The organism is Leuconostoc holzapfelii (assembly GCF_012396485.1).
Taxonomy (GTDB): Bacteria; Bacillota; Bacilli; order Lactobacillales; family Lactobacillaceae; genus Leuconostoc; species Leuconostoc holzapfelii.
Window position 1 is genome coordinate 115344 of record NZ_JAAXPO010000003.1, and the last position, 106886, is coordinate 222229.

The 106886-nt window shown below is 43.9% G+C and carries 105 protein-coding genes, 1 pseudogene and 3 riboswitches (1 of these 109 only partly in view); of the genes and pseudogenes, 91 read left to right on the forward strand and 15 right to left on the reverse strand.

The annotated features are described in order from the left end of the window. Positions 1 to 470, forward strand: partial view of a tRNA preQ1(34) S-adenosylmethionine ribosyltransferase-isomerase QueA gene (queA, locus tag HF966_RS03460; protein WP_168676292.1) — the 3' end only. Its footprint begins 592 nt before the window's first position; the window shows 470 of its 1062 coding nt (coding positions 593-1062); the start codon falls outside the window, past its left edge; the stop codon is at positions 468 to 470. 36 nt (positions 471 to 506) lie between these two features. Beyond that, positions 507 to 1097: a Holliday junction branch migration protein RuvA gene (gene ruvA / locus HF966_RS03465; protein ID WP_168676294.1), complete on the forward strand. Its 591-nt coding sequence runs from the start codon at positions 507 to 509 to the stop codon at positions 1095 to 1097. 27 nt (positions 1098 to 1124) lie between these two features. On the opposite strand, the gene HF966_RS03470 is transcribed toward ruvA, so the two are convergent. Together HF966_RS03470 and mscL are read right to left on the reverse strand one after the other, a co-directional pair. Continuing rightward, positions 1125 to 1757 (reverse strand): deoxynucleoside kinase, encoded by a 633-nt coding sequence (locus HF966_RS03470; protein ID WP_168676295.1) that lies wholly within the window; start codon positions 1755 to 1757, stop codon positions 1125 to 1127. A gap of 97 nt (positions 1758 to 1854) precedes the next feature. Beyond that, positions 1855 to 2235, reverse strand: a complete 381-nt coding sequence (gene mscL / locus HF966_RS03475) for a large-conductance mechanosensitive channel protein MscL (RefSeq protein ID WP_168676297.1) — start codon at positions 2233 to 2235, stop codon at positions 1855 to 1857. Positions 2236 to 2461: 226 nt separating this feature from the next. On the opposite strand from mscL, the gene HF966_RS03480 reads away from it, so the two are divergent. The 29 genes from HF966_RS03480 (at position 2462) to HF966_RS03620 (ending at position 29631) form a co-directional block, all read left to right on the forward strand. After that, positions 2462 to 2653 (forward strand): hypothetical protein, encoded by a 192-nt coding sequence (locus HF966_RS03480; protein WP_168676299.1) that lies wholly within the window; start codon positions 2462 to 2464, stop codon positions 2651 to 2653. A gap of 21 nt (positions 2654 to 2674) precedes the next feature. Further along, on the forward strand, positions 2675 to 3166 hold the full coding sequence (locus tag HF966_RS03485) for a PH domain-containing protein (RefSeq protein ID WP_168676301.1): 492 nt from the start codon (positions 2675 to 2677) through the stop codon (positions 3164 to 3166). Beyond that, on the forward strand, positions 3159 to 4622 hold the full coding sequence (locus HF966_RS03490; RefSeq protein ID WP_168676303.1) for a PH domain-containing protein: 1464 nt from the start codon (positions 3159 to 3161) through the stop codon (positions 4620 to 4622). Before HF966_RS03485 ends, HF966_RS03490 begins: the two co-directional genes overlap by 8 nt. An 89-nt stretch (positions 4623 to 4711) precedes the next feature. Beyond that, positions 4712 to 5125, forward strand: a complete 414-nt coding sequence (gene rpsP / locus HF966_RS03495) for a 30S ribosomal protein S16 (RefSeq protein ID WP_168676305.1) — start codon at positions 4712 to 4714, stop codon at positions 5123 to 5125. A 131-nt stretch (positions 5126 to 5256) separates the two neighbouring features. Next, on the forward strand, positions 5257 to 5853 hold the full coding sequence (locus HF966_RS03500; protein WP_168676307.1) for a 5' nucleotidase, NT5C type: 597 nt from the start codon (positions 5257 to 5259) through the stop codon (positions 5851 to 5853). 136 nt (positions 5854 to 5989) lie between these two features. Next, positions 5990 to 6751: a DeoR/GlpR family DNA-binding transcription regulator gene (locus HF966_RS03505; RefSeq protein ID WP_168676309.1), complete on the forward strand. Its 762-nt coding sequence runs from the start codon at positions 5990 to 5992 to the stop codon at positions 6749 to 6751. Next, a complete protein-coding gene (pfkB, locus tag HF966_RS03510) occupies positions 6751 to 7662 on the forward strand; it encodes a 1-phosphofructokinase (RefSeq protein WP_168676311.1) in 912 nt (303 codons plus the stop codon). Before HF966_RS03505 ends, pfkB begins: the two co-directional genes overlap by 1 nt. Positions 7663 to 7678: 16 nt before the next feature. Next, the gene (locus HF966_RS03515; protein WP_168676313.1) at positions 7679 to 9592 is read left to right on the forward strand and encodes a PTS fructose transporter subunit IIABC; all 1914 of its coding nucleotides are present in this window, start codon (positions 7679 to 7681) and stop codon (positions 9590 to 9592) included. 127 nt (positions 9593 to 9719) lie between these two features. Next, positions 9720 to 10769, forward strand: a complete 1050-nt coding sequence (locus HF966_RS03520) for an acyltransferase (RefSeq protein WP_168676315.1) — start codon at positions 9720 to 9722, stop codon at positions 10767 to 10769. Between the two features lie 72 nt (positions 10770 to 10841). Beyond that, a complete protein-coding gene (locus tag HF966_RS03525) occupies positions 10842 to 11387 on the forward strand; it encodes a methylated-DNA--[protein]-cysteine S-methyltransferase (RefSeq protein WP_168676317.1) in 546 nt (181 codons plus the stop codon). Between the two features lie 288 nt (positions 11388 to 11675). Next, positions 11676 to 12203 carry an HdeD family acid-resistance protein gene (locus tag HF966_RS03530; RefSeq protein WP_168676319.1) on the forward strand — a complete coding sequence of 176 codons (528 nt, stop codon included), beginning with the start codon at positions 11676 to 11678 and terminating at the stop codon, positions 12201 to 12203. Between the two features lie 40 nt (positions 12204 to 12243). Next, the gene (locus HF966_RS03535; protein ID WP_168676320.1) at positions 12244 to 12822 is read left to right on the forward strand and encodes a hypothetical protein; all 579 of its coding nucleotides are present in this window, start codon (positions 12244 to 12246) and stop codon (positions 12820 to 12822) included. Positions 12823 to 12867: 45 nt separating this feature from the next. Further along, the gene (gene rimM / locus HF966_RS03540; protein ID WP_168676323.1) at positions 12868 to 13386 is read left to right on the forward strand and encodes a ribosome maturation factor RimM; all 519 of its coding nucleotides are present in this window, start codon (positions 12868 to 12870) and stop codon (positions 13384 to 13386) included. After that, the gene (gene trmD / locus HF966_RS03545) at positions 13386 to 14123 is read left to right on the forward strand and encodes a tRNA (guanosine(37)-N1)-methyltransferase TrmD (protein ID WP_168676324.1); all 738 of its coding nucleotides are present in this window, start codon (positions 13386 to 13388) and stop codon (positions 14121 to 14123) included. Before rimM ends, trmD begins: the two co-directional genes overlap by 1 nt. 103 nt (positions 14124 to 14226) lie before the next feature. Continuing rightward, positions 14227 to 15558 (forward strand): hypothetical protein, encoded by a 1332-nt coding sequence (locus HF966_RS03550; RefSeq protein WP_168676325.1) that lies wholly within the window; start codon positions 14227 to 14229, stop codon positions 15556 to 15558. A 225-nt stretch (positions 15559 to 15783) separates the two neighbouring features. Further along, positions 15784 to 16551: a tyrosine-protein phosphatase gene (locus HF966_RS03555; RefSeq protein WP_168676327.1), complete on the forward strand. Its 768-nt coding sequence runs from the start codon at positions 15784 to 15786 to the stop codon at positions 16549 to 16551. Positions 16552 to 16583: 32 nt separating this feature from the next. Further along, positions 16584 to 17474: a YveK family protein gene (locus HF966_RS03560; RefSeq protein WP_168676328.1), complete on the forward strand. Its 891-nt coding sequence runs from the start codon at positions 16584 to 16586 to the stop codon at positions 17472 to 17474. Between the two features lie 13 nt (positions 17475 to 17487). Continuing rightward, positions 17488 to 18246: a CpsD/CapB family tyrosine-protein kinase gene (locus tag HF966_RS03565; RefSeq protein WP_168676329.1), complete on the forward strand. Its 759-nt coding sequence runs from the start codon at positions 17488 to 17490 to the stop codon at positions 18244 to 18246. A gap of 51 nt (positions 18247 to 18297) precedes the next feature. After that, positions 18298 to 19230: an NAD-dependent epimerase/dehydratase family protein gene (locus HF966_RS03570; RefSeq protein WP_168676330.1), complete on the forward strand. Its 933-nt coding sequence runs from the start codon at positions 18298 to 18300 to the stop codon at positions 19228 to 19230. 2 nt (positions 19231 to 19232) lie between these two features. Further along, complete coding sequence (locus tag HF966_RS03575) at positions 19233 to 19865, forward strand: sugar transferase (protein WP_168676332.1); 633 nt, start codon at positions 19233 to 19235, stop codon at positions 19863 to 19865. Between the two features lie 5 nt (positions 19866 to 19870). After that, the gene (locus HF966_RS03580) at positions 19871 to 21067 is read left to right on the forward strand and encodes a glycosyltransferase (protein ID WP_246586646.1); all 1197 of its coding nucleotides are present in this window, start codon (positions 19871 to 19873) and stop codon (positions 21065 to 21067) included. Positions 21068 to 21324: 257 nt separating this feature from the next. Then, the gene (locus HF966_RS03585; RefSeq protein ID WP_168676334.1) at positions 21325 to 22404 is read left to right on the forward strand and encodes an EpsG family protein; all 1080 of its coding nucleotides are present in this window, start codon (positions 21325 to 21327) and stop codon (positions 22402 to 22404) included. Positions 22405 to 22425: 21 nt separating this feature from the next. Next, positions 22426 to 23364, forward strand: coding sequence for a glycosyltransferase (locus HF966_RS03590; protein ID WP_168676336.1), 939 nt, complete (start codon positions 22426 to 22428; stop codon positions 23362 to 23364). Between the two features lie 11 nt (positions 23365 to 23375). After that, the gene (locus HF966_RS03595; RefSeq protein WP_168676338.1) at positions 23376 to 24116 is read left to right on the forward strand and encodes a glycosyltransferase family 32 protein; all 741 of its coding nucleotides are present in this window, start codon (positions 23376 to 23378) and stop codon (positions 24114 to 24116) included. Next, positions 24113 to 25078, forward strand: coding sequence for a glycosyltransferase family 2 protein (locus HF966_RS03600; RefSeq protein WP_168676339.1), 966 nt, complete (start codon positions 24113 to 24115; stop codon positions 25076 to 25078). The genes HF966_RS03595 and HF966_RS03600 overlap by 4 nt, the downstream gene beginning before the upstream one ends. A gap of 323 nt (positions 25079 to 25401) precedes the next feature. Beyond that, positions 25402 to 25755 carry a polysaccharide pyruvyl transferase family protein gene (locus HF966_RS03605; RefSeq protein WP_168676341.1) on the forward strand — a complete coding sequence of 118 codons (354 nt, stop codon included), beginning with the start codon at positions 25402 to 25404 and terminating at the stop codon, positions 25753 to 25755. 362 nt (positions 25756 to 26117) lie between these two features. Beyond that, entirely contained in the window at positions 26118 to 27668 is a 1551-nt protein-coding gene (locus tag HF966_RS03610) for a lipopolysaccharide biosynthesis protein (protein ID WP_168676343.1), read from the forward strand. A gap of 145 nt (positions 27669 to 27813) precedes the next feature. Then, positions 27814 to 28194: a hypothetical protein gene (locus tag HF966_RS03615; protein ID WP_168676345.1), complete on the forward strand. Its 381-nt coding sequence runs from the start codon at positions 27814 to 27816 to the stop codon at positions 28192 to 28194. Positions 28195 to 28572: 378 nt separating this feature from the next. Further along, positions 28573 to 29631, forward strand: coding sequence for an AAA family ATPase (locus HF966_RS03620; protein WP_168676347.1), 1059 nt, complete (start codon positions 28573 to 28575; stop codon positions 29629 to 29631). A gap of 25 nt (positions 29632 to 29656) precedes the next feature. Here the strand turns inward: HF966_RS03620 and HF966_RS03625 are convergent, their stop codons facing one another. From HF966_RS03625 to HF966_RS03630, 3 genes are all read right to left on the reverse strand, one after another. Further along, positions 29657 to 31351, reverse strand: a complete 1695-nt coding sequence (locus tag HF966_RS03625) for an oleate hydratase (protein WP_168676349.1) — start codon at positions 31349 to 31351, stop codon at positions 29657 to 29659. A 41-nt stretch (positions 31352 to 31392) separates the two neighbouring features. Beyond that, a complete protein-coding gene (locus tag HF966_RS08945) occupies positions 31393 to 31527 on the reverse strand; it encodes a hypothetical protein (RefSeq protein ID WP_281418510.1) in 135 nt (44 codons plus the stop codon). Between the two features lie 106 nt (positions 31528 to 31633). Continuing rightward, positions 31634 to 32191: a TetR/AcrR family transcriptional regulator C-terminal domain-containing protein gene (locus HF966_RS03630; protein WP_168676351.1), complete on the reverse strand. Its 558-nt coding sequence runs from the start codon at positions 32189 to 32191 to the stop codon at positions 31634 to 31636. Between the two features lie 294 nt (positions 32192 to 32485). Between HF966_RS03630 and HF966_RS03635 the strand changes: the two genes are divergently transcribed. The 11 genes from HF966_RS03635 (at position 32486) to HF966_RS03685 (ending at position 45443) form a co-directional block, all read left to right on the forward strand. Further along, positions 32486 to 33583, forward strand: coding sequence for a GntR family transcriptional regulator (locus HF966_RS03635; protein ID WP_168676353.1), 1098 nt, complete (start codon positions 32486 to 32488; stop codon positions 33581 to 33583). A 237-nt stretch (positions 33584 to 33820) separates the two neighbouring features. Then, entirely contained in the window at positions 33821 to 35245 is a 1425-nt protein-coding gene (araA, locus tag HF966_RS03640; RefSeq protein WP_168676355.1) for an L-arabinose isomerase, read from the forward strand. Positions 35246 to 35257: 12 nt separating this feature from the next. Next, positions 35258 to 36637, forward strand: coding sequence for a sugar porter family MFS transporter (locus HF966_RS03645; RefSeq protein ID WP_168676357.1), 1380 nt, complete (start codon positions 35258 to 35260; stop codon positions 36635 to 36637). 81 nt (positions 36638 to 36718) lie between these two features. Beyond that, positions 36719 to 38341 (forward strand): xylulokinase, encoded by a 1623-nt coding sequence (locus HF966_RS03650; RefSeq protein ID WP_168676359.1) that lies wholly within the window; start codon positions 36719 to 36721, stop codon positions 38339 to 38341. A 4-nt stretch (positions 38342 to 38345) separates the two neighbouring features. Next, a complete protein-coding gene (locus HF966_RS03655; RefSeq protein WP_168676361.1) occupies positions 38346 to 39050 on the forward strand; it encodes an L-ribulose-5-phosphate 4-epimerase in 705 nt (234 codons plus the stop codon). A 9-nt stretch (positions 39051 to 39059) separates the two neighbouring features. Then, positions 39060 to 40019 carry an aldose epimerase family protein gene (locus tag HF966_RS03660; RefSeq protein WP_246586647.1) on the forward strand — a complete coding sequence of 320 codons (960 nt, stop codon included), beginning with the start codon at positions 39060 to 39062 and terminating at the stop codon, positions 40017 to 40019. A 191-nt stretch (positions 40020 to 40210) separates the two neighbouring features. Then, on the forward strand, positions 40211 to 41164 hold the full coding sequence (locus HF966_RS03665; RefSeq protein ID WP_168676362.1) for a ketopantoate reductase family protein: 954 nt from the start codon (positions 40211 to 40213) through the stop codon (positions 41162 to 41164). Between the two features lie 73 nt (positions 41165 to 41237). Beyond that, positions 41238 to 41765 (forward strand): peptide-methionine (S)-S-oxide reductase MsrA, encoded by a 528-nt coding sequence (msrA, locus tag HF966_RS03670; protein ID WP_168676363.1) that lies wholly within the window; start codon positions 41238 to 41240, stop codon positions 41763 to 41765. A 150-nt stretch (positions 41766 to 41915) separates the two neighbouring features. Next, the gene (rnz, locus tag HF966_RS03675; RefSeq protein WP_168676364.1) at positions 41916 to 42860 is read left to right on the forward strand and encodes a ribonuclease Z; all 945 of its coding nucleotides are present in this window, start codon (positions 41916 to 41918) and stop codon (positions 42858 to 42860) included. A gap of 32 nt (positions 42861 to 42892) precedes the next feature. Further along, the gene (gene recJ, locus HF966_RS03680) at positions 42893 to 44854 is read left to right on the forward strand and encodes a single-stranded-DNA-specific exonuclease RecJ (RefSeq protein ID WP_168676365.1); all 1962 of its coding nucleotides are present in this window, start codon (positions 42893 to 42895) and stop codon (positions 44852 to 44854) included. 58 nt (positions 44855 to 44912) lie between these two features. After that, positions 44913 to 45443: an adenine phosphoribosyltransferase gene (locus HF966_RS03685; RefSeq protein ID WP_168676366.1), complete on the forward strand. Its 531-nt coding sequence runs from the start codon at positions 44913 to 44915 to the stop codon at positions 45441 to 45443. 29 nt (positions 45444 to 45472) lie between these two features. Here the strand turns inward: HF966_RS03685 and rarD are convergent, their stop codons facing one another. The 4 genes from rarD to HF966_RS03705 all read right to left on the reverse strand — a co-directional run bounded on the left by rarD (position 45473) and on the right by HF966_RS03705 (position 48093). Beyond that, positions 45473 to 46354 (reverse strand): EamA family transporter RarD, encoded by an 882-nt coding sequence (rarD, locus tag HF966_RS03690; protein WP_168676367.1) that lies wholly within the window; start codon positions 46352 to 46354, stop codon positions 45473 to 45475. A 110-nt stretch (positions 46355 to 46464) separates the two neighbouring features. Further along, a complete protein-coding gene (locus HF966_RS03695; RefSeq protein ID WP_168676368.1) occupies positions 46465 to 47163 on the reverse strand; it encodes a class I SAM-dependent methyltransferase in 699 nt (232 codons plus the stop codon). Further along, entirely contained in the window at positions 47156 to 47467 is a 312-nt protein-coding gene (locus HF966_RS03700) for a hypothetical protein (RefSeq protein ID WP_168676370.1), read from the reverse strand. The genes HF966_RS03695 and HF966_RS03700 overlap by 8 nt, the downstream gene beginning before the upstream one ends. A gap of 26 nt (positions 47468 to 47493) precedes the next feature. Beyond that, on the reverse strand, positions 47494 to 48093 hold the full coding sequence (locus tag HF966_RS03705) for a DsbA family protein (RefSeq protein ID WP_168676371.1): 600 nt from the start codon (positions 48091 to 48093) through the stop codon (positions 47494 to 47496). 265 nt (positions 48094 to 48358) lie between these two features. Between HF966_RS03705 and HF966_RS03710 the strand changes: the two genes are divergently transcribed. The 8 genes from HF966_RS03710 to argF all read left to right on the forward strand — a co-directional run bounded on the left by HF966_RS03710 (position 48359) and on the right by argF (position 57019). Next, the gene (locus HF966_RS03710; protein ID WP_168676373.1) at positions 48359 to 48937 is read left to right on the forward strand and encodes a GTP pyrophosphokinase; all 579 of its coding nucleotides are present in this window, start codon (positions 48359 to 48361) and stop codon (positions 48935 to 48937) included. Continuing rightward, on the forward strand, positions 48934 to 49728 hold the full coding sequence (locus HF966_RS03715; RefSeq protein ID WP_168676375.1) for an NAD kinase: 795 nt from the start codon (positions 48934 to 48936) through the stop codon (positions 49726 to 49728). The genes HF966_RS03710 and HF966_RS03715 overlap by 4 nt, the downstream gene beginning before the upstream one ends. A gap of 59 nt (positions 49729 to 49787) precedes the next feature. Further along, positions 49788 to 50690, forward strand: coding sequence for an RluA family pseudouridine synthase (locus HF966_RS03720; protein WP_168676376.1), 903 nt, complete (start codon positions 49788 to 49790; stop codon positions 50688 to 50690). Positions 50691 to 50739: 49 nt separating this feature from the next. Then, complete coding sequence (mgtE, locus tag HF966_RS03725; protein ID WP_168676377.1) at positions 50740 to 52104, forward strand: magnesium transporter; 1365 nt, start codon at positions 50740 to 50742, stop codon at positions 52102 to 52104. Positions 52105 to 52163: 59 nt separating this feature from the next. Further along, positions 52164 to 53153, forward strand: a complete 990-nt coding sequence (locus HF966_RS03730) for an LCP family protein (protein ID WP_168676379.1) — start codon at positions 52164 to 52166, stop codon at positions 53151 to 53153. Between the two features lie 156 nt (positions 53154 to 53309). Next, a complete protein-coding gene (locus tag HF966_RS03735) occupies positions 53310 to 54539 on the forward strand; it encodes an argininosuccinate synthase (protein ID WP_168676380.1) in 1230 nt (409 codons plus the stop codon). A 78-nt stretch (positions 54540 to 54617) separates the two neighbouring features. Then, positions 54618 to 56003, forward strand: a complete 1386-nt coding sequence (gene argH / locus HF966_RS03740; RefSeq protein WP_168676382.1) for an argininosuccinate lyase — start codon at positions 54618 to 54620, stop codon at positions 56001 to 56003. Next, the gene (gene argF / locus HF966_RS03745; protein WP_168676383.1) at positions 56000 to 57019 is read left to right on the forward strand and encodes an ornithine carbamoyltransferase; all 1020 of its coding nucleotides are present in this window, start codon (positions 56000 to 56002) and stop codon (positions 57017 to 57019) included. Before argH ends, argF begins: the two co-directional genes overlap by 4 nt. A gap of 43 nt (positions 57020 to 57062) precedes the next feature. Here the strand turns inward: argF and HF966_RS03750 are convergent, their stop codons facing one another. Further along, the gene (locus tag HF966_RS03750; protein ID WP_168676385.1) at positions 57063 to 59429 is read right to left on the reverse strand and encodes a phosphoketolase family protein; all 2367 of its coding nucleotides are present in this window, start codon (positions 59427 to 59429) and stop codon (positions 57063 to 57065) included. A 377-nt stretch (positions 59430 to 59806) separates the two neighbouring features. Then, positions 59807 to 59913: riboswitch (TPP riboswitch) on the forward strand. Between the two features lie 93 nt (positions 59914 to 60006). Between HF966_RS03750 and HF966_RS03755 the strand changes: the two genes are divergently transcribed. The 3 genes from HF966_RS03755 to HF966_RS03765 are packed head-to-tail and all read left to right on the forward strand — an operon-like array spanning position 60007 to position 62235. Continuing rightward, positions 60007 to 60495: a nucleoside 2-deoxyribosyltransferase gene (locus tag HF966_RS03755; RefSeq protein WP_246586649.1), complete on the forward strand. Its 489-nt coding sequence runs from the start codon at positions 60007 to 60009 to the stop codon at positions 60493 to 60495. Then, entirely contained in the window at positions 60482 to 61474 is a 993-nt protein-coding gene (locus tag HF966_RS03760) for a thymidylate synthase (protein ID WP_168676389.1), read from the forward strand. Before HF966_RS03755 ends, HF966_RS03760 begins: the two co-directional genes overlap by 14 nt. Further along, a complete protein-coding gene (locus tag HF966_RS03765) occupies positions 61471 to 62235 on the forward strand; it encodes a class I SAM-dependent methyltransferase (protein WP_168676391.1) in 765 nt (254 codons plus the stop codon). The genes HF966_RS03760 and HF966_RS03765 overlap by 4 nt, the downstream gene beginning before the upstream one ends. A gap of 41 nt (positions 62236 to 62276) precedes the next feature. On the opposite strand, the gene HF966_RS03770 is transcribed toward HF966_RS03765, so the two are convergent. The 4 genes from HF966_RS03770 to HF966_RS03785 all read right to left on the reverse strand — a co-directional run bounded on the left by HF966_RS03770 (position 62277) and on the right by HF966_RS03785 (position 65636). Further along, a complete protein-coding gene (locus HF966_RS03770) occupies positions 62277 to 63971 on the reverse strand; it encodes an NFACT RNA binding domain-containing protein (RefSeq protein ID WP_168676392.1) in 1695 nt (564 codons plus the stop codon). A 97-nt stretch (positions 63972 to 64068) separates the two neighbouring features. Next, positions 64069 to 64704, reverse strand: coding sequence for a copper homeostasis protein CutC (locus HF966_RS03775; RefSeq protein ID WP_168676394.1), 636 nt, complete (start codon positions 64702 to 64704; stop codon positions 64069 to 64071). A gap of 107 nt (positions 64705 to 64811) precedes the next feature. Beyond that, entirely contained in the window at positions 64812 to 64985 is a 174-nt protein-coding gene (rpmF, locus tag HF966_RS03780; protein WP_010000541.1) for a 50S ribosomal protein L32, read from the reverse strand. Between the two features lie 114 nt (positions 64986 to 65099). Beyond that, positions 65100 to 65636, reverse strand: a complete 537-nt coding sequence (locus HF966_RS03785; protein ID WP_168676396.1) for a nucleoside 2-deoxyribosyltransferase — start codon at positions 65634 to 65636, stop codon at positions 65100 to 65102. 249 nt (positions 65637 to 65885) lie between these two features. Here HF966_RS03785 and HF966_RS03790 point away from each other — a divergent pair, with 249 nt between their 5' ends. The 35 genes from HF966_RS03790 to HF966_RS03960 all read left to right on the forward strand — a co-directional run bounded on the left by HF966_RS03790 (position 65886) and on the right by HF966_RS03960 (position 102251). After that, entirely contained in the window at positions 65886 to 66563 is a 678-nt protein-coding gene (locus tag HF966_RS03790) for a VTT domain-containing protein (RefSeq protein ID WP_168676398.1), read from the forward strand. 37 nt (positions 66564 to 66600) lie between these two features. Further along, positions 66601 to 67146: an XRE family transcriptional regulator gene (locus HF966_RS03795; RefSeq protein WP_168676400.1), complete on the forward strand. Its 546-nt coding sequence runs from the start codon at positions 66601 to 66603 to the stop codon at positions 67144 to 67146. After that, positions 67146 to 68522 (forward strand): nicotinate phosphoribosyltransferase, encoded by a 1377-nt coding sequence (locus HF966_RS03800; protein WP_168676401.1) that lies wholly within the window; start codon positions 67146 to 67148, stop codon positions 68520 to 68522. Before HF966_RS03795 ends, HF966_RS03800 begins: the two co-directional genes overlap by 1 nt. Positions 68523 to 68531: 9 nt before the next feature. Beyond that, entirely contained in the window at positions 68532 to 68867 is a 336-nt protein-coding gene (locus HF966_RS03805; protein WP_168676403.1) for a hypothetical protein, read from the forward strand. 58 nt (positions 68868 to 68925) lie between these two features. Next, positions 68926 to 69101, forward strand: a riboswitch (Lysine riboswitch). Between the two features lie 119 nt (positions 69102 to 69220). Further along, positions 69221 to 70528 (forward strand): diaminopimelate decarboxylase, encoded by a 1308-nt coding sequence (lysA, locus tag HF966_RS03810; RefSeq protein ID WP_168676404.1) that lies wholly within the window; start codon positions 69221 to 69223, stop codon positions 70526 to 70528. Positions 70529 to 70543: 15 nt separating this feature from the next. Further along, on the forward strand, positions 70544 to 71251 hold the full coding sequence (gene dapD / locus HF966_RS03815; protein ID WP_168676406.1) for a 2,3,4,5-tetrahydropyridine-2,6-dicarboxylate N-acetyltransferase: 708 nt from the start codon (positions 70544 to 70546) through the stop codon (positions 71249 to 71251). Beyond that, on the forward strand, positions 71251 to 72411 hold the full coding sequence (locus HF966_RS03820) for an N-acetyldiaminopimelate deacetylase (protein WP_168676471.1): 1161 nt from the start codon (positions 71251 to 71253) through the stop codon (positions 72409 to 72411). Before dapD ends, HF966_RS03820 begins: the two co-directional genes overlap by 1 nt. A 41-nt stretch (positions 72412 to 72452) precedes the next feature. After that, positions 72453 to 73331 carry a 4-hydroxy-tetrahydrodipicolinate synthase gene (gene dapA, locus HF966_RS03825; protein ID WP_168676407.1) on the forward strand — a complete coding sequence of 293 codons (879 nt, stop codon included), beginning with the start codon at positions 72453 to 72455 and terminating at the stop codon, positions 73329 to 73331. Next, a complete protein-coding gene (dapB, locus tag HF966_RS03830) occupies positions 73328 to 74053 on the forward strand; it encodes a 4-hydroxy-tetrahydrodipicolinate reductase (protein ID WP_168676409.1) in 726 nt (241 codons plus the stop codon). Before dapA ends, dapB begins: the two co-directional genes overlap by 4 nt. A 71-nt stretch (positions 74054 to 74124) precedes the next feature. After that, the gene (gene recX, locus HF966_RS03835) at positions 74125 to 74934 is read left to right on the forward strand and encodes a recombination regulator RecX (RefSeq protein ID WP_168676411.1); all 810 of its coding nucleotides are present in this window, start codon (positions 74125 to 74127) and stop codon (positions 74932 to 74934) included. A gap of 90 nt (positions 74935 to 75024) precedes the next feature. Further along, positions 75025 to 75594 (forward strand): nucleoside tri-diphosphate phosphatase, encoded by a 570-nt coding sequence (gene ntdP, locus HF966_RS03840; RefSeq protein ID WP_010002498.1) that lies wholly within the window; start codon positions 75025 to 75027, stop codon positions 75592 to 75594. Positions 75595 to 75721: 127 nt separating this feature from the next. Continuing rightward, on the forward strand, positions 75722 to 79258 hold the full coding sequence (locus HF966_RS03845) for a PD-(D/E)XK nuclease family protein (protein ID WP_168676413.1): 3537 nt from the start codon (positions 75722 to 75724) through the stop codon (positions 79256 to 79258). Further along, positions 79236 to 82964, forward strand: a complete 3729-nt coding sequence (gene addA, locus HF966_RS03850; protein ID WP_168676415.1) for a helicase-exonuclease AddAB subunit AddA — start codon at positions 79236 to 79238, stop codon at positions 82962 to 82964. The genes HF966_RS03845 and addA overlap by 23 nt, the downstream gene beginning before the upstream one ends. A 5-nt stretch (positions 82965 to 82969) precedes the next feature. Further along, on the forward strand, positions 82970 to 83656 hold the full coding sequence (locus HF966_RS03855; RefSeq protein ID WP_168676417.1) for a rhomboid family intramembrane serine protease: 687 nt from the start codon (positions 82970 to 82972) through the stop codon (positions 83654 to 83656). Beyond that, a complete protein-coding gene (locus tag HF966_RS03860; RefSeq protein ID WP_168676419.1) occupies positions 83656 to 83862 on the forward strand; it encodes a YqgQ family protein in 207 nt (68 codons plus the stop codon). Before HF966_RS03855 ends, HF966_RS03860 begins: the two co-directional genes overlap by 1 nt. 154 nt (positions 83863 to 84016) lie before the next feature. Beyond that, positions 84017 to 84976: an ROK family glucokinase gene (locus tag HF966_RS03865; RefSeq protein ID WP_168676421.1), complete on the forward strand. Its 960-nt coding sequence runs from the start codon at positions 84017 to 84019 to the stop codon at positions 84974 to 84976. Between the two features lie 160 nt (positions 84977 to 85136). Continuing rightward, positions 85137 to 85925, forward strand: coding sequence for a type I methionyl aminopeptidase (gene map, locus HF966_RS03870; protein WP_168676423.1), 789 nt, complete (start codon positions 85137 to 85139; stop codon positions 85923 to 85925). Between the two features lie 15 nt (positions 85926 to 85940). After that, positions 85941 to 86576, forward strand: coding sequence for a sugar transferase (locus tag HF966_RS03875; protein ID WP_168676425.1), 636 nt, complete (start codon positions 85941 to 85943; stop codon positions 86574 to 86576). After that, positions 86576 to 87382 carry a DUF4422 domain-containing protein gene (locus tag HF966_RS03880; protein ID WP_246586651.1) on the forward strand — a complete coding sequence of 269 codons (807 nt, stop codon included), beginning with the start codon at positions 86576 to 86578 and terminating at the stop codon, positions 87380 to 87382. The genes HF966_RS03875 and HF966_RS03880 overlap by 1 nt, the downstream gene beginning before the upstream one ends. Before the next feature lie 141 nt (positions 87383 to 87523). Then, positions 87524 to 88720, forward strand: coding sequence for a UDP-galactopyranose mutase (glf, locus tag HF966_RS03885; protein ID WP_168676427.1), 1197 nt, complete (start codon positions 87524 to 87526; stop codon positions 88718 to 88720). 97 nt (positions 88721 to 88817) lie between these two features. Then, positions 88818 to 89756, forward strand: a complete 939-nt coding sequence (locus HF966_RS03890; RefSeq protein ID WP_168676429.1) for a glycosyltransferase family 2 protein — start codon at positions 88818 to 88820, stop codon at positions 89754 to 89756. 49 nt (positions 89757 to 89805) lie between these two features. After that, positions 89806 to 89900: riboswitch (purine riboswitch) on the forward strand. A 42-nt stretch (positions 89901 to 89942) separates the two neighbouring features. Further along, entirely contained in the window at positions 89943 to 91391 is a 1449-nt protein-coding gene (locus HF966_RS03895) for an NCS2 family permease (RefSeq protein ID WP_168676431.1), read from the forward strand. Between the two features lie 61 nt (positions 91392 to 91452). Further along, positions 91453 to 91677 (forward strand): cold-shock protein, encoded by a 225-nt coding sequence (locus HF966_RS03900; RefSeq protein WP_168676433.1) that lies wholly within the window; start codon positions 91453 to 91455, stop codon positions 91675 to 91677. Next, positions 91677 to 92228: an NUDIX hydrolase gene (locus tag HF966_RS03905; protein ID WP_168676435.1), complete on the forward strand. Its 552-nt coding sequence runs from the start codon at positions 91677 to 91679 to the stop codon at positions 92226 to 92228. Before HF966_RS03900 ends, HF966_RS03905 begins: the two co-directional genes overlap by 1 nt. 1 nt (position 92229) lies before the next feature. Further along, positions 92230 to 92526: a hypothetical protein gene (locus tag HF966_RS03910; RefSeq protein WP_168676437.1), complete on the forward strand. Its 297-nt coding sequence runs from the start codon at positions 92230 to 92232 to the stop codon at positions 92524 to 92526. A gap of 84 nt (positions 92527 to 92610) precedes the next feature. Next, positions 92611 to 93285: a 5'-methylthioadenosine/adenosylhomocysteine nucleosidase gene (locus tag HF966_RS03915; RefSeq protein WP_168676439.1), complete on the forward strand. Its 675-nt coding sequence runs from the start codon at positions 92611 to 92613 to the stop codon at positions 93283 to 93285. 66 nt (positions 93286 to 93351) lie between these two features. Next, the gene (gene ytpR, locus HF966_RS03920; RefSeq protein WP_168676441.1) at positions 93352 to 94008 is read left to right on the forward strand and encodes a YtpR family tRNA-binding protein; all 657 of its coding nucleotides are present in this window, start codon (positions 93352 to 93354) and stop codon (positions 94006 to 94008) included. A 1-nt stretch (position 94009) separates the two neighbouring features. Then, entirely contained in the window at positions 94010 to 94153 is a 144-nt protein-coding gene (locus HF966_RS03925; protein WP_168676443.1) for a UDP-N-acetylmuramate--alanine ligase, read from the forward strand. After that, positions 94153 to 95487, forward strand: coding sequence for a UDP-N-acetylmuramate--L-alanine ligase (murC, locus tag HF966_RS03930; RefSeq protein WP_168676445.1), 1335 nt, complete (start codon positions 94153 to 94155; stop codon positions 95485 to 95487). Before HF966_RS03925 ends, murC begins: the two co-directional genes overlap by 1 nt. Before the next feature lie 137 nt (positions 95488 to 95624). Further along, on the forward strand, positions 95625 to 96344 hold the full coding sequence (locus HF966_RS03935) for a Bax inhibitor-1/YccA family protein (protein ID WP_168676447.1): 720 nt from the start codon (positions 95625 to 95627) through the stop codon (positions 96342 to 96344). Positions 96345 to 96425: 81 nt separating this feature from the next. Beyond that, positions 96426 to 99107: a DNA polymerase I gene (gene polA, locus HF966_RS03940; RefSeq protein ID WP_168676449.1), complete on the forward strand. Its 2682-nt coding sequence runs from the start codon at positions 96426 to 96428 to the stop codon at positions 99105 to 99107. Positions 99108 to 99223: 116 nt separating this feature from the next. Continuing rightward, positions 99224 to 99559, forward strand: coding sequence for a MerR family transcriptional regulator (locus HF966_RS03945; RefSeq protein ID WP_168676451.1), 336 nt, complete (start codon positions 99224 to 99226; stop codon positions 99557 to 99559). Between the two features lie 49 nt (positions 99560 to 99608). Next, complete coding sequence (gene glnA / locus HF966_RS03950; RefSeq protein ID WP_168676453.1) at positions 99609 to 100955, forward strand: type I glutamate--ammonia ligase; 1347 nt, start codon at positions 99609 to 99611, stop codon at positions 100953 to 100955. A 115-nt stretch (positions 100956 to 101070) separates the two neighbouring features. Then, entirely contained in the window at positions 101071 to 102063 is a 993-nt protein-coding gene (locus HF966_RS03955; protein WP_168676454.1) for a YitT family protein, read from the forward strand. Positions 102064 to 102065: 2 nt separating this feature from the next. Next, a complete protein-coding gene (locus HF966_RS03960; RefSeq protein WP_168676456.1) occupies positions 102066 to 102251 on the forward strand; it encodes a 2-hydroxymuconate tautomerase in 186 nt (61 codons plus the stop codon). A gap of 34 nt (positions 102252 to 102285) precedes the next feature. Here HF966_RS03960 and HF966_RS03965 read toward each other — a convergent pair whose 3' ends face one another. Beyond that, positions 102286 to 103257, reverse strand: coding sequence for a LacI family DNA-binding transcriptional regulator (locus tag HF966_RS03965; protein WP_168676457.1), 972 nt, complete (start codon positions 103255 to 103257; stop codon positions 102286 to 102288). 185 nt (positions 103258 to 103442) lie between these two features. Here HF966_RS03965 and HF966_RS03970 point away from each other — a divergent pair, with 185 nt between their 5' ends. From HF966_RS03970 to HF966_RS03980, 3 genes and pseudogenes are all read left to right on the forward strand, one after another. Further along, on the forward strand, positions 103443 to 105407 hold the full coding sequence (locus HF966_RS03970; protein WP_168676459.1) for a sucrose-specific PTS transporter subunit IIBC: 1965 nt from the start codon (positions 103443 to 103445) through the stop codon (positions 105405 to 105407). Positions 105408 to 105416: 9 nt separating this feature from the next. Then, entirely contained in the window at positions 105417 to 106688 is a 1272-nt protein-coding gene (locus HF966_RS03975; RefSeq protein WP_168676460.1) for a glycoside hydrolase family 32 protein, read from the forward strand. Between the two features lie 71 nt (positions 106689 to 106759). Further along, positions 106760 to 106886, forward strand: a pseudogene (locus HF966_RS03980) (fructokinase); the annotation flags it as partial.

The window sequence follows — 106886 nt, forward strand, 5'->3', positions numbered from 1 at the left end:
TGGATAAAGTGCGTGCCAAAGGCGTTCAAACCGTTGAATTGACGCTCCATGTCGGTTTAGGGACTTTCCGACCAGTCGAAGAAGAAAATATTGAAGATCACAAGATGCACTCCGAATTCTACCAACTCACACAAGAAGCGGCCGATACGTTGAATGCAGTGCATGCTAACGGTGGGCGGATTATTGCCACCGGTACGACGTCTATTCGGACACTTGAAACGATTGGGTCAAAGTTTGAAGGACATTTGCAAGCTGATTCAGGCTGGACGGATATCTTTATTAAGCCCGGTTATCAGTGGACCACGGTCGATGCGTTCATCACGAACTTCCATTTGCCAAAGTCAACCTTGGTGATGCTGGTGGCCGCCTTTACGGGTCGTGACCATATTTTAAAGGCGTATGAACACGCCGTGGCTGATCAATATCGTTTCTTCAGCTTTGGTGATGCGATGTTTGTCAAGCGCGGCTAAGCGCATGCCGGTGGGCGAATTAGAAGGAGTGGGCGAGTGTACGAATACATCAATGGGTTAATTACTAATATTTATCCAGCATATCTTGTGATTTGCGATCGCAGTGGGGTGGGCTATAAGCTCTATGTGGCCAATCCGTATCGTTTTGAACAAAATGTGGAATCGCACGTTTATATTGAACAAATTGTGCGGGAAAATGAAATCACGTTGTACGGCTTTATTGACGAAAACGAAAAGATTCTATTCAATAAATTGTTAAATGTCTCAGGCATTGGCCCAAAGAGTGCGTTAGCAATCATCGCAAGCGATGACGCGCAAGGGCTGGTTCAGGCGGTAGCAAATGATGATGCCACCTACTTAACGCAGTTCCCAGGTGTTGGGAAGAAGACAGCCCAACAAATTGTATTAGATTTGAAGGGAAAGTTGGATGATTTGGCTGTGTCAGCTGGTTTGACGCCAAGCAATGCGCAGCCAACGACCAACCCAGCCTTGACTGATGCGCTGGCCGCTTTGACGTCACTTGGCTATAGTGCCAAAGAAATTGCCAAGATTGAAACGCAGTTGGCCACAACCCAAGATACGACTGATGGCTACATTCGCGCGGCCTTAAAATTATTAGTCAACTAAAAAAACACTTCCTTGTGAAGTGTTTTTTTAGCGGATTGCTTGTAAAGCGGTTTCGATTTGGTTTAAGATAATGGCTTGGTTTTCAGGCATTTCCAAATCATAAGTTTGTAGGTCAATTTTAAGTTTTGGTGAGGCGTCGTAGGCTTCAAACCAATCACGATAGGCTGACCAAATCCGGAAATAATACTGACGTAATTCATCATTGTCGTCAAATTGTTCGTAATCACGGCCGCGCTTTTTGATACGATACAAGATGGTTTCAAAATCTGTTTCGGCATACACTAACAAGTCGGGTGCCTTTTTTGGCAGTTTCTGCAATTCGGCCATCATGTTGTCGAGTAATTGTGTGTAGACTTCCATTTCAGCATCCGTGATGTTGCCATCTTTGTGATTTTCAGCTGTGAAAAGGGCATCTTCGTAGATTGACCGGTCAAGGACGTTATTATCGTCGGCCAAAGCTTGCTTAATCATGTCAAAGCGACGGTTCAGGAAGTAAATTTGCAATAAGAAACCGTATTGCTTTGGATCCGAATAATATAGTGGCAAGACTGGATTGTCGCCCACAGGTTCGTAAAATGCTTTTGTGCCAAAATGTTCAGCGATCAAGCTCGTTAAGGTCGTTTTACCAACGCCAATCATGCCTGCTGTAATAATCACCATGACAACCTCCAATTATTTAGTAACCTATTAACTATACAAAAAAAACGCCCAAACAACAAGTGACGTTGTCGAGCGTATTGATGACAAAAAACGAACGTTATGCCTTTTTTTGTGCTTCCAAGAGATCGCGAATCTCTGTTAAAATTTCCAATTCAGGGTTCACGACAGCGGCTTCTTCCTTGTTTGAACGGAACAAGCGGTTGACGATCTTAACCAACATAAATACCACGAAAGCAATGATGATGAAGTTGATCACATCATTTAAGAAAGCACCGTATTTAAAGGTCAATTGCTTGGTAATCACCAATTGCAAGTTCTTCAAATCTGATGTCCCACCAGTGAAGAAGCTAATGATTGGCGTAATCAAGTTGTTCGTCAGTGACTTAACCAATGCTGTGAAAGCACCACCGATGATCACGGCGACTGCCAAGTCAAGCACGTTCCCACGCATGATAAATGTCTTAAATTCTGATAACATAGCCTGTTTGTGTGCAAGCCATTATCCAAATGACGCTTGTGCACACATCTCCTTTCTTCCTTATATCATTATTCTACCTGAAGAAAATAATATTACAACAAAAGAAAACTAAATATTTAGAACATAATACGAATGTTATGAGAAGCAATTATTAGAATTCGTGTTTTTTCATGAAAATTACCAGTAGGCATGATAAAATATACGTAATTGTTTAGAGGAGAAAATTATGACAGACAAAGACCAATTGGCAGCCTGGCATGAACAGTTAATTGCCATCATTAAAGACGTTAATACCCCACATACTTTGGGTGGGATTACGAATGAAGCCAACCGCGTACATGACTCACGTTTGGCGCGCCGTGCGCTAGATCATTTGATTGTGTTGAGTGAAGAAATCAACGCTGCGCGACAAAAGTAAGATCAGCAGGGGGGCTGTGATATGATACCAACAAATGCTAAAAGTTTACCGCAGGCGGCCAAGAAAGTGTGGGCCGTCCAAGCGATTTTGGTGATGGGCATAGTGGTGTTGGCTGATATTTGCATGAATAGTTTATTTCAATCACATTGGTCTCATGCCGTTATGACGGCGATCAATGTGATTTTTTGTGCCATTTTGGCACTGGCTATAGGCCGTCTGCTATGCATTCCATACTACTATCGTTACCATAAGTATCTCTTGACACCGGATGCCGTCACCATTTACCGTGGGTTTTTCTTACGAAAAACGGAAACCATGCCAGTGAATCGGATTCAAAATGTGGATACCGAGCAAGGGCCAATTCTACAATACTTTCATTTACAAAATGTCGTGATTGTCACCGCTGCGCATAACTTTAAAATTGAAACCATTTCTGAAGATGTCGCGCAAACACTTCGTGACCAATTAATTGCGGCGGCAAGGCAAGCGCGCGAGGTTGACGCTGATGACTAAACCCATGCGCCAGTCAAAATTTGCCGTGTTTGCGATGGTTGGGCAGACAGTGAAGGAGCTATTTTTGCCGTTTATATTTTTTGCTATGCAGGGCGATCATACTTTCAGTCGAAAGTTATGGTGGCTGGCCGGCTTTCTGTTGGTCTCCTTTATTTTTGGTGTGCTGAGGTGGTTTTTCTTTACCTATGACTTGAACGCACACGAAATTACTGTCAATCAGGGGGTTTTTGTGAAGCGTCATGCGCATGTGCCATTTGAACGCATTCAAACACTCACAAAGACCCAACCTGTGCTGTTTCAACCGTTTGGCGTTTACCAAGTGCGGCTGGAAACCTCTGGAGAAAAAGATGACCAATTAACTTTTAATGCCTTGACGCCGGCGCAAATTGATACGATTGCCCGCTACCGACAAGCCGCACAAACCAAAGTTAGCGAAACGTTGATTGATACTAAGCAACCGCAAGTGCGTGCCACTTACCATATTAATCAACAAGAACTGGTGCGCTATGCCTTGACATCTTTTGGCAGTCTGGGGATTATGGGGGTGATTTTCACCATATTATCTGAAGTGAGCAATCATCTGCCTCAGCATGTGATGATGGGCTTGGATGGTTGGCTACGTGGCGGGAGTGTGATGTTTTATGCCACACTAGCCGCCGGGGTTATCTTGGTTGGTATGGGTGTTGCCTTTATTAAAATTTATAATCAATATTATGGTTTCACGTTAACGCGCGTGGGGCAACACTTGGCGATTGCCCGCGGTTTGTTCACAAAGCACACCATGCAATTACGGACGACACGCGTACAAGCTGTCCAGTTGGAACAGTCGTTGTTACGGCGGGCGTTGCATTTACAGACCGTGAGTGTCCTCTTGGCTTCAGCAAATCAATCAGAAAAAAATGACACGCATCAAAACGTTCTCATGCCCGTTGTCCAATCTGGTCAAGTGGCCGAAGTTATTCAGCCTTTCTTACCAACGTTACAGATACCGACATTAAAGCGGGCGGCGACAGTGCGACATGCGCTGCGCTATCAAATGCAATATGCAGTGATGTGGGCCTTGGGGATGTTTGGTTTGTTGTTGATTGCAAACTGGCTGATGGCTACCTATTTACATTTTGCTGCTGGATTTGTGTGGCTGGTTGGCTTAGCCGGCAGTCTGGTGGTGATTTGGAGTATATCGGGTTGGCTATGTATCACGGATCAGCGCTTGACGATCGCTGATGATATGCTGGCAATTCAGATAACGCCTTGGTTTACCAAGCGCCAATATTATGTTCGTCGCGATAAAATCCAAGGGGTACGGGCGACACAAAGTCTCTTTATGGCACGCCACCAAGCCCAGCACTTACAGGTCGTGGTGCGGCACGGCGACAGTGCCACATATATCAAGTTGCGCTACTTGCAAGCTGATGTCGTAGCCCAAGTGAATCGTTGGTTAATTGATGTCAAGTAAAAACACTTGACATGGCTGGTGAATCGTGGCATACTAGATAAGTAAATTAAAGTGCAAAAAGCACATAAGAAATTTGGAGGACATTACATATGTCAGTTAAGATCCGTTTGAAGCGCATGGGTGCCAAGAAGCGTCCTTTCTACCGTGTTGTTATCGCTGATTCACGTTCACCTCGTGATGGCCGTTTCATCGAAACAGTGGGTACATACAACCCAATCTCACAACCAGCAGAAATCAAGTTGGATGAAGCAAAGATTTTGACATGGTTGAGCAATGGTGCACAACCATCAGATACTGTTCGCAACTTGTTGAGCAACGCTGGTATTTTGGCAAAGCATGCCGAAGCTAAGTCAGGTAAGAAGTCAGCTTCTGAAAAGCCTGCTGCTGCATCAGCAAAGCCAACTGAAAAGAACACTGTTGCCGAAATCAAGGCTTACTTGGATGCCCAAGGCACAGAATATGCTTCATCAGCTAAGAAGGCTGATTTGTTGGCATTGGTATAAACCATATCTTTTAAACCGCAACTGAGGTTGCGGTTTTTTTGTGCTTTGCATCCGATGATAAATCCGCTATAATGAAACTGTCCAAAGTTGGGAGCGCTTTCTTTAACTTTGATGATAATGGAGACTGTCACATGGGAACAAAACCAAAGCTGTTTTTAGATATGGATAATGTATTAGTCGATACGTTGCCGATATTAAATACGATTGATACTCGCCAGCTACAAGTCGATAAGCCTGACCAAATTCCAGGTGTTTTTCGTCATTTACCACCGATGCCAGGTGCCGTTCAAGCCATCACTGATTTGGCAGCAGACTATGAATTACACATTCTATCGACCGCACCTTGGCAAAATCCGAGTGCATGGCAGGATAAACTGTTGTGGCTGGCAGAATATTTTGGTGATGGGGTGGATAGCCCGTTTTATAAGCGGGTCACTTTAACGCACGACAAGGGTTTGGTGCATGCTGGGGGTGGTCTTTTGATTGATGATCGACCATATCATGGCGCAAGCCAATGGCTTGATGACCAGACGGATAGCCTCTGGTTACAATATGGCCATGATCCGCGTTTGGTGTGGACTGGCGAACTAGTGCCTTATTTAAAGAACGTGGCGCACATTTTTGAGACAACGAATCAACTCCGTCAGAGTGCCGAACAAGTTGCCGCAACTGCAACATATGAATTGCACGGCGCAACTGACCAATTTGAAAAAGCCCATTGGGAATAAATGCAAGCAATCACTTTGGTGATTGCTTTTTATTTGGTGTCATGTGAACGAAAGTGATATAAAAAGGTTGCAAAAAATTGCAAAAGCGGTTATGATTAGCGCATAAGAAAGCGCTTACATTTTGTGAGGACAAGATATGATTGTCGAAGAAAGAAAGCAACGGCTACTCGAAATTATTCAAAAAAGACAGTTTGTTTCCCTGCAAGACTTAAAACGTGCAACGCAAACCTCCATATCAACGGTTCGACGGGATTTGGTGGCTTTAGCAGCACAAGGGATGGTGCGACGCGTGCATGGCGGGGTTGAATTCATAGTCCGTGATCGGGATCAGCTGACGGTGAAAGAACGACGAACGATTTATCAAGCAGATAAGCAAGCGATTGCTAAGCGCGCAGCGGCCCAACTTCAGGGCGGTGAAATGATTTTTTTAGATGCTGGGACAACGACCGGCGAACTCATTGCCTATTTGGCTGGCATCAAGCCGGCGGTGACCGTGGTGACGAATTCAGTCCATCATGCCGCGCAGTTATCGGATTTGATGATTCCGGTCATGATTATTGGCGGTCAGGTGAAACAAACCACCGATGCCGTGATTGGGGCCGCGGCGGTTAACCAGATTAATCACCTTGTTTTTCAAACCAGTTTTATCGGGGCGGATAGTCTATCCGTTGAATTTGGCTTGACCACCCCTGATTTGGAAGAAGCGGTGATTAAGCAAGCCGTTGTCGTTCGGTCAAAAACAAGTTACGTGTTAGCTGATGCAAGCAAGTTGGCAACGGCTTCGTTTGCCAAAGCTGTTGATTTGTCGCAAGTGACGTTGATAACGACACGCTTGACTGCTGCACAAAGCCAGTCATTACGTGCTGTCATGCCAGTCATTGAAGCAGAGGAGAACTAATGATCTATACCGTCACATTAAATCCATCGCTGGACTATATTACCCGTGTCCCTGAACTAAGCTTAGGTGAAACCAATCGCGCCACGTCACAACAATTATTTCCCGGCGGGAAGGGGATTAACGTCAGTCGGCTCCTTAGTCATTTAGGCATTGAAAATACAGCCTTGGGCTTTCTAGGTGGTTTTACTGGGACGCACTTGCAAGCCACCTTAAACGAGCCGCATCTCCGGCAAGATTTTACCGCAATTGCCGGCGAGACGCGCATTAATCTCAAAATTAAAGCGCAAGTGGAGACAGAGATTAACGCCACTGGGCCAGCCATTACGACTGACGAGTTAACGATTTTTCTCCAGCAGTTTGCACAATTGACCGCTGATGATTTAGTGATTTTATCAGGAAGTATCCCTAAAAGCCTCGACCACGACATTTACCAACAAATTATTGGTCAAATTACCGCGCAGCAAGCACGCTTTGTGATTGATACGACGGGAGAACAATTGCAAGCAGCCCTGCAGAAGCAGCCGTTACTCGTCAAACCCAACCGCCAAGAACTGGCCCAGTTGTACCAAGTGCCGCTAACGACGCGCGCCTCAATTCAAAAGTGGGGGCATCATTTATTAGCTGCCGGGGCGCAACACGCCATCGTTTCCCTTGCGGGAGCTGGTGCGGTGTTACTCACCCCAACCGGCGATTACTTTGCCGCCCCCGTGGCCGGGCAGGTGAAAAATTCAACTGGGGCGGGGGATTCGATGATTGCCGGGTTTGTCGGTACTTGGTTAGCGTCAGGCGATGTGGTTGAAAGTTTTAAGGTCGCCGTTGCAAGTGGGACGGCCACAGCATTTAGTGAAGATATTGCCACAAAGGCAATGATTGAAACCATTTATGAACAAGTTCGTGTTACAACAATATGATATGTGAGGAAACATCATGAAAATCAGCGAATTGTTACGTCCTGACGTGATGGTTTTGGATCTCCAAGCCACCACCAAGCAAGCAGCCTTTGAGGAAATGATTGACCGCCTATATGCTGCGGGTTGCATTTCCGATCGAGCGGCATTTATGCAAGGTATCCTAGCGCGTGAAGCGCAGACGACCACTGGATTAGGGGATGGCATTGCCATGCCACATGCAAAAAATAGCGCTGTCAAGTTACCAACTGTCGCGTTTGCGCGCTCGACCCAAGGGGTTGCGTATGACGCGATGGATGGGCAACCGGTGCACTTGTTATTTATGATTGCCGTGCCTGCTGATGCGAATAATACCCATCTTGAAGCGCTGGCCAGTCTCTCTCGTTACTTGCTGCAAGATGGCTTTATGGCAAAGTTGCAAGCTGCTGCCACACCAGACGACGTGGTGAAGTTGTTTACCACTCAGGAGATGGTGCATGGTCATGTGACCGTTGATGATGATGCGCCATTTTTGGTGGCAGTTACTGCTTGTACCACGGGCATCGCCCACACGTATATGGCCGAAGAAGCGTTGAAAAAGCAAGCCGAGCAACGCGGTGTCCGCATCAAAGTGGAGACGAACGGGGCGAGTGGCGTGGGGAACCGGTTAAGTGATGCCGATATTGCGGCCGCCCAAGGCGTGATTATCGCTGCGGATAAAAATGTGGCGATGGCGCGTTTTGATGGCAAGCCATTAATTAATCGGCCCGTGGCTGATGGCATACGTCAACCAGATGCACTGATTTCGTTGGCTTTAGATTCCCAGGCGCCAATCTATCATAGCGACGAGCCAGCCCAAAGCACAGCGGAAACACCAAAGTCTGTCGGAAAAGCTTTTTATCGCCATTTGATGAGTGGTGTGTCAAGCATGTTACCCTTTGTGATTGGTGGCGGAATTGCCATTGCCTTTGCCTTCTTGATTGACCAAAGTTTAGGCGTGCCAAAGGATATGTTATCAAGTCTGGGAACGTATCATCCCATCGCTGCCTTCTTCAAGCAAATTGGTGGCGCTGCCTTTGGCTTCATGTTGCCAGTTCTGGCTGGTTATATCGCCTTTTCAATCGCTGAAAAGCCTGGGTTAGTGGCTGGTTTTGTCGCCGGTGCGTTAGCGGCCAATGGGTATAACTTCTACAATGTGGGCTTAGATGCGAAGCATTTGCCCATTCCATCAGGCTTTTTAGGGGCCTTGGTTGGTGGTTTCCTAGCGGGTGGTATCATGCTGCTCCTCAAGAAGCTCTTTAATGGCTTACCTAAGTCGCTGGATGGCATTAAGTCAATTTTGTTCTATCCTTTGTTGGGCGTGTTGCTGACGGGCTTTGCGATGTTGTTTATCAACATTCCCATGTCAGATATTAATTCTGGTCTGAACCACTTCTTGTCGAGCTTGAGTGGCACCAACGCCGTCTTACTGGGCATCATTTTAGGTGGGATGATGGCGGTTGATATGGGTGGCCCAATCAATAAAGCCGCTTATGTCTTTGGGACTGGCACGTTGGCTGCGACGGTAGCAAGTGGTGGGTCAAACATTATGGCGGCCGTGATGGCAGGTGGCATGGTACCACCACTAGCGGTCTTTGTCGCCACGCTTTTGTTCAAGCACAAGTTCGACCAACAAGAACGCCAAGCAGGGTTAACCAACATTGTCATGGGCTTGTCCTTTATTACGGAAGGTGCCATTCCTTTTGCCGCTGCGGACCCAGCGCGTGCCATCCCAAGCTTCATGGTGGGATCAGCAGTGGCAGGTGGTTTGGTGGGGTTGACTGGTATCAAGTTGCTGGCGCCTCACGGGGGCATCTTCGTGATTGCCTTGACGAGTTCGCCTTTATTGTACCTGCTCTTTATTGCCATTGGCGCCGTGATTTCTGGGGTGATCTTTGGTTTGTTGAAGAAATAATTTGACTAACGGGATATCTAAAGAGATGATTTTGAAAATCAAAATCATCTCTTTTCGTTTGGAGTTAGATAAGATTGAATTAGTTTATATGGTATAGTTTAAATATCAAATTTTAGGAGTATTTATAATGAGGAGAATTTATGGTGTAGATATTGCACGTATAATGGCAATGTTTATGGTGGTTGTAGTCCATAATCTTAATCAAGGTGGTGTTTTGAAAAACACCACCACAACGATTGGCTTTCTTTCAGCAAATGAGTTATTTAATTTAGTAATAGTTGCGGTTAATATTTTCGCATTGATTACAGGTTTTGTTTATTCAGGAAAAGGGATTAGACTTAATCGGATTTTAGGCCTTTATTTTGAGGTACTGTTTTTATCGATATCCTCTCTTGCAATATATACCATATTTTTTGGGGTACCCAAAAATATAGATATTGCAAAGTCAATATTACCGCTGTTAAGTGGGGAATACTGGTATTTTAATGCATATGTTGGTTTTGTTATCGTTGAACCATTATTGCGATATGGCATAAATAAATTGAGCAGAACTACTTTATTGCGTATCGTTGTTATCATGCTGCTTTTTTCTGGTACTGTGGGATTCACAGATAGTCGAATTTTACAAGTGGGATACTCAACTGAATGGCTTATCACACTTTTTGTTGCAGGCGTTGTGATAAAAAAATATTCTACCGAAATTGCAAAAATAAATAACAGTATATTAATTATTATTGTTGTTGGAATGTCACTTGTGAGTTTACTTGCAGAATTTGTACTGCGAGCCCATGTACTACGTATAGCATCGTATACATCGCCTATAGTCATCGTGCAGTCTTTAGCAATTTTCATACTTTTCACGAGAATTGAAGTAAAGAATCCGATATTCCAAAAGATACTCTTATTTTTGTCGCCGCTTTCGTTTGGCGTTTATATTCTTGACACCTCAATTTTCTTTTACGGCTACATCTTAAAAGATTTATTTAAAGATATAACTCGTAATTTTCCTATAGTGGTAACATTATTAATTGTGATTTTGAGTTCTGTTATGTTTTTTGCATGTTTTATGGTTATTAACTACATACGTGTTAAAATATTTGAATTGTTGAAAGTAAATGATTTCATTCTTATGATTACTAACTTCATGAATAGGAAAGTGATAAAAAGCAAATTATAAGTAAATTTAACCCTAAGCACGCTGCGTTGCGTGCTTTTTATTTTACGTCTGAAATTGTGCTACACTAAGCCTATGATTATTTATGACACCATGCCATTTTTACAACGTCAATTAACCGTCTTCAAACAAGCTGATGCGGTCGTTTTCGTGAGCTTAGCAGCAGATGGTGTGCAAGAGTTTGAAGCTGAATATCCTGGGTTCGCCTTGCAACCCGGTCACGTGCCGGAACTGGCAGTTTTTAAACGCTACGCAGCAGGCGAGGTCGTTGATTTGCATGCGATTAAAGTCCATTATTTAAAGGCAACGCCATTCCAGTTGGCAGTTTGGACGGCCTTGCATGAGATGGCGCCAACTGAAACATTAACGTATCAGGCGTTAGCAGCACGGGCCAAGCGCCCAACGGCCGTGCGTGCCGTTGCCACAGCTGTCGGGAAGAATCCGCTAACGATTATTAACGCTTGTCATCGCATCTTGCCCAAAGGTGGGGGAATTGGCAAGTATGAATACGGGCCGGTGATTAAGCAAGTCTTACTGGCACTTGATTTAAAGCAACCGCGATCAAGTCAGGTTATTTCCGGTGAATCCAAAACAGAAAACCACCCAGCACAATCAAAATAATGAGCCCAAAAATGTAGATGAGCGTGTAAATGTACTTAATATTAATGGCGATATAGTGCATAAAAATAGACATGAATTTCTCCTCATCGCGCCCGGATTGCGCCGCCAAGTGCAACAAAACAGGCTGTGATCTGTTAAAGTTAGCATTATTATAGCAAAGATCTCGGCTATCCTAATGTTGACATGATGCAAATTAGGCGGGATCATAACACATTAAAACCCTTTGCCCATTGAATCACAAATTGACCAAGTCAAAAAGGTTATACTATGGGCAAGGAGGAAAGAAAAATGTCAGATATTTTCTATCAGAAATTACGTCAAATGGTCGGTCTTGACGGCCTTTTGTCACTTATTTTTGGCTTACTCATTATTTTTTGGCCAGATCGCACGGCTTCAGTGGTGACGGTCCTTGTCGGGATCGCCTTTATCGGGATTGGCGCAGCTTATGTCTCATCTATTGCCAACCATGATGACGAATCAGCGTGGGCCCGTCTGGGTAGCTTGCTGATTGGGGCCATTTACTTGGTGGCTGGTGTCTTCATTTTCATTAATCTTTATGTGGCCACGGCTTATTTGTTCTTGATTGTCGGACTCCTAGTCGGTATGACTTGGATTATTGAAGCGATTGTGACGTTTGCCTCATTAAAGTTTTACAATAAAAAGGGCTGGGCATTCTTCTCACGTATTATCAGCTTAATTGGTGGGATCGTCTTACTCTTCTCACCCGTGATTGGTGCCGCTGTTTTGTGGACACTATTGGGCTTGTCATTAGCCATCCTAGGTGTCATCAAAATTATTCAATACTTTACATGGTAAAATACAGTCTGCCTCAGCAATTAGATTGGTTGTGTGACGGATGCTAGGTTATGTTGGATTTTTAATAACGTTTGGCTTGACCGCCTACTTTATCACGCAACAATTTAAATATGCGAAAGTCACGAAATTTCGTTATTATGTGATGCCGATTTTTGCCTTTGGGCAATTCGTCTACAGCGTGCGCATCAAGGAAACACAAGACATTTATCTTTTGGTCGGTCTGTTATGTTTTAGTCTGGTGATTGGTTATTTTCAAACTACCAGCTTCCAATTACAACAAAAGACACGTGCGACTCAGCTATATGTGATGCAAGGGGAGACCAAAGTCCCTGTCATGCGGCAAATTTACTATTCTCGTGGGGGGAGTCGGTATTTAGTCGGTTGGTTTTTAATTTTTTTGGTTCAACTCTTGGTGACCATTAGTCGGCAACATGCCGGCACGCATCAAATCATGTCCGAATTTTTAATGGACGTGCTGACTAGTCTCTTTGTCTTTTTACGAATTGGGGATGGCTCGTCTTGGTGGGTGTGGGAAATATATGCCTGTTCGAGCTTAGTCTATTACTTTGTGTTGATTCGACGGCATCCCACATTTTCTGCGGCGATGCGACAAACATAGGATTTGATCCTGAAGGTGAGCGTGAAGCTATGCTATAATAGCTTTATGACAAAAGAAAATTATTTTAAAGTTGGCACGATTGTCAACACCCACGGGATTCGTGGTGAAGTGAAGATTTTAGCCATTACGGATTTTGCCGCTGAACGCTTTAAAAAAGGCGCCGAATTACAAATTGAAACCAAGCAAGGCTTCGTCCCCGTTAAGGTACAATCCTCACGGTTGCACAAGAATATGTGGTTGGTGCTTTTTGAAGGCGTAACTAACATTAACGACATTGAAAAATATAAGACAGATGATGTCTACGTCTACGGTGAATCACGTGACACACTAGGGGATGATGAATACTACTATGATGAGATCATCGATAGCCGCGTGTTCGACCTTGAAGGCCATGACATCGGGGTTGTGTCAGAAATCATGACGACTGGGGCCAATGATGTTTGGATCGTGAAGCGGCCAGGACAATCCGACGCCTTAATTCCAATGATTGATGACGTGGTCAAGACGGTTGATGTGGCGAACAAGCGCATTACCATTGACGCGTTGGAAGGATTGTTAGATTAATGCGGATTGATGTCTTAAGTTTATTTCCAGATATGTTCACGCCACTGAAACAATCCATTTTGGGGAAAGCGATTGATAAAGGGGCGCTGGACTTTCATGTGACTGATTTCCGTGATTATACGGAAAACAAGCACAACAATGTCGATGATTATCCTTTTGGCGGCGGTGCGGGGATGCTGTTGATGGCGCAACCAATCTTTGATGCCATGGCAGCCGTTGAAGCACAAGCTGGCGATAAAGGACACGTCGTCTTGTTAGATCCAGCCGGTCGCAAGTTCGACCATCATGTCGCTGAAGAATTAGCGCAAAAAGAACATCTGACTTTCATTGCTGGGCACTATGAAGGTTATGATGAACGCATCCGTGAATTGGTCGATGATGAAATCTCACTTGGGGATTATGTCTTAACTGGTGGTGAATTAGGGGCCATGGTGATTATTGATGCCACGGCGCGTTTCTTGCCAGATGTGTTAGGGAATCAAGTGAGTGCTGAAGAGGACTCCTTCCAGGATAATCTCTTGGAATTTCCGCAATACACACGGCCAGCGGACTTTCGGGGGCGTAAAGTACCAGAAGTTTTGATGAGCGGGAATCACGCGAAAATTGCTGAATGGCGCTTGAAAGAATCCCTACGTCGTACATGGTTGCGCCGTCCGGATTTACTTAATCAGCGTGAATTATCACAGCAAGAACGTGATTTATTAGATGACATCAAGCATGAAGCTGAGTTTGAATAGTTAGTGATTATCACGTTTTAAGCCCAAGCAGTTGCTTGGGCTTTTTCTTCGCATGCATTTGGCTTGCCAGCATGCGGACAACAGAATCAATAGGATAGGAATCATGGAAAATAAGTTTATGGTGGTTGGGAAATCGGCACTGGCCATTTTGAGTAGTACCATTATCGTGTTGCCGTTTATGTTATTGGTGCAATTGAGCAATGGTAAGACGTTTTTAACGGTGTTGCCGTTTGTGCTCTTTTATACCTTTCGAATGACAGGGATTTTCTTCATTCGCGGGATTAAAACGAAGCTCAATAGTTTCAACTTGCTGCGGATATCGCTATACTGTGGCCTGCTGGGCTGTATCTTTGGCATGGTCGGGACGCTTTACTTTCCCGCTTATGTCTTTGCCGGCTTCTTCTTAGGTCTTAGTGGGGCTTGGTTGCCACCAGCTAATACTGTGATTGGGCAATATTTGAAGAAGAATGGGATGGGTGTGGCGTCAAAGGGGCTGTTTTCTGCGCTCATTTTGGTGTTAATTGGGGCGTCATTGATGCTGCCATCTGACTATAAAAATTTCGTCTTCTTTGCCATTTATGGCGTGATGTATGTGTTGTCCTTTCAAACGATTAAAATTATCGATTCGTATGAAGTGGATTCCCATGACATGGAAGAGGCGTCGTATCTTTATACCATACTTTTCGCCGTATTCTTCATCTTATTGTTCGTGTTGCGGTCGAGCCGATTGTTGAATAACGCCATCTACTTTGATTACTTTATTAACAGTTTCTTCTTGATTGGGTTAATCGGGGTGGTGTTGATTAGTTTCTTCCGCAATAAGGTGCAGCGGCATATCTCCAATGACTTGATGTTTCTAACCTTTATCAATGGGGCGGTCGGGAACTATCTGTTCTTGTTTAGTTCACTGTATACCGCCGCCTATTATGGGCGGAATCAAGCCTTTCTCTATTTCTATCTGCCTTATGTGTTAGGCAATGTTTTGGCGCCTAAATTCACTCCAATGTTGAAGCAACATGTGAAGCGGGATTCGTTCATTGGGATTGTTGGTGGCCTGTTAATTATCTTGCTGACGCCACTCTTTCCAATCGGGCTGTTCATCGTCAGCACGTTTAAAGGGACGTTGAACGGGTGGTTAACCCGCGAGTATAGCGATAAAGAAGTCATTCCCGCCGATAAGCGGATCTGGGTCAAGTATACCTTGCAAAATATCGGCAGTATCTTGCATCAGTTCTTGTTGATGTTTATCGCTTCAGTGATTATCATGAAGGCAGGGCGCTCGATTCAGACCTTCTTTGTGATGACGACTGCCAAGTGGCCGACACCGGAATCGATGCGCGTCATGCGTGAATGGAATGATGTGGCGACGGGCTTAGTTATTGCCGCCATTGTCGGTTATATCTTAATTTTTTCTTACAAAAGGAAAGTAAAATGATTAAAAAGCGAACGATTATTTGATCGTTCGCTTTTATTGCGGGTTAAAATAGTTATATTAGAAAAAATAACTTTGCTCATATTGTAATATGACATTTCGAAATTATTGTCTTGTATCTGTAATATAATTGTCACTTAGCGGTGGTATGGTATTCTATATGTTAATGGCTGACCATGGGACATTAACCGTCTGATGGTCACATGAAATTCAGTTTAAGGAGAGGGCATGATCGATTTACATAGTCATCTATTACCAGGTCTTGATGATGGTTCAGCTTCCATGCGCGCTTCGTTACGCATGGCGAGAAGTGCTGTCGATGAGGGGATTGAGGCCATTTTGATGACACCGCATCATATGAATGGCCGCTATGAGAACCGTAAGCAAGATGTCTTGTTGGCGACGGCAAGTTTTCAAGCAGCCTTAGATGCGGAAAATATTCCATTACAAGTCTTTCCTTCACAAGAAGTACGGATTAATGGGGATTTAATGGCAGCACTGGACGCAGATGAGGTGTTATTTGCCGATGAGCAAAACCAATACTTGCTATTGGAGTTCCCAGATGATGACGTGCCGACCTTTAGTTCGGATATGATTTTTAATATCATGCAACGGGGCATTACTGTGCAAATTGCGCACCCTGAGCGGAACACCAAACTCATGGCGCAACCAGAGATTTTGTATCAATTAATCGAACGTGGGGCGATTGCACAAGTCACGGCCAGTGCGTATGTCGGTGCCTTTGGTAAGAAGGTACAAAAGTTCTCGGAAGCCATCGTGTCACATCATTTAGCACATGTGTTTGTTTCCGATGCGCATGACTTGCCTAATCGGGATTACAATCTGGCAGCTGCGCTGGCTAAGTTGGCGCGGGAACACGGTGTTGAACGTCGTGAAATGTATGAAGCTAATGCTGAAGCAATTATTGATGGTCGACCCATTCAACGGTCGATCCCATCACCAATTGTTAAACGTTGGATATTAAATGGTTTTTAGTAAAAAATAAGAAATAAAGGATTAACAGAATCATGAATAACGTACTTGAGTTACGCCAACTTTGGGAGATTATCCGAAAGCACCTCTTTGCCATCTTGTTTATGGCAATTATTGGCGCAGGCCTGGGCTTTGGCATTGCTGAGTTTGCCATTGCCCCAACATACAGTGCTTCAACCAGCATGCTGGTTAACCGATCAACGGATAACACCCAAGCCGGTGTCAATCTCTCTGATCAACAAGCTGATGTGCAGATTATTAGCACATATAAGAATCTCGTGATTTCAAGTAATGTTTTAGGGGATGTCTCGAACAAGTTGAAGCATCCGAAGCGGGTCGTTGTCCAAGAAGGGAAGCCAGCCGTGTATAAGACATTGGCTGATGGCACGCAACGCTTGGTTACACCGGAACAAAAGGAAATTACCAAAGTTTCATCAGACAAGACTTATAATTTGTCCGTTGATCAGCTTAAAAAAATGGTTACTATCGCCAACCAACAGGATTCACAAGTGTTTGCCATTAATGTGGTGGCAAAGGATCCTAAGCAAGCCGCTGTCGTTGCGAATGCGGTGGCTGATACCTTCAAGGATAAAATTGGCGGCTTTATGAAGATTAATAATGTGTCAATAATTGATTCTGCTAAGCCAAGCAATGTGCCTGTAGGGCCCAATAAGAAATTATTCATGCTTGCTGGCCTTGTTATCTTAGGTGGGTTGACGTTCCTGATTGTTTTGACAAAAGAATTGTCTGATACAACTGTGAAGAATCCTGATGAAGTTGCCCAACTCTTTGGCCTAACTAATTTAGGGGTTATTGGTCATATTAAGAAGTTGAAGCATGTAGATATGTCAGTGACAGTTAATAATGACTTCGGGCATGATAGTACGCACCCACGTTCACGCTTGAGCCGTTTGAACAAGGATTAAGAGGAGAGTGAAAATGGCATTTTTTAAAAAGCGATATCAGACAGGTCGAGACGGGTTATCAACTGAAACAATGCTGCAGGGGGCACGCTTAATCACTGCCGCCGAGCCCAAGAACCCGGTATCTGAACAATTCCGTACCATTCGGACGAATATTGACTTTGCCTCAGTTGCCAAGGGCAATGTGAAGACATTGTTGGTCTCTTCTGCCCTACCATCGGAAGGCAAGTCAACCTTAACGGCTAATTTGGCGGTTGTCTACGCGCAACAAGGTAAGAAGGTGCTGCTTGTCGATACTGACTTACGTCGACCAACGGTCGCAAAGACTTTTGGGATTACAGATAATCATGGCTTGACGAACTATCTCGCGGATGTCAAAAGCGAGATCGGGTCAATTATTCATCACACACGCATGGCCACACTTGATGTGATTGTTTCCGGTCCTGTCCCCCCAAACCCAGCGGAATTGTTGGCATCGGGTCGCATGACAGAATTGATTGGCGATTTGCGCCAACAATATGATCTTGTAATCTTTGACGTGCCACCGTTCTTGATGGTAACCGATGCACAAGTCTTGATCAGTAAGATGGATGGCGTCGCTGTTGTTGTCAGTGGCGGGCAAACGACAAAGGGCGCCTTGCAAAAGACATCAGATATGTTAAAGCTAGCCGACGCCCCTGTCCTAGGCTTTATCTACAATGATCGTAACCAAAAGAAAAAGGCTGGCAACGGCTATGGTTACGGGTATGGCTATGGTTATGGAGAGACCAAGTAGCTCAATAAGCGTTGTTTGATTTGGATAAAATTTTTAGGAGATATTTGAGAGATGAAAGTACTGGTTACGGGTGGTGCTGGTTTTATTGGATCTCATGTTGTTGAAGAACATTTCAACGCTGGCGATCAGATTACGGTTGTTGACGATCTTTCGATGGGGAAGGTGGAGAATCTGCCTGTCAGTGATGACATCACATTTTACAAAAAAAGCATTACAGATTTTGAATTTATGAAGGCGCTACTTCTAAAAGAAAAATTTGATGTCATTTATTTATTGGCAGCAATTGCCAGCGTCGCTGATACAATTGAGCGTCCATATGAAAGCCATCAAGTTAATCAAGAAGCGAATCTAGTGATTTTAGAAACGATTCGTGTGCATCAACTTGCTGTCAAACGCATCTTATTTGCTTCATCTGCTGCAGTGTACGGGAACTTGCCAAAAGTTCCAAAGGTAGAAACGGATGAAGTCCTACCAGCAACGGCATATGCAATCGATAAGTATGCGACCGAACGGTTCGTCTTGTCATATTCAGAGTTGTATCACATTCCAACCGTGGCCTTTAGATTCTTTAATGTGTATGGGCCACGACAGAACCCTAAATCGCCATATTCTGGTGTTTTAAGTATTGCTGCTAATGCATTAAAGAACCAAGTGCAGTTTAATGTCTATGGAGATGGCCAGCAGACACGTGATTTTGTCTATGTTAAGGATGTTGTCCAAGCTTTGCAATTGGGCATGAAAAATGATGCAATGGTGGGACAGGTATTCAACGTTGCGACTGGAAATACTGCTAGTTTGAATGACACGCTGTCTGTTCTAGAACAGGCAGCAGACAAAAGCTTTAATTTAGCGTATGTTGCGCCGCGTGTGGGAGATATTAAGCATTCTGCAGCACAAATTGATAAATTACAAAAATATGGATATAATCCTATGTTTACTTTGAAAACAGGGTTAATGGGCTATTGGGAGAGTCTGGGAGATTGAGAATGGAAGAGTATGAGTATATTCAAAAGCTAAGTGGATACAACGCAAAAATTAGTGGTTATCTTGGCTTAAAGCGGTTTTTCGACGTTGTGGTTAGTTTGATACTTTTAATCCCAGGTAGTATTTTAATTCTAATTTTTGGTATTTTAATTAAATTAGAAACACCCGGAAAAATGTTCTACTCTCAAGAACGTGTGGGTATTATGGGAAAGCCAATATATATTACAAAATTGCGCTCAATGTTCCAAGATGCAGAAAAAAAATCTGGTGCCATGTGGGCAGTTAAAAATGATGCGCGCGTGACAAAAGTTGGCAGTTTCATTCGAAAGACACGTATTGACGAATTACCACAATTATTTTCTGTTTTGAAGGGCGATCTATCATTGATTGGTCCTCGTCCGGAACGCCCGGTTTTCACGGAAGAATTTTCTAAAAATATACCAAATTTTGAACAGCGATTGTTTATTACGCCTGGTTTATCTGGTTGGGCACAAGTCAATGGTGGATATGATGCGACACCGGCAGAAAAACTAGTTGATGATTTATATTATATAGAACATGTCAGTGCTTGGATGGATTTCAGAATTCTATGGATGACAATTAAAGTCGTACTAACAGGACATGGGGCTCGGTAATTTTTATGTTAAAGGAATATAAGGCTCAATCAGAGGAAAAAGAAAAAGTTTTGATGGTCGGTGCAACAGCAAGTATGATCCGGCACTTTAACCAACGCAATATTAAAATCTTGCAGGAACTGGGATATGAAGTGCATGTTGCAACAAATATGATCAAAATAGGATCAATGTCGCCTGAGGAGAATGAACGGTTCAAAGAATGGATGAAGGATAGTGATGTCATTGCTCATCAGGTAGATTTTGAACGTCGCTTAGGGACAATAAAAGGGAATATTCTTGCAATTCGACAACTTAAGCAGTTATTCAAAGATAATAATTATAAATTTATTCATGTTCATTCACCACTTGGTAGTATTTTAGGCCGATATGTAGCGTGGCGATTTAAAGTACCTGCTATCTATACAGCGCACGGTTTCCATTTTTTTAAGGGTGGACCCAAGAGCGGCTGGCTTGTATTTTTTCCGATTGAATGGTTTTTCTCATTCTTTACTGATACTTTAATCACCATTAATGAAGAAGATTTTGATATTGCAAAGAAGTACATGCATGCAAGGTATACAACAAAGATAAATGGTATTGGTGTTGATGTCAGCAAGGCGTGGGAAACTCCGATAGCGTATAAAAAAAATGCGCAGAAAAAGATTTGTCAGGAACTTGGAATTCCTGAGGAGGGAATTTTAATTTCATCTGTTGGTGAATTAAACAACAATAAAAATCATAAAATCGTATTGGATGCATTAGGGTTAATGTCTTTGGAGGAACGGCAAAAATTTTATTACATAATTGCTGGAACAGGAACGAATGTTCAAATTTTAACTGATATGGCAAAAAACATAAATTTTTCAGATCATTTTCAGTTATTAGGATATCGAAATGATATCCATGATATTAATTTTGCCAGTGATATTTCGATTTTTCCTTCTTTACGTGAAGGGTTAGGAATAGCTGGTCTGGATGCAACTGTAGATGGAACATACTTGATTGCAACAAATAGAGGTGGTGTATCTAATTATTTACGAGATGGTGTTAACGGAAAGTCATTTGATCCAGAAAATGCAGTTGAGCTTAAAAATCTCCTGTTAGCAAATTTAGAAACTAGACCTAAAAAATTTGATACAAAATTTGATTTTCTTGAAAAATTTGATATCAAGAACGTAGATGAGACGATGAAAAAAGTTTATAAGCAATGGACAAAGAAATGAAAAAATACCATTTTAACATGTGATGACTGTTGTTTACAGAAACATGTTAAAAAATATTTTTTCTAAATAATTATTTTGATATTAAAATCTATCAGTTAGTAATTTATTTTTAGTTATTAGAAATATAAGATTATGAATTGAAAGAAGTATCTCAGTGGATCGAGTTGATTAGTGCCTTATTTTTGGAAGTGTGAAATTAAAAAATGATAATTTATTTATACCTCTTACTATTTATTATTGTCGTCAAGTACTTTGTCATGAACATAGATTCAGACAAAATTGTTGTTTTAAAATCTACAAACTTTGTAATTGTCTTGATGATAATTTTGTATGCTATTATAAAGATAATTTTAAACCAAAATACTGGTAAATCGGGAACAGATCAGTTCAATTACTATTATCACTTTTTTTTGCCGTTGAGAGATATAACATGGCATGATTTTTATACACGGTATATTTCAAAAAAAGAATTTGGCTTTAATCTTATTATGTGGTCGATCGTAAATATTAAAAGATTAACTTTTTTGGAATTTCAGATTGTTACTTTCTTAATAGAAATTATTCCAGTTTATTTTATTTCTAGATTTATAAATAAAGGACGAGAAAATGATATCATTTTATTAACCTTTTTAGTTTACCCATTTTTTGCAAATGGTGCTACAAATGTGCTAAGGCAAGGATTAGCTATTGGAATATTAATGATTGGTTATCTTTGGGCACTGAAAAATTTTGAAGAATCTGGTAAATTTAAAATTATTAGCCTGGCTTTTGTGTTTTTGGCGACTACATTTCATCAAACATCATTGATTTTATGTTTAATGTGGATATTAACTATTGCTACTAGAAAAGTGATAAGCGTTAAATATTATTGGACAATATTTTGGATATTTGCAATTTTAGATATTACCAATGTAAACCAAATTTTGTTTGGATCAATTGGATCGTTATTTAGTGATAACTATGATGTATATACGAACCCTACAACGCAGGCAATCTATGGATCTGGATCCAAGTATGTGTTTGTATTAGTTAGTATTTTGTTAGCTGTTGCATTGAATTTCTTATTGAGACATGTAAACGAAGTTGATAAGTTAAAATCCGAATTACTTTTTAAACAGTACTTAGGATCAGCATCGGCTTTTTTTGCATTCTCATTCATTGCTTTTTCTGATAGAGTTGGTATGTATGGATGGACGATAGCACCGATGATTGCCTTTTATATGATAGATAAAACAGACGATTCTATAAAAAGAAGAATATATTTGGTACTAATTCCAATAATTTGTACGTTGGTTGGGTATGGAATGAGTAGTGGATCCTATTTTGTGAATCGATAAAAATATTAGAAGGATTAAGATATGAAAAAAGTTTCTATACTGTTGCCGATTTATAATGAAAAAATATCTTGGATAAAAGAGAGTATTAATTCAATCTTAAATCAGACGTACAATAATTTTGAGTTACTATTGATTCTTGATAATCCTAAGAATACGCAGATTGTAGATTTTTTAACTGAATTCAAAAAAAATAAGAATGTACTTTTAATTATTAATGAAAAAAATCTAGGCATTGTGGGATCTTTAAATAAAGGAATTCAACTGGCAAATGGAGAATTCATAGCGCGAATGGATGCTGATGATATTGCCTTTTCAGATCGGTTCCAAAGGGAACTGGCTTTTTTAGAAAAGCATGACTTAGATATCGTAACAAGTACGGTAGAAGATATCGATGAAAATGGTGACTTTATAATTTCTCGAAAACAGAGAGATTTAATTGGAGATAATTTTGAAAATGAAATTAGATTCAGATATCTGGGTGCACATCCTACTTGGTTTGGAAAAAAAGAAGCGTTTAGAAAAATAGGTGGGTATAGAGAGGTTAATAATGCAGAAGATCTTGATTTTCTTTTGAGAGGATTAGAGTCGGGACTTAAAATCGGACTACTTGGAAAACCAACATTGAATTATAGGATCAGATCGTCTTCAATAACACTAAATAATCAATTGGAAATGTTTTTGAATTCTGAAAGTATTCGGAAATTATATAAAAGAGGGCAACTGTCAAACTCTAGTGTGAGTATGGTAATGGAGGAATCAAGTAAAATTACGGAAAAAGATAAAATGAACTATAAAAAAATATCCAAAATTAGAAAAGAAGCACTATATCTTGCTGTTGACAAGAACCCTTTGGTAATTTATAAGACGATGTATTTTATATCACAAGCTATGTTTGACCGTTATGCAAGAAAACTTTTAATTAGCGATTTGAAACGAGTGATTAGAAGAAGGGAAGAGTAAGGAAAGTTGCTATGATTCCAAAAAAAATATATTATACTTGGTTTGGGGGAGCTCAAAAAAGTGATCAGGTTATTGAAAATATCAAGAACTGGCAGAGATTGAACCCTGACTATAAAATAATTGAAATTAATGAATCAAATTTTGATGTGGATAGTATCAATTTCTCAAAAGAGGCGTATAGTCAAAAAAAATGGGCATTCGTTAGTGATGTTGCTAGATTGTCAGTAATTTATGAATTTGGGGGGTATTACTTCGACACTGATGTTGAATTATTAAAACCACTCAGTATTTTTTCTAAATATCGTGAGGTATATGGGTTACAAAATTCAGGTGAGGTCAATACAGGTAGTGGATTTGGTGCTGAACCAAAGTCTGAGCTTGTGGCAGAACAGCTGGAAGCATACAAACGATTAAAGTTTGATAGTGAACATCTCAGTGAATTAACGAATGTTGCAATTATTTCTCGTATTTTTAAAGAAAGGGGTCTCAAAGTTAAAAATCAAACACAGATGATTGGAAATGCGATTGTATTAAAAAGTACCTATCTTACACCATTGCATTTTTGGGGCGGGGGCAGTGTGCGCCGTGAAACAGTTGGTATTCATCATTTTCATAAGACATGGGGTACCAATGTAAAAGCAAGTCTACTAGGTAAAATAAGTTTGAATTTGCGACTTAAAATCCCAAAATTAGAGAGAATATTAACTGAAACAATAAATCACATATCAAAAAAAAAACAGGAGTTAAAATGAGTAAAATTAGTATCATCATACCAGTATATAATAGTTCTAATTCGTTAAATCGGATAATTGATTCTCTATATAAACAGTCAAATAAAGATTTTGAGGTTATCTTTGTCGACGATGGGTCAACAGATGAATCAGCTCAAATTATTCGAAATATCGAATCAACAAAAATAAACTATAAATATTATTATCAATCGAATAGTGGTGTAAGCAAAGCAAGAAACCTTGGTATAAAAAATTCTAATGGAAAATATATCATGTTCATTGACCCTGATGATTATATAGAACAAAATTTTATTCAATTAGGAATTGATTTAATTCAAAATTCGGATTTAGGCATATTTTCATTTGTAAGTGAACAAGACATTACTAAACAAGTTATATTCAAACCGAAATTTAAAAAAGTCGGGTGGATGCATCAGGCCGGGTTCTTGAATCAATTTATGAATTTGTTCGATGAACAGTTGTTACATGCACTTTGGAATAAAGTATATAAGAGATCAATTATTGAAGATAATGATATTGAATTCCCAACTATCAGAATGGGAGAGGATTTGGATTTTAACTTTCGATACTTCTATCATGTTAAATCTGCTAATATTTCTGAAGAAATGACATATCACTATATTGCATATAACACTGGGACTGCAACAACTGTGTATCATGGAGATGAATTTGAATCCAATTATAAGAACCAAATGAGTCTAATAGAATTTTTGAAAAAAAACAAAATTTATGATGCCCGACGATTATCATTGCATTGGGCATTAATGCTCGGTTTTCGATTTTCGGCCATTCGAAAGTTAAAAAAAAGTAATGACCCAAATTATATTAAAGCACGAAAACAATATGAAGAAATTTTAAAAAAATACAAGCAAGAGAAGTGGGTAATAATTTCAGCATTACCTTTTGAAAGATTGATTAAATATATAATTATGATTAGTTTTTTGCGTAATATTTATATTTAATTATCCCTAGTTAGGTAAAATAATCTTAAAAAGATTAGAGATTTAATTCTTCGAGAGATGATATCAAACAAAGATTGTAATGCTTCAGTGAATGATGGATTAACGGGACCACTTCGATACTATTACTGGAAGGACACTTCTAATTTTGGTGATCGGTTAATGCCGTTGATTATCCAACATTACTTTCTTTTGGGGAAGTGGTATGTTAAACCTGGATAAAAATACTAGTATTCCTAATTCTGAAATAGTTTCTGTAAGAGGAAGACTATCACAAGAAATAATGGGTCTACAAGGTAATCTAGTACTTGGAGATCATATCTAGCGTGATTCCAAAACAAAATCAAATAGAAAAAATATTAATTGTTCCACATTTTGAAGATTTTAATGATGAGAAGCTTCAAAAATTTTATGACGATAAAAGATTTGAAATAGTAGATGTACGAGAGGAACCTGAAAAAGTGATAAAAAAACTTTCTTCAGCATCATTTATATTAAGTTCGAGCTTACATGGCTTAGTTATCTCAGATTCATACAAGATTCCTAATGCGTTATATAATATATCTGACAATATGCGTTTTTTTAAATATGATGATTATTATTCAGCAACGAATCGAGAAAAATTAGTGGTTGACGATTTTATAAATTTACTCGATGATTTAATCATAGAAAGCGTTTAACAACAATATATACCAATAAGTAATTTAGAATAGTTACAAAAGGAAATCATTGAGACTTTCCCATTTAAATCAATGGAGGATGTAATTAAGTGGTGTAAATTAAAGAGGTTAAAAAAACAAAATGCTTAGACTTAGATCAAGATTTTAATATGAGTTAATATCACTTATATAATAATTCGAAGTGTGTGGCGTAAGAGAGTTTTTTAGTCATTTTGATGGAAAAAATTCTACGTAACTATGTTTTTACATTTTATACAAAAAAATGTATATTATATAACTAAGATAAACATTCATATGTATGTCTGTTTTAATGGTCTTATCTATTTTTTATCTCATATTTTAAGAATAGGATGAATTTTACTATGGAATCAAGATCTCGTTTGTCCGCATCAGTGGTTAACTCATCGGTTGCTATTATTATGCAATTACTCATTTTAATAAGTACATTTATTATGCAAACAGTATTTATTAAAACATTAGGTGTTGAGTATTTAGGAGCAAAAGGTCTCTTTACAAACCTTATTTCATTTCTGTCTTTTGCAGAGTTAGGTGTAGGATCTGCAATTACGTATTCATTATATAAGCCATTGGCAGAAAATGACCATCATAGTGTCGGCGCTGTAATGAATTTATTTAAGAAGACCTATAATATCATTGGAGTCGTAATACTTTTTGTCGGGATTTTTTTATCTTTTTTTATTAAAGATATAGTAAAAGATGGGCAAATGATTCCTCAGATGCAACTAATGTTTATACTTTTTCTCTTAAACACAGTAGTGGGGTATTTCTTTACGTATATGAGGTCGTTGCTGATTGCAAATCAACAAGGATATATTGATTCAGTTAATCGTGGGATATTTATGATTGTATTATCCATAATACAAATCATTATATTATTAAAGACACATAATTTTTTATTTTTTTTGGTTGCGCAGATTATAGTTACAATTATATCTAACGTTTCGATTACGATAACAGCTAATAAAATATTTCCCTATCTAACTGATCATAAAGATGCCAAGGTTTCTAATGAAATTGTTAGTTATATGAAAAAAAATATTTTTGGAACAATTTCTTCACGAGTTGGTTCAATTATTGTATTAGGGACAGATAATATTTTGATTTCAAAATTCATTGGATTAAGTACAGTTGGACTGTATTCTAATTACATGTTAGTCATTTCTGGAATTAGCTCGCTGATGGGTCAAATGCTTTCTGCTGTAGTTTCTAGTTTGGGTAATTTAGGTGTGACGGCTAACATTAACCATCAGTTGAAAATATTCTATAGGTATCTATACGTTGTGGCATTCATATCATATACGACTGGCATAACGTTAATTGTTATATTGACCCCATTTATTAAACTGTGGATTGGAAAAAGTTACGAGCTTAAGTTTTTAACGATAGTTCTAATTGTGCTAAATTTTTTTATTATCCAAATGCGTCAAGCATCATTAAACTTTATTAGTGCTCACGGACTATACTGGCCAATGAGATGGAAGTCTTTAATTGAAGCAGTATTTAATTTAGTGGTAAGTTTGATTCTAATTCAGACAACAACACTTGGAATTAATGCAGTTATTATTGGATCCATATTAAATAATATTTTTATAAATATTTGGTGGGAACCATTGATTCTGTTTAAACATGGTTTTAAGTCGAGTATGAAAAAGTATGTCAAGATGTACTCTCTATACTTCTTAACCTTTATTTTCTCCATAACTATTATCTACTTTTATTTAAATAGAATTAGTACGTATTCAAAAGGAATTGTTGAACTTTTTTCTCAGTCAATTCTAGTATTTATAACATCTATTATTATTTTTGTGATCATTTTTTCCTGGACTAAGGAAGAAAAATATTTTTTTAACTTAGTTTTTTCAAGAATAAATGCACTACTTAAGAATAGTTAAAATTGAGTATTCATTTCTTAGTCTATTAAGACAACCCATGCACAATCACGTATAATAAAAATAATAGTGAAAACGTGATGGGAGCGTTGGGATTGGGTTAACGGTTAAGCGAAATTCAAATATTGAGCTATTACGATTGGTCGCAATGGCATTTATTACGGTGCATCATTTTGCCATTTGGGGTTACTTTATTGGCAACGAAGTGCATACGGTGCAACCGAATACGGTGTGGTTACAGTTTTTAGAAATTTTTGGGAAGATTGGGGTGGACTTGTTCATTTTGATTACTGGCTACTTTGCCATCAATCCCAGACCAACATTTCAAAAAGTGTGGCAATTAACCAGCAAGGTGCGGTTTTGCGCGCTGGGCTTACTTATTATTTTCTTGGTGTGCGGTCGGTTACAATTTATTGTCGACATGATGTGGCGGCCGCTGTTTCCAACGATCTGGATCATGTATTGTTTTATCACTAATTTCTGCTATTTTATACATTTTTTCCAGTTATTTGTCGCGGTTTATCGGTGATTTACGCCGTGCTCAAGTAGTGAGTTTCATTGCATTGAGTGTTTTGATGCGACCAGCCCAAGTATTTTTTTATCTCGAGTAACTTTGATATACTGAAAGTAATCGTATGACACAGTGTAAAAGGGACAGGATAGTCAAAAACCAACACAATGTGTATCATCAGCAAACTCTGCTTTTTTTAGTTTACCAATAATACACCTGATACACATGTTTTTATTACGGCTTGGCATGGTTTCAACGTATGGTGCAAGCCACAGGTTATCGCCACGAACCGTAATTGAATAGACATGACGTTGTCAAAACGTCATGTCTATTTTTGTTACCCGAAGCTTGGTATACTTAACGTATCAACAGGTCATAATCTTTGCAGGGGATACAATGCGGAAACCAATCGTTCAAGCGGCAAATTTATATCAGCTCGCGCAATTACATGATCATGTCGCCCAACGGGCTTATCTCAAGCAATTGGGCAATACCACCATTCGCGATCAGGAATTAACTGGCTTAAGCCGACTGCTCACATACTTTCCGGGCAATCTGGCTGCCTTCAAACATGTCTATGTCGGCTATGACGTGCCACAGATTAGCAAGGAATTTGACTTACTACTGGTGTCTTCCGATCGTCGGATCATTAACATTGAGCTAAAAAGTGATGCCGACTATCCTGAAGATAAAGTCCGTAAACAACTGGTCAGCAACCACTATTATCTGTCGCAAATCACACCCGATGTCCAGCTCTACACTTATAATTCTGATGCCAATCGCCTTTATACACTCACGCCGACCGGTGACCTGGAACACATGACCTTAACTCATGACACAACGTTGACCCAGTCGCCGTTTTTTCAAGCAGTAATGGGGTTTAAAAGTGTCGGCTTCCCCAATCTAGCCGTGGTCTTGCAGCCGGAAAGTTATACCGTCTCGCCGTTCACCCAGCTGTCATTCTTCTTAAAAGGGCAGTATCGCTTGATGCAGCCTCAACAGGCGTTAAAAGTCCAACTGCTCGCCACCACCTCATCAGGGATATACGCCGTGAAAACAGCCACGAGTGTCGGGAAAACATTGATGATCTATGATGTGGTGCAGACACTGCGGGCGTCTCATGCTGTCTTACTGGTGCATATTGGGGCGCTCAATGCTGCCCAAGCCACCTTAAAACGGCAATATGGCTGGTATATTTTACCCGAGCGGCAATTTTTGAAGAAGATTAAGAGCCAACGGATGCGACACTATGATGTGGTGATTGTCGATGATGCCCAGCGGCTATCAATTCGCCATGTCCATGCCATTCAGCGCTACTTTGAAGCACATGACACACGGGTATTTTTAATCGGCGACCCCAACCAACAAAATAAAGCCACGATTAAAAATAGCAATTACTTTGCCACCATTACGCGAAATTTTGGCCAACAGCATCTGCTAAAATTGCCCAAGTAAAAAAGCTGCCATCAGGCAGCTTTTTTTATGAGAACATTTTCTTGGCCGCACGGAGTAAGGTTGGCAAGTCGCGGTCGTAACGCGGTGTATCCACAAGTTTTGACATGGGCACACCAGCGAAATGATAGGCGGCAATTTCACCTGAACGGACGGCACTTTGCTCAGTGAAGATCATCTGATAAGGCTGTTCAACGAATTCACCGGTGAAGGCGAGGTTGGTTGAATGGTCGGGGATGACTTCTGGTCGATCAAGCTTGGCGCGGTTATTAAATAACGCTGACGCATAAGGCATGTAGACCGGAATGTTGTTCACCACACTGTCCAAAATTTTGGCTTCGTGATCTTTAATATTTACTGGGCCTGGATCCACTTGTGACAAATGATCGATGAGTTCGAGCAACATTTCACGACCGGTCAGTTCCATGTATGGCTTGCCAAAGAGTGGGCTTTGGCGGCGTGGATACAAGAAGTAACCCCAGATAACGGCTTCATTTGGCTTTTGAGTTGTGAAGTGAGGTTGATGGTGGACGACAATTGACATGTCCACATCAATCTGGCCCAATGGCGTGATCGGTTCAGTTGATAAGAAGGAATTCAACGCATTGCCCGGTAATTGGGTGGTAATGCGTGTGATTTCATTTAAGAGGAGATGATCGCTGGTGGTTAGCGTAAAGGATAGCCATTCGCTGGCATCACGGTCATTAAAGAACTTATCGGGATTACCCAAGTTATAGAATTGGCTGGCGGCTTGACGCCAAAGGCTGGAAGCTGCACCATAATCCATATTTTCAGGGGCTGGGGTATCATAATCACCAAGGGTTGCCGAATCAGTGATTGAACCGTTGGTGAAAATCACGCCAGTGTCTGCGTCGATATCAACATGTTCCTTTTCATCTGTTTGCGTATTGACCATTTCCAGACCAGTGACTGTGATCTCATCGGTCATTGCTGAATCCTTGAAGTCAAATTTTGTCACGCGGCGATCCAAAATAATTTGGCAGCCTTGGTCCTTGAGATAATTGACAAGGGGCATCATGATACTTTCGTATTGGTTATACCGTGTGCGGTTGATGCCGACCAAATGTTCAATCTGGGTAAATTCATAGATCATTTGGTGCATGTAGCGGCGTAGTTCTTGGGCAGAACTGCGTGTCCGGAAGGCAAAGGTTGTTTCCCACATGTACCAGAAGTTGGTTTGGAAGAGGTGGGGGTCATCGGCGAAGTAGTCGGCGATGGTCACATTATCGAGCTTGGTTTCTTCACTATCTGGCATGAGGATGAGTTGGGTCAATAATTGACGATCCAGATTATCTAAGCCTAATTTTCCACCATCTAAGATACCACGGCCACCTTGCATCAAGCGGGCCTTATCATAAGTGGGGTGCTTGGCATCAAAGTCACGCGTATCTTGGGCGGCAGTCAAGCCAGGCTCCGTCATTGAAGGCACACGATCGAGCAAGTCCATCAAGTCAACGTAGGTCCGATAATTGAGCATTCGACCCCCACGGGCAATAAAGCCTTTGGTGTTGCTCATTGGATGGTTTTTATTCCAATAATCATCGGTCGCTTCATGGGTTGGTTCGCCATCATTTGAACCGTGTTGATCAAGGGCATAAAAAGTGATGTCGCTGCCTTGCCAATGTCCTTCTTGAATGAGATAAACGGCGGCGGCCATATTGGCCAAACCCGCCCCAATCATAACTGCTTTATTTTTACGCATTTGAAATCTCCATTTCGTTCATCGCACATCACATTGTTTGCTTAGCTGTTGTACTTCTCGTAAGCATCATAATCATCGGCTTGGCCTAAGGCGAGCTTGTTAACGACATAGCCGCCACCAAGCGCAATAGCGCCTAAACCGAGGATGACCGTAGCAACTTTAACTGACTTTTTCATTTTAATTTCCACCTTTCTAATCCAAGTGGCTTGCCCTTGCAAGTCCTTATGTGATTATTATAAATGGGTGGGCTGGTGATGTCGTTGGACGAAATGTGGGATTTGCCTAAAATGCAGATGGCTGATTTTTGGCGGTGATGAACTCAATGGTGCCATCTAAAATAGCAGTCGCGCGCGTGACAAGTAAGTCTTTTGGGGCGCGACAGTCAGTAATGAGCCATTTAATGATTTGTGAAGCGATGGCGCTACCATAAAAATCAATGAGATCAGCTGATAAATCGGCGGGTATCGTATCGTCAATGGTTAGCAACACGCTGTGTACCATTTGTGCGCAAAGCTCAAATAAGAACTTCTCCAACAAGTCGCGACGCTGGGAATGCAGCGCTTCGAGACAAAGTTGCTGGTTATCGATGACGTAGGTGAGGGCTAAGTCATATTTTTCCGACCAATTTTTGGCAGACAAATCGCCTTGTAATTGCAAGATGACATCATGTTCAAACGTCCATTTCAACAAGTCGTAGATGTCACTGAAATGATAATAGAAGGTATTGCGATTCACGTGGGCCGTTTCAGATAGGGCCTCAATCGTGATTTTATCTAACGGTTGGTGCTTGACCAAATTTTTGAGGGCGGCAGCTAAAGCCAATTCAGCTTGCGAAACCATAGACGACTCCTTTGTTACTGGGACTTTACGACGAGTATAGCAAAATTTGGGGTCGTTGACAGCTAGACCAATTGTTACAAGTGGAGATTGGCGCATTCGGGGATGTGTTTGTGCGATTAGGGGTGGTTTTTTACATTGTTGCAACAACTTTAAAAAAGCTTGTCAAAACGCAAGCGGCTGTAGAAAAAGTGGTACAATTTATTAGAATAACTGTGTAAGTTTTAACAACATGACAAGTAAAGGAAATGGCGTGATAAATGAGCGATGATTTGTCACGTGTGTACTGGATACTGTATGCCTACTAAATATGAAATTTTAAAGCACCACGTCCTAGACCAAATTATCAATGGCGACTTAGTCAAGGGGCAGAAATTACCCACTGAAAGTGAAATGATGGCGGCCTTCTCGGTGAGCCGGTACACGGTTCGGCGGGCGATCTCTGATTTGGAAAATGAAAATTATGTCTATCGTGTCCAAGGCGGTGGGTCCTTTGTGGCCGATTGGCAAAAGAAGCGCAAGCAAGAGAAAGCACCCAGCGTGATTGGCATCTTATCCACCCACGTTGCGTCCTATATTTTTCCCGCCATTATTGATGGGGCCGATCACGTGATTAGTGAAAACGGCTTCTCACTCATCTTAGCCAACACGCATAATGAACCAAAGCGTGAACGCATTGCCTTGATTAACCTGATGCGTCAAAATTTGGCCGGATTGATTATTGAACCAACCCGCAGCGCTACGTCAACGCCAAATATCGACTTATATGAAAAGTTACGGGATAGTGGCGTGCCGATGATTTTCATTAACGCAACTTATCCTAATTTTGACAGTGTGTCGGTGGTGAGTGATGACAAAGCCGCCATCTACGAAGCCACAAAATATCTGATGGATAAGGGGCATAAGCGCATTGTTGGGGCCTTTCAAGTGGATGATCGCCAAGGGGTGAACCGGCTTGACGGCTACATGCGGGCCTACCAAGAACAATCCGAATTACTTACAGAGTTCACGCCTGTCATCTACAAGTCAGATGAAATCACGCAAGTCCTGCATCACATGAACAATATGTTGGTGAGAAGTGCCGACCAACGGCCCACGGCCATTATTGCTTATAATGACCAGTTGGCCATTCAAATTATTGCCTTAGCCCATGATTTGGGCTTACGGGTGCCAGAAGATATTTCGGTGATGGGGTTTGACGATTTCCAACTCTCACGTTATCTCACGCCAAGTTTGACCACGATGTCGCATGAAAAAGAGCGCATGGGGCAAGATGCCGCCAGCTTATTAATCCAACGCATTAAGCATCGCAAAGTGAAATCTATCATGTATGCACCCAAAATTATCGAACGTGAGTCGGTCAAAGACATGTCACATTTAATCCCGAAGTTGTGAATTCGGTAACAATGAAAATCTATTTTTAAACCTAAGTTTGATGCGTTAACCCGCGTCAGGCTTTATTTTTTTGTCTTATTTAGTTGTATGATGAAATTTAAACGTGTTGACTTATACGGACAAATATTCTATCATGTGCTTGTAAACGTTTTCAGAAATCAAAAATTCTAGATAAATTGGCCTGATGATGCTTATACACGACAAAAACACAACATAAGATGAGAAAAGGATTTAAAAATGACTGATATGGAAAATTATAAGTTTTGGTTTGTCACGGGGTCACAATTTCTTTACGGGCCAGAAGTATTAAATCAAGTTGAAGCGGACTCCCGCAAAATTGTCGATAAGTTAAACGCATCACATGCCTTGCCTTATCCGATTGAATTCAAGACAGTCGGGGTGACGGCTGATAATATTACCGCAACGATGAAAGCGGCCAATTACGATGACACCGTGGCCGGTGTGATTACTTGGGCGCACACTTTTTCACCAGCCAAGAACTGGATTCGCGGGACACAATTACTCAACAAGCCACTTTTGCACTTGGCAACGCAAATGTTAAACACGATCCCTTATGACACGATTAATTTCGATTATATGAACTTGAACCAATCAGCGCACGGTGATCGCGAATATGCCTTCATCAACGCTCGTTTGCGCAAGCACAACAAGATTATCTTTGGTCACTGGGGCGATGCGGCAATCCAAGCACAAATTGGTAAGTGGATGGATGTTGCGGTAGCTTACAACGAAAGCTTCAAGATTAAAATTGTGACTTTCGCTGACAAGATGCGTAACGTTGCGGTCACTGACGGCGATAAAATTGAAGCGCAAATCAAGTTGGGCTGGACAGTTGATTATTGGGGTGTTGGTGATTTGGTTGCCTATGTCGAAGCAGTGGATCAAGCTGACGTCGATCAACTCTATGTCACGTTGCAAGACCGCTATGATTATGTTCAAGGTCAAAATTCATCAGATAAGTTTGAACACAATGTGAAGTATCAATTACGCGAATACTTGGCTTTGAAGCAATTCATGGATGACAAGGGTTATTCAGGATTCACGACTAACTTTGAAGACTTAGTTGGTTTGGAACAATTGCCTGGCTTGGCCGTGCAACTTTTGATGGCCGAAGGTTACGGCTTTGCTGGTGAAGGGGACTGGAAGACTGCAGCGCTCACACGTTTGCTTAAAATCGTTTCTCACAACCAAGCAACGGCCTTTATGGAAGATTACACATTGGATTTGCGGCCAGGGCATGAAGCCATTTTGGGTTCACACATGCTTGAAGTGGATCCAACGATTGCGTCAGACAAGCCACGTGTTGAAGTGCATCCCCTAGACATTGGTGGCAAGGATGATCCTGCCCGCCTCGTCTTCACGGGTCGTACAGGTGACGCCGTGGACGTCACTTTGGCGGATTACGGTGATGAATTTAAGTTGATTAGCTATGACGTCACTGGTAACAAGCCAGAAGCAGAAACACCATTCTTGCCAGTTGCCAAGCAACTTTGGACACCAAAGATTGGCTTGAAGCACGGTGCTGAAGGCTGGTTGACGGTTGGTGGTGGTCACCACACGACATTGAGCTTCGGGGTTGATGCTGAACAATTGGCTGATTTGGCTGCCATGTTTGAATTGACCTATGTGGACATTAAGTAATGGTATGGGCGCATGACAAATCAACCAACTAAAAAAATTTCGAGTGGTTTTATCTATTTCTTCGGCGCCTTTGGTGGCATCCTCTTTGGTTATGACATTGGCGTGATGACCGGTGCGTTGCCATTCTTGCAACGCGACTGGCACTTAACCGATGCCGGCACGATTGGTTGGATTACTTCAACCTTGATGTTGGGGGCCATTGTCGGTGGCGCCATGGCGGGACAATTATCAGATAAGCTCGGCCGGCGTCGGATGATCTTGGCATCATCTGTGATCTTTGCCATCGGCGCTTTACTAGCCGGCATGTCACCTAATGATGGGGTTGCCTGGCTCTTAGGCGCACGCTTCTTACTTGGACTTGCGGTCGGGGCGGCGTCGGCTTTGGTGCCATCCTACATGTCAGAAATGGCACCAGCCCGGACACGTGGCCGGCTATCTGGCTTGAATCAATTGATGATTGTTTCAGGGATGTTGCTATCTTACATCGTGGACTATTTGCTACAAGGGTTGCCTCACACCATTGCTTGGCGTTTGATGCTTGGGTTGGCGGCAGTACCCGCAATTATCTTATTCCTTGGCGTATTACGCCTACCAGAATCCCCACGTTTCTTGGTGAAAACCGACCAACTCGCTGATGCCCGTCGGGTTTTGACTTATATTCGCCCAGATCATGAAGTAGATAGCGAATTAGCCGACATTCAACGCACCGTTGCTGCAGAAGCAGGGGCAGAAAAAAACATTACGTTTGCAACCCTCTTCTCGTCAAAGTATCGCTACTTGGTCACAGCCGGGATTGGTGTCGCAGCGTTCCAACAATTCATGGGAGCGAATGCAATCTTTTATTACATTCCCTTAATTGTTGAAAAGGCCAGCGGGCAAGCCGCTGCCAGTGCCTTAATCTGGCCCATTGTGCAAGGGGTTATCTTAGTCCTTGGTGCCATTTTGTACATGGCGATTGCGGATAAGTTTAAGCGCCGCACCTTGTTGATGCTTGGTGGTACAGTGATGGCTTTGTCATTCTTGATGCCAGCAATTTTGAACATGGTGGTTGGCGCAGATAAGTTCCCACCAATGTTGATTGTGGTCTTCTTATCAATCTTTGTGGCCTTTTATTCCTTTACTTGGGCACCATTGACTTGGGTATTGGTGGGTGAAATCTTCCCATTAGCCATTCGTGGTCGTGCCAGTGGCTTGGCCTCATCATTTAACTGGATTGGCTCATTTGCCGTTGGCTTGTTATTCCCAATCATGACAGCAGCGATGCCACAAGCTTCAGTCTTTGCCATCTTCGGTGTGATCTCAATTATTGCGGTCTTGTTCGTCAAGTATGCCGTACCGGAAACACACGGTAAGTCATTGGAAGAAATTGAAGCGCAAGGAATCAAGCGTTAATGCGGTTGACCGTACAAGACGAAAACGCTAATCAACACACGCTGATTAGCGTTTTCTTTGTCAAAGCCTAGGAGAAAAAATATGACGGATTCAAAAACAATACAAGATGCCATCACAACAGGGCAAGTGGCCTTGGGGGTGGAATTTGGTTCAACGACTATTAAAGCAATTTTAACCACGGAAAATGGGGTCACGATCGCCTCGGGCAGTTATGACTGGACAAATAATTTTAATGATGGTCTCTGGACCTATGCCTTACCTGATGTCTGGTCAGGTCTACAACAAGCCTACCTGGCTTTAAAACAACAAGTACAAACAAAATATCACGTGAAAATTACCCACATTCAGAGCATGGGCTTTTCGGCGATGATGCACGGGTATTTAGCCTTTGATCAACAAGATGCGCTCTTAGTGCCATTTAGAACGTGGCGTAATGCCATTACTGAAGAAGCGGCGAGTGGCTTGACGAAGTTATTTGAATTTAACATTCCGCAACGTTGGAGTATTGCCCATCTTTACCAAGCGATTTTGAACCAAGAATCACACGTGAAAAATATTGCTTATCTCACAACGCTTGCAGGCTATGTGCACTGGCAATTAACTGGTGAGCGTGTCTTAGGCATTGGTGATGCTTCAGGGATGTTTCCAATTGACGAAACAACGGGAAACTACGACCAAGCCATGTTGGCAAAGTTTAACGCATTGAAAGCAGTGCAACAATATCGTTGGCACATTGCCGATATCTTACCTAAGCCACTGCCAGCCGGTATGCCTGCGGGAACGTTAACGGCAGCCGGTGCGATGTTACTTGATCCAACGGGTGATCTACAAGCCGGGTCACTGATTGCACCACCCGAAGGTGATGCCGGGACCGGCATGGTCGCAACTAACAGTGTTAAAAAGCGCACGGGGAATATTTCGGTCGGAACTTCCATTTTTTCAATGATTGTGTTGCAAAAAAACTTGTCGCATGTGTATTCAAACATCGACATTGTCACCACCCCAACGGGCTTACCAGTGGCCATGGTGCATGCCAATAATTCCGCCTCAGATATTAACGCTTGGGCGAAGCTGTTTGCTGAATTTGCACAGAAGACGGGGCACGAATTAACGACTAGTGAACTTTACCAAGTATTGTTTGATGCGGCGTTAAACGATGCCCAACCAGATGCGGGTGGTTTATCAGGGTATGGCTATTATTCTGGTGAAAATATTACCGCTGTGCCAGAAGGGCGCCCCATGTTGGTGCGTCAACCCGATTCACCATTGACCATTGGGAATTTGATGCGCTTTAACATCTTTGGTGCCTTTGGCGCCATTAAGATTGGGATGCGCATCTTAGCGGATGAACAGGTGTTAACAGATAATATCGTGGCCCAAGGCGGTGTATTTAAAACCCCAGTCGTGGCCCAAAAACTTTTAGCCGCCGCTTTGGCAACAGATGTGACGGTCATGAAAAATGCCGGTGAAGGGGGGCCTTGGGGCATGGCCGTCTTGGCACTTTATGCCACCCAAAAGACTCCTAATCAGACATTAAATGACTTCCTTGATCATCACATTTTTGCCGACAGCGTCTCAGAAACATTGTCACCTGATCCAAAGGATGTGGCAGGCTTTGAAGCCTTTATGACACGTTACATCAACGGATTAGAAATTGAAATGGCAGCCATTAAAGCACTGCCAAACCATGCAGAAAAGGAGTAAGCACATGTTAGAAGAACTCAAACAAAAAGTTTATGAAGCCAATATGGCCTTACCAGCTAATAATTTAGTCACGCTCACTTGGGGGAATGTGTCACAAGTTGACCGTGAAAAGGGCTTATTTGTCATTAAGCCCAGCGGTGTGGCCTATGAATTACTCAAGCCAGCAGATATGGTGGTCGTGGATTTGGACGGCAATGTGGTTGAAGGGGAACTCAATCCCTCAAGTGACACGCCAACCCATGCCTTTTTGTATCGGCACTGGCCCGAACTTGGGGGGATTGTTCACACGCACTCCAAGTGGGCGGTGGCCTTTGCGCAAGCAGGTATTCCAGTACCAGCGGCTGGGACAACGCACGCCGATACTTTTTACGGGGATGTCCCAGTAGCCGACCGATTAACCAAAGATGAAGTCAATGGTGAATATGAATTAAATACGGGTCATTCCATTGCCCGTGTCTTTGATCGCCAACACATTGACCCGATGGCCGTCCCTGGGGTGTTGACCAACGATCATGGCCCATTTACTTGGGGAAAAGACGCGATGGACGCCGTCCACAATGCCATTGTGCTAGACGTCGTCTCAGAAATGGATTTCCACACCATGCAACTCAACCCTTCACAAGATCTACACGTGCCACAGTATCTACTTGATCGGCATTATTTCCGTAAGCATGGTGAAAACGCCTACTACGGTCAGGGGAAACATTAAGGCGCACGTATGAAAATCACTGTTGAACCATTCGGGCCGGGTGCCCAATTATACCAACTTGAAAATGATACGGGCGTCAAGCTCGCCGTCACCAACTTTGGCGCGCGCATCGTCCGCTTACAATTGCCTGTCTTAGGGCAGACGCGCGATGTGGTCCTTGGCTTTGATGACTTAGCTGGTTATGTAGAAAAAGATCATCAAATGGGAGCCACCATTGGTCGGGTGGCTGGTCGCATTGCGGATGGGACGTTTAAGATTAGCGACACGACTTACCACACAACACAAAATGAAAAAGGGAACACCCTCCATGGCGGTGTTGGCGGCTTCGATGTGCAATACTGGACGGCCACGCAACATGTCAGTGAGTCGGAACTCGCTGTTACTTTCCAATATGTCAGCCCAGCCGACGATAACGGCTTTCCGGGTAATTTGACCGTGACGGTCACTTATCGGTTAGATAATGACAACAATTGGCGCGTAGATTATCACGCAACAAGTGACGCGGATACATTATTTAATCCGACAAATCATGTCTATTTCAATGTGGATGGTGGACCAGAGCAACCCATTGGGCAACAACAGCTCATGATTGCTGCTGATGAATTTGCCCCCATTTCACCGCGACAAACGACCACTGGCGTGCGCGCCCCAGTATCAGGCACAGAATTTGACTTTCGCATACCACAACCCATTGATCAGGCATTGCACTCCCATGCTGCACAAAATCAGTTAGTGAATGGTTTGGATCATCCATTCTTCCTGAACCCAGTATCTGCCGGACAACCGCAAGCAACGTTGCGGTCAACTGATGGTCAAGTCGTCGTGGCGATGACCACGTCGATGCATTCAGTTGTCGTTTTCACCGCTAATTTCCCAGAAGATACGGCCGTACTCATGCGAGGTGGCTATTTTGGTCAACATCGTGGCATCACCTTAGAAGCTAGTGGCACCTGGTGCAGAGAGCTATGAGCAATTTGGTAACATTCTGCTCACAAAAGGCACACCGTACCATGAATGGGTGAATTACCAGTTTCAATTTGCCCGACAGTAGGCTTGGCACGCCCGGCCGCAGCTTAACGTGCGCACGTGTGGTAAAATAAAGGCAATCGTTTATTGCTGAAAAAATGGAGGCGTTCATCATTGATGAACGAACACAAAATATGAAAATAGCCATTGCGGGATTTGGTGCGCTGGGAGCGCGCCTTGGGGTCATGTTACAAACGGCGGGGCACGAGGTAACCGGAATTGACGGTTGGCCGGCCCATATTGCGGCCATTAAGACCAAAGGTTTAACGGTGGTCCATGACCAAGAAACACCCAAGATTTATCAGTTACCCGTGCTGACGCCTCAAGAAGTCACGGGTGCATTTGATCTGATTATTTTACTGACGAAAACACCGCAACTCGATCGGATGTTAACAGATATTGCACCAATCATAACGGATAAGACGCAATTATTAGTCTTGTCGAATGGTTTGGGCAATATTGAAGTCATGACTAAACATGTGGCCAAGCAGCAGATTTTAGCTGGTGTTACCCTGTGGACCTCAACATTAGTTAAGCCTGGTGAAATTCACACCACTGGATCGGGGTCAATTAAGCTCCAAGCCATTGGTGGCGCGGATGCACAACCAGTGGTGGCTGCGTTAAATGAAGCTGGTCTTAACGCCGAATTAACGCCCGACGTGCTTACAGCCATTTGGCATAAGGCGGGCATTAACGCCGTATTGAATCCGCTGTCTGTCTTACTTGATGCTAATATTGCTGAATTTGGCACGGCGGGAAATGCGATGGACATGGCGTTAAACATTTTAGAGGAAATGCAACAAGTCGGCGCTTCACAAGGGATTAAAGTGGATGTTAGTGGCATTATTGCCGATTTAAGTCGGCTATTAAAGCCGGAAAATGCCGGCAATCACTATCCTTCCATGTATCAAGATATTCAAAACGGCAAACGCACGGAAATTGATTTCTTAAATGGTTACTTTGCTCGGATCGGTCAACAAGAGGGAATTGCCACGCCGTTTAATGCGCTAGTGACCCGCTTAATTCATGCAAAAGAAGACATCGAACGTGTGAAGTTAGCCAAGCAACAAGAAACTTTTGAAATTTGATATTTGTTATAGTATGATGAGAGAAACGAAAAGTTTCTCTTTTTTATATTAAACACGCGATAAGGATAAAATCATGACAACAACTACTGAAACCGCCATTTTTGCTGGGGGATGCTTCTGGTGCATGGTGCAGCCATTTGATTCTTTGCCAGGCATTGAAAAAGTCCGTTCAGGGTATACTGGTGGTCATACGGAAAATCCCACCTACGAAGAAGTGAGTGCGCACACGACGGGTCACACCGAAGCCGTGAAGATTTGGTTTGATCCAGCTAAGCTCTCGTATGCCGAATTGGTCGAAATTTATTGGGAACAGACCGATCCAACCGATGCCATGGGGCAATTTCAAGACCGTGGCGATAACTATCGGCCGGTGATTTTTGTGGCTGATGACACGCAACGTGCGATTGCAGAAAAGTCTAAAGCAGCGCTTGCGGCATCTGGCCGTTTTGATGCGCCAATTGTGACCACGATTGAATCCGCACAGCCATTTTATGAAGCGGAAGAATATCACCAAGACTTCTATAAGAAAGATCCGACACGGGAAGCCATGGTGATGGCGAGCCGCGTAGCCTTTCAAAAGACCCACTGGGATAAAAACTAAGCAGCGCGAGCTGTTTTTTATTTTGTGTTGGGATTGTGACGTTATGGCTGGAGAATCTATGGTAAAATAGTTAAGTTATGGATGATACATGATCGTCTAATTGATGAGGAGAAATACGTGTGAGTACCTGACTTACACGCATAAAATAAGATGCAACTTGAATTTTTAGGCACTGGTTCTGGTCAACCATCAAAATTTAGAAATGTGACAAGCATTGCCTTGCGCTTGCTTGATGAACGCAATGCCGTGTGGCTATTTGATGTTGGAGAAGCGACCCAGCATCAAATTCTAAAGACAACTTTGCGACCACGTAAGGTTGAAAAAATCTTTATTTCACATTTGCACGGGGACCACATTTTTGGCTTGCCTGGCTTTTTGAGTTCACGCTCATTTCAAGGCGCAGATAAGCAAGAACCATTGACTATTTATGGCCCTAAGGGTGTCAAAGAATTTGTACAAACAGCTTTGCGGGTGTCTGAAACACGACTATCTTATCCGTTGGTTTTCATTGAATTAACCGAAGGGGTTATTTTTGATGACAAAACTTTTCGGGTGGTGGCAGCTAAAATGCGCCATCGGATTGAGACTTGGGGCTTTCGTGTGGAAGAAAAGGATCATCCAGGCGAACTCTTAGTTGACAAGTTGCGAGAACAAAATATCCCATCTGGGCCAATTTTTGGGCAATTAAAAGCAGGTAAGCGGGTCACTTTACCTGATGGCCGGATATTAGATGGCCGCGATTACATTGGTGCAGCGCAAAAGGGCCGTGTCGTGACCTTTATTTTGGATACACGGCCAAATGACAATATCGAAGCCTTAGCGGTTAATGCCGATGTTTTGGTGCATGAAAGTACGTACGGGGCTGGGGATGAAGAAGCCAAAATGGCGCGCGCACACGCACATTCAACGAGTGTCAATGCCGCCAATGCCGCCCGACGGGCGCATGTCAATGAATTAGTCTTGACGCATTTATCAGCGCGCTACATTGGCCCAATGGTGAAAACATTGGTCGCTGATGTCCGAAAAATTTTCCCCAACACAGTTGTTGCCAGAGACTTAGATATCATCGATGTCCCATTTAAAAAAGAAAGCTAAGGTCAGTGGCCTAGCAATTAAAGAAGGTTCCAATGAGTCAAAACAATTGGCGTCTGTTACCGCAACCTGCTGAAAAAACGGTGCGGCAGCTCGCGTCACAATTAAATATCTCACCACTCACAGCCACCATTGTGGCACAAAAGGGCTATACGACCCCGGAAGCAGCCTTTGGCTATCTTCAACCAAGCATTGACCAATTGCATGATCCCATGCAATTGCATGATATGGATAAGGTGTTGGAACGCTTAATGACGGCCGCTTTTGAAGGAGAAAAGATTGTTGTTTATGGGGATTACGATCTTGATGGCGTGACAAGTACCGCAGTGATGGTCGAGGCGTTGCAGGTACTTGGGGCTGATGTCACGGCCTACATACCTAACCGATTCCAAGATGGCTATGGGCCAAACTTAGCGGCCTACCAGCGGCTCATTGAAGAGGGAGCCCAAGTGATTGTGACGGTCGATAACGGTGTGAGCGGACACGAAGCGGTGGCGTATGCGATGAGCCAAGGGGTGGACGTGATTATCACTGACCATCATGAACTGGCGCCTACACTGCCGGCAGCATATGCGATAATTCACCCCCGTCACCCAGAAAGCACTTATCCGTTTCAAGACTTGTCCGGTGTTGGGGTGGCCTTTAAAGTGGCGCAGGCCTTACTCACGGATGGCGCACCTGTTGAAGACAAGAGTGAATTACCCACTGAATTACTCGATTTAGTCGCCTTGGGTGAAATTGCTGATATGGTCTCTTTGACGGATGAAAACCGCACATTGGTGTCTTGGGGACTAAAGCAAATGGCGGAAACGCCGCGCCCAGGTATCGCGGCACTTTTGAAAAGTGCCGGACAATTGCCGGAACAACCGATTATTTCAGAAACGGTGTCGTTCAAAATGGCGCCCCGTCTCAATGCGGTGGGACGGTTGGGTGATGCCAAATTGGCATTAGACCTATTATTAACACAATCACCGGATGCTGCCACTGATATGGCGACACAAATTGAAGCGATTAATGCCCAGCGCCAAGCCATTGTCGAAGAAGTTTTTGGTGCTGCTAAGCAGTTAGCACTATCTGCTACACACGCCAACGATCAGGTCCTTGTCGTGGCTGGTGAAAATTGGCATCAAGGGATTCTTGGTATTGTCGCGAGCCGATTAGTCGAATTGCTACATAAGCCAGTCATTGTCTTAAGCCAAATTGATGGGACATATAAGGGTTCTGGTCGCACTTTCGGCGACTTTGATTTATATGCTTTCATGGGACAATATCGTGAGTTGTATACAACTTTTGGTGGCCACGCAAGTGCCTTGGGGTTGGCAATTTCACCCGATAAGTTAACCGTTTTGCGTACTCAATTAGCCGAGATGGCACCTATCGTTTTGCCTGAAAAAGCTGTCACGGTCAATATGATGTTGCCTGTGGCGCAACTGGCACCAACAACGTATGATGACCTACAACTGATGGAACCGTTTGGCACGGGGAATCCGCAGCCTGCCTTTGGTTTTGAAACCCCTCAGATTGAAAAAGCGATGGCTATGGGATCAACACAGCAACACGTGAAGTTGACCTTGACCAATCAAATCGAGGCGGTCGGCTTCAATCATCCCGACTGGACGGCGATTGTGGCCCAACCACAAGGCGTGTCGTTTGTGGCGACTTTGGGCTTGAATTACTTCCGAGGTCAAGCCCGTTTGCAGTTGCTTTTAGCGGATGTCTCGTTACCAGATGTGCCAGAAAATGACGCCCATAAACAATTCTTTGCGCAAGTCTATAAGTTTATTTATGCGCATCAAGACTTGAATTTTGGCCAAAATTTGGATAAAATAGCAAAGCAGCTACAGCTCACGCCAAAAGATCTTAATATCATGATCCAAGTCTTTATTGAACTTGGTTTTGTTAAAATTGAGGCTGGGTATGTAAAAATTATTCCTAATGCCACCCAGAAGTCATTGACAACTTCAGTGACTTACCAAAAATTTCTGGCGAACCGTTAGTGAGCAAAAAGAAAGCAAGGGTGCGTTAGCGCGAGCTGAACACGCTCAGAGAGAAAATATGACAGTAGATTTACATGATTATGTTGCCACCGTGGAGAACTTTCCCGAACCTGGCGTCAGTTTTCGTGATATTTCACCCTTAATGGGTGATGGTGTGGCTTATCGCCAAGCAGTAGATGCCATTGCGGCATTTGCCAAGGATTTAAACGTAGACTTAATTGCAGGGCCTGAATCACGTGGCTTTATCGTCGGGTCACCACTGGCCTATGCTTTAAATATTGGTTTTGTCCCAGCCCGCAAAGGTGGTAAGTTGCCACGTGAAGCAGTAAGTGCGTCTTATTCATTAGAATATGGCGGGGAAAACGTGCTAGAAATCCACAAGGATGCCATTCAACCAGGACAGCGTGTCTTGATTGTAGATGATTTATTGGCGACTGGTGGCACAATTAATGCCACGCGAGAAATCATTGAAAAATTAGGTGGTATCGTTGCTGGTGTGGCCTTTATCATTGAACTTAATGATTTGCATGGCCGTGAAAAAGTGATGTCGACCGGTGAGGTCCCATTCTTGGCACTGATGAATTATTAAAAAAGCAACCACAAAGTGGTTGCTTTTTTCTATGGTTGCTGGCGACGATAAATGACAATGCTTTCCCAGACAAATACTGCGATGCCCGCCCAAATGAAGGCAAACACGGCCAGTTTTTGCAGATGAAATGGTTCGTGTAAGACTAGAATAGCCATGAGCAGCTGGATGGTTGGACTTAAATATTGAATAAAGCCTAACGTCATAAAACTGGTGTTTTTAGTGGCGACAGCAAATAGGGCTAATGGCAGCACGGTCACAGCACCACTTACGATAATGAGGCCCGTAATCATCGGACCATTTTGTGTCATCACGTGCGGTGATGTGAGCAGATAGATGCCTGCAAACGGGGCGACAAAAAGGGTTTCTAAAGTGAGGGAAATGGTGGCTGGCAATGGGACTTGCTTTTTAATGAGACTGTACAAGCAAAATGTGGCCGCCATTAACAAGGTGGTGGCGGGTAAACGTCCCGTTTGCACAGTGAGCATCAACACGCCAACAGCGACCAATATAAGCGCCAACACTTTGGCACGCGAAAGCCGTTCATGTAAAAAGATTACTGCAACAGCAACGTTCATTAACGGCATGATGTAATAGCCTAAGCTCGCCTCGGTTGCTTGATGATGGGTCACCATGACAATATAAATCAGCCAATTGACGGTGATGAATAAGCTACTGAGAATGATCCAAATCAGCTTGCCGGTTTGAATCAATTGCTTAAGTGTTTGCCAAATGGTACCCCAGTTATTTTGAACCAAGAGCACGATACCAAGCGTGACGAGGGACCAGATAATCCGATACGATAAGATATCCAACGCCGGTACAGCGTGAAGTAATTCCCAAAAGACCCCCAACATGCCCCACAAAACATAGGCGAGTAGACCAGAGGTCACGCCTAGCCGATTATTTGTCATCGCCATTTCTCCTAAACAGATTAAAAACTCGTTTATATCATATCATAATACGATAAAGAGAATATGTTAAGACAGTGATTGCAATAAAAAAAGTATCACAGACGTGATACTTACTTGACTAAAAATACTTGATCCTTGATGTCATCAAATGATTGATGATGACGGTTAAGTGCCGCAGGTGGAGTGTTGTGTGCAGTGGCCCAAAATCCAGGTGAATTTGTTGCCTGATTCGCTTCGCCAATGACGATAAAATCGCCAGTAAAGTGTTGTTGGCGGAGACGTTGTAAAATTTCAAGGTCACTTGTCGTTGTGTCAGGGGCCCAACTCATGATCAAGACGTCAAATGGATAGGTGGTTAGGGCTTGACTAGCGGAACATGGCAACACGGCTGTCCAAGGTGTTGGCAGCTGATTATCTTGGCCTGCCCAGGCAAAATTATCTGTGGCAACCACCTGATCGCCGCGCGCCCTTAGACCATGCGTGATAACGCCGTTGCCGGCCATGATTTCCAAAACTTGTCGACCCGCGATGAATTGATGGAGGTCGTCAAGCCATTGATTATTGGGTAAATGCCAGACGCCATAGGTGGTGATGACTTGTTGGCGGAAATTAGCCAACAAGTCATCAAGTGGCATTAAATCCGGATTTTTGACCAATTGGGTCACACTAAATCCCAAGTGTGGGAGGGGCTGATCAGGCAGTTGTTGTTGCCCCAATCCGACAAAAGTTGTCAGGGCCGCATCGATTTTTCGTTGAGCAAAGGCGTCGTTAGCAAATTGCCGTTTAAATGCTTGTAACTGCTCAATCATCGTCGGTCACATCGCGGCGATGATTGGCGTGGTTTGCCGTTGCGTCAAAATGGTAACGCTTGCCGTTAAAATCCCAATTAACACCACGCCCGTACCGATCGTGATGACGCACCCGCCAAAACGTGACGAGGGCAACAAGGCCTAAAATGGCCAATGCTAACAAAACCAGCAATAAGACCAGTACCAAGCCGATCAACAGGGCTGGAACGGCCACACCGACCACGGTTAAAATCACCGGAATGGCGATAATTAGGCAGATAATGAAGGTGACAATGGCGCCAATATATTCAAATATACGTCGCATTATGTGCTCCTTTCAACTGGCAGAACTTAGGCCATCGCTTCAAGATGGGCTTGGAGGGCTTTTGGTGTGATGTGGTTGCCAAGAAGGGGGCCAAAAATTTGTACCAAATTGGCAATGGAGAAGTCGGTGACTAATTGAATCGCATCATCTGTGAAGGTGTCAATGGCAATGGCGGCTTCTTGATTCTGCAACATTTTGTGGGCCAATTGTTGGTCAGCAAGCACAGCAGATAGCGTTTCATCTGCATGACGGTTGCTCAAAAAATCAGTAATATCAAGGCCCACTTGTTTGGCAGTTGCGACAGACAAGGCCTCTGAATAGGCTTGCTTATGATTGGTGACTTGTTGTTGAATCTGTACGAGGAACTTGCGGGCTTTTTTATTCCCTTCGATTTGAGCGGCTTTATAGTCACAAACGACATGGAAAATCGTATGTGCTAATGAGGCTGGCGCTTGTGTCAACGTTGCGCGGTGGGCTTGGTAGTCGGCCACGACATCGGCGTTGACCAAGGGGATAAAGCGGAGATGAGCGTGAGCCGCGAGGTCTGGTGTAATATGGAGCAGACGTTCTTCGGTTTTTAAACAGACAGGTGAAAAGGGGTTAGAAAAATGGTAGATATCAATCATGATATGCCTCCGTATAGATGATGGTGATACGTGCATGTAGTTATTGTCCAAAAAGTTATTTTACCCGCATTTCATGCCGATGTCGACTGATACGCTCAAAACAAAATCGGATGTGTGTTAAAATAAAATGTGAGGGCAATAAACCATATCAGCCGATCTCATTTCGTGAACATTATTTTAATGATAGCAAAATGAGTCGCTGAAGTTGAAAAAGGGACAACCAAGTCTGCCTGAATGATAATTATGTTGAGAAAGAGGTGTCATTATGAATTGGGACCAATTCTTTGTGCCATATGAGCAGACAGTGACAGAATTAAAAGTAAAGCTGCGTGGTTTACGCGAACAATATGAACAAGATGGCGAAAATTCACCCATCGAGTTCGTGACTGGTCGGGTAAAATCACAAGCTTCAATTGAAGAAAAAATTATACGACGGCACCTAGATGAGTCGCGTTTAGCCCTTGACTTGCAAGATATTGCGGGTGTTCGGGTGATGACAAAATATGTTGAAGATGTCTACCGCGTTGTTGAATTGCTTCGGGAACGCTCAGATTTTCAAATCTTAGAAGAACGCGATTATGTGATGAATGCCAAGCCATCAGGCTACCGCTCGTATCATATTGTGATTGAATATCCTGTTCAGATGTACCATGGGGAAAAAAAGGTACTGGCGGAAATTCAAGTACGTACAATTGCCATGAATGTCTGGGCTACAATAGAACATGACTTACGTTATAAGCATGGCAATGAATTACCAGCGGACATGGCAGAACAGTTGACGTCGTTGGCCGATGAAAACTTTGAATGGGATCAACGCGTCAGTGAAATTCGGGCGGCTGAATGAAAATAGCAATTTTTAACAATCATGATTCCAGTTCTCAAACCATTACCCAAGCCCTGACTGCGGCACTGGCGGCAGCAGGATTAATGCTTGATAATGACCACCCAGACGTGGTCGTTTCAGTCGGCGGTGATGGCACTTTTTTGGGTGCGTTTCAAAAGTATGTTGATCAAATTGATACAGTTCGCTTTGTTGGCTTGCATACGGGTCATCTTGGGTTTTACACGGACTGGTTACGCACCGAATTGCCACAAATGGTGGCAAGTCTACGCCATGATGACAGTGAAAAAGTGAGCTATCCGCTGCTGGATATGACCGTTGTTTATGACAGTGGTGAACAGTATCATTATTTGGCATTAAATGAGGCGGCAATTAAGCAGCCGTTGGGCACCCTCGTGGCGGATATCTACTTAGGTGGCCGGGTTTTTGAACGCTTTCGTGGGGATGGGATTGCAGTGGCCACACCATCAGGATCAACGGCCTACAACAAAGCAAATGGTGGCGCTGTATTACATCCCAGTATTCCAGCAATTCAAATGTCAGAAATTGCTTCGATTAATAATCGGGTCTTTCGAACCCTCGGCTCACCGTTAATTGTGCCTGATGGTCAAGAAATCGTGATGAAGCCACAGAGTGATAATTTTTTGGTCATGTATGACCAATCAGATATCAAGGGGCAAAATATTACGGAACTACGCTTTCGGGTAGCTGATCAAAAAATCCATTTTGCTGCTTATCGTCATGTGGATTTTTGGCAGCGTGTTAAGCGTGCGTTCATCAGTGATTTGAGTTAATCACGCGAATTAAATGAGAGGACTGTTTTGCGCTCAAGTTGCGTAAAACGTTGAATAATATGCAATTTACATGGACCTATTCGGGAACCGAACAGCGAAAAGTTCGGACATTTTTACAAGCCCATGGCGTCTCACACCGAATGTTTAGTCAAATGAAACATAACGGGGGCGCAATTTTAAAGAATGGTCAGGCGGTTTATACGTCGGATTATTTAGATGATGGTGATGAAGTGACGATCATTATGCCGACTGAAAAAAGTAATGATTTGGTCGTGCCGGATTACAAGCCACTGGACATCATTTTTGAAAATGAGCATTGGCTGGTCGTGGATAAGCCCTACGGGGTGACCACAGTGCCAGGTCATGCGGATCGCTTGCATACGCTTGTGAATCAAGTCAAAGGCCATTTAGAAGAAATCAATGCCGAAGATTTGGTGCCACACGTGGTGACGCGCTTAGACCGAGATACGTCAGGCATCGTCTTACTGGCCAAGCACCGTTTTGCGCATGCCGTCTTGGATCAACAGTTACAAGAACATACGGTTGAAAAATTTTATTTGGCCTATCCCAGCGGCATTTTGCCTGAAGACCATGGCGACATTAATGCGCCCATTGGCCGTGTTGAAGGCGATTTTATCAAGCGTGAAGTGCGTGATGATGGTAAGGATTCACGGACTGAGTATTGGGTTGAACGGCGTTATGATGAAAACGGTGAACACCCGATGACACGGGTACGTGTGCAGCTGCATACTGGGCGTACGCATCAGATTAGGGTTCATTTTCAAAATATCGGTCATCCTTTGGTGGGCGATGATTTGTATGGTGGCCCACTTTGGCATGGTTTATCACGCCAAGCGTTACATGCTTATCATATGAAGTTTTATGATCCGTTTATTGAAGATTTCCGTGAATTTAATACGAAATTACCTGAAGATTTAAAAGGGCTGCGCGATTTGGCATAACCTCATCGCGTTTTTGATTGACGCGCCTTGAGAAGATAGGATAGATCACATGGCAGAACAAATTGAACAATTAGATCAGACCATTCAACTCTTGTCTGACTTATTACAATCCGGTCAAGATCACGAATTTATTGACAGTTTTGAAGCTTTGCACGATTTTGAAATGGCACAAGTCTACGCAGAGTTGCCGGTGCAATTTCGCGCAGTTGCTTGGCGGTTGTTGTCGATTGCTATTTTAGCCACCGTTTTTGATAATTTGGCAGTTGATGAGGTCGATATTGTGGCACTTTTGCAAGAAATGCCACCACAGCGTGGGACACAAGTACTGCAAGCCATGTATACCGATAATGCGGTGGACTTGTTGCAAGAAATGTCGCCACGGCAAATTGCCACGTATTTAAGCCTGATGCCTAAGTCAGAAGCAGAATCGGCCCGACAATTGATTAACTATGATGATCAAACGGCTGGCTCGCTGATGTCAACCGAGTACTTGGCGGTAAAAGAAGATCTCAGAGTTGACGACGTGATGCGCTTGGTGAAAAAACAAGCGTTAGAAGCTGAGTCAATCAGTTATGTGTACGTTTTGGACCGACAAGGGCTGTTGGTTGGGGTCATTTCGTTGCGTGATTTGCTGACGCATCCAGACAATTTGCCAGTCTCAGAGATTACCAACGACCGTATCATCAGCGTGTCGGCAGGGGATGATCAAGAACAAGTTGCGCAAATCGTGGCTGATTATAATTTCTTGTCAATCCCTGTCACAGACGACGATCAGCATCTACTGGGGGTTATCACAGTGGATGATATCGTGGATGTTATTGATGAAGAGGCCGTTGAAGACTATTCTGGTTTGGCTGCGGTTAACGTCAGTCAAATTAATGATTCGCCTTGGCATTCGGCCATTAAGCGCATTCCGTGGCTCATTGCTTTGTTACTTTTAGGTATGGCCACGGCCACCGTGATTGGTTCATTTGATGAATTGGTCAAGCAAGCCGCAATTTTGGCTGCTTTTATCTCGTTGATTACTGGGACAGCTGGGAATGCAGGGACCCAGTCACTGGCCTTGGCTGTGCGACGCATTGCCGTAGGTAGTGAACACAGTGGTTGGCAGGACTTTTTAAGTGAAGTTTTGGCTGGTTTGCTGGTCGGCCTTGCAACAGGTGCTTCAGTATTTGTGATTGTGACCATTTGGAAACATAATTTGATTCTGGGGTTTGCGGTCGGCATTGCGATGATGATGGCCATTTTGGTGGCCAATTTAGCCGGTTACCTGATTCCGTTGGTCATTCATAAAATTGGCTTTGATCCAGCGGTTGCAAGTGGGCCATTTATTACAACATTATCTGACTTGACCTCCGTGTTAATCTATTTTAATGTGGCACAACTGTTCATTTCACAATTGAGTGGCAGTTAGACTTGTCGTCTGATGCATGATTGTGTATACTTTTGATAAATGAGGCGAGGAGATAAAACATGCCATCACGAAGTGAGTTACACCAAAGTTCTAAAGGTGCTGGTAAGCAACCAAAAAAAGTACACTGGGTGCGACGCATCCTGTTAACGATCATTTTATTATTGCTCGTGTCGGGCGTGGCCTTTGGGGCTTTAGCCTATTATAAAATGAACCGGACCGTATCTAAAATGCAAGCACCGTCGCAAATGACCAAAAAGTCTGATCAATTGACGGATGCCAAAAAGCCCGTTTCATACCTCTTGCTGGGGACAGATACTGGTGATTTGGGGCGTGATTACAAGGGCCGTACCGATACCATGATTGTCATGACCATCAACCCAAAGACTAAAACGACCACGATGACGTCTGTGGCACGTGACACTTTGGTGACGGTTGATGGGCAGCAAATGAAGATTAATGCGGCATATGCCTATGGTAGCGCTGGCTCTGCTATGGCAGCGGTTGAAAATTTGCTCAACATTAAAATTAATGGTGGGTATATCTTAGTCAACATGGGTGGCCTTGTTAAAATGGTGGATGCCGTTGGCGGCGTCGATGTGGCCTCACCATTGACGTTCACTACTGAAGGTGATGACACACAAGCAGACTCAGCTAAGCAATACAGCTTTACTGCGGGTCAAACTTATCATATGGATGGCAATGAGGCCTTGGCCTTCTCACGGATGCGACACGAAGATCCAAATGGCGACTACGGCCGTCAAATGCGCCAACAATTAATTATTCGCGCAGTCTTGAAGAAGGCAACGAATGTGGGCACATTGTTTAATGATACGTTATTAAATACCGTATCAAACAACGTCCAAACAGACTTATCGACGCATTCCATGCAAAACCTGGCAATGAGCTATCGTGGTGCCTTTGGCAACGTGAAGCAAGACCAATTGCACGGGACGACCCAGTACATGGGGTCACTTGGGGATGTTGAAGTGATGAGCCCCGCTGAAATTTCTCGTGTGCATGACGCTATCACAGCACAAATGTCAGAATAAATATGTGAAACAGGTTGTATAACCTGTTTTTTTGTGCAATAAAATACATAAATAATGACTATATACAGTTTTAAACTGTATATAGTCAAAAAGTGATTGAATAAATAATCAGTTGGCGGTAATATAAATGCATAGCAAAACGCGGAGGATAAATTCATGACAGAAACATTGGTTTTAGCTTATTCAGGGGGGCTTGATACGTCAGTCGCCATTCCTTGGTTGAAGGAAAAAGGGTACGATGTCATTGCCGTTGTCTTAAATGTTGGGCAACATGGCAAGGATATGGCGATGATTCAAGCCAAAGCATTAAAGGTCGGTGCCAGCCAATCTATCGTGATTGATGCGCAGGCAGAGTTTGCAACAGATTATGTGGCACCAGTCATTAAAGCCAATATGCTCTATGAAGGCGAATATCCTTTGGTATCAGCGCTATCACGTCCTTTGATTATTAAAAAATTAGTTGATATCGCCCATGAGAACGATGCAGTGGCCATTGCGCACGGTTCTACTGGTCATGGGAATGACCAAGTTCGTTTTGAAGCGGCGATCCATGCGCTGGATCCAGATATGAAAATTGAAGCACCGATTCGTGATTTTCAGTGGTCGCGTGAAGAAGAAATTGCCTATGCCCATGCGCATGATGTGCCAGTGCCAATTGATCTTGACTCCCCATATTCCATTGATGAAAATCTGTGGGGGCGTGCCAATGAAGCAGGCATTCTAGAAAATCCTTGGCACCAAGCACCAGAAGATGCCTATGAATTGACAAATGCTATTGAAAAGACGCCGGATACGCCGGTATTTGTTGATGTGACCTTTGCCAAAGGGGTGCCGGTAGCACTTGATGGTGAGTCGTTGCCATTAGCTGACTTGATTATTAAGCTCAATGAATTGGCCGGGGCGCATGGGATTGGCCGAATTGATCATATTGAAAACCGTTTGGTTGGGATTAAGTCGCGTGAAATTTATGAGGCACCGGCAGCGGCTGTGTTGATGACAGCGCATAAGGATTTGGAAGATTTGACGTTAGAACGAGACGTGGCACATTTCAAACCAGTGATTGAACAACAGTTGGCTAATTTGGTTTATGAAGCCAAGTGGGTGTCACCATTATTTGATAGTCTTATGGCTTTCATTGATGCAACGCAGGAAAACGTTAATGGTGTTGTGAAGATGAAGTTATTTAAGGGAAATGCCGTGGCGGTTGCGCGCCAATCAGCGTCGAATTCGCTTTATGATGAGGATTTAGCCACTTATACGAGTGCCTCATCATTTGATCAAGAAGCCGCGGTTGGCTTTATTAAGTTGTGGACGCTAAGCAACACGGTTTACGAACAAGTTAACCATGTGCATAGCCAAAAAACGACAAAACAGGTTGAAGTTTAAAATCGTGTGGTTTGGCCACCGGACATAGACTTGGGAAAGGAACGATGCGTGGTTTCAACCAAGCATCAACAAACAGATATGACAACAAAGCTTTGGGGTGGTCGCTTCACCGAAAATGCAGCAGAGTGGGTAGATGCCTTTGGCGCCTCGATTCATTTTGACCAACAAATGGCGGCAGAAGATATTGAAGGCTCAATTGCGCATGCAAAAATGTTAGGGAAGCAAGGGATTATCACGCCCGCAGAAGCTGACCAAATCGTGACAGGGCTCATGGCGCTACAAGCTGAAGCAGCTGAAGGGACGTTGGTATTTGATGTGCAGCATGAAGATATTCATATGAATATTGAAGCGCAGTTGACCGCAAAAATTGGTCCGGTGGCCGGTAAGTTGCATACGGCACGTTCGCGTAATGATCAGGTTGCCACAGATTTTCATTTATGGGTTAAACATCGCTTACCTCATGTTTTAGCTGCCTTAACTGAGCTGCAACAGACCTTACTAAATTTAGCCAACAGCCACGCCGACACCATCATGTCAGGTTACACGCATTTACAGCATGCCCAACCCATTACGTATGGTCATTACTTGCTGGCGTATTTTGACATGTTCCAACGTGATTATGAACGTTTTGAATTCAATCAAAAACACACCGATATCCTCCCACTTGGTGCCGCAGCTTTGGCTGGGACAACCTTTCCTATTGATCGGGCGTATGTTGCCGACGAATTGGGTTTTTCCGCGATTTATCATAATTCGTTAGATGCGGTTTCAGACCGTGATTTTGCCGTCGAATTTTTAGCAAACGCCTCACTGCTCATGATGCACCTCTCGCGGATGGCAGAAGAGTTAATTCTTTGGTCAACTTATGAGTTTAATTATATTGAACTTTCTGATGATTTTTCAACTGGCTCCTCCATTATGCCCCAAAAGAAGAACGCGGATTTTGCTGAATTGGTTCGTGGCAAGACAGGGCGTACTTATGGCGCTTTAATGGGATTGCTCACCACGATGAAGGCGTTGCCGTTGGCTTACAATAAAGACATGCAAGAAGATAAAGCCCAAGTCTTTGACGTGATGGATACCGTAATGGCATCAACTAAAATTTTTGCGGGGATGCTAAGTGGCTTAACGGTTCACGAAGAGCGCATGGTGGCTAGCACCCAAGACGACTTTTCAAATGCCACCGAGTTGGCGGATTATTTGGCTACAAAAGGGGTACCATTCCGTCAAGCTCACGCCATTGTTGGCCAGCTGGTGTTGCAAGGTATTCAAACCAAAACACCACTGCAGGCAATGCCGCTGAGCGTTTTACAGGCAGCTGCACCGCAAATTGAAGATGATATCTATCACGTTTTACAATCGGAAACAGCGGTTAATCGCCGAACATCCTTAGGTGGCACGGCGGTCGCCAATGTCAAAAAAGAAATTGCCCGACATCAAGCAATGCTGGAGGCCCGCATATGAACTCACATTTTCAAGGTCAATCATTTTTAAAAGAATGCGACTTTTCTAAAGCCGAATTGGAAACACTCATTCAGCTGGCCGCGCATTTTAAATATTTGAAGCAAAACCATATCCCACATCCCTATTTACAAGGGAAAAATATTGCGCTCTTGTTTGAAAAAACGTCGACCCGAACACGTTCGAGTTTTACCGTGGCCGCCAATGATTTGGGGGCACATGCGGAGTTTTTAGGTGCGCAAGATATCCAATTTGGCAAGAAGGAGTCATTGGAAGATACGGCCAAAGTTTTTGGCCGGATGTATGATGGGATTGAGTATCGTGGGGCATCACAAACGGTGGTTGAAGCGTTAGCGCAGTTTTCTGGCATTCCAGTTTGGAATGGTTTGACAGATGCTTGGCACCCCACACAGATGTTGGCTGACTTTTTGACGATTCAAGAGAATTTTGGTCATTTGACAGGCGTTACCTTGGCCTATCTTGGGGATGGCCGTAATAATGTTGCCAATTCGCTGCTAGTAACGGGGGCTATTTTAGGGGTGAATGTGCGTATTGTGTCGCCAAAATCCCTACAACCAGCAGCCGAAATTCAAGCACTTGCCAATGATAAGGCGCAAGCATCAGGGGCTAAGTTGCTGATTACCGACGATCTCGCGGCTGGGGTGACTGGGGCTGATGTATTATATACCGACGTCTGGGCTTCCATGGGGGAAGAGTCAGAATTTGCAGCACGGATTAAACAACTGGCGCCTTACCAATTAAATCAAGCAGTCGTCTCATTGACAGGCAATGCAGATGTCATTGTCATGCATGATTTACCTGCCTTCCATGACCTCAACACAACAATGGCCAAGAAAATCTATGCCACGTATGGTTTATCCGAAATGGAAATTACCGATGCGGTGTTCCACGCATCTTATGCGAAACAATTTGATCAAGCAGAAAATCGTCTACATACGATTAAGGCGGTTATGGCCGCAACTTTGGGGCATCTTTTCCTCCCGACCCCAATAAATTAACACTGAAAAACACCAATTCACAGTTGAATTGGTGTTTTTTTAATTATTGTAAACCAGCCCACTGCCAGTTTTCAACTTCAGGCAGGTCAGTGCCTTTTTCACGTGTGTAAGCGACGTGTTCGGCAAGCTTATCCGTCATTTTCTGCACAAGATCTGCGTGTGCGACGGCAAAATCACCAGGCATCATCTTAATCGCATCTTTGACAAGATTGAAGCGATCGAGTTGATTCAAGACCCGCATATCAAATGGGGTGGTGATGTCTCCAAATTCACGATAGCCATGCACAATCAAGTGATGATTATGACGCTTGAAGAAGATTGATTCAATCATTGGTTCATAGCCGTGGAAGGCAAACAAGATTGGCGCATCAACGGTAAAGATGGCATCAAATGCTTCATCGCTTAACCCATCAGATACATCTGCTCGCAACTTAAAGAGATCTAACACGTTAACATAACGAATTTTTAACGTTGGGATGTGGCGGTGTAGAATTTCAATGGCTGCTAAGCTCTCGGTGGTTGGTTCTGAGCCAGCTGAAGCAATGACTAAATCAGGTTGTTCTCCATGATCTGTACTTGCCCAATCAATTATCCGCAAGCCTTGTGTCACCAGTTGTTGGGCTTCCAGTGGTGTGAACCATTGGAGGCGTGGGTGCTTGCTGGCTACGATGTAATTGATTTGTTGGGTAGTTTGCAACGCGTGATTGAAAGTAGCCACGAGACTGTTGGCATCGGCTGGGAAGAATTCCCGAATGAATTCGGGTTGCTTTTCATACAGCATGGTTGTCACACCGGGATCTTGGTGTGAATAGCCATTGTGATCTTGTTGGAAGACCGTTGAATCCGCAATAATATTGAGTGCGGGCACATCTTTACGCCAAGTCACTTCATGGGAATGGTTCAACCACTTAAAGTGTTGGACGATCATATCGTCAACTTCACGGATGAAGACTTCATAACTTGCAAAGAAGCCATGTCGGCCAGTTAAGGTATACGCCTCAAGCATCCCTTCATCATAGTGTTCTGACAGCATCGAATCAATGATGCGGCCTTCTGGCGCCATAAATTGATCATTTGGGGTCTTAATTGGCAAGAGCCACTGCCGGTTGGTCGTTTCAAAAACATCTTGGAAACGATTTGAGGCGGTTTCATCAGGGCCAAAACCTCTAAAGTTTGTTGGGTTTAGCTTAATGACGTCGCGGATAAAGCCGCCAAGGTGAATGGCATCTTGGGCCCGACGTTGACCTGGTGCGGTGTCTGTGACCAAATAGTTTGTTAATGCGGGCAGATTGAGTGGTTGAATCACGCCGGCATTAGTAACGAGATTATTGGCCATCCGACGCTCTGGACGCGGCAATACTGCGCGAACAGTTTCAGTGAGATGCCCATCTTGATCAAACAATTCTTCCGGGCGATAGGATTGCAACCAGTCTAGCAAATCAGGCAAATATTCTGGGTGATTTTGGTCGGCTGGAATTGGAATCTGATGAGCACGGAATGAATTTTCAATCGGTTGCCCCTCCCAGAACTTTGGCCCAGTCCAGCCTTTTGGTGAACGGAGTACAATCATTGGCCACAGTGGGCGCGTCATCTCGGCTTGATCCGTTGCAGCTGCTTGCTGGCGTAACGTTTTAATTTCTTCAAAGACCTGGTCCATGGTATCGGCCATTTCTTGATGGACTTGCATGATTGGCTTATCAAATGAGCTGACAAAGTAAGGCTTCCAACCAAGACTAGTGAAGTAATCGGTCAAGGTGTCATCAGACTCTCGAGACAAAACGGTTGGATTGGCAATTTTGAAGCCGTTGAGGTTCAAAATTGGCAGTACAGTGCCATCATTTTTAGGATTTAAAAACTTATTGACATGCCAAGAGGTCGCCAATGGCGCTGTTTCAGCTTCACCATCACCAACGACAACGGCGGCCACCAAGTTAGGGTTGTCTAAGACCGCACCGGCACCATGCAGAATCGAGTAGCCTAAGGCGCCACCTTCATGGATGGAACCTGGTACCTTTGGGTCGGCGTGGGATGCGACACCACCAGGAAATGAAAAGCGCTTAAACATTTTTTGCATGCCTGAAATATCTTGGGTAATTTCAGGGAAAGCCTCAGTGTAACTGCCATCAAGATAGGCGTTAGAAATCATGACTTGGCCGCCATGTCCTGGCCCTTCAACAAAAAACATATCCAAATCAAATTTATTAATTGCGCGATTTAAATGAGCATAAATAAAGTTTTGGCTAGGAATCGTTCCCCAGTGGCCAATGGGATGAATTTTGACTTGCTCTGCAACGAGCTTGTCGTGTAGCAATGGATTTTCAAGAAGATAGAGCTGCCCAACAGAGAGGTAATTAGCGGCACGCCAATAAGCATCCAAATTGTTGAGATATTCAGTTGAATCAGTAAGCATGTTTGTTCGGTCCTCCGATTTTAAAACGCTGCCTGTCGATGCGATAGGCTTTGGTCGTGTAAAAATTAAGGTCAGACGTCGAAATTACTTTGCAAAGTATCGGGACAAGACTTGTTGTATCGCCATGGATGCGACCAACTTGTGAAGTTGTCGTCAAGCCATCGTTTTTACCCCCTAAGCGTAAGCGTTCTAATTTTAAAAGTCAAGACCAAATGTAAAATTGGACCGAACCAATATTTATTTTGGCGTCCTTTTTTCGATCAAAGAAAGCATGGTGACTGGGATTGACGTGTACTTGACGATGACAAAAAAATATACGATTTGCAATTTTTTAAGTGAGCGTGGTAAAATCAAACCTGTTATGAGTTGATAACAATGCAACATGCTAGGGGTGCTTTACAAAAAGCTGAGAGAGAAGTGTTAGTCTTTGAACCCTTTGAACCTGATCTGTGTAAACAGCGTAGGAAAGTATGAATGATACCATTTTTTTGAGGCCGTCAAAAATCATACTGTCGTTGAACGTGTTTACCGAATTTGTGCGTAAAGATGTTTTTTTAGTGTTTAAGAAAACAGGAGGATGATTTTGACAAAACGTGTGTTTTTAGCTGCCCCGTTTAAGCAGCTACTTGATCAGTCGCAAACAATGCAAACAGCTGATCAAGCATTATTGACTCAGGTCATGACGCTGCTTGAGAAAAATGGGCTGGTTGTGGATAATGCTCATCGCCGAGAAGCTTGGGGGCAGGCGATGATGACCCCAGATGACTGTACCCAGGCAGATTTCCAGGCCATTGCGGCTTGTGATGTCTTGTTGGCTTTTCCCGGTCAACCGGCCTCACCAGGCACGCACATTGAATTAGGCTGGGCTTCGGCCATGGGCAAACCCATTGTGCTCTTATTGGAGGCTGAAGCCACCTATGCCTATTTGGTACAAGGCTTGAAAATGGTGGGCGACGTGACCTATCTGACGTATCATGACGCGGCCTCGTGTTTAGCAGTGGTGTCCAACTGGTTGTTACAGTGGCAGAATCAGCGTGAATTGGTAGGGACTGATGCGTACATTTGACACGTTTGATCAGGCCTATCAGGCGATGCTGGCCATCGTCGTTCATGAACCTGATTTTCACAATGCGCCACGGGGGTATGCGAGTCGGGAAAAATTAGGGATGAACTTTATGATTCGCCAGCCAATCCAGCGCGGTGTGTATTCATCAGTGAGAAAAAGCAATATTGTGTTTAACTTTGCCGAAGCTTTATGGTATTTATCTGGTCGCAATGACTTAGCGATGATGCAATATTACAACAAGCGCATGCCAGATTATTCCATGGATGGGACAACTTTAACGGGGACGGCTTATGGGGAAAAATTATTCCATTTTGGCCAAGCGGGCGTGAATCAATGGGAAAACGTCGTGGCCACTTTGCGACAAGACCCAGATTCAAAGCGTGCTGTGCTGCAAATATTTGCCGCCCCAGAATTAGGAATCGCTGATAATTGCGATGTATCGTGCACGTTGGGCTTGCAATTTTTGATTCGTGAGGGGCAATTGCATTTGGTTGCCTATATGCGCGCCAATGATGTCTTTCGGGGGATGGTGAGTGATATTTTTTCTTTTACCATGATACAAGAAATGATGGCTCATGAACTTGGGTTACCCGTTGGTAGCTATTTCCATCAAGTGGGCACGTTACATCTTTATGAACCAGACGCCACTTGGGCAACCCATGTTTTGGCGGACCAAAGTTTAACCGCGCCAACGTTTCCAGCGATGCCCTCAGGAAATAATTGGCCAATGTTAAAGCAAGTGATGCAACTCGAAGCCAGATTACGTGAAGATCGTGGGCAAATGGATTGGGCAGCCATTCTAGCAACCGGCTTACCGCCATATTGGCAACAAGTCGTGGCTTTGCTGAGTTTGTATCAAATGATTGCTTATCAGCGTCCCATTGATCAAGCACTTTTATCACACCTTTGGCCAATATATCGCAACATGTTTGCACAAAAATGGCCACGACAAATCATTGCAGGGGAGCAGTGTGAATGACAAATATTTTTACACAAGAAAAAATTGCCAATCAGTTTAATCAGTATAACGATGTGTTAGAACAAGCCTTAGGGTACCAGCGCATTTTTGACTATTTTGCAGCCCAGCCAGCGCAAACAATTTTAGACTATGGCTGCGGACCGGGGAAAGTTGCCCAACGCTTAGCGCAACACACGGATGCACAAATTATTGCCGTTGATGCGTCGCAACAAATGATTGATATTGCCAAATTAGAACGATCTGAAGCCAATATTGTTTATGATGTTGTGCATGACAATCGTTTAACTTGGCTGGCAGATGACAGCATTGACAGTGCCATAGCGTGTTATGTGATGATTAACAATGGGTCAGAGCGTCGCATACAAGATATGATGCGTGAGATTTTTCGGGTGCTCAAACCAGGGGGGCAATTTATGATTTTAGACACCAATCCAAAGGCAACTGGGATACCGTTTTCAACGTTTCAAAATGGTGAAACCGACAAAACTTATGGCTATGGCGCCCCACGGATTGAGTGGCTACATTTGAATACCACTGAGGATCTCATATTACACGATTTTCATTGGCCGGTGGCGATGTATGAAACTAATCTCGTCCAAGCTGGGTTTGATTCGGTGACGTTGGCTTTTCCGACTATTGCACAATTGTCTGCTGCTCAACGTCAGGCATTAGACCAACAATACGGTGAACGTGAGTGGGGCAATGAACGCACACAGGCACCGTTTATCTTTATCCAAGCCACAAAACCACAAATGAAATGATGACAAAAAAAGACGCCATTTGTTGGCGTCTTTTTTGATGGTTAAGATGTTTTAAGGGTGGTGATGAGGTTAGGATCAGGCGTGACGAATAATGTTTGTTGGCCTTCAAATATCACAAATCCAGGCTTGGCACCGTTTGGCTTGCGAAGTTTGCCAGCTGGTAAATAATCTACAGGCACATTGGCAGAATCCCGTGCTTTACTGAAATAGGCGGCCAGTTTTGCCGCTTCAATCAGCGTTGTATCCGACGGCTGAGCATCGTGAATCACCACATGCGAGCCAGGAATTTTTTGCACATGTAACCAAATATCGCGCCGATCCGCTTGTTTCAAGGATAGTCGCTCATTTTGTAAGTTATTTTTACCGACTTCAATTAAGGTGCCATCGCTACTTGTGAACCGATCTGGTTGGGAAACTTTGGGCTTTTGTTTATTCTTTTTATTGGCGCGCAGGTAACCGCCAGTGGTTAGTTCTAAGCGGATGTCTTCGACATCTTTGGGCGAAGCCACATCAAGTTGAGCGACAATATTGTTAAAATAATCAATTTCGGCGTCGGTTAGCGCCATTTGCTCATTGACGTAAGCCACGGCAGTGCGTAGTTTTCGATATTTGTTGAAGTATTTTTCCGCATTCTTTAACCCATTTAATTTAGGGTCCAAAGGAATGGTTAATAAGTTGTTGTTATCGTAATAGTTTTCAATGGCGACAGATGTCATGCCTTTCTCAACCAGATGAGGGTAAGTAATGAGTAAATCACCCATCACTTTTAAGGCGTCGGCATTTTCTGCATCGCTTAAGGTGGCTAATAACTTCTGACGTTTAGCTACATTCTTTTTGAGCTCGTTTTTCACGACGCGGACCAGCGAGCCAGCTTGTTGGTTGACGCGTTCGCGTTCAGCTTTGCCGATATAATAGGCATCCAGCATGTCGCCTAATGTGTCGAAGTGACTGGTGGTGGCAGCGGGTTGTTGCCAAGCAAAGGCAGCATAGCTCAATGCGCCCTTATCACTGGTAAAAAGCGTCGGTGTGGGTGCATCAAAATGGGCCAACCAGTCACTTGCGTGTTGCAGCGGGTCGCCAGGCGCTTGAATCGCGGCGGCCAATGCCTGTGCTGCATCACGACTAAAGCCTTGATACGTTGATTGGATTATTTGTGGCCAATCACTTGTGGGTTGGTCTAAAATCATCGGCGCCAAATTGGCAAAACCAATCGTGAATGGGTTTTGACGATCTTGTGCTGGCGGCATCTGATATGTCGCACCAGGCATCAAGGAGCGGACGCGGTTTTGATCGGCAGGCACATGTTTAATTAACTCTAAAATGCGCGCATCGGTCTCACGAACCAAAAAGAGGTTAGAGTGCCGGCCCATCATTTCCAAGGTCAAGCGAATCGGCTCGATATCGCCTAATTCATTGCGTGAGTTCACATAAAAATTTATGATTCGGTCGTTGGCGACTTGTTCAATTTTTTGGAGTTTGGCCCCTTCTAAATAACGGCGCAAAAACATGACAAAGTTGGGTGCCGTGCGAGGATTTTCGTAGGGAATATGGGTAATTTGTGCGCGCGCATACGTCGGGTGGGCACTTAAGAGTAATGGATAATTAGCCCCGTTGTTGCGCACGACCAAAATGATTTCATTTGGGTAAGGTTGGTGAACTTTAGTGATTCGACCACCAGTGAGTAATGTATTAAATTCATGCACTAACGCATGTGTAAAAAGTCCATCTAACGGCATTGGTTCTCCCTCAATTCTGTGATTGACAAAATGCTGAGTTATTTTGATATAAAAAGGTCACTTAACGCATGTTCAAGTGACCAAATGGCATGTATTTTCAAACGATTTTTGACCCGTGAACTTCAGTCACCCCTAATGAATCGGCGATGTATTGGGCATTTTCCGAGGTAATGCCACCACCCGGGAGAATGGTCAAGTCTGCCGGTGCGGTATTGACGAGCGCTTGAATAGTGGGTAAAGCGGAGATAATTGGGGTTGTGAGCGGCCCGCCATGCATCAAGATGCGCTTCACACGGTGCTCAGCTAACCAGTGCATGGCAGCTGGTTGCGCAGATACATCGATTTCATCAAAAGCCATATGCATCACGACTTCTAACTCACGAGAGGCGGCTAAATCGATGAGATCTGCCATAGCTTGGCGGTCTAATTGTTGGTCACGCACGACACCAAAAGTGACATATTGGCCACCAACATCAGCAATTTGATGGATACTATCTTGCATTTGTTGGAGTTCAGCGTCGCTATAGGCATAATCCCCAGGGCGTGGGCGTATCATGACGACGACAGGAACATCATCAATGGCGATGAGTGTATCGATAATTGTACGTGTATCTGGTGTTAACCCGCCGACTTCAAGGTGGGCATTTAATTCAATCCGGTTGGCGCCTTTGCGGCGCATCAGTTTGGCGGCTTCGACAGAGTCAACCGCTGCTTCTCTAATTGTAATTGTCATGATATTATTTTACCACATAATCGCAATATGTTTGTTTTTTGTGTCAAGTAGCTGACATCAAGTGCAACAAAAAACCCACACCAAGCGGTATGGGTTAACTTGTGAAATTACTTCTTTTCAGCAACTTGCTTGCCGTTGTATACACCAGAAGGTGAAACACGGTGAGCAACACGGTATTCACCAGTTGCTTGATCCAACAAAATGTTAGGAACATTCAAACCGATGTGTCCGCGGCGGTTACGCTTGTGAGACTTAGAGTTCTTGTTTGATGGGGTAGCCATAAGGGCACCTCCTTTCGTTTCAATTTATCAACTAGTCAAGTTTATCGAAATTTAAGCCTTTTGTCAATAGGTTTTTCAAAAGTCGTGTCAAGTGTTTGTACTTGACATCTTAAATTAGATTAACTTCCCCATGTAACGGTTGGGCGTGATGTCAAAGAAATCATAATCAGCTAATTCAGCAGTTGATGTGACATGTGCATCAGTCCCAAAGGAAAGCATGAGGTTAATGGGGTGTTCATCAAGGTTCCCGTCAAAAACTGAGACAACAGGTGTGTTAGAAGCGACTGAGTAACCTAATTCCATGGCTGTACCACTATCTGGGTCTTCAGCTTCAAAGACTGCCACGGTAATATCAGAATTATCAATGGCTTTGATATCGGCTTTATAGGTCATCGCCCCCCATTCAAAACCAGGTTCGTTATTCGATTCGCCTAATGCCATACCACCATATTGGTGCAAAAGGGGGACGTGAATGTGGGCAATTGAAGGGTTGGCGCTGAGCTTAATGAAAGCATCCTTTAAGAGCTCTTCTTGCTTATCAGAGAACCAACCAGCAGCGAGGTACACATTTTTGGCACCTGGTAACTTTTTGCTGTTGTCGACGTTGCGATTGATTTCTTCAAGATCTTGAATGAGCTTTGCTTCGTTCATGGTGTTTTCTCCTTGGAATGTCATTGAAATGCACTGGACCCACGGTGACGTGACGAGGTTTTGACCTCAAAAATGGTTCACGTGGTTAGTATTATCTTACCGTACTTTGCTTAGAATTGACAACACAACGCAGTGTCAATCATCCATTTAACGTTGAATTAATTTTTTATGGTACACTTATTTTATTCTGAAAATAAAAATAGGAGAAACGGCTTAAACAAAAATTGTTGTTTAAGGCCAAACCGAGACATGTTTCTAATTGATTTCATCCTCCATATTGACGCCCATATTGCTTCCTTGGTGACTCAATTTGGACCTTGGACTTATTTGATTTTATTCGCCATTATTTTTATTGAAACGGGTGTGGTGATTATGCCGTTTTTGCCTGGTGATTCGCTCCTTTTTGCAGCTGGTGCCGTTGCGGCGACGCCGGCTGGTTTAGCTGCTGGGTTAAACCATTGGGTATTTATGATCCTATTCTTCGTTGCAGCACTAGCCGGTGACACTTTGAACTTCTGGATTGGTCGAACAGGTGGCTATAAGTTGGTGCAACATCCTTTTATCGGCCGTTTTATCAAGGCGCAACATATTCGCGAAGCCGAAGGCTTCTTTGAAAAGCGTGGGGCAATGGCGATTATTTTTGGCCGTTACATGCCAATTATCCGCACGTTTGTGCCATTTGTTGCAGGTATTAGCCAGTTCCCATTTAGCACATTCTTCAAAAATGCAGTGATTGCGGCATTTTCTTGGAGTTTAATTGCCACTGGGGCAGGATATATGTTTGGAAACATTCCTTTTGTCAAAGCCCATTTTTCAATCATTATTATCGGCATTGCCTTCGTGACGATCTTGCCATCAATCATTGGTATTGTCCGGTCGGCGATGATTAATCGACGCGCTAAAAAAATTGAAGCAAACGAAAAGTAAAGCTACCGTGAGGTAGCTTTTTTAGTATAATGAAACTATGAATAATCTAGAGAAATTACAACAATTAACCCATATTACGACCCAAGAAATTGCCGATGCCTTGGATGTGACACTGGCAGACGTGCAAGCCTGGCAAGACGATGTGCGTGTCCCAACAATTGCTGAACTGGAAGCGTTGGTGGGTATTTTTTCAAGTCAACTTGATGCACAAGGCATTGAGACGCAAACGCAGCCACACCCGATCCATATTCGTTTATCACTGGACTATTTGTTAAACCTAGGGCTGACCACTTCAGATTGGATTACGTTGAAGTGGGCCTTTGAAGGCCAGTGGCAAGGTGATAAACTCGCGGTTGGTTTTTTCCACAATGGCCAGTTAACACGATTGGTTACATCCGATTCGGAGTTTGTCGCGGCTTTTGCAGGCTATCTGATCTTGCAAACTGAAGGCGAATTTGAACCTTATATTGATGAATTCGATGATGATAAAGTCTATGATTGGCGCCTGTTGCGGTTGGCTGGCGAAACTTATCGTGATGTCACACGAGAACTCATTGCGACGGATCTACCGGAGATAAAATAATGACTGAAAACCTCATTTTGGCAACGGATGCTTATAAGTTGACCCATCACTTACAGTATCAAACGCAGTTGACGAAGCTCTATTCTTATGGCGAGGCCCGCGTTGGCGGACAAAATGAACAGGTGAGTTGGTTTGGCCTGCAAATGATTTTGCAGGCTTATTTTACACAGCCCATTACAGATGACATGATTGATGCGGCGGCCCGTGTCAGTGAGCTCACGTTTAACACGACCGCTTATTTTAACCGTGAAGTCTGGGAAAAAGTACGTGATTTAGGCTATTTCCCCGTGAAAATTAAAGCTTTACCAGAAGGTATGACAGTGCCGACAGGCAACGCACTTTTTACGATTGAATCCACTGCTGACTGGTTTGCCACCAGTTTAAATGTTTTAGAAGATGTGTTGATGCACGTTTGGTATCCGACAACGATTGCAACGAATTCCATGGGTATCCGTCAAAGATTGGCGCCCTTATTTGAAAAATCAGGGACACTTGCCAATTTGACAGTTGCGGTGAATGATTTTGGTTTGCGCGGCGCAACTTCTTTGGAAACGGCCAAGCGGGGTGGGGCAGCGCACTTGCTGCATTTTCAAGGGTCAGATAATCTCGCCGCCTCAGCCTATTTTGAGTCGGTCTATGGCGTACCTGGACGTGCGTTGTCAGTTTGGGCGACAGAACATTCAGTGGCCACAGCTTATGGTCCAGGATCTGGGGAATTCGATTATGTGAATGCACAACTTGACCGTGCCCCAGATGATGCGATTTTGTCCATTGTGATTGATTCATATGATGCGATTAACTTCGTTAAAAATGTGATAGGATCACCAGCAATTAAAGCACGCATTATGGCCCGGTCTGGGCGCATTGTCCTGCGGCCAGATTCTGGTGATCCGCAAACGATTGATTTAGAAGTTTTGGCATTGCTGGCCGACATTTTTGGGACAACGCAAAATGCCCAAGGCTATCGTGTCTTACAACATCAAGTTGGCATCATTCAAGGCGATGGGATGAAAGCAGACACCATTGTTGCCTTGTACGAAGCCTTACTTGCTGTTGGCTGGTCGGCCGATAATTTGGTAGTCGGTTCTGGTGGTGGGTTGCTACAAGAGGGATTTACACGTGACACAGAACGCTTTGCCATTAAAGCGGCTTACGCTGAGCTGGCTAATGGTCAGACAATCAATATTCAAAAAGTACCAAAGACAGATGCCTCTAAGGCGTCAAAAGCTGGTCTACTGAAAGTTATTAAGCGTGCGGGCCAGTTGGTCACGGTCGCCCAAAGTGAACCAGGGGAAGATTTACTCACCACTGTCTATGAAAATGGTGTTTTGGCCCCAGTGGACGGACAAGCGGTATTGGATCGTGCGAAATTGTGAGGTAACAAAGTGAATTACCAATTTAAGAAAGTACATGACTTGGCGACGGATGTCACCATTGAACAATTAGATGTGAAGGCTGCGGCACAAGCTTATCGCGACCGCCAACAACGTGAACGGCAACCAAAAAATGAAGTTAGCCAAGCACTCGTTGGCCATGGCGTGCAAGCACTGGGTACGGAAGCTGCTATCGGCAAAGACGAGCGACTGGTGCAAGTCCAGGCGTTGTTTAATGGTGGGATGACGAGTTACATCGATTTAGCTTTTGAAATGAATCTTGCTGAATCGACGATTCAGAAGTATGGCAAAATTTTAGGGTTAACCTTCATTGACACTGAATATTAAATTAAAAATTTGACATTTTAAAAACCGTAAGTTATTATAATAACATCATAAAAATTAAATTTCACATAGAGGTTGCGATTGACATGAGTCGCTTATCTGAATTGTTGTAGCAATTGGGAGGATAAGTTAAAGGGGATATTGCCGAAATGCGCTGATGCTGCAAAGTCAGTTCGTTGGGCTAATGGTTAAGAACTATTAGACTGTCGTTAGAAATAACGGTGAGCTATGGAAACTGTCAAAAATGCGACCTTTTAGCAGCCTTTTGTCCGTGACCATGTCTCGAACAAAGGGCTTTTTATGTTGTGAAAATGAGGTAACCAAAGGGATGCGGTCGGCCGAGCTGGAGAGGGTATATGAACTATTCAACGAATGCACAAGCACATTTAACAATTGATGGCGTCGACGCCATTACACTGGCAAACACTTATGGGACGCCGCTGTATGTCTATGACGTCTCAAAAATTAGACAAACAATGCGGGCATTTAAAGCAATTTTTGAACGTGAGCAGGTGCCATACGTTGTCAGTTATGCTTCCAAAGCTTTTTCCACAAAAGCGATTTACCAAGTTGCACAGCAGGAAGGCATTCATGCTGATATTGTGTCTGGCGGGGAGTTATATACTGCACTCGCTGCTGGCTTTAACCCTCAGCATTTAAGCTTTAATGGGAACAATAAGAGTTGGGAAGAACTAACATTGGCGGTGACAAAGGGTGTTGGGACGATTATTGTGGATAATTTTCTAGAGTTGCAATGGCTCGGCGGGATTACAGCCGCTCACGGTGTTAAACAAAACATCTTGCTGCGGATCTCACCGGGCATTGCTGCCCATACCCATGAGTTTATTAGCACCGGCCAGCAAGATTCAAAATTTGGTTTTGACTTGCTCACTGGTCAGGCAAAGCGAGCATTTGACTTGGCAACGCGCGATAACAACTTGACGTTACGTGGCTTGCATGCGCATATTGGGTCGCAAATTTTTGATGTCACAGGGTTTGAAAAAAACGCCGCTCTTCTCGCCGACACAGCGCATCATTGGGGCTGGGAACCAGAAGTGATTAATGTTGGCGGTGGGTTTGGTATCCGCTATACCAATGACGACACGCCGCTACCTGAAAGTGCGTATGCTGCGGCAATTATTCAGACATTAAAAGCCAAGGCGGACGCCTTTGGTTGGCAGATGCCAGCTATTTGGATTGAACCAGGTCGGTCAATTGTTGGGCCAGCGGGGCAAACGTTATATACCATCGGCGCACGCAAAGAAATTCCAGATTTACGGACGTATTTAGCAGTTGATGGTGGGATGGGCGATAATATACGGCCGGCACTCTATCAGGCAAATTACGATGCCGTTTTGGCAAACAATCCCAATGCACCAACAACAGAGGTGGTGCGTGTTGCAGGCAAATATTGTGAATCAGGCGATGTCTTAGTTTGGGAACAAGCGTTACCACATACGCAGCCTGGTGATATCTTATCAGTGCAAGCCACTGGGGCCTATGGTTATGCCATGGCCTCAAATTATAATCGCAACCCGCGCCCTGCAGTTGTCTTTGTAGAAGATGGGGGCCATCAACTTGTCGTTGAACGGGAAAGCTATGCGGATCTTGTCGCGCTAGATCGTGACTATGAATTGGCAAGCGCACCACAAACAGAACAATAATGAGGAAGAAATGACATGACAACAACACAAAACGCAGCAGAAGAATTAATCGCTTTTATTGCCAATGCAAAGAAAGTGACCCCTGTGAAGGTGACTTATAAGGGCGTATTATCTGGCGAAATTCCGGCAACGGTTCAGCAATTTGGGGGTGTTTCTTTTGGTCAACTTGTTGGTGATTGGTCGGATGTGGCGCCATTGATTGCAGATTTACCAGCGGAAAATGTTTACATTGAAAATGACGCCCGTAATTCAGCGGTTCCTTTACTCGATAAGAAAGCGATCAATGCACGTATTGAGCCTGGTGCGATTATTCGAGACCAAGTCACGATTGGTGACAATGCGGTGATTATGCTTGGCGCCGTGATTAATATTGGTGCTGAAATCGGTGCAGGCACGATGATTGATATGGGTGCCGTGCTTGGCGGCCGGGCTATTGTTGGTGAAAATGCGCATATTGGTGCTGGTGCTGTTTTGGCGGGTGTGATTGAACCTGCTTCCGCAGAACCTGTTCGTGTGGGCAACAATGTTTTGGTGGGGGCCAATGCCGTGGTGATCGAAGGGGTTCAAATTGGCGATGGCGCGGTCGTTGCGGCCGGGGCTATTGTCACTAAAGATGTCCCGGAAAATACCGTTGTTGCTGGCGTGCCGGCTAAAGTCATCAAAACAATTGACGCTCAAACACAACAAAAGACGGCGTTAATTGACGCTTTGCGAGGCTTATGATGCATGATCTATCAGACACGACAGCAGATGAACTACGCACCCTTCGTCGGGCACTGCATGGCATACCAGAGCTGGCTCTAGAAGAATACCAAACACATGCTTATTTGTTAGCACAAATCAAGGCTTGGCAAAACGATACGATGAGGATTCGGACTGTTGCAGATTTGCCCACGGCCATTTTGGTGCGCATTCAAGGGTCGGCACCAAAGCGTACGATTGGCTATCGTGCAGATATCGATGCACTGCCAGTCACGGAAGCAACAGGCTTACCCTTTGCGTCAAAACATCCAGGAAAAATGCATGCCTGTGGCCATGACGTTCACATGAGTATTGCGTTAGGTTTAGTGCACTATTTTAGCACGCATCAGCCAAAGGACAATCTCATTGTATTCTTTCAACCAGCAGAAGAAGCCTTGAGCGGTGGCAAGTTAGCCTACGACATGGGGTTATTTACTGGCGAATGGCGGCCTGATGAGTTCTATGGCATTCACGATCAGCCTGCCTTGCCAGCTGGGACATTAAGTACGCGGATTGGCACATTATTTGCTGGTACGGCCGAAATGAAAGTGACGGTACATGGACAGGGTGGGCATGCGGCCTATCCACACCTGGTGAAAGACCCTATTGTTGCCGCAGCCGAACTCATTGTACAATTGCAAACTGTTGTCTCACGTGGCGTTGACCCCATCCAAGGTGGTGTGGTGAGTATTGGGGTGATTCAAGGTGGTTTCGCCAATAACGTCATTCCTGATGCTGTTCATTTTGAAGGCACAGTGCGCAGCATGACGAAAACTGGGCTTGAACACATGCTAGCGCGGATTCGTCAAATCGCTGCCGGTGTGGCGCTCAGCAATGATTTGGACGTGACAGTTGAATTGGAAAGTGGCAGTTATTTGCCAGTTGAAAACGATGCTTTGCTGGCTCAACAAGTCATCGACTTTATGCAAAATTCAGATCAGATTGCCTTTACACTAGCTAAGCCAGCGATGACAGGGGAAGATTTTGGTTATTTGTTACAGCACATTCCAGGCGTGATGCTTTGGCTTGGTGTCAATGATACACATCCACTGCACAGTCCAGAATTGCGTATTGACGAGGCAGCCTTGTTGCCTGGATTCATGGCGTTAAAAGATTTTATCCTGTGGCGTATGGCACAGTGAGTTGATACGAAGTTTACACAATAAAATTTGAGGGAAAAGTTATGTATGAAAATATTCATCTGATCACCGCAATTGTTACCCCGTTTACAAGCGCTGGTGCGATTGATTATCCGGCACTTGATCGCGTGATTGATCATTTACTTGCTCATGGGACGCAAGGCTTGGTCATTGCTGGGACGACTGGGGAGTCACCGACATTGACGCATGATGAAAAGCTGGCGTTAACGATGCATGTGGCGAACTATGTTGGGGATCAAGTCTTGTTAATTGCCAATGCCGGGACGAATAATACCGCCGAATCAGTTGAAAATGCGCGTGAATTGAGTGCAATTCCGGGTATTGATGCTATTTTAGCGGTAACACCATACTATAACAAGCCCAGTCAAGCAGGGATGATTGCTCACTTTCAAGCGATTGCCGATGCCGCAACACAACCGGTGATGTTATATAATATCCCTGGTCGTTCGGCGGTTGGCCTGACCGTGGCAAGCGTTGTGCAATTGGCAAAACACCCAAACATTAATGCGATTAAAGAAACGACTTCTGCAGAATATATCGGCGCCGAAGTGGAATTAACCACAGCAGAGGATTTTGCCGTTTATACCGGAGAAGATGCCCAAACCTTGGCGGCATTTAGTTTAGGTGGCGCTGGGACGATTTCTGTCGCCTCACATATTTATGGTGATGACATGGCAGCGCTTTTTGAAGCCATGATGGCAGGAGATTGGCGTCATGCCGGTGTGTTGCAACGCCGCTTGACCCCAAAAATGCAAGCCTTATTTGCCTTTCCATCGCCAGCGCCTGTCAAGGCTAAGCTGGCTGAACAAGGGTTGATACAAGATGTTGCGCGCTTGCCAATAGTACCGTTATCTGAAAGCGAACGCGAGAGATTGAATCAGTTATTGGAGGGAAATGTATGACACGTGTGATGATTGCCGGTGGTTTTGGCAAACTTGGCTTGGCAATTCAAGCAGGCCTTGAAAATTCAACATTTGAAATTGCTGGGATCCTAAGTGGCCGACCGCATGATAGTGCGTATCCGGTCTGGACTGAATTGACAGCAATTGACCAAACGGCCGACATTTTTTTGGACGTCAGTACGCCAGCAACGGTTTATGAAAATGCACTGTGGGCAATCGCACACGATATGGCTGTGGTGATTGGTGCGACTGGGCTGACCGATGCGCAAATCACCGATTTAGAAGCCCGGGCAACACGCGGGGTACTGATTGTTCCTAACTTTAGCTTATCAGCAGTACTACTGATGCAGCTGTCAGAATTAGCTGTGCGTTATTTTCCCGATGTGGAAGTTGTTGAAGCACATGACGCGAGAAAAATTGATGCCCCGTCTGGGACGGCTGTCCTAACGGCCAAGCGCATTGCCGCTGCAAGACAGCAAGCACCTACGCCAACGTCAGATGATGCTGCCCGCGGAGAACGGATTGCAGATGTGCCAGTACATGCCTTACGCTTGCCAGGGTATATCGCCCAACAAACTGTCTATTTTGGTGGGCTTGATGAACAGTTAACCTTGACACAAAGTACCACGAGTCGGGCAGCGTTTGTCCCAGGTGTTTTGCGTGCGTTACAAGGGGTTATGACCCTTGATGGCTTAAAAATTGGCTTAGAGCATGTCCTCTAAAACCACCCACTTGCTGGTGCTTTTTTGGCATCTTTTTAGCAATTCCAATCTGGATTGCGTACAATAGTGATATGAAAAAAATCACGAAAATATCAACCCAGAAGCAAGCCGGTCGTTATAGTATTGAATTAGACCAAGTCTTTGCTTTTGGGGTGGCAGAGAGTGTCTTAATCAAGTACGGCTTAGCCAAAGGCCGTGAGTTAGATGATGCCTTAATTGCGCAAATTAAATACGACGATGCGGTGGCTAAAGCATTTAACGTGGCGTTAAATTATTTAGGCCATGCGCTGCGAACGGAAAATCAAATCCGTATGAAGTTAAAAGAAAAGTCAGTTGAAGACGCCATTCAGGATGAAGTTGTGACACGCTTAAAAACGTTGGGTTATGTTGATGATTTAAATTATGCCAACCATTTTGTGGCCACAAAAAAACGCTTATCGCCTAAGGGGCCAACTGCCGTTGGGATCGCGTTACAACAAGCTGGTGTGGCGCAAGGCGTCATTGATCAAGCATTAGCTACCTATACTGTGGCTGATCAGTTAGCGATTGGTGAAAAATTAGCGTATAAGTTAGCGGCTCGATATCAAAGAGAAGCATCCCGCGCAAAGCAACAAAAAATCGTGCAAGGCTTAGCCCAAAAAGGGTTTAGCTTCGACATTGCGCAAGCGGTTGTTGCGCAACTTAATTTAGCCAATGATGGTGAAACGGAACGGGCGAACGTGACACGTCAAGCTGAAAAATTAGCGTATCGTTACCGAAATGAAACCACGCAAGCGCGCCAATATAAAATAAAAAGCAAACTTTACGCTAAGGGCTTTTCGGCTGAGTTAATTGACGAGGTTTTGCCTCAAATTGCTGCGCCAGCGGAATATGTGGATTAGGCCAAGAACAAGGCGTTGCGGAGTCTATCATTTACTCGTGATATTTGGTACAATAAAATAGCATTCGGTGTTAGAAGAGTAGGTACGATCATGAGTTTTGATAAGTCAAGTCGCGGGCCGCGCGAAGGTGATTTCATCACGATCAAAAGTTACAAGCATGACGGCTCGTTGCATCGAACTTGGCGCGATACCATGGTCTTAAAAACCAGTGAAAACGCGATTATTGGATTAAATGACCATACTTTGGTAACTGAAGATGACGGGCGGCGTTGGGTCACGCGTGAACCCGCAATTGTCTATTTTCACAAAAAGTATTGGTTTAATATTATAGCCATGATTCGTGATAACGGTGTGTCGTATTATTGTAATTTGGCGTCACCTTTTGTCCTAGACAAAGAGGCGTTGAAGTATATTGATTACGACTTAGATGTCAAAGTTTTCCCCGATGGGGAAAAGCATTTATTGGACGCTGATGAATATGCGGCGCACAGTAAAAAATGGCATTATCCACCAGAAATCGATAAGATTCTGAAGGCACATGTTAAAATTTTGGTTGACTGGATCAACGAAGGTACGGGCCCTTTTTCACAAGGATATGTCGATGTCTGGTACACAAGATACCAGCATTTGATGCAACAGCGGCTAAAAGATCGTCGTTGATAAATCAAAAAGCACGTCAGTTCTGACGTGCTTTTTTGTATGATAAAATAGATTTGATGAAAGTGCCATATATCATGCATCGAATTGGTTGACCTGATTGATGCAGGAATCTTGAAACGAGGCGACAATGGCTGTAACAATTTATATGAATCAAGCACAGACAGATTTTCGGGCGGCCTTATTGGCAGATGCGAAAGCAAAGCTTGCCAAAGACCCTGCGTTAACAATATATTACATTGTGCCAAACCACATTAAATTTGATAGTGAAGTGGCTGTGTTAAAACGGCTTGCCCAGTTAAACGGTTTTGATCCAGCCAATGAACAGTATGCTCAAAGTCGTTTGCAAGTCTATTCATTGACGCGTTTAGCGTGGGCGCTATTAAAAGATTTGCCGATGCAGCAACCTGATTTAATTCAAGAGACGGGCTTATTTATCCTGGTCTCTGATATTTTGCGAGAGTATGCGGCACAATTGCCGATTTTTGCACGCATGCAAGCTAAGCGTGGGTTTGTTGCGGCACTGGTGACACAACTTGTTGAATTGCGGGCAAGCCGAATTACCCCACAAGATCTTTTGGCGATTTTAAATCAAACCACTGATGATCAGACATTTTTGGTGCAGACATTGTCGGCCAAATTACGTGATTTGGCGATTGTCGCCGATGCCTTGGCTGAAAAAATGGGTTCGGACCGACTGACTGCGCGGGAAATCTTGCCGTTTTTAGCAACGCAGTTGGCGCAGGATCCACTTAGTCATGTGGCATTTTATTTTGAAGGCTTTAACGGCTTTACGAGTGCGGAGTTACAAGTTGTTCAGCAATTGATTTGGCAGTATCCAGTGACATTGGGTATGTTGGGCAACGCGGACCAGTTAGGGGAACAACAACCGGGTGATGTATTTTATAAGCCAATGGCAACGGCCCAAGCATTACTATATTTGGCAAGACAAGCGGATCAAATGGCGCAAGTGATCCAACCTGTCCAGAAGCGCACCCTGCAAACGACCAATGACCAGCTATTGACGGCTTGGACACACGTGGGGGAGTATCGGCCATATCAGCCAACACAACCGGCAACGGCCTTTGCCGTTTTTGCTGCTGAAAATCCAATTGTCGAAATTCAAGAAGTCGGGCGGCGCATTCGGCGTTTATTACTAGCTGACCCCTCGCTGCATTTGCGGGATATTTTGATCTTAGCTCGTGACTTAACGCCATATACCGATCACATCCCTGAAGTCATGGCTCAACTTGAGCTGCCATATTTTTTGGACGCGGATCAAAAGATGGCGAATCATCCGCTTGTGGAACTCTTGCTTAATTTGTTAGTGCCAACCAATGAACGGCTGCAATATCATAACGTGATGGCCATTTTAAAGACCAGTCTATTGCGTCCAACACAAGATCAACACTTGGTGCCGGAAGCAGAATTTTTTGATGCGGTCAGTTATTTTGATAATTACCTCTATGCTAATCGCCCGTTTGAGTCACGCTGGCGTAATTTTGACCAGCCGTTTGCACTGTTTACCGTTGCAGCAGATGAGCAAGATGACGAAGCGACATTAGCCCAAGCCGATCAACAGATTAATCGCCGGATTGAGACCTTGCGCCACTTTATTCTCAATGCATTTGATGACCTTCAGGCTCGATTTGATTCGGCCAAAACAATTCGCGAAGCCGCGACAAGTTTAGTTATTTGGTTGCAAAAATATCATGTCACGGATGCAATTATGGCACAGCGCGATGCGTATCTTGCAGCAGGCGACCTCAATCGTTCGCGACAGGGTAGTGAAGTCTGGCAGTTGTTTACCACGACACTGGATGAATTCGTCGCGCTGGATGGTGATCATGTATTTGATCTCACTGAATTCAAGACGATTTTAACCGCCGGTTTTTCGGGGGCAAAATTTTCGGGGATTCCGAATAATTTAGATCAATTAACCATTTCAGAAGCTGGGATTGTGCAAAGTAACCGTTATCGCCATTTGTTTTTCATTGGTGGGACACGGACCAATTTACCGGCGCAAGCAAAAACTACGGCGTTAATTAATGATGCTGAACGTCTAATTGTACAACCAGCGCTGCAAGCAGGTGACCAAGCCAAGTATTTGCAAAATACTGCGCAACAACAAATGGCCGAAGAAAACTTATTGTTTTATGGGGCTTTGGCGTCAGCCACAGATTCGGTGACCCTCGCTTATCCGGTTTTAGACGCTGCAGGGAAAATCGCTGATATGTCACCGTTTTATCAGCGTTTAGTGGCAGTATTTAAGCCGACAGTTGAGAAAATAACACGCGAACCAGCGGACAGTACCGCCTTAATGACCCGGTATACCAGTACGCCACGGGCCACTTTGTCTGAGTTGGTTAAAATTTTGCCAACACAGCATCAAACCGCGGCATTTAAAGCAATGCAAAATGCCATTCAAGTAACGCAAGCTGACCGGCTCGAATGCGTTTTGTCAGCCCCAAATTATCGCAATCAATCAGTTACATTACGCCCTGAATTTGTTCAGGCGTTGTTTGGGCAGCAATTAAATGTGTCAATTTCACAGTTGGAAAGTTATTACAACAATCCATTGGCTTATTTTTTGCAATACGGTCTGCGACTAAAAGAACGCTTAACAAATGAGTTAAATGTTGCACAAACTGGCACACTCTATCATGCCGTGTTAGAAAACGTGATGCGCGCGCTCATTACAAAAAACGTGAGCTTACGGGATATGACGACCGGGGACCTCATGGCTTTAGTGACCACAGCCATGCAGGAACAATTGGCCTTGCCAGCCTATCAATTGTTAGCAAGCAGTGGCAAAATGCGGGCGACACGAGATAATTTACAAGCAATCAGTTTACGATTGATGACGAATTTACAACGTGCTGCCCGCGCGAACCTTTCGCAACCACAAGCAGTGGAACAACTTTTTGGTTTCCCAGGCAAAAGTACGCTGCCGGCCCTAGAATTTTCGGGGCAACGGGGGAAAATTCGTGTTCGTGGTAAAATTGATCGCATAGATCGGCAGGACCCACATGGAGAATTTGGGACGATTATTGATTATAAATCAAATGGCAAACGATTTGATTGGGCACAGGCTTTTGATGGTTTGCAAATGCAATTATTGACCTATTGGCAAGCAGCGCAAGTTAATGCTGAGGCGCTGGGTCTTGAAGCTATCGGTGGGGCGTTTTTTGCAAAAATTGCCACTGAAAAGCGTGCGATTGCGGATTTTAAAGGGGATGTTAATGCGTTACTTGCCGGTGAGGTACAACCCGATGTCTTCAAATATCGTGGTCTATTTGTATCTGAGGAAAATTATCTCGACCAATTAGAAACGTTAGATGCCGGCGAGGCAGCCATTTTCTATCAGTTGGCCAAAAAAGCCGATGGCGCCTTGTATACCAATAGTGATTTTGTGACAGCAGATGATTTTGGTCTGTTGTTGGAGCGAAATAGTGAAAACATCACGCGTGCTGGGGATCTGATTTTAAATGGCGAGTTTCCCCTGATACCGACACAAGGCAGCTTACGTTTCACCCCCTATGCTGATATTTTACGGTTTGACCGCTCGTTGGGTGATCAATATCGGCCGGAATCCCCAAAAGGTAAAGACGCGATTTTAAAAATTTTGCAAAAGGAGACCGATCATGAGCACGACATTCACCGCTAATCAGCAACGCGCCGTAGACGATTCAGGCCATAATATTTTAGTCGCTGCCTCGGCTGGTTCAGGCAAGACGACAGTTTTAATTGAACGCCTCATTCAAAAAATTCTGGGCGGGGCCAGTGTGGCTAATTTTCTGATTGTGACTTTTACCAATGCAGCCGCGCAAGAAATGCGCGAACGTTTGGAACTTGCCATCGAAAAGCGTCTAGCGACTGCTGATGCCACGACGAAGCGCTTTCTTCAGGAACAGCTTTTATTGTTACCTGCTGCTAACATTTCAACGATTGATGCTTATGCGTTACGTTTAATTGAAAATTACTATCATGTGATTGGCCTTGACCCACAATTTCGGTTATTGTCGGATACGGCCGAGCGCGATATGTTAAGGCAAGACGTCTTGACACAAGTATTGGCTGATTTTTATGAAGAAACCCATCCGCAACATGATGCGTTTTTAGCGCTGGTCACGAATTTTGGACAGCCAGGTAATGATGACGCGTTACAACAAATCGTCTTAAAACTCGCTGACTTTGCTGAAGCACGCCCAGATGGGACAACCTGGTTGTCACATCTCACTGATAATGGGTGGGATTTTTCGGCCGACATGACAACCTCAGCGATGTATCGGACACATATTTTACCAGTCGTTGACGGCGTCATCACGCCGCTTTTAGCTGCTGTGCAGGAAGTACAGGCGATGCTTGGTGGGGTACCCGAACTTCAAAAAACGACGCAGGCTTTTGCGGACTTACACGATTATCTCCGCCAATGTCAAATAGTGGCTTCGGCGGGTGAGTGGGATGCTTGCCGTCAAATCTTGCGTGAACCGCCGAAAGTCCGCTTAGAAACAAAAGCCAGCAAAGGGGTGAAGGATGAGCCAGAGCTACTGGCAATTTTAGCCCAAGCCACGGCCGTCAAAAATCAGGTCGTAGGGGCAAAATCGGAAATGAAGCCGTTGATTGATACGTTTTTCCGTTTTGATCAAGCCCAATGGCAAACCATTACCGCAGCATCACAACAATTGGTCACCACGTTAGTTTTAGTGACACAAACCTTTCGATCGGCCTTTACTGCGACAAAACGGGCAGAAAAACTGGTTGATTTCCCGGACTTAGGGGCACTCGCGTTAGACATTTTAGCCGATTCGCAGACACGACAAACAATCAGCAGCCAATTTGATGAAATTTTGGTTGATGAGTATCAAGACATTAACCAACTCCAAGAAACCCTGTTAACCCAAGTATCAAATGGGCATAACATGTATATGGTTGGGGATGTGAAGCAAAGTATTTATGGTTTTCGCCAAGCAGAACCAAGTCTTTTTACGCAAAAATATAAACAATTTGCAGCGACGGACAATCATGACCAGCGGATTGAATTAGCTGATAATTTCCGCTCACAAAATAATGTCACCCAAATGACCAACTTAATTTTTACCCAATTAATGGACGAACAACTGGGTGACATTGCCTATCTCGGTGAAGCTAAACTGGTGCCAAAGGCGGCTTATCCAACGACGGTCCCACCGGTTTTTGATGTAACGATTATCACCAAATCAGCCCATACCGTCACAGATGACGAAGAGGCAACGGATGCTGATCCGGTGGCAGCCTTTGAACAACGGCAAGCGCAATATGCTCAGCTTGCGGCCAAAATTCTGGCCTTGCGGGAAACAACGATTTATGACCGGAAAGCGGAACCAGCGGGGATGCGACCGGTGCAATATGGGGATATTGCGATATTAACCCGGTCAAAAGCTGGCTACATTGATTTAGTGACGGCTTTGCGAACAGCTGGTATTCCCGTGCAGGTTGATGCAGTCGGAAACTATTTCCAAACGATGGAAGTCTATTTAATGCTCGATGTGCTTCGAGCCGTTGATAATCCGCACCAAGACATTCCCTTGGTGGCTGCTTTACGCTCACCGCTGTTTGGATTAGATGAAAATGACTTAGCAGCAATTCGACTGGCTGATCAACAACATGATTACTGGACGGCGTTGACAACTTTTGCCAAAACCAACGTGACCGCCCAAAAAATTGTGACGCAATTTGAACAATGGCATCAACTCGCGAGTCAAAATGATCTCGTCACTTTGATTTGGACAATTTTTGATGATACGGCTTGGTTAGATTATGTTGCTGGCATGCCAGGTGGGGCACAACGCCAGGCTAATTTACATGCGTTGTATGCGTACGCACGAACATATCAAGAGAACACGCATGCGGGGCTTTTCCGGTTTGTGCGTTATATTGAGCAATTACAACAAAATGATGGACAATTAGGCGAAGCGCCGCAAGAAGCGGATGCACAGGCTGTGCGCATTATGACGATTCATGCGTCAAAGGGCTTAGAATTTCCAATTGTTTTTATCCCAGAATTTGATAAGGTATTTAATACCAAAGACCTTTCGGGTCAGGTTCTGATTCAAAAAAATGCCGGCATTGGGATTGAGTATCTACAACCAGATGCCTTGGTATCTATGCCATCGTTAGGAAAACTGATTGTGCAGCAAGCCCTAAAACGGCAAAGTTGGTCAGAAGAAATGCGGTTGCTATACGTGGCTTTGACGCGAGCAGAGCAACAATTACATCTGATTGGGACCGTCCGGGTGGATGAGAACGGACAAAGTACCAGACTGCAAACGTTATGGCAGCGAGCGAAAACGGCAACTGGCCAGTTTATAAGTGAAGACCTGCGCTTGTCTGCGAAGTCGTACTTAGAGTGGTTAATCCTCACATTGGCCCGAACGCAGCAAGCCACGTTAGAATCCTGGCTAGGAGATGGCGACAAGCCACGACTACTTGGTCCTGAAACACCGCAAGACGGGGAATTGACGGTTAACTTAATCGCTGAAACGACGATTGAGTCACCAACGCAGGTTACAACACCGATCACAAATGCACGAACTTCCAGTCCAGACTATACCCAAGCTGATTTTAATCAAGCCCAAGCGATGCTGGATTATGACTATCCGCACCTTGACGCGACACAAACGGCTGCCTACCAATCAGTGAGTGAATTAAAACGGCTATTTGAAGATCCTGATGAGGCACAAATGGTGACCTTAACACTTGGTGAAGATGGTCAAGTCAAGCCAGCACATGCCTTGGTGGCACCAGACTTAGCGTTGCCAACGTTTATGATTGATGGCTCGCAAAAACCATCGAGCGCGGCGATTGGCACGGCAACTCACTTGGTTTTGCAATTGCTCGATTTATCCAAACCTCAAACGTTACAAACACTGACCGCACTTCGTGATGATTTAGTGGCGCATGGCCGGATATTGCAGGCAGTTGCTGATTTGATCAACTTAGATCAAATTTTAAGTTTCCTAGCGACACCCTTTGCTCAGCGACTCATGCAGCACAGGGACACGTTGACCCGTGAGGCCACATTTGCCATGATTATCCCAGCCAATCGTATTTACCATGGTTTGACGGATTCAGCGCCAGTTTTGGTGCATGGGATTATTGATGGTTATTTTATAGATGAAGCAACCAGGGCGATTACCATTTTTGATTACAAGACAGACTATATTCGGCCTGATCGCCAAACAGAAGATTTGGCGCGATTGGCGCAGCGTTATCGTGGCCAATTGCGCTTGTATCAGACGGCGTTACAACAAGAATATCCAGACTATACGTGCCATGAACCACAATTAATTGCTTTGAGTGTTGGCCGCGTTGTCCGATTAGGTGTACAATAGGTGGCATGATTACGGCGCTACAACAACAATTTAAGAAAGCACCTGTGACAGTCAGTCTGGTTTTGCTCACGTCAGTCGTGTTTGTGATTGAATTGGCGGTCGGACATGGTCAAACATCTAGCGGGCAACTACTCGTTGGCTTAGGGGCCAAGTGGGGGCCATACATCGCTGGCTACCACCAATATTGGCGGTTAGTGATGCCAATATTTTTACATGCAGGTTGGTTGCATATCTTCACTAACATGTTGACCCTATGGTTTATTGGCCCGCTTGCAGAAACTGCCTTTGGGCACCGAAAATTTTTAGGACTCTACCTTTTTGGGGGTGTGGTGGGTAACATCTGGTCTTACCTTTTTGCACCTTTGACAGTGTCGGTGGGGGCCTCGACAGCGCTTTTTGGCTTGTTTGGTGGGTTACTCATTTTTGCGAGCCAATTTCGTCACGATCCACAAATACGCGCGCAAGGGACAACCATGCTACTTTTTGTGGGCTTGAACTTGGTTTCTGGGTTTGCGGCAAATGGTGTGGATATGTGGGGGCATATTGGCGGCTTATGTGGGGGCATGCTATATGCTGGCATGTTTGGCTTTTATGGCCAATCGGGGCGTTTGCCCATCCCAATGCGCTTGACTTTGGCAGGCGTCAGTGTGGTGTTGCTTATCCTGACTTATTTAGCTAAAGGGGGCTTTTGATGAAAAATTTCTATGATATTTTGACGTATCTCAAAAACTTTGGGGTGTACATTCATGTTGGCAAGCGGCTATGGGATATTGAGGTTGCGGCGTTAGAGGTGGACAATCTCTATAAAGCTGATATCATCGACGCCAAACAATACGCCACAATGAAAGTCATCTTGGCCCATGAGCATGAACAAGAAGTTCGTGTGCCGAGCGACTAGGCGTGATGAAAATTATTTTGAAAACTATGAAAACGCTTGCATGTTGCAAGCGTTTTCTGTTAGAATAGATGGGTAATAAATTTCTTAGGAGGAAACGTGTGTACTTTGGGCGCCTTGCAACGGCCCCTGATTACGGGTACATACGCCAAAAACAATGGCTAAAGATAAGCTCATCGGTGTTGACCTTGGTGGGACAACAATTAAATTTGCAATCTTGACTGATGCAGGTGAAATCCAACAAAAGTGGTCAATCAAAACAAACATTTTTGATGAAGGCGCGCACATCGTTCCTGATATTATCGATTCTATCAACCATCACTTGGATTTGTACCAATTGGACCGCGAACGCGTGATTGGCATTGGCATGGGCACACCGGGTACGGTTAACCGTGACAAGGGAACAGTCACGGGTGCATTCAACTTGAACTGGAAGACAGAACAAAACGTGAAGGCCGAAATCGAGGCTGGTACGGGCTTCTCTTTGACATTGGATAACGATGCGAACTCAGCTGCGCTTGGTGAAGCCTGGAAGGGTGCCGGAAATAATGATGATGAAGTTTCATTTGTGACATTAGGCACTGGTGTTGGTGGCGGCTTGGTTGCTAATGGTCAATTGATCCACGGCACTGCTGGTGCTGGCGGTGAAGTTGGACATATGATTGTTGAACCAAATGGTTACTTGTGCACATGTGGCAACTATGGCTGCTTGGAACAATATGCCTCAGCAACCGGGGTCGTGCATTTAGCACAAGACTTAGCTGAAGAATATGTTGGGTCATCAAAGTTAAAGCAATTGATTTCTGACGGTGATGAAGTAACTTCAAAGATTGTCTTTGATTTGGCTAAAGATGGCGATTTCTTGGCAAACGAAGTGGTTGACAAGGTCGCTTATTACCTTGGTTATGCAACGGCAACTATGTCAAATATTTTGAACCCATCTGCTGTTGTGATTGGCGGTGGTGTTGCTGCAGCTGGTGAGTTCTTGCGCGCCCGCGTTGAAAAGAGCTGGCAAACATTTGCTTTCCCAACGGTCCGTAACTCAACGCGCGTGAAGTTAGCCGAATTGGGAAATGATGCCGGTGTTATTGGCGCCGCATCATTGGCCCGCGCCTAATTTTTTGCACCTATTGTCCACCTAAAGACAACCGTTTGGTTGTCTTTTTTACACTCTCTTTAATAATTCATGCTTAAAAGCTTAAAAAAAGGTATAATGAATAGTAATTCTTGTTACGTAACATACCATAACTGTATTTTTTGAAAGAAGACTTTGAAACATGATTACTTTGAAATCACCACGAGAAATTGAAGCGATGCGCCAATCAGGTGCAATCATTGCAGGCATGCATCATATGCTTCGTGATTTAATTCAACCAGGTATTGATACTTGGGAAATTGAAACTAAGGCACGTGAATATATCGAGCGTCATGGTGGTGTCCCTTTACAGATTGGTTATGAAGGTTTTAAATACGCCACGACAATTAGCATTAACAATGAAGTCGCTCATGGCCTGCCACGTAAAGGATTAAAGTTAAAAAATGGTGATTTAGTGAAGGTCGATACGGTGGTTGGACTGAATGGTGCCGTATCAGATTCTGCTTGGTCTTATGCAGTTGGTGAGGTCTCACCTGAAGTTGAACAATTAATGGCTGTGACCAAAAAAGCCATGTACCTTGGTATTGATCAAGCGCTTGTCGGTAATCGCATTGGTGATATCGGACATGCGATTGAACAATATACCGAAGTTGAACATGGTTATGGTGATGTCCGCCAATATATTGGTCACGGCGTGGGGCCAACAATGCATGAAGATCCACAAGTCCCACACTACGGTAAGCCGGGACATGGTGTCCGTTTGCGTGAGGGGATGGTCATTACGATTGAACCAATGATTAACCTTGGTGGCTGGGAAGTAGAAACCGACGACACAGAAGCTGATGGTTGGACAGTTACCACACTTGATGGCTCTTGGTCGGCACAATATGAGCATACCTTGGCAATCACAAAAGACGGCCCAAAAATCTTGACGAGTCAAGATCCAGAGTTTGACGCAAAATATTTGTAAAAGTGAGTTGGAAAATTGAAAATTAAGCCAAAACATCAATCATATTTAATTGCAAAACGGCTAATCGATATCGTTTTTGCATTACTAGGATTGATTGTACTGTCGCCGATATTTTTGATCGTATATATTTTATTGAAAGTTGATCAGCCAAAGTCGCCTGCATTTTTCAAGCAACAACGGGTTGGTCGCTATGGCAAAACATTTGATATTTATAAATTTCGTTCAATGGTCCCCAATGCAGAAGAAATTTTAAAATCTGATTCGGCACTGTATGAAAAATATGTCGCTAATGGGTATAAGTTACCGACAAAAGAAGACCCACGGATTACAAGGCTGGGGGCCTTTTTGCGCCGGTCAACAATTGATGAATTACCGCAATTTTGGAACATGCTCATCGGAGATATGAGCTTAGTTGGTCCGCGGCCAATTGTTGCTGAGGAATTAAAAGAATATGGGGATCAGGTCGATTTGTTTTTGTCTGTGAGACCAGGTGCGCTTGGTCTCTGGCAAGCTAGTGGCCGCTCATTGATTGAGTATCCAGAACGTACCCAAATCGAATTAGAATATGTTGCAAACGCCGGCTTTTTTTATGACATTAGTATTGTCTTTCGAAATGTCATTGCCATCTTTAAATCAAAGGGCGCTTATTAATGGCAGCAAAGGATTCGGGTATCACGATGGAAAACATTCAAATTTTAGTTGCAGCACACAAAATAGTCCCTATGCCACAACAGGCCATGTACGTACCGATTCAAGTTGGCGCTGCATTGTCATCGACGCAATTTCCTGAATTTACTCAGGATGATAGCGGTTCGGGCCCTAATATTTCTCAAAAAAATCCGTATTTCAATGAGCTGACCGCAATTTATTGGGCGCGCCATAATAGTGATGCGGATGTTATTGGTTTAGTGCACTATCGTCGTTTTTTTTCACAGACGCGCCAGAAAAATTTAAGCAAAATTTTGAACGCGACGCAATTGCAATCGTTGCTGGAAAAAACGGCTGTGATTGTACCAAAGAAGCGCCGATATTGGATTGAATCTAGTGCTTCACATTACCGCCATGCGCATCATGAAATGCCGCTTGATGTTTTGCGCGAAGTCATTGCAACGCAACAGCCGGAATACTTGGAAGCTTTTGATCGGAATATGGCGCGCACTTGGGCACATATGTTTAACATGTTTATTATGCGGCGTGAAATTTTTAATGCCTATGTTGACTGGTTATTTGACATTCTTTTTGCGGTTGAAGCCCGTATCCAAGAAGATGTTGAGACATGGGATGGTTATGAACAACGGGTTTATGGTTTTTTGAGTGAACGGTTACTTGATGTCTGGCTGGAGCAAAACCAGATTGCCTACACAGAAGTGCCGGTGGTGTTCATGGCCAAGCAAAATTGGTTACTTAAAGGTGGCCGGTTTGTGGCGCGAAAAATAGGGATTGGACGCCGTCAGTAAACTTTCAGTTTAACGGGTAAATCATGAAACATAATTATGCTATAATACATATTGAGTGAATTTTTGCTTGAATGAGAGATGTTAAAATGTTTTTGTGACCAATCGGTGAACGCAAATTGCGATCAAATCAATGGAGATATAATGACAAATAAATTTAATACAAAAAATTATGATTACTTAGTTGTTGGTGCTGGACCTTTTGGTATGATTTTTGCCTACGAAGCTGCAAAGCGTGGCAAAAAATCCCTCATCGTAGAAAAGCGCCCATATATTGCTGGTAACATGCATACCCATACCGAACATGGTATTACAGTGCATGATTTCGGTGCCCACATTTTCCATACAGACAATAAAGAAGTCTGGGATTATATTCGACAATTTGCTGAATTCAATGGTTATCAAAACCAAGTCGTGGCCAATTATAATGGGACGCTTTATAACTTGCCATTTAATATGAATACCTTTTATCAAATGTGGGGGACTAAAACACCTGCTGAAGCACAAGCTAAAATTGATGAACAAAAAGCATTAGCCTTAGCTGATTTAGGTGATCGTCAACCACGTAACTTGGAAGAACAAGCGATTTCATTAATTGGAACAGATATTTACGAAAAACTCATCAAGGGCTATACGGAAAAGCAATGGGGTCGTCCGGCAACGGAACTACCAGCTTTTATTATTAAGCGTTTACCCGTCCGTTTCATCTATGATAACAATTACTTTAATCACCGTTACCAAGGCATTCCAGTGGGTGGTTATACCCAAATCTTTGAACAAATGTTGGCGCAATCAGAAGGTTTGATCGATGTTTTGACAGACACTGACTTTTTTGATCACAAAGACACTTTGTTGGCTGAGTTCCCTCGTGTATTATATACAGGCATGATTGATCAATTCTTTGATTATAAGTTTGGCGAATTAGAATATCGTTCATTGCGTTTCGAACATGAAGTTGTCGATTCTGATAATTATCAAGGCAATGCAGTGATTAACTATACAGATGCAGAAACACCTTATACTCGTGTGATGGAATGGCGTCATTTTGATGGCTTGGCTGATGAAGGCAAGACGATTATCACACGTGAGTACCCACAAGAGTGGAACCGTTCTAAGGAAGCTTATTATCCAGTCAACGATGACAAGAACACCCAAATTTATAAGCAGTATGCAAAAGAAGCCCGTGCTAACCACCCAGAAATTATTTTTGGTGGTCGCCTAGGTAAGTATCGTTACTTTGATATGGATCAAGTGTTTAACGACGCGCTGAACACAGTACGTGAAGAATTTGATATTGCGACAGATTTCAACTTTGCACACGACCAGACATCACTGAATTAACTGTTATTGGTTCTTGAGTTAGCGGATGCATACATTTAATTAGACGGCGACGTCTTTTTTTAATTTTCTATGTTTAATTGGTAAAGAGGGAAAAGTTATGAGTGAACCAAAAGTAAGCGCGGTAATTGTAACCTATAACCGCTTACCTTTATTAAAAGAAGCCATTCAAAATGTTTTGGCCCAGGACACAACTGCCTTGCAGCATTTAATTGTGGTGAATGGGGCAAGTACGGACGGGACCCAAGATTATTTAGCGACAATCAACGACCCACGCGTCATTGTTGAAAACCTAGCCCAAAATCTCGGTGGTGCGGGTGGCTTTAATTGGGGCATTCGCCAATTTATTGAAAAAACATCAGATGATTATGTTTGGCTCATGGACGATGATTCCATGCCAACGCCCACGGCGTTAACAAAGTTACTTGATTTATTCGCCTCGCACCCAGCGGGGTGGGCGGCCAGCAAAGTGGTTTGGACGGATGGTAACTGGTCAAAAATGAATGTGCCGGCCCCAATTCAAGGTACAGCAAAAACGTTGTTACATGACCAGACCCAATGGTTACCGATCAAACAAGCAACATTTGTGTCGACCATTTTTTCTCGTGAAGTCATTGCCCAAATTGGACTACCGCAAAAGGAGTATTTCATTTGGGGTGATGATATTGAATTTACGCAACGTGCAACACAGGTGAGTGATGGCTATTTTGTGCGTGATTCTATTGTTGTGCATGCGAGTCAAGCCAACCCAAAACCTGGCGATATTGTAGGCGAATTGGATGAAGCGCGTTTACCCCGATATCATTTCGAATATCGCAATCGGATATTGACCTCGCGCCGACGCCACGCAGTCCTCAAACTTTTAAAAACGTTTGTCCACACTGGTTTGGATTTTTTGAAAACATTAGTGTTGCCTGGTGTTCATTTTCGTGGCCGTAAATTAAAAATTATCTTGCAAGGTACTTATCAAGGTGTCAGATTTCAGCCGGCAATTGAATATGTGACAAGCCCTGGGGAAGACGCCAAAATAAATGATTAATGAGAAAATAAATTCGCTGTTGCTAAGCGTAATATTTGAGTGTTAAACTGTTATATATTAAAAAATACGTGATATAGTGTCGGATAATGGCCGACTGTCTCTAGCCAACACCAATGTTGGACTATCACAAATGCGGAATCTGCCGATCATTTGTGATAGGCAGATTTTTGCGTTTAGGAGAGTAAGATGTTGAAGTTTTTTAAGCTCAAGGAAAATAAGACGACGGTCCGCCGTGAAGTTTTGGCGGGGATCACGACGTTTGTATCCATGGCCTATATTTTCTTTTTGAATCCTCAGATTCTTGGTCAAGCAGGTATTCCTAGCCAGGCCGTCTTTTTGGCAGCCATATTGGTGGCTGTTTTTGGGACATTGTTTATGGGATTGTTTGCCAACGTCCCATTTGCGTTAGCCCCAGGAATTGGCATGCAAGCGTATTTCACCTATACAATTGTATTTGGTTTTGGATTTTCATGGCAGCAAGCCTTAGCGATTGTTTTCTTGGTTGGCCTGGTTGATATTGTGATTACACTATCGCATGGTCGTCGCGCGATTGTTAAAGGCATTCCAGTGGAATTAAAGGCAGCCATTGGTGGTGGAATTGGTATGTTTGTGACCTATATTGGGTTGAAAAATGCGGGTTTCATCAACTTCTTAGTTGATGGTGCTAACATTAAGACCGTCAATGATCAGGCCTACACGGGTAAAGCAACTGGCGCAATCCACTCGCTTTTGGCCAATGGTGGTGTGACACCTGAATTGACAAAGTTTAATGAACCAGCTGTTTTGTTAGCGCTCATCGGCTTTATTTTGTTGGTTATTTTGGTGATGCGCCGCGTGCCTGGGGCATTTTTGATCACACTCGTGGCAACGACGTTAATCGGTATTCCCATGGGCGTGACCAATACGCACATTCAACCTGGTTCATCTGTTGGTTCAGCTTTTCACCAACTTGGTGGCGTTTTCGGTCAAGCGTTTGGCGCACAAGGCATGGGGAGTTTATTTACCGACTGGCATCATGCCTCACTCGCCATCGTGACAATTTTTGCCATGGGCTTGACAGGCTTGTTTGATGCCATTGGTACCCTGATTGGTATTGGTAACCAAACGGGTATTTTCTCTCAAGCTGATACCAAAGCTTTTGAAGAAAACAATGGCTTTAATTCTAAAATGGATCGTGCATTGGTTGTGGATACGTTTACTACAGCTTTTGCCGGTATTGCGGGGACATCGAATACGACGACATTTATTGAATCAGCTGCTGGGATTGCCGCAGGTGCCCGGACAGGATTAGCCAACATTGTGACAGCGCTAGGTTTTGGTCTGATGGTGATTTTTGCGCCGTTGGTTAGTGTGATTCCTTCAGCAGCGACCGCACCTTTACTCATTTTAGTCGGTATCATGATGATGGGTGAATTCAAAAAAATTGCCTGGGAAAACTTAGAAGTGGCCATTCCAGCCTTCTTTACTTCAGTGTTTATGGCCTTTTCATATTCAATTTCATACGGCATTGCTGCAGGATTTATCTTCTTTATCATCGTGAAGGTTGCCTTAGGTAAGTTTAAAGAGATTTCACCAGTACTTTTGATTGTGTCGCTGTTCTTCTTAATCAACTTTATTGTTTTGGCTGTGATGTAATCAACACGTTGAATCTCATAAAAAACCGCCGTTCAGGTGGTTTTTTTGATACAATATTAATATGAAAACAGGAACAGTAAAAATTTGGCAAAAAGAACGTGGCTACGGCTACATTACCCCCGATGCTGGCGGCGACGACGTCTATGTGCACTTCAATGGGATTGATATGGAGGGATTCAAGTCCCTTAATCAAGGCGAAAAAGTGAGTTATGTCTTAGTCCAGGGGTATCAAGCTTATCAAGCAGCACATGTTAGGCCCATCATGAAAAAGGCATCAGAAGTATAATGGCGGAACGCGAGCAAGTCCGAGATGCCCAAACCGTTTATGAAGGGCCGATTTTTAGTGTTGAAAAACAAGCAGTGACGCTTTTTAACGGTAAAACATCTCAGCGAGATATTGTCCATCATGTGCCAGCGATTGCCGTGATGGCGTTTCCTGATGAGGATCACATGCTTCTGGAAAAGCAGTATCGGGCAACGATTGGGGATTTCATTTTAGAAATTCCTGCTGGTAAGCTCGACGCGCGTGATTTTAACGAGCCGGAACACGCCGTTATTCGTGAGTTAAATGAGGAACTACGGGTGTCAGCGGGTCATATTCAACGCGTTACCGGATTTTATGAAACAGTGGGCTTTTCAGATGCCTACATGCACCTTTATATTGCGCGTGATTTACAGCCAATTCCAGTGGCCAACCAGTTACCCCGCGATTTAGGGGAATCACTTGACATTGAGTCCGTGTCCTTTGATGCGTTGAAACGTTTGTTTGAAGCGGGTGAAATCAACGACCAAAAGACGTTGACGGCTTTCTTATATTGGTCATATTTGCGAGGTTAAAATGTCAGAAGAACTATCACGTCGGGCTGCAAAAAAAGAACAAAAACAGCGCGATAAAGAGCGTCAACGGGTAGAAAAGGCGTATGCAAAAGCCCACCCAACACCCATTACGGTGGTTACGCCTGAAACGCGAGAAGAAATGCGGCGCACCCGCAAAGGCCGCTATGAACTGGGGTCAGATGGTAAATTAACGGCTAATGGCAAGGCTAAGCGCCTAACCCATCGCTATAACGTAGCGATTGTATGTTTAGTCTTATTAATTATTGCGACCTATGTTTTTTTCTTCTTCGTGAACTAACCAAATTACACAACACAGCAGATTTTTTAATGAGAAAGGAAGGGGCAGTTGGGCAAAGATGCAGCAACTGTCGCCAAATAACGTATGAAAATTGGAATTATAACGCCAATGGCGGAAGAAAAGATTGCTTTGATTGCTGCATTGGAAAATGTCACAACCAAGCAACATGGCGGCACTGAAATTACCAGTGGCCATTATCGTGGCCATGAAGTGATCTTAACCGAATCTGGGATTGGAAAGGTCGCAGCAGCTTCAGCAACAGCCTTGATGATTGACAACTTCCAACCTGACTTGGTCGTTAACACGGGTTCAGCTGGGGCATTAGACCCTGATTTGAAAATTGGGGATGAAGTGGTTGGCACCCAAGTGGCTTATTCAGATGTTGATGTGACGGTGTTTGGTTATGCCTTTGGCCAAGTGCCAAACAAGCCATTGTTTTATGAAGCCGATCCAACGGTTGTTAAGGACTTTGAACAACTAGCGGCTGTGAAAGAAGGTTTGATTGTATCTGGGGATCAATTTGTTCAAGATGCAGCCAAGCAACGTATCTTGTCCCACTTCCCAAATGCCTTGGTTGCTGAAATGGAAGCAGCTGCGGTTGCTCAAGTTGCCTACCAATTTGGCACGCCATTTATTGTGCTACGAGGCGTGTCTGACTTAGCCAATGGCGATTCTGGCGTGGTATTTGATGATTATGTGATTGAAGCAGGTAAGGCTTCAGCCAAGTTGTTGTTATCATATCTTGATAGCAAAGCATAATTGAGACCGCGTGAGCGGTCTTTTGTTTTAATTAACTCGTTAAAAGTAAGAGATAAGGATTTAAAAATGATTACAAGTTATAATTTTCAAGGGATGGGTGATGTACTTGTCATTATCTTAGCACCAAATGCCGCTAATCAAAGCGTGACAACTCATGGCCAAGTGACACGCATTGAAGATGCTAGTACCCAAGTTGCCACTGGTTTTAATCTTGCGGGGGTTGGGGCACAACTTGGCTTAACGGCCGTTCAAGGACAGGTCGTATTGACTGCTGATCAGGTTGATCAGGTGAATGCGTTACTAGCAGAAGCTGGCTTTGAAGAGCAATTAGTTGTGTCACCATCCAAGTTGGTGATTGGTCGGGTCGAAAAGATGACGGTGCATCCTGATTCTGATCATTTGCATGTGACCACAACCGCCGTTGGTGATGGTCAGACACTGCAAATTGTGTCAGGATCACCAAATATGCGTGAAGGCATTAAAGTTGTGGTCGCACAACCAGGCACGATGATGCCATCAGGCGCCTTAATTTGGGATGGCGCTTTGCGCGGTGTGCAATCAAGTGGCATGATTGTGTCAGGTCGCGAACTCAAATTGCCAGCGGCACCAGATAAGCCAGGTGCTTTGGTATTACCAGAAGACTTTGGCGAAGTTGGGACAGTGTTTGATTTTGCTCAGGCGCAGAACTTGTATACAGATCACTTAGTGGATACAAATTATTAAGATGGCAACACAAGAAAAAATTCAAAATGCGCGGCGGACGTATCGGACGCTCAATGATGAAAACGCGCAGTATAAAAAATTAATATTTGAGTTACGAAAAGGTGAATTACAATACTTTACTTTCGTGGCGGTTGAGGAGCAATAATGGCGAACACATATTATTTTATTGGTATTAAAGGTACAGGTATGGGGCCATTGGCGCAAATATTACATGATCAAGGCCATGTCGTATTAGGATCAGATATTGATACCTATACTTATACGCAAGCACCATTGGAAGCGGCGGGGATTGAAATTTTACCGTTTGCTGCGGCCAATGTCGATGCGCATCAGGCGGCCATTTTTATTCGAGGGAATGCCTTTACCGACGAGCATGTCGAAGTTGCCCGAGCCCTTGAACTTGGCGTTAAGATGATGACTTATCCGGATGCGGTGCAAGACCAAATTGCGCAAACAACGTCGATTGCCGTAGCTGGTGCGCACGGGAAAACGTCAACAACTGGTCTGCTGGCTCATGTTTTGAAAAACATTGCGCCAACGTCATATTTGATTGGGGATGGCACCGGTCGTGGCGTACCAAATTCGCAATTTTTCGTGGTAGAAGCGGATGAATATCGCCGTCACTTCAAAGATTATGCGCCTGATTACGCTATTTTGACAAATATTGATTTTGATCATCCCGATTATTATCAAGACATTGACGATGTGACAGCGGCTTTTGCCGATTTTGCGGATAACGTGAAAAAAGCGATTTTTGCTTGGGGTGATGATCCGCATTTGCGGGGATTGCAACCCAATGCTGACGTTTATTATTACGGGACGAATCCTGATCGTGATGATTTTGTCGCCACAAATATTCGCAAATCAACGCAAGGCTCACATTTTGACGTGCAATTCCGTGGCGAAGCCTTAGGTGAGTTTGCCGTGCCGTTGTTTGGCCAACACAGTATTTTAAATGCGCTGGCGGTTATTGCAGTGGCCTACATGGAAAAGGTTGATCTCAACTTGATTCGGGAATTCTTGATGACGTATCAAGGGGTCAAGCGCCGCTTTAGCGAAAAGCAAATCGCCGATATCACAGTGATCGATGACTATGCGCATCATCCGACAGAAATTGATGCGACCTTGGATGCTGCCCGCCAGAAATATCCTAACAAGCAAATTATTGCGATTTTCCAACCGCATACTTATTCTCGTGTGATTGCCTATAAAGATGAATTTGCCAAAAGCTTAGAGGCGGCCGATAAAGTCTTTTTAGCTAATATCTTTGGTTCAGCCCGCGAACAAGCAGGTGCCGTGACGTCTGCAGAAATTGGTGCGGAAATTAGCAAGTTTGGTGGCATCATCACAGAAGATAGCATGAGTTTATTGATGCCATTTGAAAATGCTGTGATGGTCTTTATGGGGGCAGGTGATATTGAAAAATATGAATTTGCCTACGAAAAGTTGATCGGACAACTTCGGACAGATTTACAATAAACACTGGCTTTTTGAAACAGATTAATGTTAATTTAAACGTTGGTTTGATATAATAGATGCAACCCAAGTTGGTGTTGATATGACAAATGTGATATTAACTGAACTTGGTAAACTAGTTTTAATGCGAGGAGACTCAAATGGATAATTTTAATATGAATGCCCGTCGTGATGTGACAGGCATGGACGCGGGTATGCGCGCGTTCTTTAAACAAACGTATAGTTTTATGGGGATTGCAGTCTTGCTCACAGCAATCACTGGCTTTATTGTGCAAAAGTTCTTCTTGGCCCAGGTTTATGCCCTTATTGCGGGGAATCTCATTGGGACCTTAGCACTCTTTGGTATTCAAATTCTGATCATGACCATGATTGGCCGCGCAACCTTTAAAAACCCAGCGCGCGCCTTTGGCTTATTGATGGCTTTTGCGGTCATTGAAGGCTTAACTCTTGGCGTACTACTGGCCGTGTATACTGGGGCCTCAGTGATGATGGCCTTTGTCTCAGCTGCGGCGGTCTTTGGTGGTATGGCAGCTTATGGTGTCTTCACCCAGCGTGACTTAACAGGCATGGGTTCCGTGTTGTTTGGCATGGTTATTGGTTTGATTGTTGCCTCAGTGATGAACCTATTTTTCTATAATGGCATCGTATCACTGCTCATTTCAGGAGTCAGTGTTGTCGTCTTTGCGCTTTATACAGCCTATGACAATCAAAGTCTCAAGGAGATGTATAGCCAATTCGCCGGGCAAGCAGATACGACTGGGTTGGCCGTCAATGGGGCATTGCGCTTGTATCTTGACTTTGTCAACTTGTTCTTTGCATTGCTTCGTATCTTTGGTGTCGCGGGTGGTTCACGCGATTAAATTCAATCGCCGCAGGGCAAGACAAAAAGCAGCTGAAAGGCTGTTTTTTTGTTACACTAGAACTACGTAAAGGAAAATAAAATGACAAAGACACTACTTTTAATCGACGGTAATTCACTCGCGTTTCGCGCTTTTTATGCCATGTATAACCAGCTTGATCGGATGATTTCACATACCGGACTCCATACCAACGCCTTAGTTGCTTTTAATAATTTCTTAGATCAGATTGTTGATCCAATGCAACCGGATTTAGCGGTAGTGGCTTGGGATGCCGCATCAGGAAAACAAACATTCCGTGGCGATTTATTTTCTGGGTACAAGGATGGGCGATCAAAAGCACCTGAAGAATTTAGAGAACAATTTCCTTACTTGCGTGAAATGGTGGCACTTCACGGCCTGCGAAACTACGAGCATCCAGGCTTGGAAGCAGATGATATTATTGGTACGTTTTCACGTTTAGGAGAAGCAGCAGGGTATCAGGTGACAATTGTGACCGGCGACCAAGATTTAATCCAATTAGCAACGGCTAATATTACGGTCAATGTGACCAAAAAAGGGGTGACTGAAATTGAACGTTTCACGCCGGCTTATATTCAAGAAAAGTATGGTTTGACGCCGTTACAAATTATTGAAAAAAAGGCCTTAACTGGGGATACGTCCGATAATTATCCTGGGGTGACAAAGGTCGGCGAAAAAACAGCGTTAAAATTATTAGCGCAATACCATGATTTAGATCAGCTCTATGCACAAATTGACGAAATGAAACCGTCAAAGATGAAAGAAAATCTGATAAATGATCGTGATGCTGCTTATATTGCCCGGCAACTGGCAACAATTCAAACAGATGCCGAACTGGAATTACCATTGGCAGAAATTGAGTACCGTGGCATTGATTATGATCAGTTAGTGCCATTTTATGAATCGTTAGATTTTAAACAACAATTAGCCAAAATTAAAGCGTTAAAAAAATCGGGACAGTTGACAAGCCAAGCCATTTTACCCGAATCCGTGTTGCAGGTCGTACCATTACAGGCCGATAATTTACGCGCGGTGGCCATGTTAGGGGATGAACTTGCTTTACATATTGAACTGGCTGGTCAAAATTATCATGAAGATGAGATGATTGGCTTTGTAATTGGGAATGCGGCATCTGGTTATTATGGCAGTCGTGATCTTAGTTTGTTACAAACGCCCGAGCTTAAGACAATTGTTGAAAATCCGGCCATTGTAAAACATGTGTTTAACGTGAAAGCCCAATCTGTGCTGTTTAAACGTTTAGGGCTCATTCTTAGCGGCGTGACCTTTGATTTCTTGTTAGCGGCGTATTTATTAGATACAACAGCAAACGACAACGAACTCTCGACATTGGCCCAACGTTTTGACATCTATGTGCAGCCGGATGAAGACATTTACGGCAAAGGCGCCAAGTTTGCCGTGCCAGACGATGACGCACTTGTCCTCAATCATCTAGGGCAAAAAGCAGCAGCATTAATGCAACTTGCTGAACCAACATTTGCGGCGTTGACGGCGCATGAACAAATGCATCTTTATACAGATATTGAATTGCCGTTAGCACATGTTTTGGCTGACATGGAATATCGTGGCATTAAAATTGATCAAGCGCGATTGGTAGAAATTGGGACAGACTTAACTGGCCGAATTCAAGCGATTGAAGATGCTATTTATTTAGAAGCTGGGGAAGAGTTTAATATTAATTCGCCTAAACAATTAGGCAGCCTGTTGTTTGAAAAAATGGGCTTGCCTGTGATTAAGAAGACGAAAACAGGCTATTCAACAGCTGTGGATGTTTTGGAAAAATTAGCCCCGCAAGCACCTATTGTTGAACATATTTTACAATATCGTCAATTGGCTAAGTTGAAGTCAACTTATGTGGATGGCTTATTATCTGTAGTCAATCCAAAAGACAGCAAGGTGCATACACGCTTCTTACAAACTTTGACACAGACTGGTCGATTGTCATCGGTTGATCCCAATTTGCAAAATATCCCCATGCGTTCAGAAGCGGGCCGCCAAATTCGTACGGCATTTATTCCTAGCCAACCGGACTGGCAAATTTTTGGCGCCGATTATTCACAAATCGAGTTGCGCGTGCTTGCCCACATGACAGGGGATAAAAACATGCAACAAGCCTTTTTGAATGGCGAAGATATCCATGCAGAAACGGCGCGTGCTGTTTTTGGCTTACCAAGCAATGCCCCAGTTGATGCCCTGCAACGACGCACGGCAAAGGCGGTTAATTTTGGGATTGTGTATGGCATTTCGGATTTTGGTTTGGCCAACAATCTTGGGATTACTCGGGCGCAAGCGAAAACGTTTATTACAACTTACTTTCAGGAATTTCCAAAAGTGCATGAATGGATGAGTGAGATTAAAGCGCGGGCACATGAACAAGGGTATGTGGAAACCATTGCCAAACGCCGTCGCTATTTGCCGGATATTCATGCCAAGAATTTTAACTTACGCAGTTTTGCCGAACGCACAGCGATGAACTCGCCAATTCAAGGTTCGGCAGCAGATATTATTAAAATCGCCATGATTAAGGTGGCCAATGTGATTGCCGAACAGCACCTTCAAGCACGCATGTTACTACAAGTACACGATGAATTAATTTTTGAAGCACCGGTATCAGAAATACCGACCTTAACTGAATTAGTGACCCAAGTGATGGATTCTGCGGTGGCACTCGATGTGCCAATGCAGGTAGAAAGTCATTACGGGAATACCTGGTATGATGCGAAGTAAGTGTGCCTTTGGCACGCTTTTTTTCTGGTTTAAAACACATGTCATAAAACCTGACACGAATTCGCAATTTGATGAAATTTGGATTAAAATGAAATTATGTTAACGGAGGTTGTTAAATGAGCGAACGTGAATTGAGAAGAAATTTAGCGATTCTACCGATTGGCACCGTCCGTGAATTGACGTTATTAACTGATCGTCAGATTCGATATTATGAACAAAATCAGTTAATCACGCCAAATCGCGGGAAGGGCGGTCAGCGCCGTTTTTCATTAAACGACGTGGATCGTTTGCTAGAAATTAAGGATTTTCTAGATGCGGGGGATTCAATCAAGGACATTCAAGAAATCTTCGAAAAGCAGCGCCGCAAATCAGTTGGGCAACCTGATTCGGAAACAGCATTACGGCGATCATTGCAAAAAGAATTTGCACAGATTGGTCGGTTTGGACGTTAGTTTGAAATGTATGCGCATTTCGATATTGGTGTAGGAAGAAAGGGAAATCATGGCACGCAAGTCATATACAAAAGAAGAAATTAAGCAAATTGTTGCGGATGAAAACGTTGAATTCATTCGTGTGACATTCACTGATGTTTTTGGTGCAATCAAGAACGTTGAAGTGCCAACATCGCAATTGGACAAAGTGTTAAACAACAATTTGATGTTTGATGGGTCATCAATTGAAGGATTCGTCCGGATTAACGAATCAGATATGTATCTTTACCCTGACTTGTCAACATTCATGATTTTCCCATGGGCAACGGATGAACATGGTGGTAAGGTCGCACGTTTGATCGCCGACATCTATACTGCTGACCGTGAACCCTTTGCTGGGGATCCACGTTATGCTTTGCGTAAGGTTTTGGCTGACGCAAAGTCGGCTGGATTCACATCATTTAATGTTGGGACAGAACCAGAATTTTTCTTGTTTAAGTTGGATGCCAATGGCAACCCAACGACTGAATTGAACGATAAGGGTGGCTACTTTGACTTGGCCCCACTGGACATGGGCGAAAACGTTCGTCGTGAAATCGTTTTGACTTTGGAAAAGATGGGCTTTGAAATCGAAGCCGCCCATCACGAAGTGGCGGAAGGCCAACACGAAGTGGACTTTAAGTATGCTTCTGCCTTGGAAGCAGCTGACAATATCCAGACATTTAAGTTGGTTGTGAAGACAATTGCGCGTAAGAACGGTTACTTTGCGACATTTATGCCAAAGCCTGTTGCTGGGATCAACGGCTCTGGGATGCACACCAACATGTCATTGTTCCGTGATTCAGAAAACGCCTTTGAAGATACTTCAGATGAAATGGGCTTGTCAAAGACGGCCTATAACTTCTTGGGTGGCTTGTTGGCCCACGCAACGGCCTTTACAGCCTTGGCTAACCCAACGGTTAACTCATATAAGCGTTTGACACCTGGCTTTGAAGCCCCAGTTTATGTGGCATGGTCAGCTTCAAACCGTTCACCAATGGTGCGTGTCCCTGCGTCACGTGGGAAGTCAACGCGTTTAGAATTGCGTTCAGTTGATCCAACGGCTAACCCTTATACAACTTTGGCAGCTGTATTGGCAGCTGGCTTGGATGGGATCAAGAGTGAACTTGAACCATTGGCATCAGTTGATAAGAACATCTACTTGATGGACGAAACAGAACGCACAAAGGCGGGCATCACAGATTTGCCAGATACATTATTGGCAGCCGTGCGTGAATTGTCAACCGATGACACCATCATTGCAGCCATTGGCACACACATCGCAGATAAGTTCATTGAAGCCAAGAAAATTGAATATACATCGTATCGTCAATTTGTGTCACAATGGGAAACTGACGCTTATCTTGAAAATTATTAATCAGATTACCTTGGGCATTAAAACAAGTTGACCCAACAGAAAAGCCACGACAAGTCGTAGCTTTTTTGTTATGATAAAGGAAGTGTTTTAATAGACTGAGGAGCGTGTCAACGACATGAAAAATATAACAATTGACTGGCGAAAAGCCTGGCTAATTGCGGTTGTGTTTATTGCGAGTGCCTGTGTTCAGGTCTTAGCTTTGAATGCATTTTTAATCCCCAATAAAGTCTTTTCAAGTGGCTTTAACGGTATTGCCCAGCTTTTGGCAATTTTCTTTGCACAAGTTTTGCATATGAACGTCCAAACTGGTATATTCATTATGATTTTCAACATTCCAATTGGGATTGTTGGATGGAAGTTAATTGGTGGCAAATTCACCATTTTGAGTTTCTTAAATTCAATTTTCGTCTCATTTTTGCAAATTTTTGCGCCCACCCAAGCTTTGACCACTGAACCATTGCTTGCTTCATTGTTTGGTGGCCTACTCCTAGGTGTTGCGATTGGCTTGGCCATGCGTTTTGGTTTTTCAACCGGCGGCATGGATATTGTTGCCATGGTCGTGCAAAAGCGGACTGGGAAGTCAATTGGCGCCCTAATGAACGGCATTAACTTTGTTGTCGTGATTGTTGCTGGCACATTTATTGGCTGGCAAAATGCGTTATTTACCTTAATTGGTATCTACGCCACTGGTCGTTCAGTTGATGCGATTTATACAGGGTATCAAAAATTGACGGCGATGATTGTGACGTCAAAAGGGGATGAAGTAGTGACGGCCTTGCATAAGGACTTGATCCGCGGCATTACGATTTTGCCATCAAAAGGGGCGTATACAAAACGTGATTCAACCACGTTGATGATGGTCTTGTCACGTTATGAGTTGGTTGAGATGCAAGAGATTGTTCATCGTACAGATCCCAAAGCATTTATCAATCTGATGAGTACGGTCAGTGTGTCGGGAGAATTCTTTGATTCAGACCGCCAGTTACAAATGAAAAAAGCCGTTGCAGTGCCAAAGTTTGAAACGGTAGAAGCTCAAATTGAAGCGGAACAACAGTTAGAAGCACAGTTAGATCAAATTGAAGATCATGTGCCAGGAAAGGAAAACTAATTATGCCAATCGTACAAGTTGAATTACTCGCAGGTCGTAGTCACGAACAACTCGCCAAGATGGTGAAGGATATCACGGATGTGATTGTTGAAGATGCAGGTGCAGCACGTGAAGCGGTCCACGTCATCGTTCGCGAAATGCCAAAAGATCGTTACGCCGTTGGTGGTGTCTTAAAGAGTGATCAATAAAAAAGTGTGTGTCGTTCGACACACACTTTTTTATTTAATGTTGTGGCCCAGTGGAATCACGAATCACGAGTTGCCCATCAATTACAACACGTTGGATTGTTTGTGGGCTTTCATCACGAACTTTGACAAAAAGCCGGTATAACTGTTTGCCCGCCTCAAAAAAACTAAATTCAAAGCTGGTGAGGTTGGGGGTGACTGTTTCACTGAAAAAAGATTGTCCAAAGCCAATGTATTGTGGTTTTTGATGTAAGGCATATCCTGACTGCATCGCACCAACGGCGATACGATCGGTTGCACCAATGACCAAATCGTATTGGTCAGCCGCCATGGCTTTTTTGGCATCATGTTTTGCGGTGTCAAGTTTGAAATCGGTCATGACTTCAGTATAGGGGGTCTGGGCTAATGCGGCTTTAATGCCCATAAATCGGTCATGGCCAACAGCATGGTCAATTTCAGCATTAACATTGAGTAAGAGGACGTTTTTAGGGTGGAGCGTTTTAACATAGGCCCCAACAGTTTCACCACCGTGCTGATCGGCCATGATCACGCGGTGAAAATCTGGTTCATCTTGACCTTGGATGACAATTGGCAGCGGCGAGGCTGTTAATGCTGCCCGAATCTCGTCAGTTAAATTGGCGGTAAGCAAAATGATGCCGCCGACATTTTGTGACTGTAGCTTTTCGATTGCCGCCAGTTCACGTTTGGGGTCTTGGTAGGCGTTCACAATTAAAAAGGTGTCCTCTTGGTTGCATTCATCCAACCCGCGTAACATATCAGATTGCGCGATTGAATCTAACCGTGGCACAATGACACCAATCGTATGATTTGTTTGTTGTTTGAGGCTTTGTGCAAAGGTATTTGGAGTATAGCGCTGTTCTTGCACAATCCGCTCAATTTTTAGTCGCGTTTGCGCACTAACAGAGCCGCCGTTGAGGTACCTGGAAACGGTGCTCTTGGCGACATTTGCCATTTTGGCAATATCGTTAATTGTCACTTTTTTATTCATAACACTAATGATATCAGAAAACACACGGGATGTTGTCATATTTTTGTCATCGAATAGGGGGTTGCAAAATTATTTGTAAGCGGTTACAATAACATTGTAATAAAGAACCGGTTCCGTAATACGTATTTGTAAGATTGGCAGTGCTGTCTTGGCAGCCGTTTTAAAGTAGAGTAGAGGAAAATGTCATGAAGTATAATGAAGTAGCAAAGCGTGTGGCAAACGCGGTCGATAAAGACAACATCATTGCCGCAGCACATTGTGCCACACGCCTCAGGCTTGTTGTCAAAGATGTCAAAAAAATTGACCAAACCGCTTTAGATAATGATCCTGATTTAAAAGGGACGTTTAACGCGAATGGGCAGTATCAAATCATCGTCGGGCCAGGAGACGTTAATGGTGTTTATGATGAGTTCGTTAAGTTAACTGGGGTAAAACAAGCTTCTACTGATGACCTTAAGCAAATTGCTGCACAGTCAGGGAAGAAAAACCCAATCATGGACTTGATTAAAGTCTTGTCAGATATCTTTGTGCCATTGATTCCAGCCTTGGTTGCTGGTGGTTTGTTAATGGCCCTGAATAACATTTTGACGGGTGCTGGCATGTTTGGCCCAAAGTCATTGGTGCAAATGTTTCCCCAAATTACAGGCCTAGCCGAAATGGTTAATTTGATGGCTTCAGCGCCATTTGCCTTCTTACCAATTTTGATCGGGATTACCGCTACACGACGCTTTGGTGGTAGTGAAATTCTCGGTGCAGCTGCTGGCATGATGTTGGTGATGCCAAGCTTGGTCAACGGTTACAACGTTGCCGAAGCTGTGGCCACTGGTAAAATGCCAACTTGGGACTTGTTTGGGTTACATGTTGCCCAAGCCGGCTACCAAGGCCAAGTGTTGCCAATCATTGGGGTGGCCTTCATTCTTGCCACGCTGGAAAAGTTCTTCCACAAGCACTTGAAAGGTGCGATTGACTTTACGTTCACACCAATGCTTTCAATGCTTTTGACAGGTTTCGTCACATTTATCGTGGTTGGTCCAATTTTGCGGATTATTTCAAACGGTATCACTGATGGTTTGACATGGTTAGTGACAACCTTTGGGTTCATTGGGTATGGTGTCTTTGGCTCATTCTATTCAGCCATTGTGATCACTGGCTTGCATCAAAGCTTCCCAGCAATCGAAACCCAATTGTTGGCTAATATCACAAAAACAGGCGGTGATTTCATCTTCCCAATTGCTGCATCAGCGAACGTGGCGCAAGGTGCCGCAACATTTGCAATCTACTTCTTGGCAAAGGGTAATGCCAAAATGCGGGCGCTAGCTTCATCTGCTGGTGCATCAGCAATGCTTGGCATTACCGAACCCGCATTGTTCGGGGTGAATTTGAAGTATCGTTTCCCATTCTTCATCGCATTAGGTGCTTCTGGTGTCGCAAGCTTAATGATGGGCTTGTTCCATGTGATGTCATCATCACTTGGCCCAGCCGGATTGATTGGCTTCATTGCTATCCCAGCAAATAAGTGGGTCGGTTTCTTCATCTCAATTATTATTAGTTTTGTTTTGGCATTTGTTGTCACACTTGTCTATGGTCGCTCACATATGACAGATTCTGATAGCGCACAAGCACCTGTGGCACCAACCAATACCAATGCCACTAACGGTTTTGCGGTCAACGCACCAGTCGCTGGGGAATTGGTGGATATTGCAACAGTTAACGATGCCGTCTTTTCAAGTGGTATGATGGGACAAGGGGTTGCCATTGAACCAAGCAGTAATCAAATTCTTGCACCAGCGGATGGTGAAATTACGGTGGCTTATGCCACAAAGCATGCGTATGGTTTAAAAACAGCGGATGGCGTTGAGGTGTTGATCCATATTGGGATTGATACTGTGAACTTGGAAGGTAAGGGCTTTACTTCTCAAGTTGTGCAAGGTCAGCATGTCACAAAGGGCACAGTGCTCGGGACATTTGATAAAAAGGTTATTGCTGATGCTGGTTACCCAGTGACAACGATGGTGGTTATCACAAATAGTAAGTCGTATGAAACAGTTGCCCGCAACATGCCATTTGGTGGCGAAGTGGTGCCAAATGATGTGATTTTGACGGCCGTACCACAAGCTGCGGCTCAAAGCGTGAAGGTCGCACCAGTTTAAGGAGTTTAAATGTTAGTTACAAACGATCGTATTGCTTTTGAAAAGTATCACTTATATCCAACCAAAGGGTTACTCAATGATCCCAATGGCCTTGTATTTTTTAAAGGGCAGTACCACGTCTTTTACCAATGGAATCCAATGGCTTGCAACCACACGTATAAAGAATGGGGTCACTTTGTTTCAGATGATCTCACAACATGGCGTCGGGTAGATACCGCTTTAAAGCCTTCACTTGAAAATTTGGATTCCGCAGGTATCTATTCTGGCGCAGCGTTTGTCAAAGATGAGCGACTTTACGTATTTTATACTGGTAATGTGCGAGATGCTGATGGCCGCAGTGTGAAATCGTCACAAATGTGGGCTGTGAGCGACGATGGCATACATTTTGAAAAATTAGGGGAGTTATTTCCGCATCCGGCAGGGTTTACTAAAGATGTTCGGGATCCAATGGTCTGGCAGGGTGATAATGGCCACTATTTCTTGATTTTAGGCGCACAACACGACAATCTTGTTGGTGATATTATCGTTTATGAGTCAACTGATTTTAAAACTTGGCAGTACCGTGGCTCAATATTGGGAGATCAGTTACCTGATGTGCGTGGTTATATGTTGGAGTGCCCGGGATTTATCACTGTTGATGGTAAGCAAATTTTAATGTTTTCGCCCCAAGGACTCACGCCAGATCACATCAACCATCGCTATGAGAATATCCACAACACTGGCTATGTGATTGGCACTTTCGATGAAACAAGTGCGCGTTTCCAGGTTGAAACGGCGTTTGAAGAAGTCGATCAAGGGTTTGAATTCTACGCGCCGCAAACACTCGTTGCGCCAGACGGCCGACGGATCATGTGGGGATGGGCTGGTATGATGACGCCCGAACGTGAAGCAGCGGTGCCAACGATTGACACGGCAGATTGGGTACACGTGCTAACTGTGCCACGTGAGTTGCACGTCAATACGAATTTTCAATTAGTCCAACAACCCATCCAAGAAATTTTATCGCCGACAGCACTGGCAATTCATGAGGTTGACCATCTCACCCCGGGGCAGTATCGCGTGCAGACTGCGGCTGACTGGTCGGTTGCCCTTGGTGAACATGCGACGTTGAAGCGTGAAGGCCAAACGCTGTATTTTAAGCGCCATCAATGGGAAAATGAGACTATTGATGGCCGCCAAATCACGGGAGATATCGATGATCTCCTCTTGATTGTGGACAACGATGTGATTGAAGTTTATACTGAAGATGGTTTGCAGGTCATGACGGGACGTTATTTCTAAGCAAACAGGATAAGACGCTAAGGCGCAACGGGACCTACTGACAACAGCAGGTCATCACAAAGGGGTAAAAAATGGGATTATTAGGTGCAATTGAAGCAGGCGGCACAAAGTTTGTGGTGGCTGTGGCAGATGAAAACTTTAACATTGTGGCACGGACAGCCTTTCCAACGCTAGATGGTGAAAAGACGTTAGATCAGG

Bases quoted from the DNA above. Each gene is read 5' to 3' on its own strand.
- HF966_RS03470 (WP_168676295.1), bottom strand. From the start codon at position 1,757: ATGGTGATTATTACAGCAGGCATGATTGGCGTTGGTAAAACGACCTTA.
- mscL (WP_168676297.1), bottom strand. From the start codon at position 2,235: ATGTTATCAGAATTTAAGACATTTATCATGCGTGGGAACGTGCTTGAC.
- HF966_RS03480 (WP_168676299.1), top strand. From the start codon at position 2,462: ATGACAGACAAAGACCAATTGGCAGCCTGGCATGAACAGTTAATTGCC.
- HF966_RS03485 (WP_168676301.1), top strand. From the start codon at position 2,675: ATGATACCAACAAATGCTAAAAGTTTACCGCAGGCGGCCAAGAAAGTG.
- HF966_RS03490 (WP_168676303.1), top strand. From the start codon at position 3,159: ATGACTAAACCCATGCGCCAGTCAAAATTTGCCGTGTTTGCGATGGTT.
- rpsP (WP_168676305.1), top strand. From the start codon at position 4,712: ATGTCAGTTAAGATCCGTTTGAAGCGCATGGGTGCCAAGAAGCGTCCT.
- HF966_RS03500 (WP_168676307.1), top strand. From the start codon at position 5,257: ATGGGAACAAAACCAAAGCTGTTTTTAGATATGGATAATGTATTAGTC.
- HF966_RS03505 (WP_168676309.1), top strand. From the start codon at position 5,990: ATGATTGTCGAAGAAAGAAAGCAACGGCTACTCGAAATTATTCAAAAA.
- pfkB (WP_168676311.1), top strand. From the start codon at position 6,751: ATGATCTATACCGTCACATTAAATCCATCGCTGGACTATATTACCCGT.
- HF966_RS03515 (WP_168676313.1), top strand. From the start codon at position 7,679: ATGAAAATCAGCGAATTGTTACGTCCTGACGTGATGGTTTTGGATCTC.
- HF966_RS03520 (WP_168676315.1), top strand. From the start codon at position 9,720: ATGAGGAGAATTTATGGTGTAGATATTGCACGTATAATGGCAATGTTT.
- HF966_RS03525 (WP_168676317.1), top strand. From the start codon at position 10,842: ATGATTATTTATGACACCATGCCATTTTTACAACGTCAATTAACCGTC.
- HF966_RS03530 (WP_168676319.1), top strand. From the start codon at position 11,676: ATGTCAGATATTTTCTATCAGAAATTACGTCAAATGGTCGGTCTTGAC.
- HF966_RS03535 (WP_168676320.1), top strand. From the start codon at position 12,244: ATGCTAGGTTATGTTGGATTTTTAATAACGTTTGGCTTGACCGCCTAC.
- rimM (WP_168676323.1), top strand. From the start codon at position 12,868: ATGACAAAAGAAAATTATTTTAAAGTTGGCACGATTGTCAACACCCAC.
- trmD (WP_168676324.1), top strand. From the start codon at position 13,386: ATGCGGATTGATGTCTTAAGTTTATTTCCAGATATGTTCACGCCACTG.
- HF966_RS03550 (WP_168676325.1), top strand. From the start codon at position 14,227: ATGGAAAATAAGTTTATGGTGGTTGGGAAATCGGCACTGGCCATTTTG.
- HF966_RS03555 (WP_168676327.1), top strand. From the start codon at position 15,784: ATGATCGATTTACATAGTCATCTATTACCAGGTCTTGATGATGGTTCA.
- HF966_RS03560 (WP_168676328.1), top strand. From the start codon at position 16,584: ATGAATAACGTACTTGAGTTACGCCAACTTTGGGAGATTATCCGAAAG.
- HF966_RS03565 (WP_168676329.1), top strand. From the start codon at position 17,488: ATGGCATTTTTTAAAAAGCGATATCAGACAGGTCGAGACGGGTTATCA.
- HF966_RS03570 (WP_168676330.1), top strand. From the start codon at position 18,298: ATGAAAGTACTGGTTACGGGTGGTGCTGGTTTTATTGGATCTCATGTT.
- HF966_RS03575 (WP_168676332.1), top strand. From the start codon at position 19,233: ATGGAAGAGTATGAGTATATTCAAAAGCTAAGTGGATACAACGCAAAA.
- HF966_RS03580 (WP_246586646.1), top strand. From the start codon at position 19,871: ATGTTAAAGGAATATAAGGCTCAATCAGAGGAAAAAGAAAAAGTTTTG.
- HF966_RS03585 (WP_168676334.1), top strand. From the start codon at position 21,325: ATGAACATAGATTCAGACAAAATTGTTGTTTTAAAATCTACAAACTTT.
- HF966_RS03590 (WP_168676336.1), top strand. From the start codon at position 22,426: ATGAAAAAAGTTTCTATACTGTTGCCGATTTATAATGAAAAAATATCT.
- HF966_RS03595 (WP_168676338.1), top strand. From the start codon at position 23,376: ATGATTCCAAAAAAAATATATTATACTTGGTTTGGGGGAGCTCAAAAA.
- HF966_RS03600 (WP_168676339.1), top strand. From the start codon at position 24,113: ATGAGTAAAATTAGTATCATCATACCAGTATATAATAGTTCTAATTCG.
- HF966_RS03610 (WP_168676343.1), top strand. From the start codon at position 26,118: ATGGAATCAAGATCTCGTTTGTCCGCATCAGTGGTTAACTCATCGGTT.
- HF966_RS03615 (WP_168676345.1), top strand. From the start codon at position 27,814: ATGGCATTTATTACGGTGCATCATTTTGCCATTTGGGGTTACTTTATT.
- HF966_RS03620 (WP_168676347.1), top strand. From the start codon at position 28,573: ATGCGGAAACCAATCGTTCAAGCGGCAAATTTATATCAGCTCGCGCAA.
- HF966_RS03625 (WP_168676349.1), bottom strand. From the start codon at position 31,351: ATGCGTAAAAATAAAGCAGTTATGATTGGGGCGGGTTTGGCCAATATG.
- HF966_RS08945 (WP_281418510.1), bottom strand. From the start codon at position 31,527: ATGAAAAAGTCAGTTAAAGTTGCTACGGTCATCCTCGGTTTAGGCGCT.
- HF966_RS03630 (WP_168676351.1), bottom strand. From the start codon at position 32,191: ATGGTTTCGCAAGCTGAATTGGCTTTAGCTGCCGCCCTCAAAAATTTG.
- HF966_RS03635 (WP_168676353.1), top strand. From the start codon at position 32,486: ATGCCTACTAAATATGAAATTTTAAAGCACCACGTCCTAGACCAAATT.
- araA (WP_168676355.1), top strand. From the start codon at position 33,821: ATGACTGATATGGAAAATTATAAGTTTTGGTTTGTCACGGGGTCACAA.
- HF966_RS03645 (WP_168676357.1), top strand. From the start codon at position 35,258: ATGACAAATCAACCAACTAAAAAAATTTCGAGTGGTTTTATCTATTTC.
- HF966_RS03650 (WP_168676359.1), top strand. From the start codon at position 36,719: ATGACGGATTCAAAAACAATACAAGATGCCATCACAACAGGGCAAGTG.
- HF966_RS03655 (WP_168676361.1), top strand. From the start codon at position 38,346: ATGTTAGAAGAACTCAAACAAAAAGTTTATGAAGCCAATATGGCCTTA.
- HF966_RS03660 (WP_246586647.1), top strand. From the start codon at position 39,060: ATGAAAATCACTGTTGAACCATTCGGGCCGGGTGCCCAATTATACCAA.
- HF966_RS03665 (WP_168676362.1), top strand. From the start codon at position 40,211: ATGAAAATAGCCATTGCGGGATTTGGTGCGCTGGGAGCGCGCCTTGGG.
- msrA (WP_168676363.1), top strand. From the start codon at position 41,238: ATGACAACAACTACTGAAACCGCCATTTTTGCTGGGGGATGCTTCTGG.
- rnz (WP_168676364.1), top strand. From the start codon at position 41,916: ATGCAACTTGAATTTTTAGGCACTGGTTCTGGTCAACCATCAAAATTT.
- recJ (WP_168676365.1), top strand. From the start codon at position 42,893: ATGAGTCAAAACAATTGGCGTCTGTTACCGCAACCTGCTGAAAAAACG.
- HF966_RS03685 (WP_168676366.1), top strand. From the start codon at position 44,913: ATGACAGTAGATTTACATGATTATGTTGCCACCGTGGAGAACTTTCCC.
- rarD (WP_168676367.1), bottom strand. From the start codon at position 46,354: ATGACAAATAATCGGCTAGGCGTGACCTCTGGTCTACTCGCCTATGTT.
- HF966_RS03695 (WP_168676368.1), bottom strand. From the start codon at position 47,163: ATGATTGAGCAGTTACAAGCATTTAAACGGCAATTTGCTAACGACGCC.
- HF966_RS03700 (WP_168676370.1), bottom strand. From the start codon at position 47,467: ATGCGACGTATATTTGAATATATTGGCGCCATTGTCACCTTCATTATC.
- HF966_RS03705 (WP_168676371.1), bottom strand. From the start codon at position 48,093: ATGATTGATATCTACCATTTTTCTAACCCCTTTTCACCTGTCTGTTTA.
- HF966_RS03710 (WP_168676373.1), top strand. From the start codon at position 48,359: ATGAATTGGGACCAATTCTTTGTGCCATATGAGCAGACAGTGACAGAA.
- HF966_RS03715 (WP_168676375.1), top strand. From the start codon at position 48,934: ATGAAAATAGCAATTTTTAACAATCATGATTCCAGTTCTCAAACCATT.
- HF966_RS03720 (WP_168676376.1), top strand. From the start codon at position 49,788: ATGCAATTTACATGGACCTATTCGGGAACCGAACAGCGAAAAGTTCGG.
- mgtE (WP_168676377.1), top strand. From the start codon at position 50,740: ATGGCAGAACAAATTGAACAATTAGATCAGACCATTCAACTCTTGTCT.
- HF966_RS03730 (WP_168676379.1), top strand. From the start codon at position 52,164: ATGCCATCACGAAGTGAGTTACACCAAAGTTCTAAAGGTGCTGGTAAG.
- HF966_RS03735 (WP_168676380.1), top strand. From the start codon at position 53,310: ATGACAGAAACATTGGTTTTAGCTTATTCAGGGGGGCTTGATACGTCA.
- argH (WP_168676382.1), top strand. From the start codon at position 54,618: ATGACAACAAAGCTTTGGGGTGGTCGCTTCACCGAAAATGCAGCAGAG.
- argF (WP_168676383.1), top strand. From the start codon at position 56,000: ATGAACTCACATTTTCAAGGTCAATCATTTTTAAAAGAATGCGACTTT.
- HF966_RS03750 (WP_168676385.1), bottom strand. From the start codon at position 59,429: ATGCTTACTGATTCAACTGAATATCTCAACAATTTGGATGCTTATTGG.
- HF966_RS03755 (WP_246586649.1), top strand. From the start codon at position 60,007: ATGATTTTGACAAAACGTGTGTTTTTAGCTGCCCCGTTTAAGCAGCTA.
- HF966_RS03760 (WP_168676389.1), top strand. From the start codon at position 60,482: ATGCGTACATTTGACACGTTTGATCAGGCCTATCAGGCGATGCTGGCC.
- HF966_RS03765 (WP_168676391.1), top strand. From the start codon at position 61,471: ATGACAAATATTTTTACACAAGAAAAAATTGCCAATCAGTTTAATCAG.
- HF966_RS03770 (WP_168676392.1), bottom strand. From the start codon at position 63,971: ATGCCGTTAGATGGACTTTTTACACATGCGTTAGTGCATGAATTTAAT.
- HF966_RS03775 (WP_168676394.1), bottom strand. From the start codon at position 64,704: ATGACAATTACAATTAGAGAAGCAGCGGTTGACTCTGTCGAAGCCGCC.
- rpmF (WP_010000541.1), bottom strand. From the start codon at position 64,985: ATGGCTACCCCATCAAACAAGAACTCTAAGTCTCACAAGCGTAACCGC.
- HF966_RS03785 (WP_168676396.1), bottom strand. From the start codon at position 65,636: ATGAACGAAGCAAAGCTCATTCAAGATCTTGAAGAAATCAATCGCAAC.
- HF966_RS03790 (WP_168676398.1), top strand. From the start codon at position 65,886: ATGTTTCTAATTGATTTCATCCTCCATATTGACGCCCATATTGCTTCC.
- HF966_RS03795 (WP_168676400.1), top strand. From the start codon at position 66,601: ATGAATAATCTAGAGAAATTACAACAATTAACCCATATTACGACCCAA.
- HF966_RS03800 (WP_168676401.1), top strand. From the start codon at position 67,146: ATGACTGAAAACCTCATTTTGGCAACGGATGCTTATAAGTTGACCCAT.
- lysA (WP_168676404.1), top strand. From the start codon at position 69,221: ATGAACTATTCAACGAATGCACAAGCACATTTAACAATTGATGGCGTC.
- dapD (WP_168676406.1), top strand. From the start codon at position 70,544: ATGACAACAACACAAAACGCAGCAGAAGAATTAATCGCTTTTATTGCC.
- HF966_RS03820 (WP_168676471.1), top strand. From the start codon at position 71,251: ATGCATGATCTATCAGACACGACAGCAGATGAACTACGCACCCTTCGT.
- dapA (WP_168676407.1), top strand. From the start codon at position 72,453: ATGTATGAAAATATTCATCTGATCACCGCAATTGTTACCCCGTTTACA.
- dapB (WP_168676409.1), top strand. From the start codon at position 73,328: ATGACACGTGTGATGATTGCCGGTGGTTTTGGCAAACTTGGCTTGGCA.
- recX (WP_168676411.1), top strand. From the start codon at position 74,125: ATGAAAAAAATCACGAAAATATCAACCCAGAAGCAAGCCGGTCGTTAT.
- ntdP (WP_010002498.1), top strand. From the start codon at position 75,025: ATGAGTTTTGATAAGTCAAGTCGCGGGCCGCGCGAAGGTGATTTCATC.
- HF966_RS03845 (WP_168676413.1), top strand. From the start codon at position 75,722: ATGGCTGTAACAATTTATATGAATCAAGCACAGACAGATTTTCGGGCG.
- addA (WP_168676415.1), top strand. From the start codon at position 79,236: ATGAGCACGACATTCACCGCTAATCAGCAACGCGCCGTAGACGATTCA.
- HF966_RS03855 (WP_168676417.1), top strand. From the start codon at position 82,970: ATGATTACGGCGCTACAACAACAATTTAAGAAAGCACCTGTGACAGTC.
- HF966_RS03860 (WP_168676419.1), top strand. From the start codon at position 83,656: ATGAAAAATTTCTATGATATTTTGACGTATCTCAAAAACTTTGGGGTG.
- HF966_RS03865 (WP_168676421.1), top strand. From the start codon at position 84,017: ATGGCTAAAGATAAGCTCATCGGTGTTGACCTTGGTGGGACAACAATT.
- map (WP_168676423.1), top strand. From the start codon at position 85,137: ATGATTACTTTGAAATCACCACGAGAAATTGAAGCGATGCGCCAATCA.
- HF966_RS03880 (WP_246586651.1), top strand. From the start codon at position 86,576: ATGGCAGCAAAGGATTCGGGTATCACGATGGAAAACATTCAAATTTTA.
- glf (WP_168676427.1), top strand. From the start codon at position 87,524: ATGACAAATAAATTTAATACAAAAAATTATGATTACTTAGTTGTTGGT.
- HF966_RS03890 (WP_168676429.1), top strand. From the start codon at position 88,818: ATGAGTGAACCAAAAGTAAGCGCGGTAATTGTAACCTATAACCGCTTA.
- HF966_RS03895 (WP_168676431.1), top strand. From the start codon at position 89,943: ATGTTGAAGTTTTTTAAGCTCAAGGAAAATAAGACGACGGTCCGCCGT.
- HF966_RS03900 (WP_168676433.1), top strand. From the start codon at position 91,453: ATGAAAACAGGAACAGTAAAAATTTGGCAAAAAGAACGTGGCTACGGC.
- HF966_RS03905 (WP_168676435.1), top strand. From the start codon at position 91,677: ATGGCGGAACGCGAGCAAGTCCGAGATGCCCAAACCGTTTATGAAGGG.
- HF966_RS03910 (WP_168676437.1), top strand. From the start codon at position 92,230: ATGTCAGAAGAACTATCACGTCGGGCTGCAAAAAAAGAACAAAAACAG.
- HF966_RS03915 (WP_168676439.1), top strand. From the start codon at position 92,611: ATGAAAATTGGAATTATAACGCCAATGGCGGAAGAAAAGATTGCTTTG.
- ytpR (WP_168676441.1), top strand. From the start codon at position 93,352: ATGATTACAAGTTATAATTTTCAAGGGATGGGTGATGTACTTGTCATT.
- HF966_RS03925 (WP_168676443.1), top strand. From the start codon at position 94,010: ATGGCAACACAAGAAAAAATTCAAAATGCGCGGCGGACGTATCGGACG.
- murC (WP_168676445.1), top strand. From the start codon at position 94,153: ATGGCGAACACATATTATTTTATTGGTATTAAAGGTACAGGTATGGGG.
- HF966_RS03935 (WP_168676447.1), top strand. From the start codon at position 95,625: ATGGATAATTTTAATATGAATGCCCGTCGTGATGTGACAGGCATGGAC.
- polA (WP_168676449.1), top strand. From the start codon at position 96,426: ATGACAAAGACACTACTTTTAATCGACGGTAATTCACTCGCGTTTCGC.
- HF966_RS03945 (WP_168676451.1), top strand. From the start codon at position 99,224: ATGAGCGAACGTGAATTGAGAAGAAATTTAGCGATTCTACCGATTGGC.
- glnA (WP_168676453.1), top strand. From the start codon at position 99,609: ATGGCACGCAAGTCATATACAAAAGAAGAAATTAAGCAAATTGTTGCG.
- HF966_RS03955 (WP_168676454.1), top strand. From the start codon at position 101,071: ATGAAAAATATAACAATTGACTGGCGAAAAGCCTGGCTAATTGCGGTT.
- HF966_RS03960 (WP_168676456.1), top strand. From the start codon at position 102,066: ATGCCAATCGTACAAGTTGAATTACTCGCAGGTCGTAGTCACGAACAA.
- HF966_RS03965 (WP_168676457.1), bottom strand. From the start codon at position 103,257: ATGAATAAAAAAGTGACAATTAACGATATTGCCAAAATGGCAAATGTC.
- HF966_RS03970 (WP_168676459.1), top strand. From the start codon at position 103,443: ATGAAGTATAATGAAGTAGCAAAGCGTGTGGCAAACGCGGTCGATAAA.
- HF966_RS03975 (WP_168676460.1), top strand. From the start codon at position 105,417: ATGTTAGTTACAAACGATCGTATTGCTTTTGAAAAGTATCACTTATAT.